General features: G+C 69.5%; 102 protein-coding genes and 3 tRNA genes (2 of these 105 cut by a window edge). 49 read left to right on the top strand and 56 right to left on the bottom strand.

What is annotated here, in order from left to right:
* Positions 1-229 carry the 5' portion of an FmdB family zinc ribbon protein gene (locus tag BLW00_RS08155; protein WP_092551628.1) on the bottom strand. Its footprint begins 161 nt before the window's first position, so 229 of the gene's 390 nt are visible here — the first part of the coding sequence; it begins with the start codon at positions 227-229; its stop codon lies beyond the left edge, outside the window.
* 7 nt (positions 230-236) lie between these two features.
* Positions 237-1022 (bottom strand): N-acyl homoserine lactonase family protein, encoded by a 786-nt coding sequence (locus tag BLW00_RS08150; RefSeq protein WP_092551625.1) that lies wholly within the window; start codon positions 1020-1022, stop codon positions 237-239.
* Between the two features lie 184 nt (positions 1023-1206).
* Between BLW00_RS08150 and BLW00_RS08145 the strand changes: the two genes are divergently transcribed.
* From BLW00_RS08145 to BLW00_RS08135, 3 genes are read left to right on the top strand one after another with little or no spacing between them, the layout of a single operon-like run.
* The gene (locus BLW00_RS08145) at positions 1207-2295 is read left to right on the top strand and encodes a zinc-binding dehydrogenase (protein ID WP_217634311.1); all 1089 of its coding nucleotides are present in this window, start codon (positions 1207-1209) and stop codon (positions 2293-2295) included.
* A 37-nt stretch (positions 2296-2332) separates the two neighbouring features.
* Positions 2333-3793 carry an NAD-dependent succinate-semialdehyde dehydrogenase gene (locus BLW00_RS08140; protein WP_092551621.1) on the top strand — a complete coding sequence of 487 codons (1461 nt, stop codon included), beginning with the start codon at positions 2333-2335 and terminating at the stop codon, positions 3791-3793.
* A gap of 44 nt (positions 3794-3837) precedes the next feature.
* Positions 3838-4599, top strand: coding sequence for an SDR family NAD(P)-dependent oxidoreductase (locus tag BLW00_RS08135; RefSeq protein ID WP_092551618.1), 762 nt, complete (start codon positions 3838-3840; stop codon positions 4597-4599).
* 63 nt (positions 4600-4662) lie between these two features.
* Here BLW00_RS08135 and BLW00_RS08130 read toward each other — a convergent pair whose 3' ends face one another.
* The 3 genes from BLW00_RS08130 to BLW00_RS08120 are packed head-to-tail and all read right to left on the bottom strand — an operon-like array spanning position 4663 to position 8320.
* Positions 4663-6765 (bottom strand): acetate--CoA ligase family protein, encoded by a 2103-nt coding sequence (locus BLW00_RS08130; protein WP_092551615.1) that lies wholly within the window; start codon positions 6763-6765, stop codon positions 4663-4665.
* Positions 6762-7148, bottom strand: coding sequence for a Zn-ribbon domain-containing OB-fold protein (locus BLW00_RS08125; protein WP_092551612.1), 387 nt, complete (start codon positions 7146-7148; stop codon positions 6762-6764). Before BLW00_RS08125 ends, BLW00_RS08130 begins: the two co-directional genes overlap by 4 nt.
* Positions 7145-8320 (bottom strand): thiolase family protein, encoded by a 1176-nt coding sequence (locus BLW00_RS08120; protein ID WP_092551609.1) that lies wholly within the window; start codon positions 8318-8320, stop codon positions 7145-7147. The genes BLW00_RS08125 and BLW00_RS08120 overlap by 4 nt, the downstream gene beginning before the upstream one ends.
* A 124-nt stretch (positions 8321-8444) precedes the next feature.
* Here BLW00_RS08120 and BLW00_RS08115 point away from each other — a divergent pair, with 124 nt between their 5' ends.
* Genes BLW00_RS08115 through BLW00_RS08095 form a run of 5 tightly spaced genes read left to right on the top strand, consistent with a single transcriptional unit; the run spans position 8445 to position 13847 of the window.
* Positions 8445-10085: a flavin-containing monooxygenase gene (locus BLW00_RS08115; RefSeq protein WP_092551606.1), complete on the top strand. Its 1641-nt coding sequence runs from the start codon at positions 8445-8447 to the stop codon at positions 10083-10085.
* A 3-nt stretch (positions 10086-10088) separates the two neighbouring features.
* A complete protein-coding gene (locus BLW00_RS08110) occupies positions 10089-10955 on the top strand; it encodes a transketolase (RefSeq protein WP_092551603.1) in 867 nt (288 codons plus the stop codon).
* Positions 10948-11928 (top strand): transketolase family protein, encoded by a 981-nt coding sequence (locus tag BLW00_RS08105; protein ID WP_217634310.1) that lies wholly within the window; start codon positions 10948-10950, stop codon positions 11926-11928. The genes BLW00_RS08110 and BLW00_RS08105 overlap by 8 nt, the downstream gene beginning before the upstream one ends.
* A complete protein-coding gene (locus BLW00_RS08100; protein ID WP_092551601.1) occupies positions 11918-12757 on the top strand; it encodes an SDR family NAD(P)-dependent oxidoreductase in 840 nt (279 codons plus the stop codon). Before BLW00_RS08105 ends, BLW00_RS08100 begins: the two co-directional genes overlap by 11 nt.
* On the top strand, positions 12750-13847 hold the full coding sequence (locus tag BLW00_RS08095) for a glycerol dehydrogenase (protein WP_092551598.1): 1098 nt from the start codon (positions 12750-12752) through the stop codon (positions 13845-13847). The genes BLW00_RS08100 and BLW00_RS08095 overlap by 8 nt, the downstream gene beginning before the upstream one ends.
* A gap of 151 nt (positions 13848-13998) precedes the next feature.
* Here the strand turns inward: BLW00_RS08095 and BLW00_RS08090 are convergent, their stop codons facing one another.
* Positions 13999-15351 carry an HNH endonuclease signature motif containing protein gene (locus tag BLW00_RS08090; RefSeq protein WP_092551595.1) on the bottom strand — a complete coding sequence of 451 codons (1353 nt, stop codon included), beginning with the start codon at positions 15349-15351 and terminating at the stop codon, positions 13999-14001.
* A 129-nt stretch (positions 15352-15480) separates the two neighbouring features.
* On the opposite strand from BLW00_RS08090, the gene BLW00_RS08085 reads away from it, so the two are divergent.
* On the top strand, positions 15481-15777 hold the full coding sequence (locus tag BLW00_RS08085) for a DUF2277 domain-containing protein (RefSeq protein ID WP_092551592.1): 297 nt from the start codon (positions 15481-15483) through the stop codon (positions 15775-15777).
* Positions 15778-15842: 65 nt separating this feature from the next.
* On the opposite strand, the gene BLW00_RS08080 is transcribed toward BLW00_RS08085, so the two are convergent.
* Together BLW00_RS08080 and BLW00_RS08075 are read right to left on the bottom strand one after the other, a co-directional pair.
* A tRNA-Met gene (locus BLW00_RS08080) sits at positions 15843-15916 on the bottom strand.
* A 35-nt stretch (positions 15917-15951) separates the two neighbouring features.
* A tRNA-Thr gene (locus BLW00_RS08075) sits at positions 15952-16023 on the bottom strand.
* A gap of 130 nt (positions 16024-16153) precedes the next feature.
* Here BLW00_RS08075 and BLW00_RS08070 point away from each other — a divergent pair.
* Complete coding sequence (locus BLW00_RS08070) at positions 16154-17914, top strand: glycoside hydrolase family 13 protein (protein ID WP_092551589.1); 1761 nt, start codon at positions 16154-16156, stop codon at positions 17912-17914.
* Between the two features lie 20 nt (positions 17915-17934).
* Here the strand turns inward: BLW00_RS08070 and BLW00_RS08065 are convergent, their stop codons facing one another.
* The 6 genes from BLW00_RS08065 to BLW00_RS08040 form a co-directional block, all read right to left on the bottom strand.
* Positions 17935-19527 (bottom strand): M23 family metallopeptidase, encoded by a 1593-nt coding sequence (locus BLW00_RS08065; protein WP_092551586.1) that lies wholly within the window; start codon positions 19525-19527, stop codon positions 17935-17937.
* Between the two features lie 295 nt (positions 19528-19822).
* Positions 19823-20638 (bottom strand): inositol monophosphatase family protein, encoded by an 816-nt coding sequence (locus tag BLW00_RS08060; RefSeq protein WP_092551583.1) that lies wholly within the window; start codon positions 20636-20638, stop codon positions 19823-19825.
* Positions 20639-20723: 85 nt separating this feature from the next.
* Positions 20724-20805: transfer RNA gene (locus BLW00_RS08055), tRNA-Tyr, on the bottom strand.
* A gap of 87 nt (positions 20806-20892) precedes the next feature.
* Complete coding sequence (locus tag BLW00_RS08050) at positions 20893-21639, bottom strand: lytic transglycosylase domain-containing protein (protein WP_139256656.1); 747 nt, start codon at positions 21637-21639, stop codon at positions 20893-20895.
* Positions 21640-21685: 46 nt separating this feature from the next.
* Positions 21686-22069, bottom strand: a complete 384-nt coding sequence (locus tag BLW00_RS08045) for a type II toxin-antitoxin system VapC family toxin (RefSeq protein ID WP_092551577.1) — start codon at positions 22067-22069, stop codon at positions 21686-21688.
* On the bottom strand, positions 22066-22320 hold the full coding sequence (locus BLW00_RS08040) for a type II toxin-antitoxin system Phd/YefM family antitoxin (RefSeq protein ID WP_092552188.1): 255 nt from the start codon (positions 22318-22320) through the stop codon (positions 22066-22068). The genes BLW00_RS08045 and BLW00_RS08040 overlap by 4 nt, the downstream gene beginning before the upstream one ends.
* A gap of 85 nt (positions 22321-22405) precedes the next feature.
* On the opposite strand from BLW00_RS08040, the gene BLW00_RS08035 reads away from it, so the two are divergent.
* Both BLW00_RS08035 and BLW00_RS08030 read left to right on the top strand, forming a co-directional pair.
* The gene (locus BLW00_RS08035; protein WP_092551574.1) at positions 22406-22894 is read left to right on the top strand and encodes a YajQ family cyclic di-GMP-binding protein; all 489 of its coding nucleotides are present in this window, start codon (positions 22406-22408) and stop codon (positions 22892-22894) included.
* Positions 22895-22899: 5 nt separating this feature from the next.
* Positions 22900-23625: an NUDIX domain-containing protein gene (locus BLW00_RS08030; protein ID WP_092551571.1), complete on the top strand. Its 726-nt coding sequence runs from the start codon at positions 22900-22902 to the stop codon at positions 23623-23625.
* Between the two features lie 11 nt (positions 23626-23636).
* On the opposite strand, the gene BLW00_RS08025 is transcribed toward BLW00_RS08030, so the two are convergent.
* The 5 genes from BLW00_RS08025 to BLW00_RS08010 form a co-directional block, all read right to left on the bottom strand.
* Positions 23637-25019, bottom strand: coding sequence for an FAD-binding oxidoreductase (locus BLW00_RS08025; RefSeq protein ID WP_092551568.1), 1383 nt, complete (start codon positions 25017-25019; stop codon positions 23637-23639).
* A 90-nt stretch (positions 25020-25109) separates the two neighbouring features.
* Complete coding sequence (locus BLW00_RS22880) at positions 25110-25256, bottom strand: hypothetical protein (RefSeq protein WP_175494182.1); 147 nt, start codon at positions 25254-25256, stop codon at positions 25110-25112.
* 90 nt (positions 25257-25346) lie between these two features.
* Entirely contained in the window at positions 25347-26705 is a 1359-nt protein-coding gene (locus tag BLW00_RS08020; protein WP_092551565.1) for an FAD-dependent oxidoreductase, read from the bottom strand.
* 75 nt (positions 26706-26780) lie between these two features.
* The gene (locus BLW00_RS08015; RefSeq protein ID WP_092552185.1) at positions 26781-27833 is read right to left on the bottom strand and encodes a polyprenyl synthetase family protein; all 1053 of its coding nucleotides are present in this window, start codon (positions 27831-27833) and stop codon (positions 26781-26783) included.
* Positions 27834-27843: 10 nt separating this feature from the next.
* On the bottom strand, positions 27844-28533 hold the full coding sequence (locus tag BLW00_RS08010) for a class I SAM-dependent methyltransferase (RefSeq protein WP_092551562.1): 690 nt from the start codon (positions 28531-28533) through the stop codon (positions 27844-27846).
* Positions 28534-28659: 126 nt separating this feature from the next.
* Between BLW00_RS08010 and BLW00_RS08005 the strand changes: the two genes are divergently transcribed.
* From BLW00_RS08005 to BLW00_RS07990, 4 genes are all read left to right on the top strand, one after another.
* Positions 28660-29907 (top strand): isochorismate synthase, encoded by a 1248-nt coding sequence (locus tag BLW00_RS08005; protein WP_245741378.1) that lies wholly within the window; start codon positions 28660-28662, stop codon positions 29905-29907.
* 119 nt (positions 29908-30026) lie between these two features.
* Positions 30027-30701: a fasciclin domain-containing protein gene (locus BLW00_RS08000; protein WP_092551559.1), complete on the top strand. Its 675-nt coding sequence runs from the start codon at positions 30027-30029 to the stop codon at positions 30699-30701.
* 80 nt (positions 30702-30781) lie between these two features.
* The gene (locus BLW00_RS07995; RefSeq protein ID WP_092551556.1) at positions 30782-31207 is read left to right on the top strand and encodes a YidH family protein; all 426 of its coding nucleotides are present in this window, start codon (positions 30782-30784) and stop codon (positions 31205-31207) included.
* Entirely contained in the window at positions 31204-31536 is a 333-nt protein-coding gene (locus BLW00_RS07990) for a DUF202 domain-containing protein (protein ID WP_092551553.1), read from the top strand. Before BLW00_RS07995 ends, BLW00_RS07990 begins: the two co-directional genes overlap by 4 nt.
* A 53-nt stretch (positions 31537-31589) precedes the next feature.
* Here the strand turns inward: BLW00_RS07990 and BLW00_RS07985 are convergent, their stop codons facing one another.
* From BLW00_RS07985 to BLW00_RS07975, 3 genes are all read right to left on the bottom strand, one after another.
* On the bottom strand, positions 31590-32918 hold the full coding sequence (locus BLW00_RS07985) for a cell wall-binding repeat-containing protein (RefSeq protein ID WP_092551549.1): 1329 nt from the start codon (positions 32916-32918) through the stop codon (positions 31590-31592).
* A gap of 86 nt (positions 32919-33004) precedes the next feature.
* On the bottom strand, positions 33005-33379 hold the full coding sequence (locus BLW00_RS07980; protein ID WP_092551546.1) for a hypothetical protein: 375 nt from the start codon (positions 33377-33379) through the stop codon (positions 33005-33007).
* Positions 33380-33436: 57 nt separating this feature from the next.
* Positions 33437-34093, bottom strand: coding sequence for a DUF1345 domain-containing protein (locus BLW00_RS07975; RefSeq protein WP_092551543.1), 657 nt, complete (start codon positions 34091-34093; stop codon positions 33437-33439).
* Positions 34094-34168: 75 nt separating this feature from the next.
* On the opposite strand from BLW00_RS07975, the gene BLW00_RS07970 reads away from it, so the two are divergent.
* Positions 34169-34723: an ECF transporter S component gene (locus BLW00_RS07970; RefSeq protein WP_092551540.1), complete on the top strand. Its 555-nt coding sequence runs from the start codon at positions 34169-34171 to the stop codon at positions 34721-34723.
* A gap of 14 nt (positions 34724-34737) precedes the next feature.
* Here the strand turns inward: BLW00_RS07970 and BLW00_RS07965 are convergent, their stop codons facing one another.
* Positions 34738-36453 (bottom strand): hypothetical protein, encoded by a 1716-nt coding sequence (locus BLW00_RS07965; protein WP_092551537.1) that lies wholly within the window; start codon positions 36451-36453, stop codon positions 34738-34740.
* 207 nt (positions 36454-36660) lie between these two features.
* Between BLW00_RS07965 and BLW00_RS07960 the strand changes: the two genes are divergently transcribed.
* The 3 genes from BLW00_RS07960 to BLW00_RS07950 all read left to right on the top strand — a co-directional run bounded on the left by BLW00_RS07960 (position 36661) and on the right by BLW00_RS07950 (position 40850).
* Positions 36661-38400: an ABC transporter ATP-binding protein gene (locus BLW00_RS07960; RefSeq protein WP_092551534.1), complete on the top strand. Its 1740-nt coding sequence runs from the start codon at positions 36661-36663 to the stop codon at positions 38398-38400.
* Entirely contained in the window at positions 38397-39227 is an 831-nt protein-coding gene (locus tag BLW00_RS07955) for an energy-coupling factor transporter transmembrane component T family protein (protein ID WP_407650956.1), read from the top strand. The genes BLW00_RS07960 and BLW00_RS07955 overlap by 4 nt, the downstream gene beginning before the upstream one ends.
* A gap of 267 nt (positions 39228-39494) precedes the next feature.
* A complete protein-coding gene (locus BLW00_RS07950) occupies positions 39495-40850 on the top strand; it encodes an L-fuconate dehydratase (RefSeq protein WP_092551531.1) in 1356 nt (451 codons plus the stop codon).
* Here the strand turns inward: BLW00_RS07950 and BLW00_RS07945 are convergent.
* Together BLW00_RS07945 and BLW00_RS07940 are read right to left on the bottom strand one after the other, a co-directional pair.
* Entirely contained in the window at positions 40775-41563 is a 789-nt protein-coding gene (locus BLW00_RS07945; RefSeq protein WP_092551528.1) for a FadR/GntR family transcriptional regulator, read from the bottom strand. The genes BLW00_RS07950 and BLW00_RS07945 overlap by 76 nt on opposite strands.
* 50 nt (positions 41564-41613) lie before the next feature.
* Entirely contained in the window at positions 41614-42621 is a 1008-nt protein-coding gene (locus tag BLW00_RS07940; RefSeq protein WP_092551525.1) for a DMT family transporter, read from the bottom strand.
* A gap of 38 nt (positions 42622-42659) precedes the next feature.
* Between BLW00_RS07940 and BLW00_RS07935 the strand changes: the two genes are divergently transcribed.
* Positions 42660-44918 carry a cell wall-binding repeat-containing protein gene (locus BLW00_RS07935; RefSeq protein ID WP_092551522.1) on the top strand — a complete coding sequence of 753 codons (2259 nt, stop codon included), beginning with the start codon at positions 42660-42662 and terminating at the stop codon, positions 44916-44918.
* A gap of 77 nt (positions 44919-44995) precedes the next feature.
* Here the strand turns inward: BLW00_RS07935 and BLW00_RS07930 are convergent, their stop codons facing one another.
* A complete protein-coding gene (locus BLW00_RS07930) occupies positions 44996-47311 on the bottom strand; it encodes a DEAD/DEAH box helicase (protein ID WP_092551519.1) in 2316 nt (771 codons plus the stop codon).
* A gap of 453 nt (positions 47312-47764) precedes the next feature.
* On the opposite strand from BLW00_RS07930, the gene BLW00_RS07925 reads away from it, so the two are divergent.
* The 3 genes from BLW00_RS07925 (at position 47765) to BLW00_RS07915 (ending at position 51958) form a co-directional block, all read left to right on the top strand.
* Positions 47765-49177, top strand: coding sequence for an HNH endonuclease signature motif containing protein (locus tag BLW00_RS07925; RefSeq protein WP_092551516.1), 1413 nt, complete (start codon positions 47765-47767; stop codon positions 49175-49177).
* 560 nt (positions 49178-49737) lie between these two features.
* Complete coding sequence (locus BLW00_RS07920) at positions 49738-50706, top strand: alpha/beta hydrolase (RefSeq protein WP_092551513.1); 969 nt, start codon at positions 49738-49740, stop codon at positions 50704-50706.
* 118 nt (positions 50707-50824) lie between these two features.
* On the top strand, positions 50825-51958 hold the full coding sequence (locus tag BLW00_RS07915) for a CdaR family protein (RefSeq protein WP_245741376.1): 1134 nt from the start codon (positions 50825-50827) through the stop codon (positions 51956-51958).
* 63 nt (positions 51959-52021) lie between these two features.
* Here BLW00_RS07915 and BLW00_RS07910 read toward each other — a convergent pair whose 3' ends face one another.
* From BLW00_RS07910 to BLW00_RS07900, 3 genes are all read right to left on the bottom strand, one after another.
* Positions 52022-52312, bottom strand: coding sequence for a putative quinol monooxygenase (locus BLW00_RS07910; protein ID WP_092551507.1), 291 nt, complete (start codon positions 52310-52312; stop codon positions 52022-52024).
* Positions 52313-52356: 44 nt separating this feature from the next.
* Positions 52357-53277: an LLM class F420-dependent oxidoreductase gene (locus BLW00_RS07905; RefSeq protein ID WP_092551504.1), complete on the bottom strand. Its 921-nt coding sequence runs from the start codon at positions 53275-53277 to the stop codon at positions 52357-52359.
* A 75-nt stretch (positions 53278-53352) separates the two neighbouring features.
* The gene (locus BLW00_RS07900; protein ID WP_092551501.1) at positions 53353-54615 is read right to left on the bottom strand and encodes an MFS transporter; all 1263 of its coding nucleotides are present in this window, start codon (positions 54613-54615) and stop codon (positions 53353-53355) included.
* Between the two features lie 69 nt (positions 54616-54684).
* On the opposite strand from BLW00_RS07900, the gene BLW00_RS07895 reads away from it, so the two are divergent.
* Entirely contained in the window at positions 54685-55635 is a 951-nt protein-coding gene (locus BLW00_RS07895) for a 2-dehydropantoate 2-reductase (protein ID WP_092551498.1), read from the top strand.
* A 96-nt stretch (positions 55636-55731) separates the two neighbouring features.
* Here the strand turns inward: BLW00_RS07895 and BLW00_RS07890 are convergent, their stop codons facing one another.
* From BLW00_RS07890 to BLW00_RS07870, 5 genes are all read right to left on the bottom strand, one after another.
* Positions 55732-57552 (bottom strand): YhgE/Pip family protein, encoded by a 1821-nt coding sequence (locus BLW00_RS07890; RefSeq protein WP_092551495.1) that lies wholly within the window; start codon positions 57550-57552, stop codon positions 55732-55734.
* A complete protein-coding gene (locus BLW00_RS07885) occupies positions 57549-60566 on the bottom strand; it encodes an MMPL family transporter (protein ID WP_092551492.1) in 3018 nt (1005 codons plus the stop codon). Before BLW00_RS07885 ends, BLW00_RS07890 begins: the two co-directional genes overlap by 4 nt.
* A gap of 43 nt (positions 60567-60609) precedes the next feature.
* Positions 60610-61194 carry a TetR/AcrR family transcriptional regulator gene (locus BLW00_RS07880; protein WP_092551489.1) on the bottom strand — a complete coding sequence of 195 codons (585 nt, stop codon included), beginning with the start codon at positions 61192-61194 and terminating at the stop codon, positions 60610-60612.
* 87 nt (positions 61195-61281) lie between these two features.
* The gene (locus BLW00_RS07875; protein ID WP_092551486.1) at positions 61282-63573 is read right to left on the bottom strand and encodes a cell wall-binding repeat-containing protein; all 2292 of its coding nucleotides are present in this window, start codon (positions 63571-63573) and stop codon (positions 61282-61284) included.
* 100 nt (positions 63574-63673) lie between these two features.
* Complete coding sequence (locus BLW00_RS07870) at positions 63674-64537, bottom strand: NAD-dependent epimerase/dehydratase family protein (RefSeq protein WP_092551483.1); 864 nt, start codon at positions 64535-64537, stop codon at positions 63674-63676.
* A gap of 71 nt (positions 64538-64608) precedes the next feature.
* Here BLW00_RS07870 and BLW00_RS07865 point away from each other — a divergent pair, with 71 nt between their 5' ends.
* Positions 64609-64998 (top strand): DUF1304 domain-containing protein, encoded by a 390-nt coding sequence (locus BLW00_RS07865; protein ID WP_092551480.1) that lies wholly within the window; start codon positions 64609-64611, stop codon positions 64996-64998.
* An 11-nt stretch (positions 64999-65009) separates the two neighbouring features.
* On the top strand, positions 65010-65420 hold the full coding sequence (locus tag BLW00_RS07860) for a hypothetical protein (RefSeq protein WP_092551477.1): 411 nt from the start codon (positions 65010-65012) through the stop codon (positions 65418-65420).
* On the opposite strand, the gene BLW00_RS07855 is transcribed toward BLW00_RS07860, so the two are convergent.
* Together BLW00_RS07855 and BLW00_RS07850 are read right to left on the bottom strand one after the other, a co-directional pair.
* Positions 65417-68743, bottom strand: coding sequence for an efflux RND transporter permease subunit (locus BLW00_RS07855; protein WP_092551474.1), 3327 nt, complete (start codon positions 68741-68743; stop codon positions 65417-65419). The genes BLW00_RS07860 and BLW00_RS07855 overlap by 4 nt on opposite strands.
* Before the next feature lie 32 nt (positions 68744-68775).
* Entirely contained in the window at positions 68776-69228 is a 453-nt protein-coding gene (locus BLW00_RS07850; RefSeq protein ID WP_092551471.1) for a MarR family winged helix-turn-helix transcriptional regulator, read from the bottom strand.
* A gap of 63 nt (positions 69229-69291) precedes the next feature.
* Here BLW00_RS07850 and BLW00_RS07845 point away from each other — a divergent pair, with 63 nt between their 5' ends.
* Entirely contained in the window at positions 69292-69666 is a 375-nt protein-coding gene (locus BLW00_RS07845; RefSeq protein ID WP_092551468.1) for a VOC family protein, read from the top strand.
* 3 nt (positions 69667-69669) lie between these two features.
* Here the strand turns inward: BLW00_RS07845 and corA are convergent, their stop codons facing one another.
* From corA to BLW00_RS07830, 3 genes are all read right to left on the bottom strand, one after another.
* The gene (gene corA, locus BLW00_RS07840) at positions 69670-70641 is read right to left on the bottom strand and encodes a magnesium/cobalt transporter CorA (protein WP_092551465.1); all 972 of its coding nucleotides are present in this window, start codon (positions 70639-70641) and stop codon (positions 69670-69672) included.
* Positions 70642-70713: 72 nt separating this feature from the next.
* Positions 70714-72003, bottom strand: coding sequence for an ABC transporter permease (locus BLW00_RS07835; protein WP_092551462.1), 1290 nt, complete (start codon positions 72001-72003; stop codon positions 70714-70716).
* The gene (locus tag BLW00_RS07830; RefSeq protein WP_092551459.1) at positions 72000-72773 is read right to left on the bottom strand and encodes an ABC transporter ATP-binding protein; all 774 of its coding nucleotides are present in this window, start codon (positions 72771-72773) and stop codon (positions 72000-72002) included. Before BLW00_RS07830 ends, BLW00_RS07835 begins: the two co-directional genes overlap by 4 nt.
* A gap of 254 nt (positions 72774-73027) precedes the next feature.
* Here BLW00_RS07830 and BLW00_RS07825 point away from each other — a divergent pair, with 254 nt between their 5' ends.
* The gene (locus tag BLW00_RS07825) at positions 73028-74239 is read left to right on the top strand and encodes a sensor histidine kinase (RefSeq protein ID WP_092551456.1); all 1212 of its coding nucleotides are present in this window, start codon (positions 73028-73030) and stop codon (positions 74237-74239) included.
* Positions 74236-74904, top strand: a complete 669-nt coding sequence (locus tag BLW00_RS07820; RefSeq protein WP_092551452.1) for a response regulator — start codon at positions 74236-74238, stop codon at positions 74902-74904. The genes BLW00_RS07825 and BLW00_RS07820 overlap by 4 nt, the downstream gene beginning before the upstream one ends.
* 28 nt (positions 74905-74932) lie before the next feature.
* On the opposite strand, the gene BLW00_RS07815 is transcribed toward BLW00_RS07820, so the two are convergent.
* Genes BLW00_RS07815 through BLW00_RS22875 form a run of 6 tightly spaced genes read right to left on the bottom strand, consistent with a single transcriptional unit; the run spans position 74933 to position 82760 of the window.
* Positions 74933-75625, bottom strand: a complete 693-nt coding sequence (locus BLW00_RS07815; protein ID WP_092551449.1) for a response regulator — start codon at positions 75623-75625, stop codon at positions 74933-74935.
* Positions 75622-78177 (bottom strand): ATP-binding protein, encoded by a 2556-nt coding sequence (locus tag BLW00_RS07810; protein WP_092551447.1) that lies wholly within the window; start codon positions 78175-78177, stop codon positions 75622-75624. Before BLW00_RS07810 ends, BLW00_RS07815 begins: the two co-directional genes overlap by 4 nt.
* A gap of 30 nt (positions 78178-78207) precedes the next feature.
* Positions 78208-78810, bottom strand: a complete 603-nt coding sequence (gene kdpC / locus BLW00_RS07805; protein ID WP_092551444.1) for a potassium-transporting ATPase subunit KdpC — start codon at positions 78808-78810, stop codon at positions 78208-78210.
* Positions 78811-78837: 27 nt separating this feature from the next.
* Entirely contained in the window at positions 78838-80985 is a 2148-nt protein-coding gene (gene kdpB / locus BLW00_RS07800) for a potassium-transporting ATPase subunit KdpB (RefSeq protein ID WP_092551441.1), read from the bottom strand.
* Positions 80985-82652, bottom strand: coding sequence for a potassium-transporting ATPase subunit KdpA (gene kdpA, locus BLW00_RS07795; protein WP_175494199.1), 1668 nt, complete (start codon positions 82650-82652; stop codon positions 80985-80987). The genes kdpB and kdpA overlap by 1 nt, the downstream gene beginning before the upstream one ends.
* Positions 82653-82670: 18 nt before the next feature.
* Positions 82671-82760 carry a potassium-transporting ATPase subunit F gene (locus BLW00_RS22875; protein WP_139256655.1) on the bottom strand — a complete coding sequence of 30 codons (90 nt, stop codon included), beginning with the start codon at positions 82758-82760 and terminating at the stop codon, positions 82671-82673.
* Positions 82761-83010: 250 nt separating this feature from the next.
* Between BLW00_RS22875 and BLW00_RS07785 the strand changes: the two genes are divergently transcribed.
* Entirely contained in the window at positions 83011-83217 is a 207-nt protein-coding gene (locus BLW00_RS07785; RefSeq protein ID WP_092551432.1) for a hypothetical protein, read from the top strand.
* Positions 83218-83226: 9 nt separating this feature from the next.
* Here BLW00_RS07785 and BLW00_RS07780 read toward each other — a convergent pair whose 3' ends face one another.
* Complete coding sequence (locus BLW00_RS07780) at positions 83227-83595, bottom strand: DUF7882 family protein (RefSeq protein WP_092551428.1); 369 nt, start codon at positions 83593-83595, stop codon at positions 83227-83229.
* Positions 83596-83712: 117 nt separating this feature from the next.
* On the opposite strand from BLW00_RS07780, the gene BLW00_RS07775 reads away from it, so the two are divergent.
* Positions 83713-84831, top strand: a complete 1119-nt coding sequence (locus tag BLW00_RS07775) for an AI-2E family transporter (RefSeq protein WP_322788335.1) — start codon at positions 83713-83715, stop codon at positions 84829-84831.
* A gap of 214 nt (positions 84832-85045) precedes the next feature.
* On the opposite strand, the gene BLW00_RS07770 is transcribed toward BLW00_RS07775, so the two are convergent.
* Together BLW00_RS07770 and yczR are read right to left on the bottom strand one after the other, a co-directional pair.
* A complete protein-coding gene (locus BLW00_RS07770; protein ID WP_092551425.1) occupies positions 85046-85552 on the bottom strand; it encodes a PaaI family thioesterase in 507 nt (168 codons plus the stop codon).
* Positions 85553-85569: 17 nt separating this feature from the next.
* A complete protein-coding gene (gene yczR, locus BLW00_RS07765; RefSeq protein ID WP_092551422.1) occupies positions 85570-87033 on the bottom strand; it encodes a MocR-like transcription factor YczR in 1464 nt (487 codons plus the stop codon).
* 61 nt (positions 87034-87094) lie between these two features.
* On the opposite strand from yczR, the gene yczE reads away from it, so the two are divergent.
* Genes yczE through BLW00_RS07750 form a run of 3 tightly spaced genes read left to right on the top strand, consistent with a single transcriptional unit; the run spans position 87095 to position 89329 of the window.
* Positions 87095-87787 (top strand): membrane protein YczE, encoded by a 693-nt coding sequence (gene yczE / locus BLW00_RS07760; protein ID WP_217634309.1) that lies wholly within the window; start codon positions 87095-87097, stop codon positions 87785-87787.
* A complete protein-coding gene (locus tag BLW00_RS07755; RefSeq protein WP_092551419.1) occupies positions 87756-88106 on the top strand; it encodes an L-rhamnose mutarotase in 351 nt (116 codons plus the stop codon). The genes yczE and BLW00_RS07755 overlap by 32 nt, the downstream gene beginning before the upstream one ends.
* Before the next feature lie 35 nt (positions 88107-88141).
* Entirely contained in the window at positions 88142-89329 is a 1188-nt protein-coding gene (locus tag BLW00_RS07750) for an aminotransferase class V-fold PLP-dependent enzyme (RefSeq protein WP_175494181.1), read from the top strand.
* Positions 89330-89342: 13 nt separating this feature from the next.
* Here the strand turns inward: BLW00_RS07750 and BLW00_RS07745 are convergent, their stop codons facing one another.
* A complete protein-coding gene (locus BLW00_RS07745) occupies positions 89343-89981 on the bottom strand; it encodes an SGNH/GDSL hydrolase family protein (RefSeq protein WP_092551413.1) in 639 nt (212 codons plus the stop codon).
* A complete protein-coding gene (locus BLW00_RS07740; protein ID WP_092551410.1) occupies positions 89978-92248 on the bottom strand; it encodes an alpha-galactosidase in 2271 nt (756 codons plus the stop codon). The genes BLW00_RS07745 and BLW00_RS07740 overlap by 4 nt, the downstream gene beginning before the upstream one ends.
* A 225-nt stretch (positions 92249-92473) precedes the next feature.
* On the opposite strand from BLW00_RS07740, the gene BLW00_RS07735 reads away from it, so the two are divergent.
* The 5 genes from BLW00_RS07735 to BLW00_RS07715 all read left to right on the top strand — a co-directional run bounded on the left by BLW00_RS07735 (position 92474) and on the right by BLW00_RS07715 (position 99952).
* Positions 92474-93361 (top strand): carbohydrate ABC transporter permease, encoded by an 888-nt coding sequence (locus tag BLW00_RS07735; RefSeq protein ID WP_245741374.1) that lies wholly within the window; start codon positions 92474-92476, stop codon positions 93359-93361.
* Positions 93361-94314, top strand: a complete 954-nt coding sequence (locus BLW00_RS07730) for a carbohydrate ABC transporter permease (RefSeq protein ID WP_092551404.1) — start codon at positions 93361-93363, stop codon at positions 94312-94314. The genes BLW00_RS07735 and BLW00_RS07730 overlap by 1 nt, the downstream gene beginning before the upstream one ends.
* Positions 94311-97262 (top strand): glycosyl hydrolase family 95 catalytic domain-containing protein, encoded by a 2952-nt coding sequence (locus tag BLW00_RS24000; RefSeq protein ID WP_245741373.1) that lies wholly within the window; start codon positions 94311-94313, stop codon positions 97260-97262. The genes BLW00_RS07730 and BLW00_RS24000 overlap by 4 nt, the downstream gene beginning before the upstream one ends.
* Positions 97263-97275: 13 nt before the next feature.
* Entirely contained in the window at positions 97276-98616 is a 1341-nt protein-coding gene (locus tag BLW00_RS07720) for an extracellular solute-binding protein (protein ID WP_092551401.1), read from the top strand.
* 100 nt (positions 98617-98716) lie between these two features.
* Complete coding sequence (locus tag BLW00_RS07715) at positions 98717-99952, top strand: ROK family transcriptional regulator (protein WP_245741371.1); 1236 nt, start codon at positions 98717-98719, stop codon at positions 99950-99952.
* Between the two features lie 206 nt (positions 99953-100158).
* On the opposite strand, the gene BLW00_RS07710 is transcribed toward BLW00_RS07715, so the two are convergent.
* Entirely contained in the window at positions 100159-100725 is a 567-nt protein-coding gene (locus BLW00_RS07710; protein WP_175494198.1) for an HhH-GPD-type base excision DNA repair protein, read from the bottom strand.
* 138 nt (positions 100726-100863) lie between these two features.
* Here BLW00_RS07710 and BLW00_RS07705 point away from each other — a divergent pair, with 138 nt between their 5' ends.
* Complete coding sequence (locus BLW00_RS07705) at positions 100864-101241, top strand: YciI family protein (protein WP_092551392.1); 378 nt, start codon at positions 100864-100866, stop codon at positions 101239-101241.
* A 133-nt stretch (positions 101242-101374) separates the two neighbouring features.
* Positions 101375-102811 (top strand): RNA polymerase sigma factor, encoded by a 1437-nt coding sequence (locus BLW00_RS07700; protein WP_245741369.1) that lies wholly within the window; start codon positions 101375-101377, stop codon positions 102809-102811.
* A 12-nt stretch (positions 102812-102823) separates the two neighbouring features.
* On the opposite strand, the gene BLW00_RS07695 is transcribed toward BLW00_RS07700, so the two are convergent.
* Positions 102824-103642 carry an MBL fold metallo-hydrolase gene (locus tag BLW00_RS07695; protein ID WP_092551386.1) on the bottom strand — a complete coding sequence of 273 codons (819 nt, stop codon included), beginning with the start codon at positions 103640-103642 and terminating at the stop codon, positions 102824-102826.
* Between the two features lie 43 nt (positions 103643-103685).
* On the opposite strand from BLW00_RS07695, the gene BLW00_RS07690 reads away from it, so the two are divergent.
* Positions 103686-104243 carry a GNAT family N-acetyltransferase gene (locus tag BLW00_RS07690; protein ID WP_092551383.1) on the top strand — a complete coding sequence of 186 codons (558 nt, stop codon included), beginning with the start codon at positions 103686-103688 and terminating at the stop codon, positions 104241-104243.
* 96 nt (positions 104244-104339) lie between these two features.
* On the opposite strand, the gene BLW00_RS07685 is transcribed toward BLW00_RS07690, so the two are convergent.
* The gene (locus tag BLW00_RS07685) at positions 104340-105101 is read right to left on the bottom strand and encodes a MerR family transcriptional regulator (RefSeq protein ID WP_092551380.1); all 762 of its coding nucleotides are present in this window, start codon (positions 105099-105101) and stop codon (positions 104340-104342) included.
* 126 nt (positions 105102-105227) lie between these two features.
* Here BLW00_RS07685 and BLW00_RS07680 point away from each other — a divergent pair, with 126 nt between their 5' ends.
* The 3 genes from BLW00_RS07680 to BLW00_RS07670 are packed head-to-tail and all read left to right on the top strand — an operon-like array spanning position 105228 to position 109028.
* Complete coding sequence (locus BLW00_RS07680; RefSeq protein ID WP_092551377.1) at positions 105228-106187, top strand: aldo/keto reductase; 960 nt, start codon at positions 105228-105230, stop codon at positions 106185-106187.
* Positions 106184-108022, top strand: coding sequence for an alkaline phosphatase family protein (locus tag BLW00_RS07675; RefSeq protein ID WP_092551374.1), 1839 nt, complete (start codon positions 106184-106186; stop codon positions 108020-108022). Before BLW00_RS07680 ends, BLW00_RS07675 begins: the two co-directional genes overlap by 4 nt.
* A 31-nt stretch (positions 108023-108053) precedes the next feature.
* Positions 108054-109028, top strand: coding sequence for an NAD-dependent epimerase/dehydratase family protein (locus BLW00_RS07670; RefSeq protein WP_092551371.1), 975 nt, complete (start codon positions 108054-108056; stop codon positions 109026-109028).
* Positions 109029-109047: 19 nt separating this feature from the next.
* On the opposite strand, the gene BLW00_RS07665 is transcribed toward BLW00_RS07670, so the two are convergent.
* Positions 109048-110430, bottom strand: a complete 1383-nt coding sequence (locus tag BLW00_RS07665; RefSeq protein WP_092551368.1) for a glycine--tRNA ligase — start codon at positions 110428-110430, stop codon at positions 109048-109050.
* Between the two features lie 70 nt (positions 110431-110500).
* Here BLW00_RS07665 and BLW00_RS07660 point away from each other — a divergent pair, with 70 nt between their 5' ends.
* Genes BLW00_RS07660 through BLW00_RS07650 form a run of 3 tightly spaced genes read left to right on the top strand, consistent with a single transcriptional unit; the run spans position 110501 to position 114480 of the window.
* Positions 110501-111745 (top strand): hypothetical protein, encoded by a 1245-nt coding sequence (locus BLW00_RS07660; RefSeq protein ID WP_092551365.1) that lies wholly within the window; start codon positions 110501-110503, stop codon positions 111743-111745.
* Positions 111742-113055: an alpha/beta hydrolase gene (locus tag BLW00_RS07655; protein WP_092551362.1), complete on the top strand. Its 1314-nt coding sequence runs from the start codon at positions 111742-111744 to the stop codon at positions 113053-113055. Before BLW00_RS07660 ends, BLW00_RS07655 begins: the two co-directional genes overlap by 4 nt.
* A 39-nt stretch (positions 113056-113094) precedes the next feature.
* Positions 113095-114480, top strand: coding sequence for a putative Ig domain-containing protein (locus tag BLW00_RS07650; protein ID WP_092551359.1), 1386 nt, complete (start codon positions 113095-113097; stop codon positions 114478-114480).
* A 71-nt stretch (positions 114481-114551) separates the two neighbouring features.
* Here the strand turns inward: BLW00_RS07650 and BLW00_RS07645 are convergent, their stop codons facing one another.
* Positions 114552-114821: a hypothetical protein gene (locus tag BLW00_RS07645; protein WP_139256654.1), complete on the bottom strand. Its 270-nt coding sequence runs from the start codon at positions 114819-114821 to the stop codon at positions 114552-114554.
* An 80-nt stretch (positions 114822-114901) separates the two neighbouring features.
* Positions 114902-115059, bottom strand: the 3' end of a protein-coding gene (ku, locus tag BLW00_RS07640; protein ID WP_092551353.1) for a non-homologous end joining protein Ku. It continues 730 nt past the right edge of the window; 158 of the gene's 888 nt are visible here — the last part of the coding sequence; its start codon lies beyond the right edge, outside the window — the gene reads right to left on this strand; the stop codon is at positions 114902-114904.

Below are 115059 nucleotides of genomic sequence, written 5' to 3'. Positions count from 1 at the left end.
AGAGGCCGGGCACATCCGGATTCTCGGCGCACAGCGACCGGTTGCCCGGCGCCCGTTTCGGCGCCGGCGGGGCGTCGGGGGCACGGGAGATCATCCCCACCGGTGACCACCGGCGGCGACTCTCGCCTCCGCAGGCCGCGCAGCTGAGCGTCGAGGGCGGCGGCGAGGCCAGGTAGGCCTCGCCGGTCGACCCGCAGTCGACGCACCGGTAGTCGACGATGATGGTCATCGCCGGCCTACTCGTAGTATCCGGGCGCGTGCGCGAACTCGGCCCAGTCGTCGGGATCGTGACTGATCCAGACCGTCGCCTCGAGGCTCTCCTTGAGGTACTTGATCCGGCGCAGGGAACGAAGCGCCGTCTTGGTGTCGGCGTCGATCGGAAAATGGAACTCCTGCTCCATCTGCGCTCGCAGGTGGATGGCGTCGCCGGTGAGGATGAAGCTGCGCGAGGCGAGCCGCACCACGACGCTGACCTCGCCGGGGCTGTGTCCAGGGGTCGCGAGGATGGTGATGGCGCCGTCGCCGAAGAGGTCCAGGTCACCGGGCACCTCGCGCACGTCGAGACGCTTGATGGTGTCGAGCACCTCCTGCCGGTAGACGAACGCCTGGATGGGGTCGGGCCAGTTGGCGTAGCGCAGCTCGCCCTCGCCGAAGAAGTGCTTGGCCTCGGGGAACAGGAACAGGCCCCCGGTGTGGTCGAAATGACCGTGCGACGAGATCACGTGGGTGATGTCGCCGAGCCGGTAGCCGAGCGCCTGGATCTGCTTGTCGAGACGCTGCTCGCTGGTGCCGCCGATGCCGAGGAGCGGTGCGAGCTCGCGCCCGTAGACCTTCTCCGGATCCTCGATCGCATCCGGATGCAGGCCCGTGTCGAAGAGCACGAGACCGCGCGGATGCTCGATCAGGAAGGAGGGACACGGGATGGTGACCTCTCCGCTCGTGCCGTACAGCAGGGTCTCGGATTGGACCGTCAGGGTCGGGGCGTCCAGGGCCCAGAGCCGGCGTGCGTGTCCGTGAGTCATTCGACTTCGCTCCTTTCGCGAGTACGTCCTCGTACCCCAGCCAGTCTGCCGCCGAAGGGCCGCCGAGCCCTGTCCCATCTTGGGTCAGGGGCACGGGGAGGGCGACCCGGCCCTGCCTACTATCGGGGCAGCAGCGGCGCCATCCCCGGGCCGCGGGCGAGAGGGTTTCACGCGAAGGAGCGTCGTGCAGGGCAGAGTGGCAGCGATCGTCGGGCCGAGGCAGTTCGAGGTCAAGGAGTACGAGGTGCCGATGCCGGAGGCCGGCGCCCTGGTGCTCACCGTGCGGCGCGCGAACGTGTGCGGCTCCGACATCCATCAGTACCACTACGACAGCCCGGCCCTGCGCGAGGCCGCTCTCGGACACGAGTTCGTGGGCGAGGTCCTCGCGCTCGGCGACGGGGTGACCCACGACAACGCCGGGCAGCCCGTCGCGGTCGGAGACCGGGTGGTGGCCGTCTACTACGTGACCTGCCGTCGTTGCGCCGCGTGTCTTCGGGGCGACTTCGGCATGTGCGTGAACTCGCTGCGCGAGTGGTCGAAGAATCCGGATGTCGCACCGCACTTCTTCGGCGGCTTCGGCACCCACTACTACGTGAACCAGGATCAGTACTTCTTCACGGTGCCCGACGTGCTCGACGACCAGATCGTGGCCGGGGCCAATTGCGGCCTCGCCCAAATGCTCTTCGCGCTCGATCGCACGCGCCTGGCCGCCGGATCGATCATCGTCGTGCAGGGCGCAGGCGGTCTCGGTCTCTACGCGGTGGCGGTGGCGAAGGAACGCGGCGCCGAGGTCGTCGTGATCGACGGCGTGCCCGAACGGCTCGCCCTGGCGGAGCGCTTCGGCGCCGACCACGTGATCGACATGACAGAGCACACCACGACCGAGGAGCGGGTCGCCCGCGTGCTCGAGCTCACCGGAGGCCGGGGAGCGGATGTCGTGCTCGAAGTGACGGGCGTCTCCGCCGCGTTCCCCGAGTCGATCGCGCTCGCCCGCACGGGCGGCGAGGTCGTCTCGGTCGGCAACCTCACCGTGGGCGAAGGGTTCGAGATCGCCCTCTCGCCCGGCGTCATCACGCGCAAGAACCTGCGCGTGCAGGGCGTGCTGCGCTACGACCCCTGGTATCTGCACCGTGCGCTCGAGTTCCTCGTGCGCACCCGGGAGCGCTTTCCCTTCGAGGCGCTCACCAAGCAGGCGCACTCGTTCGACGACCTGGCCGACGCCATCCGCGACGGCGAATCGCGCAGCGTCGCCCGCGCCTCCATCGTCTTCTGACCGACCGCATCGACCCTCACAGAGAGCAGACCTCAGGATGACCGACTACCTCACCAGACTCTTCATCGACGGATCCTGGCAGGACGCCGACTCGGGCGAGACCTTCGCGGTGCTGAACCCGGCCGACGGCTCCGAACTGGCGCGGGTCGCGGATGCCGACGCCCGCGACATGACCCGCGCCATCGACGGCGCCGAGCGGGCGCAGATCGGCTGGGCGGCGACTCCGGCACTGGAGCGTTCGAGGATCCTGCGCCGGGCCGCCGAGATCGGCCGTGCCGACATCGACCGCCTGGCCCGGGTGATGACGGCCGAGCACGGCAAGCCGATCGCCCAGTCCATCGGCGAGCTGAACTACGGATTCGACTTCATCGACTGGTTCGCCGAGGAGGCACGCCGCACCTACGGCACCACGGTGCCGTCGACGGGTCCGGACAAGCGCATCGTGGCCATCCGGCAGGCCGCCGGTGTCAGCGTCGCGATCACGCCGTGGAACTTCCCCTCGCTCCAGATCCTCCGCAAGCTCGGGGCGGCCCTGGCCGCCGGCTGCTCGATGGTGGTGAAGCCGGCGGCGCTGACGCCCATCTCGGCGCTCGAGATCGGCCGCTTCTTCGCCGAGGCGGGCCTGCCCGACGGGGTGCTGCAGATCGTTCTCAGTTCGCGGGCCTCGCGGGTGAGCGCCACCATCATGGCCGACAGCCGCGTGCGCGTGCTCTCCTTCACCGGATCGACCGAGGTCGGCAAGATCCTGATGCGCGAGGGCGCTGCCACCATGAAGCGCCTCGCGCTCGAGCTCGGCGGCCACGCTCCCTTCATCGTGTTCGACGACGCCGACGTCGAACACGCGCTCGACCAGCTGGTCGCCGTGAAGATGCGCAACATGGGCCAGACCTGCGTGTCGGCCAATCGCATCTTCGTGCAGCGCTCGATCGCGCCCGAGTTCACCCGCCGGCTGGTCGAGCGCCTGTCGTCGATGAAGGTCGGGTTCGGTCACGAGGACGGCGTCGAGGTGGGGCCGCTGATCGAGGCGGCGGCCGTGGCGAAGGTCGAGGCCCATGTCGCCGACGCGGTGGCAGGGGGCGCCGGCGTGGCGACCGGCGGCAAGCGGCCCGAGCACAGTGCGCTCGCGAACGGGCACTTCTACGAGCCGACCGTTCTCACCGGAGTCACCGACGACATGCTCGTCGCCCGTGACGAGACCTTCGGCCCGGTCGCCCCGATCTTCGAGTTCGACACCGAGGAGGAAGTCGTGGCACGGGCGAACAACTCCCCCTACGGCTTGGCGGCCTACTTCTTCACCCGCGACGTGAACCGCGTGGTGCGGGTCTCGGAGTCCCTGCAATACGGCACCGTCGGCGCCAACGACGGCAGCATCTCGGCCGTCCAGGCGCCCTTCGGCGGGGTCAAGGAGAGCGGCATCGGCCGCGAGGGCGGCCACTGGGGCATGGAGGAGTACCTGGACACGAAGTACATCTCACTCGCCGGCCTCACGCGGGCGTGAGTATCCGTCATCCACCTCACCCGGCAACGAAGCAAGGAGAACACGTGACAGGCAAACTCGAGGGCCGCAAGGCCGTCATCACCGGAGCAGGCTCGGGCATGGGCCGCGCGATCGCCGTGCGATTCGCGGCGGAGGGTGCGGCGGTTGCCGCACTCGACCTCGACCGGGCGGCTGCGGAGGCCACGGCCTCCACGATCGCGCAGGCGGGCGGATCGGCGCACGCCGTGCAGGTCGACGTCTCGAACGGCGCCTCCGTCGGCGCCGCGATCGCACAGAGCGTCTCGGCGCTCGGCGGCATCGACGTGCTGGCGAACATCGCCGGCATCCTCGACGGCTACGCGCCGATCCTCGACACCAGCGAGGAGCTGTGGGACCGCATCCTCGGCGTCGACCTGAAAGGCGTCTTCCTGGTGACGAAGGCCGCGCTGCCGGCGATGCTCGAGGGCGGGGGCGGCACCATCGTCAACATGGCTTCGATCGCCGGGTTCGTGGCCCGGGGCGGCGGCGTCGCGTACACCTCCGCGAAGCACGGCGTCATCGGCCTGACCAAGCAGATGGCCGCCGACTACGGCCTCCAGGGCGTGCGGGTCAACGCGATCTGCCCGGGGGCCGTCGAGACGGCGATGACCAAGCGGATCCTCGAAGAAGGCGAGCTGGCGGTCATCGAATCGATCAACGCCGTGCCGGCCGGCCGCCACGCCCAGCCCGAGGAGATCGCGAACCTCGCGCTCTTCCTCGCGAACGACGAGTCGTCGTTCGTGCACGGCGCCGCCTACGTCATCGACGGAGGCTGGACGGTCGTCTGACCCGCACAGGTGAAGAACCCCCGCCCGTGACCGGGTCGGGGGTTTCTTCGTGCGGACCCCGGCTCAGTGGGCGCTTCGGATGACGACGGCGTCGACCGCACGCACCGCCGGCTGCACCTCTCCGCCCCGCGGGAGGAGCATGAGGGGGTTCACGTCGAGTTCGTGGATCGCCGCGGCGGGGTCGAGCATCGCGTCGCCCAGCGCCACGGCCGCTGCGGCCCAGGCGTCGAGATCGACCGCGGGGGCACCGCGCACCCCGCCCAGCACCGCGGCGATGCGCAACCGGCCGATGGCCGCGAGCGCGTCGTCGAGCGAGAACGGCGGGAGGAGCAGCTGCACGTCGGGCATCGCCTCGACATGGATGCCGCCCGCGCCGATCACGACCACCGGCCCGAAGACGGGGTCGAAGCGGGCGCCCAGCATGCCCTCGTGCACGCCCTTGATCATCCGCGCGATGATCGCGCCCTCGTTCGCGAGGCCCTCGCGCGCCAGCGTCGCGAACATCTGCTGCACCACCGCTTCGGCCTCGCCGGCGGGCACCCCGATGCGCACGAGGCCGAGTTCGGACTTGTGGGTCGCCTCCGACGAGCATCCCTTGATCACCACCGGCCCACCGCCGAGCTGTTCGACGGCCTCCGCCGCCTCCGCGGCGTCGTGCACGAGCACGTGCTCGACCGCGGGCACCCCGATGCTCTCGAGCAGGCGCAGGCTCTCCGATTCGTTGAGCACGGTGCGCGGTTCGCGAAGCCGCGAGTCGAGCGCGCACCGGCCGAGCTCCCGCGACCGCGCGCGGGCGATGAGGGTGTGGTGGCGCAGGTACTGCGCGAGCGCGCGCACCGCCTCCGACTCGTCGGCGAACACGACGAGCCCTTTCTCCCGGAACACGCGTGCGATGTTCGACTGCGGCACGGCCATCACCACCGGCACACCGGTGCTGTCCTCGAAGTCGGAGACGTCGCGAGCGAAACGGTCGACGTCGTATCCCCGGCCGGCCACGGGGATGCCCACCACGCATCCGTGCACGCCTCCGTCGCGCCCGAGCACGGGCAACACCCTGCCGAACAGCGAGCTGTCCGTGAGCAGCGCGGCCGTGACATCGATGGGGTTCTCGACCGACGCGAACGACGGCAACGCCTCCGTCAACTCCGACTTCGTCGCGACGGTCAGTTCGGCCACGGGCAGCCCCTCCTCGGCGGCAGCATCGGCCGTGAGTACGCAGATCGCGCCCGAGTTGCTCACGATCGCGATCTGCTCACCCGCGGGCCGACCGGGCCGGAGATACAACCCTGCCGCGGCCACGAGGTCGCGCGTGCTGCGCGCACGCCAGATCCCGTGCTTCTCGAGAAAGGCGTCGACCACGCCCTCCTCGGTGGCCAGCGCCCCGGTGTGCGACGCAGCCGCCCGCTGGCCGGCTTCGCTGCGGCCTCCCTTGAGCGCCACCACCGGCACCCCGCGATCGAGGGCGGTGCGCGCCACCTCGGCGAGGGAGTCGAGATCGGCGATGTCCTCCAGGTAGAGCAGCAGCAGCTTCACCTCAGGGTCGGCCACCACCTCCGCGGCGAGTTCCGCCGCCGTCACGTCGATGTCGTTGCCGGTGGCGTGGGCGTAGCGCACCCCGATCCCGGCTTCGCGGAGCAGGCCGTACGGCACCGAGCAGAGCGCTCCGCTCTGGCTCACCACGGCGACGGCGCCGTCCTCGGGCGGCTGTTCGGTGAAAAGCGTCGAGAAACTGAGCACGGCGCCCGTGGCGAAGTTCGCAAGCCCCTGCGAGTTCGGGCCCACGATGCGCATCCCCGTGCGCGCGGCCGCATCCAGCATCTCCGCCTGCCAGGCCAGCCCCTGTTCGTCGCCGGTCTCACCGAAGCCCGAGGCCATGATGACGCAGCCGGCGACGCCGAGTTCGGCACAGCGCACGATCTGGGCGACGGCGTTCGCTCCCGACACCGCGATGATCGCGACCTCCGGCACGACCGGCAGGGCGTCGATCGACGGATACGCGACGAGGCCCTGGATCTCGGAACGCTGCGGATTGACCGGATAGATCGCGCCGGCGAATCCGCACTCCTGCAGGTAGCGAATCGGTCGCCCACCGATCTTCTCCGGATCGCTCGAGGCGCCGATGACGGCGACCGAGGCCGGATCGTGGAAGAACCGGAGCCCACTCACGGCGCGATCTCCTCGCACTGCGGGAGGAGACGCTGCGACCCCTCGTCGAACGCGATCGAGACCCGCACTCGGCTTCCGATCGCGGTTCCCGGACGGCACCGCGCCATCATCCGTACCCCCTCGTCGAGGTCGACCAGGGCGATCCCGATCGCCTCCTTCGCCGACCCGTCGACCGAAGCCACGCGGCGATGCAGGCTGGTCTGCGCGAACACCGTGCCCGTTCCGCTCGGCTCGAAGACGTGCACGGCGGCGGAGCACTCGGGGCAGCGCATCCGCGGCAGATACCAGGTGTGCCCCTCCGTGCAGCGCTGGGCGAGCAGGCGAGGCTCCCCCGCGGTCCAATCGGCGGACGCGGATTCGGATGCGGATGCGGATGCGGTCATGTCGGTTCTCCAGTCGGCGCGGCATCGAGCACGATCGAGACGTGCGCCGAGAGCACCCCTCCGTCGGCGTGCAGCAACCCGCGGCGCGGGCGATCGGTGAGTTGGCGCCCTCCGGCCTCGCCGCGCATCTGGGCGACGATCTCCACCAGGTGCGCCATCCCGCCCGCCACGCCGGAATGACCGTAGGAGAGCAGGCCGCCGTGCAGGTTCAGCGGGTAGCGGCCGTCGGCCGCGAAGAACCCCTCCGCCGCGTGCCTGCCGGCCGTGCCTGGCGGCACGATGCCGATCTCCTCGAGCAGGATGGCGAGGGTGATGGTGAAGCTGTCGTAGATGCCCAGGATGTCGAGCTCTTCGATTCCGGCGCCCGCCTCGTCGAGCGCCGACTGCGCGCTCGACGCCGCACCGAACGATCCGAAGTCGGCTTCGCTGACGTGCTGGTGCTCGTTGGCCTGACCGAGCCCGGCGACCGTCACCTCACGGTTCCCGCCGCCCCGGCGGGAGACCACGAACGCGGCGGCCCCGTCCGACATCGGGCAGCAGTCGAGGAGTCCGAGGGGTTCCGCGATCGGTGGCGCGGCGAGCACGTCGTCGACCGTGATGGGGGTGCGGAACTGCGCTCCCGGATGCGCCGTCGCGTGCGCACGCATCTGCACGGCGAGCGGAGCCAGGTCGGCGCGGCCGAGGCCGAAGCGGTGCAGGTACTCCGAGGCCAGGAGTGCATAGTAGGCGGGGATGTTCGCCCCCAGCACCACCTCATGCGTCGAGTGGCCGACCTGCGCGAGCGTCGCGATCGCGGCATCCCGGCTCTGCCCGCTCGCCCGGTTCTCCCCGCCCACGACGAGTACCGTGCCGGCGTCACCGGAGCGTACGAGGCGGGTGGCCTCCGCGAGCATCGCCAGGCCCGTCGCTCCCCCCACGTTCATGCCGAACGCCCGCGTGGGACTCGCTCCGAGGTACTCGGCGAGGACGTTGCCCGGCATGATGTGGTTCACCGTGGTCGCATAGCCCGTGATGACGGTATCGACGCCGCGGGCCGAGAGCCCGGCGTCGTCGAGGGCCTGATACGCGGCGACGGCTTGGAGCTCGAGGGCCGATCGCCCGGCGTCACGGCTGAAGGGGGTGAGGCCGACACCGGAGATCACGGCGTCGTCGCCTTTTCGTTGTGGGGGCACGGCCTCAGTCTCTCCGATGGGACCGAATCAGCGCTGTCCTATATTGCGACGTCGAGACCAGGCCGCGGCGGGAGCGGGTGATGATCATCACCTATTCAGTCCGGAAGAGAAAGGGAATCCGACGATGAGCAATGTCGCCACACGGCCGGATGTGATCGAAGTCGACGCGGTGGTCATCGGAGGCGGCTTCGCCGGCCTCTACACGGTGCACACGCTGCGCGACGACCTCGGCCTCACGGTGCAGGCGTTCGACAACGCGAGCGACGTGGGTGGCACCTGGTACTGGAACCGCTACCCCGGAGCACGCTCGGACACCGAGGTCAACGCCTACTGCTATTTCTTCGACCAGGAGCTCTACAACGAGTGGAAGTGGACCGAGCGCTACCCGCGCCAGTCCGAGATCCTCGCCTACCTCAACCACGTCGCCGACCGGTACGACCTGCGCAAGAGCTATCAGTTCAGCACGCAGATCGAGAGCCTCATCTTCGATGAGGAGACCGATCGCTGGTTCGTTTCGACCGACAAGGGCCAGCTGTATTCCGCGCAGTTCCTCGTGGAGGCGGTCGGCCTGCTGTCGGCCACCAACGTGCCGGAGTTCCCCGGCCAGGAGAACTTCCGTGGCGAGATCTACCACACCGCACGCTGGCCGCACGAACCGGTCGATCTGGCCGGCAAGCGTGTGGGTGTCATCGGCACCGGATCGAGCGGCATCCAGGTGATCTCCGAGATCGCGCCGATCGTGGGGCACCTCACGGTGTTCCAGCGCACCCCGCAGTGGGTCGTGCCGTCCCGGCACCGCCCGATCGACCCGGATCTGATCGAGAGCATCCGCAACGACTATGAGGGCTACCACCACGACCTGCTCTACTCCACCACGGCGTTCGGCTTTCCCGAGAGCGCCGTGTCGGCCGAGAGCGTCGACGAGGCTGCTCGCCGGGAGGCCTTCGAGAAGGTCTACGATGACGGCGGCGGCTTCCAGTACATGTTCAAGGCCTTCAACGACGTCGGCACCAGCCTGGTGGCGAACAAGTCGGCGACCGATGTGATCGAGAAGCGCATCCGCGAGACGGTGAACGACCCGATCGTCGCCGAACTCCTCGTGCCCACCGATCTCTACGCGAAGCGCCCGCTGTGCTGCGACGACTACTACGAGGCCTACAACCGCGCCACCACCACCCTCGTCGACGTGAAGCAGAACCCGATCGTGGAATTCACCGAGAAGGGTATCCGGGCCGGCGACACCGAGTACGAGCTCGACGTCATCGTGCTGGCCACCGGCTTCGACGCGGTCTCGGGCAACCAACTGCGGATCTTCCAGCAGGGCCGCAACGGACTCACGCTCCAGGACAAGTGGCGTGACCGCGCTTACACCTACCTGGGCACGATGACCGCCGGCTTCCCGAACATGTACATGGTGTACGGACCGATGGGGCCGTTCACGAACCAACCCCCGGTGCACGAGGCGCAGGTGGACTGGATCGCCGACGCGATCAAGCACACGGTCGACTCCGGCGCCGCGACACTCGAGCCCACCCAGAAGGCGGAGGACGACTGGATGGAGCTCTGTGACGCGGGAGCGGCGATGACCCTCTTCCCGCGCGTGAACTCCTGGATCAACGGGGCGAACATCCCGGGCAAACCGGTGGTCAACTACTTCTTCATGGGTGGCATGGCGGCTTACATGGACTTCATGAACGCCGACCGGGATTCGGAGTTCGGAGAGCATTTCCTCACCGACGGCCACCCGGCGCGGGTCAAGGCCTGAACGATGGCGCAGCCGGGAACCACGAGACGGCCGGAGATCACGATCCCGGCCCACGACCGCACCGTCGAGCAGCTGCACGACGAGGCCTTCGCCCTCCGGCAGACCATGCTGCGCATGGCCTCCGACAAAGGCGAGGGGTACATCGCGCAGGGAATGGACATCGCCGACCTGCTGGCGGTGGTCTACTTCCGCGAACTCAACTTCGATCCGAACGATCCCGAGTGGGCCGATCGCGACCGGTTCGTGCTCTCCACGGGGCACTACTCCATCGCGCTCTACGCGGTGCTGCACCGCATCGGCTACATCTCGGAGGAGAAGCTCGACGAGTTCGGCCTGAACGGTGCCGACCTGGCACTCAGCACCTTCGACGACCAGCCCGGTGTGGAGATCACGGGCGGCTCCCTCGGTCACGGTCTGGGTCAAGCCGTCGGGATGGCGCTCGGCTATCGTCTCGACCGACGCGCCTCGCGCATCATCTGCGAACTCTCCGACGGCGAACTGCAGGAGGGTTCGGTGTGGGAGGCCGCGATGGCGGCGGCCAGCCACCGGCTCGACAACCTCATCGCCGTGATCGACTGCAACGGCATCCAGGCCGACGGCCCGACCGTGCTCGACATGGAGCCGATCGCCGACAAATGGCGCGCGTTCGGCTGGGACACCCGGGAGATCGACGGCAACGACGTCGCCGCGCTCGTGGCGGCGTTCGACGCGCTGCGGGCCTCCGACGGGCGCCCCAAGGCGATCGTGCTCCGCACCACGCCCGGCAAGGGCATCCCCACCCTCGAATCCCGCGAACGCGCTCATTTCGTGCGTGTGAAAGCGGATGAATGGACGTCGCTGCGCGCGGAATTGGAGTCGAACCGTGGTTGACCTGAAGAGCGGCCGCGCAGGCGGCATGGGCGAGATCCTCGACGTGGAGGGGCCCTACGAGGTGGCGCCGCTCGGCACCGCACTCGTCGAGCTCTCGGCGAACCGTCCCGAGATCGTCGGCCTCACCGCCGACATGGGACGGTTCAGCGACATCCACGCCTTCCGCGACGCGCATCCCGACCGGTTCTTCAACGTGGGGATGGCCGAGGCCGACCTGCTGCTGATCGCCGCCGGTCTGGCGAAGACCGGCAAGATCGCCTACTGCACCACCTACTCGGTGTTCGTCACGCGCCGCGCCCTCGACTTCCTCGTGATCGCCTGCGCCCACAGCAAGGCGAACGTGAAGATCCTCGCGGGGATGTCCGGGCTGATGAATCCCTATGGCGCCACGCACCAAGCCACCGACGACATCGCCGTGCTCCGGATGATCCCCGACCTCGCGATCATCGACCCGTGCGACGCGACGGAGCTGGCGCAGGTCGTCAAGGCCGTCGCCGACATCGAGGGCACCGTCTACGTACGGAGTCTCCGAGGCAAGGTGCCCGTGGTGTTCGACCCGGAGGAGTACTCCTTCGAGTTCGGCAAGGCCAAGGAACTGCGGTCCGGATCCGACGTCGGGGTGATCTCGACCGGATTTATGACCCAGCGCGCGTTCGTCGCCTCGGCTGCCGCTCGCGAGCGCGGCCTCGGCGCCGGAGTGCTGCACGTGCCGACCATCAAGCCCTTCGACACGGAGGCCGTGCTGCGCTTCGCCGCCGGCGTCGACCGCCTCGTGATCGCCGAGAACCATCAGATGAGCGGCGGCCTGGCGACGCTTGTCACCGAAGCGCTCTACGACGCGGGCTTGCACGTGCCGATGATCAAGATCGGCATCCAGCACCGCTTCCACGAGTGCGGCTCGCAGGCGTACATGGAGGAGAAGTACGGCCTCGACCAGGGGCGCATCACGCGAGCTGTGATCGATGGGGTCTGAGACGGCGACCGACGAGTCACGCGTCGGCCGGCTCGACGGCCGGGTGGCGCTGGTCACGGGCGGCGGCAGCGGCCTCGGCCGGGCCACCGCCGTGCTGCTCGCGCGGCGGGGAGCCCGGGTGGTGTGCCTGGATCTCGCGGGCGACGCCGCGCGGTCCACGACCCTGCTGCTCGAGAGCTCCGGACAGGACCACCTCGCGCTGAGCGGCAATGTCGCGCGGCAGGAGTCGGTCGACGAGGTCACCGCCGCCGTCATCGAGCGGTTCGGGCGAATCGACGTGCTGGTCAACAGCGCGGGCATCGCCGAGGGGAAGGCGGCGACCCTCGATCAGGACCTCGCTCATTGGCAGCGCATCATCGACGTCAACCTCACGGGCAGCTACCTGATGTGCCAAGCGGTGGCCCGCACCATGCGCGACACGGGCGGCGGCGTGATCCTGAACCTCAGCTCCATCGCCGGGGTGATCGGGCTTCCGCGGCGCACCGCGTACAGCGCCTCGAAAGGGGCGGTTAGCATGCTGACGAAGGTGCTCGCTGCGGAGTGGGCCCCCTACGGCATCCGCGTCAACGCGGTCGCTCCGGGCTACATCCGCACGGCGATGACCGAGCGGCTGATGGCCGAGGGCCGGCTCGATCTCGAGGCGATCATCCGCCGCTCTCCCACCGGGGCGTTGGGTACGGCGGATAACGTCGCCGAGGCGCTGGCCTTCCTCGCCTCCGATCAGGCGCGGTTCATCACCGGCGTCGTGCTGCCGGTCGACGGCGCCTACACGGTCTACGGCTCCCCGGAAGACGCCTATCCGGGGGTGCTCGGTGACGGTCATGACTGAGATGGGCTCCCGGACGGGCATCCGGGTGTTCGGAACGGCGGCCCGTTACGTGCAGGGGCCAGGGGCGCTGGCCCAGATCGGCCGTCATGCCGCCGGCATCGGCTCGAGCGCACTGGTGCTCGTGGACGCCTTCATGCTGCCGGTGCTCGCGCCGGTGATCGAGGCGTCCTTCGCCGAAGCCGGACTCCAGGCACGATGCCGGAGCGTCGCGAGCGAGGTGACCGAAGCCGCGATCGCCGCCGTCACCGCCAATGTTCCTGCCGGAACCGACTTCGTCGTCGGGGTCGGCGGTGGCAAGACCATCGACATCGCCAAGGGAACCTCTCGGCGGCTGGACCTGCCGGTGGTGACCGTACCGACGATCGCGAGCAACGACAGCCCGGCCAGCCGCGCGATCGCGCTGTACGACGATGCGCACCAGCTGATCGAGGTGCCGCTGCTCCGGCGCAATCCCGCCCTGGTGCTGGTCGACACCGAGGTGATCGCCGGCGCCCCCGCCCGATTCCTGTCCGCCGGAATCGGCGATGCGCTCTCGAAACACTTCGAAGTGGAGGCCTGCCGGGCTGCCGGGGGCATCACGATGCAGGGCACCCGCGGTCTGCGTGTGGCGGCGATCGTGGCAGCCGGATGCTACGAGGTGCTGCGGTCGCAGGCGGTCCGGGCTCTCGCCGCGCTGGAGGCCGGTGTGATCGACGATGCCTTCGAAGACACGGTCGAGGCGGTGGTGCTGCTGTCGGGGCTCGCCTTCGAGAACGGAGGGCTGTCACTCGCCCATGCCGTCACGAGAGGCCTCATGGCCGTGCCGGGAGCCGCCTCGCGTTTGCATGGCGAGCACGTCGCGTATGGGTTGCTGGTGCAGCTCGCCGTGCTCGGCGAGAGCGACGCCGCCATCCGCGATCTCGCGTCCTTCCTCGACGAGGTGGGGCTGCCTCGCTCGCTGAGTGAGCTGGGCGCGGCGCCGACAGACGAGGCGTACGACGCGGTGGCCGCACGCACGCTGACCGCTCCTCACGTCGTGAACCTTCCCGAGCCCCTGACCCAGCCCGCACTGGTGGCGGCGCTCCGCCGGGTGGAGCGGCTCGCGCACTGAACCGCTTCCGGCGCGGCCGCGCAGCCCGGCGTCGCCCCACCGTGAGGCGCGTGATCATCATCGTCAGCCCGACGATGATGCGGTCGGGGTGGTCGCGGATGAGCACGCTGGCCGACCCTCGACCGGGTGCCGCCGCGTAGCAGGGCTCAGGTCAGAAGGGCGGATCGTCGGGGAGGAGCCGAATCGGTCGTGGTGAGCGTGGGGTGAGGTTCGACGGCGGTCGAGCATGAACCGGAGGTCGTGTGTGGTCGGGAGGTCGTGTGGTGTGTTCGGCGCCCGCCGGGGAGGTCCAGTGCAGCGCCCGGCCTTCTCCCGATCTGACCCGCCAGTCGGTCTGATGCTTCAGTGTGTGATGCCGACGGCAGAGGGCGGCGAGGTTCGCGAGGCTCGTCTCGCCTCCTTTCGCCCAATCCGTGGTGTGGTCGAGATCACAGCGGTCGGCGCGTCGCGTGCAGCCGGGAAAGCGGCACGTCTCGTCGTCGAGAACCACCGCGGTGCGCAGATCGGCCGGCACCTTGTAGCGCTCGCGGCCCACGGAGAGCCGCTCACCCTTGACCGGGTCTGTCAGGATGCGGAGGAAGGACGGAGCGCCTGCCGCGAGTCGACGTGCGGTCTCGAGATCGATCGGGCCGTAGCCCTGGAGTTCAGCAGGCTCGGCGGAATGGCCGAGGAGCGCCATCGCGGGCACCGTGACGGCGATGTTCGCGGTGATGCCCTCGGCACGGGTGAGTGCGTCGCCGTCTCGGCGGAGGAACAGGTCGACAAGACCGTCGGCCCAGAGCTGGGCGTGCGTTCGGGATTCGTCGGACGATCGGAGCGCGCGGGCGATTTGATCGACCGTGTCGTCGATCGCGAAGGCCGCGACCGCGGGGAGATGGCACACCAGAGTGGCCATGCCGTCACGCTGCTTCTCCACCCACACCGCTCGTTCCTCGCGCGCCTCGCGGTGACGCTCATCGATCGAATCGGGGTGCATCCGCTCCCGGAGCTGACGGGCATGCGTCGCGAATTGCGCACTGGTCTGAGTGGCGGCCTTCGGGAGCGCTGCCGCTTCGAACTCTGCTCGAGCCGACTCCGGAAGCGTCTTCGCCTCACGCACGACGGCCTTCGCATGCCGATAGCTGATGTCGCCCTGCGCCAGCGCCGCGAGCGTGGCGGGGAGGAAGTCGCTCAGCGCCTCGGCCTCATCGATGCGCTGAGCGGCCGTCGCCTCCGGGATCTGCAGACTCGTGGCGACTTCAGCGACCAGCGACCGCCGCGAATGCTCGAGCGACCCACCGGGCAGTCGGGCCAGCCAGTTCGCCTTACGGGCCGCCGCCGCGAGCCGCGCGACCGCCTTGGCCTCGAGCATCGCCTGTTCCCGCTGTACGACCACCACCGAATCCACATCGGCCCCGAGCCCCCGAAGCAACGACGCCCGCATCTCCCCGACCGAGCACGACGAATCATGCACGAGCTCACCGGTGTCGGCCGAGGCGAGAGTGGGGACGAGAGATCTGTTCATGAGCGTGCCTCAATTATATCTCACGATAGCGACGCAGCCAAGCAGAACACCCTGATCAACGCCTATTTTGGAACCATTGGACCGGATGACGACATCGTGCCCCGCGGGGAGAGGGGTATCCTCGCTCGCATGTGCAGGAACATCCGCGTGCTCCACAATTTCGAGCCGCCGACGACCGATGACGAGGTGCGCGAGGCGGCACTGCAATTCGTGCGGAAGGTCAGCGGCTCCACCCACCCGTCCCGGGCCAACACCGACGCGTTCGAGCAGGCCATCGACGAGATCGCCGCAGCGACCCGACGACTGCTCGACGGCCTGGTGACGAACGCACCGCCGAAGTCACGCGAGGTCGAGGCGATCAAGGGCCGACAGCGGCACGAGAAGCGCATGGAACGCGAAGTGCGCATCCGCACCGCGAGCGCGTGACACCGGCGGCCCGTGGTCTCGGCACAGCAAAAACCCCCAAGATGGCGAGATCTTGGGGGTTTTCGTAGCGGGAGCGGGACTTGAACCCGCGACCCCACGATTATGAGCCGTGTGCTCTAACCAACTGAGCTATCCCGCCATGCTTCCGACCATCGTACGACGTCGGGAAGCCGGAGCCCCCTGTGGGAATCGGACCCACTACCTCTTCCTTACCAAGGAAGTGCTCTACCAATGAGCTAAGGGGGCGCACGCAGCCGCGAACGGCTTTTGGCACCAGTAGAGAATAGCATCACTCACGGCCGCGTTTTGCCGGGTGCGGCGCCTCCGATGTGCAAACGATTCCACAGCGTCACGCCGAACAGTTAGAGTCTTCGTCATGACTATCGCCGACTCACCCGAATCCGACCTGCCCATCGCGGAGGTGACCGACACCGAGACGGATGCGCAGCCTGCGGCCACCCTCATCGGCACGGGGGGCGAGTGGTGGCGTTCGGCGGTCATCTACCAGATCTACCCGCGCTCCTTCTCCGACGACGACGGCGACGGGATCGGCGACCTCACGGGCATCCGCAAGCGTCTGCCCGCCCTCGCCGAGCTCGGGATCGACGCCGTCTGGCTCTCTCCGTTCATGACCTCACCGCAGCACGACGCCGGCTACGACGTGGCCGACTACTGCGACGTCGATCCGCTCTTCGGCACTCTCGCCGACTTCGACGCGCTGCTCGCCACGGCGCACGAGCTGGGCATCCGGGTCATCGTCGACCTCGTGCCGAACCACACCTCGTGGGATCACAAGTGGTTCCAGGAGGCGCTGGCCGCCCCCGAGGGCAGCCCCGAGCGCGCCCGCTACATCTTCCGTGACGGCAAAGGCCCGAACGGCGACATCCCGCCCAACAACTGGGAGTCGGTGTTCGGCGGCCCGATGTGGGAACGCGTCACCCGCCCCGACGGCACGCCCGGTCAGTGGTACCTGCACATCTTCGACAAGTCGCAGCCCGACCTCGACTGGGAGAACCCGTGGGTGCGCGAGCAGTTCCACGGCATCCTGCGGTTCTGGCTCGACCGCGGGGTCGACGGCTTCCGCGTCGACGTCGCGCACGGCCTCATCAAGGAGGCCGGCCTGCCCGACTACACTCCCCCGGTCGACGCCGGGAGCATGGGCGGCGGGATCGTGGGCCTCGAGCCCGAGATCGACGCGCATCCGCCCACCCCGCCCTACTGGGCGCAGGAGGGGGTGCACGAGATCTACCGCGGCTGGCACGCCGTGCTCGAGGAGTACGAGGGCGACCGGGTGCTCTGCGCCGAGGCGTGGGTGGAGCCGCTGACGAAGCTGGCCGAGTGGGTGCGACCCGACGAGATGCAGCAGGCCTTCAACTTCACCTACCTCTCCGCCGGCTGGTCGGCGCCGCAGCTGCGCTCCGTGATCGACAACTCCATCTCCGCCTTCGCGACGGTGGGCGCACCCTCCACCTGGGTGCTCTCGAATCACGACGTGGTGCGGCACGCGTCACGTCTCGCGCTCACCGCAGAGAACCCGCAGGGGCACGGTCTCGGACCGAACTCGCCCGGCCTGCCCGACCCGGTCGTGGGTCTCCGCCGCGCTCGCGCGGCCACGTCGGTGATGCTCGCCCTGCCGGGCAGCGCCTACATCTACCAGGGCGAGGAACTCGGACTCCCCGAAGACATCGAGCTGCCCGACTCGGCGCGACAGGATCCGACCTGGTTCCGCAGCAACGGCGAACGCTACGGACGCGACGGATGCCGCGTGCCCATCCCCTGGGAGGCCGGCGTGCCGACCTACGGCTTCGGCCCGGCGTCCTCCGACAAGAGCTGGCTGCCGCAGCCGGCGGATTGGGACCGCTTCGCGCGCTCCTCGCAGGAGGGCGTGCCCGGCTCGACGCTGGAGCTCTACAAGCTCGCCTTGGACCTCCGCTCGCGCTTCGACCTCGGAACCGGAGCCGTCGAGTGGCTGCCGGGATACGGACCCGACGTGGTGGCCTTCCGCAACAACGGCGTGACCGTGATCGCGAACCTCGGTTCGACCGCGGTGGAGCTGCCGGTGGGCGACGTGCTGCTCTCCAGCGAGGAGCTCGGCGAGGCGGCCCTCGCCCCCGACACGGCGGTCTGGCTCAGCTAGGGAGCTCGTCGGCGACGAGTTCAGACCGCGTGGGTCTGGAGCCAGGCGAAGGGGTCGACGGGGGTCACGCCATCGAGACGGATCTCGAGGTGCAGGTGGGGGCCGGTCGACGCGCCGGTGTTGCCGACGAGGCCGACGGTCTGGGCGACCTTGACCACCTGGCCCTCGGTCACCTGGATCGACCCGGTCAGCATGTGCCCGTAGACGCTCGAGACCTTCTGGCCGTCGACGACGTGATCGATGATCACGTGCACGCCCAGGCCGCTGTCGTCGTAGGGCTGCACCGAGCTGACCACGCCGTCGGCGATCGACTGGATCGGGGTGCCCTGGCCGGGTGCGAAGTCGACGCCCTTGTGGTCGGTGCTGCCGATGCCGCCCGGGGATTCGCGGGCGCCGAAGCCGTCGCTGATCGGCACGCCCACCGGGAACGGCCACTGGATGGCGCCCCGTGGATTGTTCGTGAAGGTGTCGGCGATGCGGAAGCCCGCAGCCTTGAGCGCCGCGGTGTCGCGCACGCTGTAGCCGTCTCGGGCGATGCTCGCCCCGGCCGCCTCGGAGCTGGTGGTGAGTTCTTGCCCGGGCAGCGCCGGCTCGGCCGCCTGCTCGGTGGCGAGGATGCTCGTGTGCTGGTTCTCGGATGCCGCGTGCAATGCCTCGGCGGGCATGGTGGTGGCCACGGCGATGCCGGTGGCGAAGACCAAAGCGAGAGCGCTGAACGCGCCTTTCGCGAGGTTGCGGCGGCTGCGGCGGCCGGTCGGGGGCTTGGCGTCGTCGGCGTGGCCGGCACCCGACCCCGTCGTCTGGGCGGGGCCCGACCCTGCGCCGGCGGCATCCGTCGGCGCGATGGCCGCGGTGCGCAGCGTGCGCCGCGAGACCGGCTTCACGGGAACGACGACGTCGTCGGCCGCCATCGCAGCCGGAGGGATCGGTGCGCCCGTCTCGATGATGGGGATGGCGGCGGTCTCGACGATCGGCACACCGCTCGCGGTCGAGGAGATCGGGGTCGAGGAGATCGGGGCTGCTCCCCCGGCGGTCTGCTCCAGAACTTCGGCGACCACGATCTCGACATCGACGGTGGCCGCGCTCGCGACGGGCGTTGCGGACTCCCGACTGTCGTCGATCGGCAGTGCCGTCGTCGGAGCGGAGACGATCGCGCGGCGACCACCGGCCGGCTTCTCGATCTGGTCGGAGAAGGCGTCGGCGGCGCGGCGGCCGACCTTCTGGGCGTGCGGCCGCAAGGTGGCCACACTGCTCGCGGCGACGGCATCGGGGGCATCGGTCTTCGCGCGCGCAGAAGCGGCTGCCGGTGACGCGGCGGCGTCGGATGTCGCGGCATCCGCCGTCTCCGGGTTCGCGGCGGCGGCTCGTGCGGCGCGGCGACTCACGGTGGCGGTACTCGGGGTCGCGCTGAGCGGCGCATCCGGCGCAGGGCTCGGCGTTGCGGCACTCTCGGGAACCGAGGCCGAGATCGTCTCGGAGCTCGCTCGACGAGCACGACGGCTCGCCCCCTCCGCCGGCGCGTTCTTCACGGGCGCATCCGCCGGCAGCACGGCATCGACCTCAGCCGGCGCGCTCGCCAGGCGGGCCTCGCGGCGGCTCCGCGGCGAAGTCACGGGCGCCGGCCGAGCAGCCGCCGCCTCCGTCTCCGCAGGCGCGACGGAGCCCGACCGCAGACTGCGGCGGGAGGGCAAGGAGGATGTGGGGTGCTTCGATGAACCGTGGGCCTCGCGTTTGGATGAGTCGTCATCCGGGCGTGAAGTCGTACGTGCCAATTGTGTGGGAACTTCCGGTTGAACGTCGGGTGTTCTCGGGGTAAGCGAGATAACGGATTCATCAAGGCTACAGACGCTTCCATCGAACCGCCAGCCGCTGCAACAAACCCGCGCGCTGCCCGAGTGTCACGCAGGATCAGAGCGGGAGACCGGCATCCTGGTGCAATTCGTAGAGGAGGGGTTCGAGCTCCTCGGCGAGCGCGGGACCGGCCGCGAAGGTCATGATCGTGCTCTCGGCCGCGCCGTGGAATCCGCTCACCCGGCCGCCCGCCTCACGCACGATCAAGGCGCCGGCGGCGTGGTCCCAGGGGTTCAGGCCGCGTTCGGCATGGGCGTCGAGCCGGCCGGCGGCCACCGAGCACAGGTCGAGAGCGGCCGAGCCGGCGCGGCGGATGTCGCGCACCTTCTCGACGAGCCCGGTGACGAACCGGCCCTGCTTCACCCGCAGCTGCGCGTCGTAGGCGAAGCCGGTGCCCACGAGAGCCTGCGAGAGCGCGACATCCGTGTTCACGGCGAGCCGGCGCTCACCCAGCCAGGCGCCACCACCGCGGCTGGCGGTGAAGACCTCGCCCGTGGCAGGGTTCACGACGCAGCCGGCCAGGGCCGTCCAGGTGGAGGGGTCGGGGTCGCCTTCCACGGCCGCGATACTGACCGCGTAGGCGGGGAGGTCGTAGAGGTAGTTGACGGTGCCGTCGATGGGGTCGACCACCCAGGTGATGCCCGACGTGCCGGGGGTCGCCGCGGATTCCTCACCGAAGAAGCCGTCGTGCGGACGCGCCTCGGCGAGGCGGGCGCGGATGAAGTCCTCCGACTCGCGATCGGCGAAGGTCACCACGTCTTCGGGCGATGACTTGCTCGCCGCGACGGTGACGCCTTCGGCGCGCCGCCTCTTGACGAGCGCTCCAGCCTCCACCGCGATGGAGCGAGCGATCTCGAGGAATTCGGTGGACATGGAGTCTCCTCAGAACGGGCGCCATGTCATCCGGAACCACGGACACGGATGCGGGGGCGCCACCGGCTGGGTGGCACGAACACAGTGGCGGGTGAGGGATTCGAACCCCCGAATGCGAAGCAGTCTGATTTACAGTCAGATCCCTTTGGCCACTTGGGTAACCCGCCAGGGCGCACCCGACCACGTTCTACAACACAACCGAAGGCGCTGATAAAGGATACCCACGAGTGCGCCCGGAGCGAAATCGCGTCGTGTCAGCCGGCGTCCGCGGCCTCGTCGGCGTAGCGGTTGGCGTACTCGAGCACTTCGTCGAGGTAAGCGGGCGACTCGTTGTAAGCCGCGATCGCGGTGCGCCAGCCGTCTTCGGTGCCCAGGTCGCCGCCCGAGTAGCAGAGGTATTCCGCGGCCGAGAGTGAGGAGTCGTCGATGTTGTGGATGTCGGGCACCCCGTCTCCGTTGGCCTCCGTCGCCCAGGCCGCCCACGTGGTGGGCACGATCTGCATCGGGCCCACAGCGCGATCCCACTCGGTGTCGCCGTCGACCGCTCCCGCATCCGAATCGGGGATCTCCTGGAAGCCGTTGCCGTCGAGCGCCACGCCGATGATGAGATCGCTGGTGACTCCGTCGTCCTGGATGTGGCCGCCGAAGATCGTGCCATGGTGCGACTCGACCCAGCCGATACCGGCGAGGGTGTTCCAGCCGAGGTGGCAGTCGGGCTGCCGCTCACCGATCGCGAGCGCCGCGCCGGCGTAGCCCTGCAGGGCTCGCCGCGGGATGCCGGTCGCCTCGGCGACCAGGTCGAGCCATCCGCTGTCGACGAGCTCGGCGCTCGGCGTCCCGTCGGTGAAGGCCGCGTCACCGACACCGGATGCGCGCGGGGCGTCGGCAGAGACAGCGAACGTGGCCTCGGGCCCGGTCGAGCCCGCCCCTCCGCTCGCGCATCCCGTCAGCAGCACCGCCGCGACCACCCCCGCCACGACCGCACCCCACGTTTTCCGCACGCCCCCCACTCAACCAGACCCCCCTGACAACCAGCCCCAGTAGCTGTCACACCACCTCGATACCCATTCCCCCAGCCGCCCGGATCAGACGTGCATCATGCGTCCAGAATCCCTCGCACAGGTGGAATTGTGCGGTCGCGAGATGCAGGGCATCGATGGCACTCAGCGAGTGACGCGCCCTGAGTGTCGCGGCGGCGCGGTAGATCTCCGGCCCCATGTCGAGCATGGTGAGGCCTCCGATCATGCCGTCGTACCGGCGGGCGAGTAGCAGGTCGCCGCGACGGAGCGGGGCGACCCGGCACTCCATCGCCACGAGAGGACTGACGGCGATCTCTGCCGAAAGCGTGGCGAACCGCCGCCGGAGTCCGTCGCCACGCGCTGTGGAATCTTCGACCAGGTAGACCAGGATGTTCGTGTCGGCATAGATCACGAGTCGTCGCGCCCTTCGAGGATGTCGCGGATCACCTCGTCCACTTCTTCGGCCGTCTTACGCTGCGACTCGGGAATCGGATTGCGCTCCAGCCACTCGACCAACTCCCTTCCCGTCATGCCGCGTTTCGGGACATAGGGCACGATCTTCGCCACCGGCACACCGCGACGCGCGATCACGATCTCCTCCCCGGCCTCGGCACGAGCCACCAGGCTCGACAGAGTGTTTCTTGCTTCCAGCACATTGAACATCTCCATGGTCTCCCCGACCTCCTAGCCACAAAGCCTAGCCATGTTGAGACTTCGTCACAACCGCGGAGCCGCGTAAAATGAGCGCATGGCAGATTCATCGTTTGACGTGGTCAGCAAGGTCGACAAGATGGAGGCGGACAACGCCCTCAACCAGGCGCAGAAAGAGGTCGCGCAGCGCTACGACTTCAAGAACATCGGCGCTTCCATCGAGTGGAGCGGCGAGAAGGTTCTGATGAAGGCCAACTCCGAGGAACGCGTGAAGGCGATCCTCGAGGTCTTCGAGTCGAAGCTCATCAAGCGCGGCATCTCCCTCCGCAGCCTCGACGCCGGCGAGCCCTACGCCTCGGGCAAGGAATACCGCCTCGAGGCCTCCATGAAGGAGGGCATCGCTCAGGAGGATGCGAAGAAGATCAACAAGCTCATTCGCGACGAGGGTCCGAAGAGCGTCAAATCGCAGATCCAGGGTGACGAGCTGCGGGTCTCCTCGAAGAGTCGCGACGACCTGCAGGCCACGATGGCCCTGCTGAAGGGCGCCGATCTCGACGTGGCCCTCCAGTTCATCAACTTCCGCTGACCGAGGTGTCGAGCGACGCCGCCGCGGGCGGACGGGCGAACGAGCCCACGGCGAGCGGGCGGGCCGGCCGCCCGGGGATCGACGTGCCCGACCGGCGGGGCCGCACCGGCCTCGACCGAACGGGCCTGGACCTCACCGGCAACCCGCGCGTGCGGGTCACCGACGTGACCCTCCTCAGTTCGAACTGGTACATCACGCGCACGACGCGGATCCAGTTCCAGCACAGCGACGGCCACTGGTCGACCGAGGAACGCGAGACCTACGACCGCGGCAACGGCGCCACGATCCTGCTGCACGACGCCGGGCGCCGAACGGTGCTGCTCATCCGGCAGTTCCGCTACCCCGCCTACGTCAACGGACACCCCGACGGCGTGCTGCTCGAGCTGCCCGCGGGGTTGCTCGACGAAGACGATCCCGAGACCGCCATCCGTCGCGAGGCCCGCGAGGAGACCGGCTACGCGATCGGTGCCGTCGAGCACGTCTTCGACGCCTACATGAGCCCCGGATCGGTCACCGAGAAGCTCTTCTTCTTCGCCGCCCCCTACGACGCGTCGAACCGCGCGGATGCCGGTGGTGGGCTCGCCGAGGAGGGTGAGGACATCGAGCTGGTCGAACTCGGCATCGACGAGGCCCTCGCCCGCATCGGCACCGACATCGTCGACGCGAAGACGATCATGCTGCTCCAATGGGCGGCCCTGTCAGGCCCGTTCTCTCACACGCCGCTCGACTGATTCGCCGCGGATCAGTCCCGATCGGGGAAGTCGGGATAGGGGAACACGTGGGTGGGGTCGTACTGGCGCCGCACCTCCGCCAGCCGGTCGAAGATCGCGGACGGCCAGGACTCCTCGAAGAGGCCCGGCACCGCGAGCGAACCGCTCGAGAAGTTGATGTTGGTCTCCGTCGACACCCACTCGGAGAGCTGGGCGGTGATGCCGTCGGCGATCTGCGGCAGCACCGCCTCGAACAGCGACGGATCGGGCGCCCCGATCATCACGAAGGAGTAGGCCGCCGCGCGACCCCCGACCGCACTGCCCCCGGGCACGTCGCGCGCGGTCGCGCCGCCGAGGTGCCGCAGCTCGGCGGCGATCATCGGCACCTCCCGTCCGGGCCCGAAGATCGCGAGGAATCGGTCGACGAACGCGCCGTCGATGCCGCTCAGCAGCATCCCGCGGTCCCAGCTCGGCCCGGGATCGGTCGGATCGTTGTGGATCGACGAGATCTCGCTCGCCGGCATCTCGCCGACCCGGCCGAGGAACGCCGTGCCCGCGTCTCGGATCGGCTGGAACAGGCGCTCACCCTCCGCGGGATCGCCGATATAGGCGAAACGCGCCGAGATCACCGTCTTGCCCCGCAACGGCTCGGGGATGACGTCGAACGGGGGGAACCGCACGATCGCCACCGAGGAGGTGGCCTCTTCGGGCGCGATCTCGGTGAACGAGGCCCATGCCCGCAGCACGGCCGGGATGTCGCCCTCCTCGTAGAACAGCGACCCGCCGTACAGACTCGGCAGCCGCACCAGCCCAAACTCCATCGAGGTCACCACTCCGAAGCCGCCCTTGCCTCCGCGCAAGGCCCAGAACAGATCGGGATGCTCGTCGGCGCTGGCGGTGACGATCTCGCCCTCCGCCGTGACCACCCGGAAGCTCCGCACGTAGTCGGACGAGAAGCCGAACGTGCGCGCGAGCGGGCCGAGCCCTCCGCCGAGGGTGTAGCCGATGCATCCCACGTGACCCGACGCCCCCGTGATGGGCGCCAGACCGTGCTCCGCGGCCGCCGCGACGACACTCTCCCAGCGATTGCCGGCTCCGATCGTCGCCACCGCGCTCTCCGGGTCGATCGACAGCTCGTTCAAGCGCGAGGTGGTGATGATCACCCCGGAGGTCACCGGCACGGCGCTGCCGTGGCCCGTGGCGAGCACGTGCACCGGGAGACCGTTGGCCACGGCGAAGCGCACGGCCGCTGCGACATCCGCGTCGCCCGCTGCGCCGACCGCGATCTCCGGATCGTGCACGACAGCGGTGTTCTGTGCGGCGACTTCGGCGGGCAGCGCCGCGTCTCCACGCTGGAAGACCGGCCCGGAGGCCGTCGAGACGAGCTCGGCGAAGGATTCGGAAGAGAAGGTCATGCCTGTGACTGTAGCGAGCGCCACCGACATCAGTCGAGCAGTGATCGCAAGGATTGCGGTACCCCGCATCCGGCTCCGCGAGGCCGGCGCCTAGGTCGGCTGGCGACCGCCCAGCAACCCGGCCATCACGCGCACCGCCTCCTCGAACCGCCCCGGGTCGGGCCCCGAGTAGTTCAGCCGCACGAAGGCCCCGGTGGGCTCGGCGGGGAACCACTCCTCGCCGGGCGAGATCAGCACGCGCGCGCGGGCGCAGGCCTCGACGAAGTCGTCCGAGTCGACCCCGGCGGGCAGCGCTCCCGGGTGCGCCGCTGAGCGACGCGAGCCGGCTCAGGCGCGGGAGATCTCGATCATCTCCTCGCGCGGCACCACCTTGATGCGCAGGCGCGGCGGGGTGTCGGACGCGCCGAGCGCCAGCTCGTGCTGGTCGAGCTTGTGCCAGCCTTCGAGGTCGGTGTAGGCGACGCCTCTCGATGCGAGCAGCGCCGGCACGGCCTCCTCCGACGGATCGGCCGGGCTCCACCAATTCGCCTGATCGCGCACCAGGTGCGAGAGCGTCTCCATCGCGTCGGACTTGGTGTGGCCGATGAGGCCGACCGGACCGCGCTTGATCCAGCCCGTGGCGTAGACGCCCGGGATGACCTCGTTGTGGTCGTCGAGCACCTGGCCCTCGTGGTTCGGGATGACGCCGTGGTGGTCGTCGAAGGGGATGCCGTCCAGCGGCGAGCCGAAGTAGCCCACCGCGCGGTAGAGGGCCTGGATCGGGATCTCGCGGATCTCCCCGGTTCCGACGACCCCACCCGCCGCATCCGGCTTCGTACGCTCGTAACGGATGGCCGCGACCCGGCCCGCTCCGTCGGAGACGATCTCGAGCGGCTTCGCATAGAAGTGCAGGTGCAGCCTCCGCGACGCCTGCCCGACCGGCCGCTCGCGCCACTGGTTCAGCACCTTGTTGATGACGAAGACCTGCTTGTTCGACTCGATGGCCGCCTTCGAGGCGTCGTCGAGCTCGAAGTCCTCGTCGGCCACGATCATGTCGACGTCGTTCATCTCACCGAGCTCGCGGAGCTCCAGCGGCGTGAACTTCACCTGGGCCGGGCCGCGCCGGCCGAACACGTGCACGTCGGTGACGGGCGAGGCCTTGAGCCCTTCGTAGACGTTCGCCGGGATCTCGGTCACCAGCAGGTCGTCGGCGTGCTTGGCCAGGATGCGCGAGACGTCGAGCGCCACGTTGCCGTTGCCGATCACGGCGACCGACTGGGCCTCGAGCGGCCAGGTGCGCGGAACATCCGGGTGACCGTCGAACCAGCTCACGAAGTCGGCGGCGCCGTAGGATCCCTCGAGGTCGATGCCGGGGACGTTCAGCGAGGCGTCGCGGATGGCGCCGGTTGCGAAGATGACGGCGTTGTAGTGCTTCTTGAGGTCGTCGAGCGTGATGTCGACGCCGTAGCGCACGTTGCCGAAGAAGCGGATGACGCCCGAGTCGAGCACCTCGCGGAGCGCGGTGATGATGCCCTTGATGCGCGGGTGGTCGGGAGCGACGCCGTAGCGAACGAGGCCGTAGGGGGCGGGCAGCTGCTCGAACAGGTCGATCGAGACGTCGAAATGACGCTCGGCCTTCACGAGCAGGTCTGCGGCGTAGATCCCGGCGGGGCCGGCTCCGACGATGGCCAAACGGAGCTTGGTCACGGTGAGTTCCTTCGGATCGGTAGACGCTCGGCGTCTGGGGTGCACGCATCCGATTCGGATACGCGAAGCGGATGGCTAGCTGGTGCGCTCGACCACGGTGTCGGCGAAGCGGATGAGGGTCTTCTTCACCGTGCCGGCGGGCAGGGGGGCGAGGGCCTCGATGGCCTCGCGGGCGAAGCGGCGGGCCTCGTCGACGGTGCGCTGGGTGACCGGGTGCTCCCGGAGTGCCCGGATCGCGTCGTCGGCCGCGTCTCCCCCGGCCTCGAGAGCCTCGGGAGTCAGCCTGGCGAGCAGCGCCGCGGCGTTCGGGTCGGTGGCCGCCGCCTGCCTCAGGTAGAGCACGGGCAGCGTCGCGACGCCGGCCCGGATGTCGGTGCCCGGCGTCTTGCCCGACTCCTCGTCGCTCGGCGCGATGTCGATCACGTCGTCGACGAGCTGGAACGCGATGCCCACCTTCTCACCGAACTCGCGCACCGGCTCCTCGTACGACGAATCGGCGCTCGAGAAGATGATGCCCAGCTGCGCGGAGGCGGAGATGAGCGAGCCTGTCTTGTCGGCCAGCACGCGCAGGTAGTGCGCCACCACGTCTTCGCCGTCCTGCGGGCCGATGGTCTCGTTGAGCTGCCCGAGGCAGAGCCGCTCGAAGGTGTCGGCCTGCAGCCGGATGGCCCGCTCGCCGAGCTGGGCGAGCAGCGCGCTGGCCCGTGCGAACAGGAGATCGCCGGTGAGGATCGCGACCGAGTTGCCCCACACGTTCTGGGCGCTCGGCACCCCCCGACGCTGATCCGCATCGTCCATCACGTCGTCGTGATAGAGGGAGGCGAGGTGCGTGAGCTCGATCGACGTGGCAGCCGTGACCACCTCGTCGGTCACCCCGTCGCCCAGCTGTGCGGTGAGGAAGGCCAGAATGGGGCGCACCCGCTTGCCCCCGGCGTCGAGCAGGTAGCGGGAGACGACATCCACCAGGCCGCCGGTGAACTTGGTCTCGACGGCGAGCCGGAGCTCGAGCGCGTCGATGCTGTCTTCGATGAGCCGGGCGGTGCGCCGGTCTTCTCCCGTGGAGAACAGGCGGTCCGCGAGCGAGAGCGGGGTGGACCGGCCCGTGGCGCGGCGGAGACTGGGGGTCACGTTCACTAGCCTACTTTTCTTCCGCGTGCGGCCGCGTGGGCTTCGCCGCCGGCTTCGTGCCCTTGTGCAACGCCACGATGCCCGCGCTCAGGTCGCGGTATCTCACCTGCTCGAACCCCGCCGTGCGCAACCAGGCCGCGAGGGTCTTCTGGTCGGGCCAGGATTCGATCGACTCGAAGAGGTAGCCGTAGGCGGGCACGTTCGACGAGACCGCCTTCGCCAGCGTCGGCATGACGTGCTTGAGATACCAGTAATAGGCGGAGCGGATCGGCGCCGCCGGAGTGCTGAACTCGCAGATCACGATGCGGCCGCCGGGCTTGGTCACGCGGAACAGTTCAGCGAGCGCCGTCTGCGGCTCCACGATGTTGCGCAGACCGAACGAGATGGTGACGGCGTCGAACTCGTCGTCGCCGAACGGCAGGTTCATGCCGTCGGCCACCACGAACTCGATGTTCGGCATGCCCGCCTGCTGCTTCCTGCCCACCTCGATCATGCCGGGCGAGAAGTCGGCGGCCACGACGTGCGCGCCGCTGCGGGCGAGCGATGCACTGGAGGTGCCGGTGCCGGCCGCGAGATCGAGGATGCGTTCGCCCGGGCGTGGGGCGACGGCGCGCGTGGTGGCCACCCGCCAGAGCGTCGCGTTGCCGACCGAGAGCACGGTGTTGGTGCGGTCGTAGCCGGCCGCCACCTGGTCGAACATGGCAGAGACCTGCTCGGGTCGCTTGGTGAGGTCTGCCTTAGTCACCGTCACAGTTTACGGTGGGTTGCCGTGCACCCGCGCCGGCGGGGCGACGGAGTGCCCCGGAGCCGGGCGTAAGCTGATTCGGTGAGCGATACTCCCCGGGTTCCGCGGCTGCGCGTCGAGACCACCGGGGTGGACGACCTGAAGCTCCTGATCCCGCTCATCGATCCGCGGCATCCGCTGATCTGGATGCGCAAGGGCCAGGGCATCGCCGGCGTCGGCGAGGCCCTACGGCTGGAGTTCTCCGGCCCCGACCGGATGCTCGACGCTTGCGCCGTCTGGAAAGAGGTGGCCGACGCCGCCACGGTCGTCGACCCGATCGCCGCCTCCGGCACCGGGCTCGTGGCCTTCGGCACCTTCGCCTTCGCCGACGACTCGGCCGCCACCAGCGTGCTGATCGTGCCGCGTCTCGTGCTCGGCAAGCGCGACGGGCGATTCTGGATCACCCGCATCACCGTCGAGGGCGAAGATCCGGCCTCCGTCACCGCCCCCACCGCGCGACCGCTCGGCGCCGAATATCGCATCTCGCTCTTGCCGGGTGCCGTGTCTCCGGAGGGCTTCCGCGCATCCGTCGATGCCGCCGTGGCCCGTATCGCCGACCAGCAGCTCAGCAAGGTGGTGCTCGCTCGTGACCTCACCGGCCACCTGCCGGCCGGCTCCGACCTCCGCCGCCCGCTCACCGACCTCGCCCTCGGCTACCCCGACTGCTGGACCTACGCCGTCGACGGCTTCGTGGGCTCGAGCCCCGAGACGCTCGTGCGCGTCGACCACGGAACCGTCAGTGCGCGCGTGCTCGCCGGAACGACCTCGCGCGGCACGGATGCCGAGGCCGACCAGGAGAAGGCGGTCGCCCTGGCCACCTCCACCAAAGACCTCGACGAGCACGGCTACGCGGTGACCAGCGTGATGGCCGCCCTCACGCCGCACAGCCGCAACCTGACCGTGAGCGAGATCCCGTTCACCCTGAAGCTGCCGAACCTCTGGCACCTCGCGAGCGACATCGAGGGCACGCTGAGCGACGGCTCGACCTCGCTCGACCTGATCGCGGCGCTGCACCCCACCGCGGCGGTGGCGGGAACCCCGACTCCCGCGGCGTTGGCCCTCATCCACGAACTCGAACCCTTCGACCGCGGCCGCTACGCCGGGCCGGTGGGGTGGGTCGGAGCCGACGGCGACGGGGAGTGGGCGGTGGCGCTCCGGTCGGCCCAGGTCGACGGATCCGGCGACATCACGGCGTTCGCGGGCTGCGGCATCGTGGCCGACTCCGATCCGGAGCGCGAATATCTCGAGACGAAGATGAAGTTCCGGCCGATCGTCGAGGCGTTCGGCTAGCGATTTCCAATCCGATGCCCAGGCTCCTCCGAAGACCTCCTGAAGGCTCGGCCCCCTGGCATCGCGATGAAATCGCTGTTCAGGGGCCGGTTTCAACCGATCCCTGAAGGAGAAGGTCCATGCGTATCACCAAGCGCCACACACTGACGGCTCTCGCAATCGCCGCCGTCGCCACGTTCGGTCTGGCCGGATGTTCCGGCTCCAGCACCGACTCGTCCGGCTCGTCGTCGAGCGAGGAGTCGAGTGCTCCCACGGAGATGGCGACGCCCAGCCCCGAAGCGATGGCCGATCCGGCATCCGACCTCGTCGGCTCGGGTTGCGCCGCCTACGCGGATGCCGTGCCGGACGGCGCAGGCTCCGTGGCGGGCATGGCCGCCGACCCGGTCGCCACCGCCGCCTCGAACAACCCGCTGCTCACGACCCTGGTAGCCGCGGTCTCCGGTGGGGTCAACCCCGACGTCGACCTCGTCGACACCCTGAACGGCAGCGAGTTCACCGTCTTCGCCCCGGTCGACGACGCGTTCGCCAAGATCGACGCCGCGACCCTCGACTCGCTGAAGACCCCGGAGGGCGCCGCGACGCTCACCGAGATCCTCACCTACCACGTGATCCCCGGCCAGATCTCGCCTGACGCGATCGACGGAACCCAGACCACCGTCGAAGGCGGCACCGTCGAGGTCACCGGCAGCGGCGACGACATCATGGTCAACGGTGCCAAGGTCATCTGCGGCGGCGTGCACACCGCCAACGCCACCGTGTACCTCATCGACTCGGTGCTGATGCCCCCGATGTGATCTCGAGAGCACGGCCGAAGGGCCGGTCGCCTCAGGTGGCCGGCCCTTCGGCGTCGGATCGGGCCCGTTAGAGTTCGAGTATGGATGAATCGGCCGCGAGCCCCGCGGGCACCGAACCCGATCGGGCACCGGATGCGCGCCGCCCGCGATCGGTCTACGGCGTCGGCCACGAGCCGGACGTGCGATTCAGCCTCGCCAACGAACGCACGGCCCTCGCCTGGGTGAGAACGGGCCTCTCGCTCGTGGCCGGCGGCGTGGCTCTCACGACGCTCGCGACCATCGCCGATCTGCCCTGGGTGGTCGACGTCATCGCCCTGGTCGCCTGTCTCGCCGGCGGCGCGCTGGCCGCCTCGGCTCTCTTCTCGTGGCGACGGATCGAACGCGCGCTCCGCGAGGACCGGCCGCTCCCGGCTCCTGCCGCCCTCCCGTGGCTCGTCGGCGGCGTGGTGGTTCTGGCGCTCGTGCTCGGCGGCTACGCCCTCTTCGAGATCGGACGGGCGCTGTGACCCCGAAGCCGGTGCGGAGCGATGCGACGAAGCCGCGTGACCCGGGTCTGCAGCCCGAGCGCACCGCCTTGGCCTGGCAGCGCACGGCGCTGTCCACCGCGATGGTCGCGCTGCTGCTCGCCTTCGCGTGCCTGCGCGGCGGCTTCCTGATCGGCACCGCGATCGCGGCCCTGGTGGCGGTGGGCGCCGGCGCGACCCTCTTCTTCTCCCGGCGCGCTGCCGCCCGCAAGAGCCGGGTCTCCGCGTGGACGCCGCTCACCCGCATCGCCGTGCTGTTGATCGCCACGGCCGTGCTCGGCGTGATCTTCGCCCTCGTCGCCCTCTTCTGACGGCGACGACGGCCGGCTCCGGGGAGAACCGACCGTCGCCTGTCTGAGACCGCCTAACCCAGGTAGGTGGCCAGCTTCATGTAGGTGGCCTCGGAGATGGTGTTGACCCCACCGAGCACCACGATGTGAACCGGGTCGATCCGCTCCAACTCCGACACGATCGTGGCCGGGACGCTGTCCTTCGTCACGAGCAGCACGGGAGCATGGAACTGGATGGCGGCGGCCGAGCCGGACAGCGCATCCGGGAACACCTCGCCCGAGGCCACGTACACGGTGCCGGTGTCGTCGACGTCGAAGGCATCGGCCGAGACGCTCGACGACACGGCGTAGCGGTCGGCGCCATCGATGCGCGTGGTCGGCGCGATGGCGGTGAGACCGGTGGCGACCGACTCGGCGATCGTGTTCGTGCCGCCGAGCACCACGATGCGGTCGGGGTCGAGGCGCTCCAGCTCGGTCTTCACATCGGCCGGTACTCCGGTCTTCGTGACGAGCAGCACCGGCCCGCCCAGCAATCCGGCCGCCGCCGAGCCCGACAGCGCATCCGGGAACACCTCGCCCGAGGCCACGTAGGCCACGGCGGGTTGCGGAGCGAAGACACCACGCGAGACCGCTGCGGAGACGGCGTAGCGGTCGGCGCCGCCGACGCGCTCCACCACATCGGCGTAGGCGCCGAGTGCCGTCTCGATGGCGGGGCTGATGGTGTTCGGGCCGCCCATCAGCGCGATCCGGTGGGGCTGCAGCCGCCTCAGCTCGGCGTCGACCAGCGCCGGAATCGTGTCTTTGGTGACCAGGAGCACGGGAGCGTCTTGCGCTCCGGCCGCCGCCGAGGCGGAGAGGGCATCGGGGAACACCGCGCCCGACGCCACGTAGACGGTGTCGATCTCACTCGCGAACTTCGCCGAGACGCCCGCCGACACCGCATAGCGGTCGGCGCCGCCGATGCGCTCGATCGTGGGGTCGACCGTGAGCGTCACCGTGCCCGTGAGCAGCGGCAGGCACGGGATGGCCTTGGCCAGTTTCACGCAGTAGACGAAGGAGTCCTCGCCCGAGAACCTGCTGTCAGGTGTGTAGGTGAACTCCCCGCCCTCGCCGAGACCGTCGATGGTGCCGTGCGACGGGCCGGTCACGATGGAGATGAGCGGAGTCAGCCCGAGGTCGACGTCGTTCGCGAACACCCCCTGTCCGGCAGGAGTGGTGAAGGTCTGACCCGCCGTGAGCGTGTAGGCGTCGTCGTTCAACACCGGAATGAGCTCGTCGGCGTTCGCCGCCGAGGGCGCGAACGCAACGGCTCCCACCACGGCACCGGCCGCGAGGACCGCGGCCATCCGGCGCCGCCCGCGCCCATACCGTTTGTCGTGCACTGAATCGGTGATGACCGGCATGATTCACACTCCTGAGTAGATGACAATTCCTCAGCAGTATGGCACTTCGGTCGATGAAGTGCAGCAGTTCGACGAGAATTACTCACTCATTCGCGAAAGTACTCGTTCGCGCGCTGCGTGTAGAGCAGGATGAGGCCGATCACCGCGAGCAGCGCACTGACCACCTGACTCCAGAAGCTGTTGGTGGTGAACAGGGAGAAGATCGCGGTGGCCAGCGAGATGACGAGCACGACGGTGGTGAGGATGCGCGCGCCGTTGCTGCCGCGCAACAGCCCGAATCCGACGGCGATGGTGATGATGCCGATGACGATCGAGATGATCGCCACGGCGAGGAAGGCCCCGCCCACCACGCCGGGGGCGAACGCGCCGATCAGGGCGATGATGCCGCCGATCAGGGTCAGCAGGCCCTGGATCCAGACGATGACGGCGACGAGGGTGACTCCCCCGGGTCGTTGAGCCATGAGAACTCCTTCGTTCGTGCCGCACCCCCTCGTGCGGACGGTGTCACCACGCTAGCGTCACGGCGTGAACCCTGCCAAGAGGTTCACGAGGCTCGCCAGGATGACCGACCCGAAGAGGTAGGACAGCAAGGCGTGCCGGAGCGCCGTCATCCGGATGGCCGAGGAGGTGAGGTTGGTGTCGGACACCTGGTAGGTCATGCCCAGCGTGAACGCCAGGTAGGCGAAGTCGGCGTAACGGGGCAGCTCGTCCTGATTGAACGAGACGCCGCCGCGCGTGCCCGAGTAGTAGACCACGGCGTACCGCAGTGTGTAGAGGGTGTGCACGAGACACCAGGAGAGCACCACGCTGAGCACGGCGATGCCGCTCAGCACGTCGCGCTCGACACCCGCGGAGCCGTTCGAGAGCACCAGCACGTAGATCACCACCACCACGCTCGCAATGCTCGCCAGGATGAGCAGAACGTCGCTGACGGTGCGGGTCGGATCCTCACGGAAGGCGTGCTCCTCGGTCTCCCGCGCATCCATCGTTCCGACCTTCGACCAGATCCAGAGCAGGTAGACGACGCACGCCGCCCCCCAGCCGGCGATCGCCGCCACCTGGATGTAACCCAGCAGAGCGGATGCCGCTGCCACGGCCAGCCCGACCGCACCCATCACCGCGAAGCGCACGCGGGCGTGGCGCATCCGCGCCGTGCGGGATTCTCGTTCTCCCATGGTGAGATCGTCGCACGCGCACGGCTCCGCGGCGGGAGCAGCGCCGGGCCGCCCTAGACTTCTGCTGGAGGACAGATGAAGAACACCAGCACCCGCCTGCTGCTCAGCTGCGCTGCGATCGGGGTCGCCGGCGGCATCCTGTACATCATGGCGTCGTACCTCGGTGGCACGATCAACGCGGTCGTGCCGATGCTCTACGGGCTGACGTTGGGGGTGTACTTCCTGCCGGGCGCCGTGGCGCAATACCTGTTCCGTCGCGGCGGGGTCGCCTTGCTCGTGGCAGTGCTCTCGGGTCTCGTCTCGGCCGCCTTCCAGCCGCTGGGCTTTCTGGCCGCGCTGATCGCCGTCGGCATCGGCGCGGTGCAGGAGCTGCCCTTCCTGATCTTCCGCTACCGCCGCTGGCCCGCGTGGCTCTTCGTGGCCGGCGCCGTGTTCGCGGGAATCATCCTCGCCATCGGCATGTACCGCCTGGTGGGCGCCCGCGAACTCGACCCGGCCGGCGCGATCGTGCTCGTGGCCGGTTCGGTGCTGTCGCCCGTGATCTTCACGCTGCTCGCGATCGCCGTCGCCCGGGCGCTCGCGGCGACGGGCGTCGCCCGCGGCATCGCACGGCCCACCGATCGGCCGTAGCCGCCGGCCTCGCGCTACTGCGCGGCGAGCAGGGCGTCGTCGGTGAGCAGGAGCGGCGCATCCGTCACCGGCACGTCGACGTGCATGTGCGTGCAGGCGTCGTCGAACTCGGTCCAGTTGGTCAGCTGCAGCTTGATGCCGGCGGAGGCACGGCACTGGGCCTGGCCGACGTGCGAGCCCACGGGCATCACCGGGTCGAGCAGGCTGATCAGCTTGAGCGTGCCGGCATCGGTGCCGTCGAGGCTCTTGTTGTTGAGCAAGTAGAAGTCGACGGCGTGGCCGCCACCGTCGATGTAATGCGAGGAGCTGGTGCCCGCACCCTCGATCTGGCCGGTGCACTTGCGGTTGATGTCGCTCACGCCCACCTGGTCGAAGTTGCGCACGGCGATGGCGATGATCTCGAGCACGCGGTAGTCGACGCCGCAGTCGGGAACCGTGACGCCCTGGGCGATCCAGCGGATCTCCTTGATGTGATCGGGTGTCGAGCCGACGAGCTTGCCCGCGTCGACCGCGTTCACCAGCTCTTGCGCGAGCGAGCGGCCCACGAGCAGCTGCGCCGTGGAGTAGCCCGCAGCCTGCAGCTCGCCCGCATCGGTGACGGCGTAACCGTCGCGGTTGACCACCTCGGAGGCCGAGCCCGCCGTGATCAGCTGCTGAGGGGCCGGCGCCGTGCCCGCGTTGAGGCTGAGGTTCACCACGTTCGCGTCGACGGGGCTGGCCGAGACGGTGGAGGGGATGGCGGTGACCGCCGTGATGCCGAGCACGAAGGTCATGGCCACGGCGGTGAGTCCGGCCCTGGCCCAGGCGCCGCGGCCGGGGCGCGGCGGCTTGGTCGAGCGGTCGGAGCCGGAGCGACGACGCGAGCCAGAGGCCCGGGCCACGGATGCCCGGGCGCGGCCGGCACCGGCGTCGTCAGAGGCGAGGTCGGCCGGCGAGGTCGGGGCGGAGAGCGCCAACGACGCCGATCGGGCCACGAACGGTTCGAGGGATGCTTCGGAGAACGGTGTCGCGGAAGCGAAGGCGGGCGCGGGGGCGAGGGGGGGCGCGGAGGCGAAGCCGGAGCCAGACGTCGAGACCCGCGCGGAGTCGGGCGCAGACGGAGCGGCGGGGGGCGGCGCCGTGTCGAGGAATTCCGCCTCGGCGACCTCGGGCGTGGCAGCGGCCGGCAGCGGCTGGGACGCCCGGCGCCGCTCGCGGCGGGTCGACGGCGCGAGGTGAAGGGCCGGCTCGGCGGCTTCGAGTCGCCCCACGGCCGACTCGGGCACGACGGGTTCGAGCGCGAGCTCCACCGCCGGCTCCAGGGGGCCGGAGTCGAGGGCCGCGATCTCGAGATCGGCGATCTCCTCGGCGCGGAGCTCGGCCTCGCGGGCACGCAGCTGCTGCTCGCGATCGCGCAGCTGGCGCCGGGTGAGCGGAGCAGGCTCCGCCACGGGCACGATCACGATCTCGGTCGTGACGACCGGCACGGCGGCGTCGGCGACCACGTCGGCAGCTGAGATCTCGGCCGCCGAGGTGTCAGCGGCTGCCACATGGGCCGCGGCGGCTTCGGCCGCGATCCGCTCCCGCCGGCTCAGCATCCTGGGTTCGGATGCCCTGGCCGCCGCAGAATCCCGAGCCTCCCGTTCGAGCGCCACTTCGCGCAGCTGCCGCCGGGTGAGCGGGGTCGACGAACCGTCGAGGTGCGCTCTGCGAGCCGACTTCTCGTCGGATCGCGATTCCGGGTTTGTCAAACGAAGTGCTTTCGGGATCTTACGGATGGCCGTTTCCGCGGGCGGCGAAGAGAACCGGGGGCCATACGAGAATAGCGGCTCCTCGCTGGAAAAACCCAGAGGGCGGCTCACACTCCCCCGAACGCCTCTCCCGGAATGGCAAGGCTTACCTAAGCTAGAGGGCAGAGTGACGCGATCCGCCCTGTCCGAAGCCGTCCGAAAGGCGCCATGAGCCCGAGCTCCCCCGTCATCCGGGTAGCGGATGCGCGCATCCGCCACGACGGCAACGCCCGGTTCACGCCCGACGGCGTGAGTTTCGACGTTCGGCCCGGCGAAGTCGTGCTGCTGCTCGGCCCTTCCGGAAGCGGCAAGTCGACGCTCGCCCTGGCGCTCGACGGTCTCATCCCCCACGCGGTTCCGGCCGTCATCGACGGAACGGTGCTGGTCGACGGCGTCTCGACCACCGACACCACGGTCGCCCGGCTCAGCGAGACGGTCTCGATGGTCTTCCAAGACCCGGATGCGCAGATCGTCACCGGAACACTGCTCGACGAGGTGTGCTTCGGCCCCGAGAACCTCTCGCTCCCCGTCGAAGACGTGCTCGCCCGTGCCGAGACGGCCCTGCGCCAGGTCGGCCTCTGGGAGCGCCGGAGCGAGAACCCCGACCGGCTCTCGGGCGGTGGCCGGCAACGCCTCGCCATCGCCTGCGCGCTCGCCCTCCGTTCCCCGGTCATCGTGCTCGACGAGCCCACCGCGAACCTCGATCCGGTCGGCACCGAGGAGGTGTACGCGGTGCTCGGCGAATTGGTGCGGGGCGGTGACCATGCGCTCGTGCTGATCGAGCACGACCTCGATGCGGCGATGAAGATCGTCGATCGGGTCGTCGTGATCGACCGGATGGGCCGGCTCGCCTTCGACGGACCAGCCGCCGAGGTGCTGCGCGAGCACGTCGACGAATTGCTCGCCCTCGGCGTCTGGCTCCCGAGCGCGACGCTCGCCGGCCTGCGCCTGCGCTCCGCGGGCTTCGCGGTGCCGTCCCTCCCGCTCACCCCGCCCGAGCTGACGGCGGCCCTGGATGCGCTGCCCGCGCGTCCTTCCCCCGTCGAGGCGCCGGTGCGCACCCCGCACGCCGCTGCACTCGTCGAGCCCGCGATCCGGGTCACAGGCCTCCGCGTCAGCCGGGGGCGAACCGAGATCCTGCACGGAATCGACCTCGCCATCGCGCCCGGATCCTTCGTGGCGGTGGTCGGCACGAACGGCGCCGGCAAGACCACCCTGCTGCAGTCCGTCGCCGGTGTCGTGGCCCCTCCGCGCGGCACGGTCGAGGTGCTCGGCCTCGATCCGGCCCGCGCCGACGTGCGCGCGCTCGCCCGCACGATCGGCTTCGTGTTCCAGAATCCGGAGCATCAGTTCATCCGCTCCACCGTGACCGACGAGCTCGCCCACGCTCTCGAACTACAGCGGGTGGCGCCGGCCGAGATCGCCGACCGGGTCGACCGGATGCTCGCCCGCTTCGGTCTCACGGAGCACCGTGACGCGCATCCCTTCCTCCTCTCCGGCGGGCAGAAGCGGCGACTCTCGGTGGGCACGGCCCTCATCGCGGGCGCCCCGGTGCTCGCTCTCGACGAGCCGACGTTCGGCCAGGATCGTGAGCGCGCCGCCGAGTTGCTCGACATCCTGACCACGCTCAACCGCGAGGGCACGACGGTCGTCGTGGTCACGCACGACCTGCAGCTCGTGGCCGACCACGCCTCGCACATCGTGGTGCTCGACGAGGGTCGCGTCACCGCCTCCGGAACGACCGCCGAGGTGCTGGCCGGCGACGCACTCGAGCGAGCGGGGCTGCTCGCCCCGCCCCTGGTCCGCGCCTTCCGGGCGGCGGCGGACCCCGCCTGGTACGCGGTCACCCGGCTCGCCGACCTCGCTCCCGCCCCGGCCCCCGACCGCTCCGACGGCGGCGCCCCGTGACCCGCGCAACGCTGCCGCCCCACCGGCTCGCCCGCGACCCCTACTCCGACGCGCCCGACCACGGACCGATCCGTTTCCTGCACCGCCTCAACCCGCTCGCGAAGATCGCCGGGCCGCTGCCGGCGATGGCGTTGCTGATCTTCTCGAGCGCGCCGGGCATCCCGCTCGCCCTGATCGCGCTCGCGCTCGCGCTGCTGCTGGTCGGCGCGCACCTCTCCGGCCGCGCGCTGCTCGGCCTCTTCGTGCTCCTGCCCCTCGCGACCGTCGTGCTCTCGCTGAGCCTGGGCCTGTGGACGGATGCGTCGCGCGTCGACGACACGCCCGTGCTGCTGCAGATCGGCGACTACCGTCTCTACGCCGGCGCGCTTCTGGTGGGAGCCACCACCGCGTTGCGACTCGCCGGCATCCTGACGCTCTCGCTCGTCGCCGGGCTCACCTCCACCGGCCCCGATCTCGTGCGCGCGCTCGTGCAGCAGCTCCACGTGCCGTACCGCGTGGGATACACCGCCCTGGCCGCTTACCGCTTCGTGCCCCGCTTCGGCCACGAACTCGACGTCATCCGCCAGGCGCACCGGGTGCGCGGGATGACGGCGGGACGAGGACCGATCGCCGCGCTGCGTCGCGGACTCGGCACGGTCGTGCCGTTGCTGGCCGGCGGAATCCGGCACGCCGAGCGCGTCGCGCTCGCGATGGACTCACGGGCTTTCGGAGCCTCGCCCACCCGCACCGAGCGACACCTCGTTCCGTTCCGCGCCCGCGACTGGGTGTTCATGATCGCCTTCTGGTTGATCACCGCACTGATCGTCGTCGTCGCCATCCTTCTCTGAACGCCACCCCGCCTGACCATCGCTCGTCGTTCGCGCGATGGTCGATGGCCGGTGGTGATCAGTATTCATTAGATGAATTTCAGAATTCGATCCATATATCGGCCGATTCTGTGGCAGGATCTACTAATCATCAGATGAAATGCGGGCTAGGGAGAACGATCGCCGTCGTCGCCTTCGCTCCTCTGGAGCGCGGCACGACGGCGCGCGCTCACCGGGAGGCGCTGGCCCGATTCCCGTTCCCCACTCGCCGATGAAAGGCCTGACCGAATGACCATCATCACGGGCGTCGACGTCTACGACGTGCGCTTTCCGACCTCCCTCAGCGCCGACGGATCCGACGCCATGAACAAGGACGGGGACTACTCCGCCGCGTATGTCGTGCTGACGACCGACGGCGCGCTCCGCGGCCACGGCTTCACGTTCACCATCGGGCGCGGCAACGACCTGTGCGCCGAAGCGGCACGTCAGCGCGCCCAGCCGCTCATCGGGCGAGACGTCGACGAGATCCTCGACGACCTCGGCCGAACCTATCGCGAGCTGGCCGCCGACTCGCAACTGCGCTGGCTCGGACCGGAGAAGGGTGTGGTGCATCTCGCCATGGCGGCGGTCATGAACGCCGTCTGGGACATGGCGGCGCGCCGAGCGGGCGTTCCGCTCTGGCGACTCCTCGTCGACATGACGCCTGAGCAGCTCGTCGACGCGGCCGACCTGCGCTACCTGAGTGACGCACTGACCCGCGACGAGGCACTCGAGATCCTCCGAAGCGGGCTGTCCTCGAGAACGGCGCGCATCGCCGATCTCGAGGACAGAGGCGGTTACCCCTGCTACACCACGAGCGCCGGCTGGCTCGGCTACTCCGACGACAAGCTCCGGCGTCTCCTGCAGGAAGCCGTCGACGAGGGCTACCACCACGTGAAGCTGAAGGTCGGAGCCGATCTCGACGACGACGTGCGGCGTCTCCGGATCGCGCGCGAGGTCATCGGGTGGGATGCCAACCTGATGATCGACGCGAATCAGGTCTGGGACGTGCCCGAGGCGATCGAATGGGTCGGGCGGCTGGCGGAATTCAAGCCCTTGTGGATCGAGGAGCCGACCAGCCCCGACGACGTGCTCGGGCACGCGCGCATCCGCAGAGAAGTCGCCCCGATCGGCGTGGCCACCGGCGAGCACGGAATGAACCGCGTTCTGTTCAAGCAGATGTTCCAGGCCGAGGCGATCGACTTCTGCCAACTCGACGCCGCGCGACTGGCCAGCGTGAACGAGATCATCTCGGTCTACCTGCTCGCGCACAAGTTCGGCGTGCCGGTCTGCCCGCACGCCGGCGGGGTCGGGCTGTGCGAGCTGGTGCAGCACTTGTCCATCTTCGACTACGTCGCCGTCTCGGGATCGCTCGAGAACCGCGTGACGGAGTACGTCGATCACCTGCACGAGAACTTCGTCGATCCGTGCATCGTGAAGAACGGGCACTACCTCCTTCCGACGCAGCCGGGGTACAGCGCCGAAATGCACGCCGAGACGATCGCGACCTACACGTTCCCGACGGGCAGCTACTGGTCCGAGGCGTCCGCCGCATCGCTCGCGGCGGCATCCGTCGGGGTCCCGGGGTCTGTCTCGACGGGGTGAGCGGCAGCGAACTCCTCGACACCGAGCAGGTGAGCGGCCATCCGGATGCGCGAGCCCTGCGGATCGCGTGCGCGGAGCGCCACGAGCACGGCGCGGTGCTCCGCATGAGCGACATTCACGGAGTCGCGATCCGTGATCGCCCGCCAGAGCCGGCCGCGCAGCGTGCGCGTGACGAGCGCGTCGATCAGAGCGGAGAGGGCGGGATTGCCGCTCGCCGCCGCGATCGCGCGGTGGAAGGCGGCGTCGGCGTCGATGAACTCCTCGGGATTCACCGACCCCCGCGTCACAGCTGCTTGCACCGCATCGAGGATCGCATCGAGCTCGTCGAGCTCTTCCTCACCGAGTCGAATCGCCGCGAGCCCCGCGGCTTCGGTCTCGAGCACGCGGCGCACGGAGAGCAGATGCGCGGCCTGGGCGGCATCCTGCAGATCCGCATAGAAGCCGAGGGGACTCAGGAGAGCGGTCGGATCGAGGTCGGTCACGTAGGTGCCCGCACCTTGCCGGGTCTCCAGAACCCCCAGGCTGGCGAGCGCGCGAACCGCTTCGCGTAAGGAACCCCGCGAGACCCCGAAGCGGCGAGAGAGCTCTTTCTCCACGGGCAGACGGTCGCCGGCTTTCAGCTCGCCCTGCACGATCATGCTCTTGATGCTGTCGATGACCCGGTCGGTCCGCGACCCATCGATGGCGGCAGAGGCGGACGAGAGATCGGACATGCGATCAGCCTACCGAGGGGCCGGCTACGACGAGCACCTGAGGGGGAGATTCATCCGATGAATGGCGCACTCATCGTCTCAGCCGTGACGGTCGCGCGAGCGCTTCGGCGCCGCGGCAGAGACACCACGAGCACGGCGACCACCACGAGCCCGGCGGCGATCGGGGTGGTCCAGTCGATCGTGTGGCCCGATCCGGGGGCGACCAGGTCGATCGCGATCGATCCGCCCAACTGGCCGGCGACCGAGCACAGGCCGAGCAGGAGAACCCCTGTGGTGCGCACGGCCGTGGCGAGCCCGACGATGAACACGACTCCGATCGGGCCGCCGAGGTAGAGCCACCACGTGTCGGGGAAGCTTGCGGGCAGGCCGCCCACGAGGAGTGCGTGCGCGAGGGCGACCACGACGAGCGCCGTGGAACCCGCGATGAAGTTGAACAGCGTCGAGGTGACCGCCGACCCGGTCGCGTTGGCGACCCGGCCGTTGGCCGCCTGCTGAGCGGCCACGACGGCGCCGGCGATCACCGGGAGCACGAGCATCCAGAGCGGGATGTCGGGCTCGATGTGCGAGAGGATCGACCACACCACCACGGCCAGCGCGATGCCGGCCCCGAGCACGCGACGGAGCGTCAGGTAACGCACGCCGCCGGGGCCGAGGCCGGCGCGGTCGACGAGCAGGCCACTGAGGGTCTGGCCGCCGATGAAGGCGACGGTGAAGAGCGAGACGCCGACGACCGCGGAGGCGAGCCCCTGCGAGAGCACGAACACCGCCCCGCCGAAACCGGCGAACAGGGTCCAGAGCGGGAGCCGGCGCTGCTTCACCTCCTGGAAGGCGTAGCGGGTGCCGCGGCGGGCCGAGGGCATGAAGCCGACGATGACCATCACGATCACGAGCCCGATCGTGAAGCTCAGCGCCGCGGCGGTGAACCCGTCGCCGAGCTGCCGGCCGAGTTCCCCGTTGATGCGGGACTGTGTGGCCATCAGCACGCCGCACACCACAGCGACCACGACCGCCGCCCCGAGGGGCAGGCGGCCGAGGTGCGCGCGGGAGTCGGAAGACATGGTCTTCCAAAACCCTACTGCGTAGCTATCATGAGTTTATGTCAGTATTCATGCGACGGGTTCACGTGGCGATAGCGATGACCCTGAGTGGGTTTCTTCTTTTCGCCGCGGGCACCGCTCCGGCGATCGCCGCTCTGCCGCGCGCGGGTGAGACGCAGATCCTCTCCGTCTCGAGCACGGGAGCAGCCGGCGACGCCGACTCCTCGGATCCGGCCATCTCCGCCGACGGCCGGTTCGTCGCCTTCTCCTCGAAGGCCTCCGATCTCACCGGAGCCGGCGGCTTCGTGCGGCAGCTCTACGTTCGCGATCTGGCGTCGGGCGTCACCACGCTGGTCAGTGCAGGTGGCAGCGGTCCCGGCAACGGGGATTCGACGAAGCCGTCGATCTCCGACGACGGAAGTGTCGTCGCCTACATTTCCGCAGCCACGAACATCGTCGGCGTGGCGCGAACAGGCACCCCGCAGGCCTTCGTGTGGACGCGGGCAACCGGCGTGACGACGGTCGCGAGCTTCAGCGACGCCCTGGTCACCGCGAACGCCGCGATCACGCAGATCGCCCTGTCGGGAAACGGCCAGGCCGTCGCCTTCACCACGACGGCTGACAACCTGACCTCCGACAACACCTACGGGGTCCGCCAGATCTACGAACGCAACCTCGTCACGCGCACGACCGCTCTGGTGAGCGTCGACACCACTTTGACGCCGGCCGGTTCCCCGACCGGCGCGAATGATCCGGCGATTTCGAGCGACGGCAGCCTCATCGCCTTCGCGAGCGCCGACGCGCTTTCCGGACGCCCAGGCAATGGCTACACCCAGATCTTCCGGCGCGAGATGAGCAGCCGATCGTCAACCGAATTGGTGACCGTCAACGCATCGGGCCTCGCCGCGGCACGCTTCAGCTCGACATCTCCCACGATCTCGCATGACGGCAACGTGATCGCCTTCTTCAGCAACGCCTACGACCTTACAAACCAGCCATCGAGCGGCAATGGGATCTACTGGCGCGACATGCGAGAAGAAGGGACGCGCCTTGCCAGCCCCAATGCCGCCGACGGAAAGGCGGCCCGTGGCAACTTCTGGTTGCCCTCGATTTCGGCCGACGGCACCTCAATCGCCTTTCGCTCGAATTCGCCTGATCTCACCCGCGAAGGACGCGGATACGGTCTGGTGACACAGGTCTACGAGCGCGACCTCACCGCGGGCATCACCTCGCTGGTGAGCCGCCCCACAGTGGGAGCCGACGCTGGGAACCTGGATTCACTCTTGCCGAGCATCTCAGGCGACGGAAGCCTGGTCGCTTTCGACTCCTACGCCACGAACCTCGTGCCGGACGCTGAAGTGAACACCCAGGTCTACCTCCGCGATACGACCGAGGTTCCCGAGGTGGTGCGCATCGGCGGCGCCGATCGATTCGCGGTTTCGGCAGCAGTATCGGCGGATACGTTCGGGTCGGGCGTGCCTGTGGCGTATGTCGCCAGCGGGGCGACATTCCCGGATGCGCTGTCCGGGTCGGCAGCCGCCGGTGCGCAGCACGCGCCAGTGCTGCTGGTCGGTAAAGACTGCATACCCACCCCGGTGGCCGCCGAGCTCCACCGGCTGAACCCGAAGAAGATCATCGTCTTGGGTGGAACGAACACGATCGACGAGTCCGTCCAGATCGCGCTCTCGGGATTCTCGCCCACGGTGACGCGGATCGCCGGCGCGGATCGGTTCGACGTGTCCGTCGCGGTGTCGGCGAGTGCCTTCGGGCAGTCCGGCGAGTCGACGCCAGTGGCCTACGTCGCGTCCGGGGCGGTGTTTCCCGATGCACTGTCCGGGTCTGCCGCCGCGGGATACGCGGGTGGCCCCGTCCTCCTGGTCACGAAGGACTCCGTCCCAACCCTCGTGGCGGCCGAACTCGGGCGGCTTCGCCCCGGCGCTATCGTGGTGCTGGGCGGCACGAACACGATCGACGACTCCGTGACAGCCACGCTGTCGCGGATCGCGCCGACATCCCGCGTCGCAGGCGCGGATCGATTCGCCGTGTCCGCGAACGTGTCCGCCGGCACCTTTCCCGTCGGCACCCACACCGTCTTCGTGGCATCGGGTGCCGTTTTCCCCGATGCGCTGTCGGGATCGGCCGCCGCGATCCGCCGGGTGGGGCCGGTTCTGCTCGTCACTGCCGACGGCATCCCGGAGCCGGTCAAGACGGAGCTCGCACGGCTGAAGCCGACGCGAATCGTCGTGCTTGGAGGCACCGCGACCGTCTCCGATGCCGTGCTCCACGACCTCGAGAAGTATGCCGTGCCGCCGTCCTGAGAGCGGGGCGGTACGACGAACGCCGGCCGCCGCCCTGAGGGGCAGACGACCGGCGTCAGCACGTGGTTCGATGCTGCCTACTGATCGGCGGCGAGCTCGCTCACCAGGGTGTCGCCGGGGGCGACCGTGATCATCTGGGCCTCGATCTCGGCGCGGCCGAGCAGCTCCTGCATACGGCGTCCGCGGCTGCGCGGAATGAGGGTGACGACCGTGCCCTTCTTGCCCGCGCGACCGGTGCGGCCGGCGCGGTGCAGGTAGGTCTTGTACTCGTCGGGCGCGTCGGCCTGGATGACCAGATCGATGTCGTCGACGTGGATGCCGCGGGCCGCGACATCCGTCGCCACCAGCACACTCACTCGACCGCTGGTCAGCTGCTGCAGGTTGCGGGTGCGGCGCGACTGGTTGAGGTCGCCGTGCAGGCTCGTGGCGGGGAACCCGGCGTCTTCGAGCTGCTCGGCGAGCATCTCGGCGTATGCCCGGGTGCGCGAGAAGATGAGCGTCTTGCCCTGGCGGTCGGCCAGCTGCTTGATGATCTCGCTCTTGTCGCGGCTCTCGACGATCAGCACGCGGTGGTCGATGGTCGAGGAGGCCTGGTCTTCTCCAGCCACCTCGTGCACGCTCGGTTCCACCAGGAACTCCTCGACCAGCGTCGCGACGCCCTTGTCGAGGGTGGCGGAGAAGAGGAGCTTCTGGCCGCCGTCCTTGGTGTGACGCAGGATGCGCTGAACCGGCTCGAGGAAGCCCAGGTCGCACATGTGGTCGGCCTCGTCGAGCACCGTGATGGTGACCTCGGAGAGGTCGAGACGACGCTGCTCGATCAGGTCTTCGATGCGTCCGGGGGTGCCGATGATGATGTCGACACCGCGCTGCAGGGCACCCACCTGGCGCGCCTGGGGCACGCCGCCGTAGATCTGGGTGGTGAAGAGGCCGACGGCACGGGCGATGGGCTGCACGGTGCGGTCGATCTGCAGCGCCAGCTCGCGGGTGGGTGCGAGGATGAGCGCGCGGGGCTTGCGACCCGGCTTGCGGTTCGCGCCGCCACCGTTCTCCATCAGGCGCTCCACCAAGGGGGCGCCGAAGGCGATTGTCTTGCCGGAACCGGTGCGGCCTCGGCCGAGCACGTCGCGGCCCTTCAGCACCTCGGGGATCGTGGCCGACTGGATCGGGAAGGGGCTCTCGGCCCCGAGCTCGCCGAGCACGCGCACGATGTTGCCGCCGAGACCGAGGCTCGCGAAGGTCGCGCCCTCGACCTCTTCGGCCAGGGTGGCCTGGGCCTCGAGGCGCTCGAGCACCACGTCGTCGGCGTGGAAGTTCTGCTTGGCGTCGCGCGACGGGTAGAAATCGCTGCCGCGGTCGTCGCGGTTCGGGCGCTCGTAGCCACCGGTGCGAGGGGCCCGATCGGTGCGGGGAGCGCGGTCGTCACGATCGAAGTTGCGCTTCGGGCGGTCGTCGTAGCTGCGCTTCGGGCGGTCGTCGTAGCTGCGGGCCGGGCGGTCGCCGTAGGCGGGGCGCTCGGTGCGGGTCGGACGGTCGCCGTAGGCGGGACGGTCGGCGCGGTCGCGGTTGTACGCAGGACGCTCGCCACGATCGCCGTTGTAGGCGGGACGCTCGCCGCGATCCTTGTACGTCGGGCGGTCGCCGCGGTCGTAGCCACCGGTGCGGGTCGGGCGGTCGTCACGGTTGTACGACGAGCGGGCCGGGCGGTCGGCGCGCTCTCCGGGCCGGTAGTCGGCTGTCGGGCGCGCGCTGCGGTTGTAGCCGCGATCGTCGGTGCGGGGCGGCTTGCCGCCGGTGGGGCGATCGGATGCTCCGCGCTCGGCGGCAGCGGCGGCGCGGCGCTCTTCGTTGCGGGCGTCGTTCCATTTCTGGCGGTCCGTGCGCTGGCCTCGGTCGTGGCCACGGCGCTCGCCGTCGCCGCCCGGGCGATCGGCACGATCGTAGGACGGACGCTCGCCACGGTTGTACGCCGGACGCTCACCGCGCTCGCCGTTGTAGGACGGACGGTCGCCACGGTTGTACGCCGGGCGGTCGGACCGGTCGTAGGAGGGACGCTCGGAGCGCCCGGTGCCGGTGCCCGACTTGTGGAAGCCGTTCTCGCGGCTGGGGCGCTCGTAGCCTCCGCGTGCCGGACGGTCGCCATAGGCGGGACGCTCGGTGCGGTCGGCGCGGTCGTTGTAGGCGAGACGCTCTGTGCCACGGCTCGAGGGAGCAGCGCCGCGGGCGGCACGGTCATCCGAGTTCCAGCGCTGCTTGCGCGGCGCGGTCTCGTCGACGGCCTTGTAGCCGCGATGACCGGGGCTGCGGCTGCCGGCCTTCGGTGCGCCCTTGGCGGGCGTGCGGGGCTCGTAGTTCTTGGCGGCCTTGTAGCCACCGGACTTGTTGGTTTTGGGCATGTTTCTTTCCGGGTTTATTCAATTGCGCGCACTTCCCCACACCGTTCTTGCGCTCGCAAGCGCTCGTGTTGAAGTGCTAACTAGAACCCGGTCGTTTCGTATCCGGGGCCGTGTCGTACGCGACATTCACCAGTGACCAGCGCAACAGCGCACTGACTGGGAAACCGGCCCACCAGACTTACAAAACCCTTCCACGATGCAACTCGCGGTGTCCAGAGCCGACCGATCCACATTACACGACCGGGCCCATCCTGTCGATGGCTGCCGCGCTGCGCGCTCGCCGACGATGGAATGTGGCTGAGTTTCCTGGAAAGCGACGGATGCGCGTGGCTTGGTCTCGACGCATCCATTTATCCGAGTCAGCCCCGGTTCATTGTTGGCAAGCGCGGAGCGCGCGGCAGCCCGTCAGGTTCCCGGGGTTCAATGTCGGTGGCTGGTGTTTGAATAAACCTCATGAAGAGTTTGGTTGTGGCCCGCACCGAGGAACTCGACGCGCGCCTGGACACCGCGATCGATGAACTCCACGACATCGACCGGGCCACCGCGAGCCTGGATGCGCGCCGGGCCCGGTGTCTGGCCGCGGTGGGTCGGATCGCGGACGAGCGGGCCGCCCTGTCCTCCCCGACCGGGCGCGGGTTGTCCGAGGCGCGGGAGGGGGAACGGCGGCTGGTCGCGGTCGAGATCGCGACCGCGACCCGGCGGTCGGAGCGGACCGTGGCGCGGATGATCAACGACGCCGAACACCTCGTCCACGACTACCCCGCCACCCTCACCGCCCTCGAACACGGGCGGGTGTCCGGGTTGCATGCCCGGCACCTGATCGCTCACGCCTGCACCCTCCCCGCCCACGCGCGACCCGGGTTCGAGGCCCGGCTGCTCGCAGAGGCGGCGGTGCTGCCGGCGCACCGGTTCGCGGAGCGGGCACGTCGTCTCCGGGAGACCGCCCACCCCGACTCGATCACGATCCGTCACCGGCAGGCCCGCGAGGAACGCAGCGTGTGGCTCTCACCCGAGTGTGACGGGATGGCGACCCTCACCCATCACCTCCCCGCGGTGGAGGCGATCGCGATCGATGACCTCCTCGACAAAATCGCCCGCGCCGAACGCTCCGATACGGACCCGCGGACGCATTTGCAGCGCCGCGCCGACGCCCTCACCCGCCTGATCCTCACCCCCGGCAACCCGGCCCGGCCCGCGTCGATCACCGCGAACGTGCTCGTCACCGTGCCCGCCACCACCATCGCCGGAACCACCGACCAGCCCGGTGACCTGCACGGGTATGGGCCCATCGACCCCGACACCGCCCGGGCCATCGCCGCGACCGCGCCCACCTTCCTCCGGATCCTCACCCACCCCGTCACCCGGGAACCCACCATGATCACCCGACACCGCGGCCGTCCGGTCGCCGACCACCCCACCACCAGCACCCCCACCGCCGGTGACCGCCTTCCCAGAGCGGACGCCGACGCTGACTCCGCCACCGAGGCGGCCGCGCCCACCGACCAGCGCCCCACCGGTGGCGCACCGGTCGGCAGTCACCCCGACGCGGGCGACGGCAGCGGCCGGGAGCGGTACAGCGCCGCACCCGAACTCCGCCTCGTGCTCGCCGCCATCGACCAGACCTGCCGATTCCCCGGCTGCAACCGACGCGCCAACCGATGCGAACTCGACCACACCATGGACTGGGCCCACGGCGGCACCACCACCCCCGAGAGCCTCACCTACCTCTGCCCCCGGCACCACCACCTCAAACACAACACCCGCTGGACCGTCGAACCCGATCCCGACAGGCCCCGACACCTCAACTGGCGCAGCCCCCACGGCCGCCAACACACCACCGCACCACCACCCCCACCCAACGACTGAACCAGCGGGGCAGGCCGAGACAGCCCCGGCACACACCGCCACGGACCACGTCCCGACCAGCCACCGCACCTCACCAGGAGCAGCCCACCCGGCCGCCGACACACCACCACACCAGCCCGCGCACCCAACGACTGCACCCAGCTCAGCGCCGACACACCCGCCCGCGATCGGCGGCGCGACGGAAGCGAGGGGCTTGTTCACACGCTGGAGCACGGCCGCGAACAAACACGGCGGCACATCCCACGCTCGGGTGTCGGCGAAACAGCCTGCCTTCCGGCGGCGCGGACCAGCGAAACCCCATCCTTCGACCGGGGATTCGACTGGTTCGTGCGGACAGGCGGGCCGCGGCGGAACCCACTCCGGCCGGTCCACCCGCCTACCCCACCCATATGCCTCCGACGCACGCGACGGCCACCGCGGCCGACCGCCATACGGCGGGCCGCGAGCGGTGGATCGCGTGCGAGTGGCGGTGGCGAGGGACACAGCGATTCCGCGAGCATGGACAAACGCTGCCACGACGACGTGGCACGGTGCACCGACGCACAGCATTGGAGAGACCCATGACCACGATCGACTCCCGCCCGCCCTACGACGTCGAACTCCAGGCGGTGCTAGCCGTGCTCGGCGACCAGCTGCCCGCGACGCTCACGCCCGAGATGATCGCACCTCTGCGCTCGGCCGGCGTCACCGCCCCGATCGATCAACTGCTCGAGGGCCGCCCGATCGAACATGTCGAGCGCACGATTCCCGGCCCGGCTGGCGCACCCGACCTGATCGTGTCGATCTTCCGCCGCACCGACCACACCACGGCCGGCCCCGGCATCTACCACACCCATGGTGGCGGGATGATCATCGGCGACCGCTTCACCGGAGCCGACGTCTTCCTCGAATGGGTCGAGGTGATGGATGCGGTCGCCGTCTCGGTCGAATACCGCCTCGCCCCCGAGAACCCCGATCCCGCACCCGTGGAGGACTGCTACGCCGGCCTCGTGTGGACGGCGGAGCACGCCGCCGAGCTGGGTATCGACCCCGAGCGTCTCCTCATCGCGGGCGGCAGCGCCGGAGGCGGTCTCGCCGCCGGCACCGCCTTGCTCGCCCGCGACCGCAAAGGCCCTGCTCTCATCGGCCAGTGTCTGATGTACCCGATGATCGACGACCGCAACACCACCGTGTCGAGCCACCAGTACATCGGCATCGGAGTCTGGGATCGCGGCAGCAACGACACCGGCTGGAACGCCCTCCTCGGCGACCGCCGGCACGGCGACGAGGTCTCGATCTACGCCGCACCTTCCCGCGCCACCGACCTCTCGGGCCTGCCGCCCGCGTTCATCGACGTCGGATCGGCCGAGGTCTTCCGCGATGAGGACGTGGCTTACGCCACCGCCATCTGGGCCTCCGGCGGGCAGGCCGAACTGCACGTCTGGCCCGGCGCGTTCCACGGCTCCGACCTCATGGCCCCGCAGGCCACCCTCTCGATGATCGCCCGCGCCACCCGCACCGCCTGGGTAGCCCGCACCTTCGGCGTGTGATCCGCCGTGGCCGCGATGCCGCACCCGGGCGTCGCGGCCGTCCGGTCGGTAAGGTGAGCTGACGGATTCCCCGACCCGTCGACGGTGAACGGTCGCGATGCAAGAACTTGTCGGACGCTTGACAGCCCTCGATCCCGAGGCCAGCGAGAGCCTGAAGGTGATCGCCTACTTCGACGCGCTCGTCGAGGGCCACGCGAGTCTCGAGGTGCTGCTCCGCGGAGCGGCAGTGCTGTGCGGATGTGCGGCAGGATTCACCTCCGGCGCGCCTGCTGCGACGGGAAGCACGAACACGACGGCGACCGCCCCGGCGGCCTCGACGACCATGCGGGTCGATGCACGCGGACAGCGGACGCACGCAGGCGAGACACCCGCCCGGAGCCCGGCATCCGCGAGTGAACCCTGGCTCACGCATCCGCTCCCGGATGGCGGCCGCGTCTGGATCGAACGCACCGGAACACCGCACGCCAACGACGCCATGGTTCTCGAACGCCTCGCCATCGGCCTCAGCATCTCACTCGACCGTTCGAGCCCCGCCGTGCAGGAACGACGCGCTCTCGAGATCCTCCTGAGTCCGGACGAGACCCCGGATGCGCGTGCCGACGCGGTGCGCCGGTTGCGACTCGACGGAGTCCCCCTGGTGAGGATCGCGGCACAACCTGCACGAGACTCGCGCGATGACCCGCGCGGAGTGGTCGTCGACACCGCGGCCGGCCGGGTGCGCGCTCGAATCCTGCTGCTGGACGAGGGGCAGGAGACGACCAGTACCCCCGTCGGGCCGGCCACGGACACGGTGAAAGCGACGAGCGCGACGACGCGCACGGGCATCGGAACGGCGGCGGCGCCTCTCGACCTCGCTGCATCGTGGGCGTCCGCCATTCTGGCGCTCCGTATGACGAGCCCACGCGAACCGGTGCTCCGCGCTGACGACCTCGGCGTGGTGCTGCTCGCGGCCGAGGCCGCCGACGCGGGCCGAGCGACGCATCCGGACGTCGAGGCGGTCGGCGCCGTCGCCACAGGCGCGCGCGGCGGTCACGACCGCACCACCGACGCCCTCGAGGTGCTCGACGCCCTCGCGCGCACCGACAGCGTGCGCGCCGCGGCCATCCTCGCCGGCGTGCACCACTCGACCATGCAGGCCCGTGCGGCCGATCTCGCCGAGGCACTCGGATTCGATCCGCGAACCCCGGCCGGCCGTATTCGGCTGAGCGATGCCCTGCGGCTCCACCGCCTGGCAACAGCACGGTTCGACTGACTGCGGCGCCGGCAACCCGGCGAGAGCCCCGGACTTCTCGCAGCGCGAACGGCGGCCGGGCGCCTACTCGACGACCGTGTACCGCGTGAGCGTGGGCGGCCCGGCGAGGATCGTGCCGAGGTCGCTCTTGCCCTCCGGGGTCGCCCGGAAGGCGCGGTAGGCGTCGTCGCGCTCGATGGTCGTCCACTTCTCGAGCAACACGATGTGGGCCGGGTCGTCGACGTCGACGATCACGTCGACCCCGAGGCAGCCCTCGAACGCCCGGGTCACCTCGAGCACGCCGTTGATGCGGTCGACGGCCACGTCGACGAACTCGGGGGCGATGGTCAGTTCGAGCAGAGAATTCACGGTCATGGCACCAGACTATTCCGCTGCGGGCAGGCGGGCGCGGCCCTCGGTCAGAGCTGCGGAACGACCTCGCGGGCGAGGAAGTCGAGGTGGTCTAGGTCGGCGAGATCCAAGATCTGCAGGTAGACGCGCTCGACACCCTGCTCGCGCAAAGCTCCGATCTTGTCCACCACCTCGGCCGTGGTGCCGGCGAGCCCGTTCTGCCGCAACTCTCCCGGCTCGCGGCCGATCGCCGCAGCACGGCGGGCGAACTCCGCGTCATTCGCTCCCGCCACCGCTATCTGGGCGACCGAGTACACGATCTCATCGGGGTCACGGCCGAGCTCGACACAGGCCGAGCGCACGTTCTCGAACAGGCCGGGAATGGAACCCGGCTCCGGGAACGGGACGTTGAACTCGCTCGCGAACCGCGCCGCCAAGAGCGGCGTGCGACGGGCACCCTTGCCTCCGACGAGCACCGGCAGCGGCGACTGCACGGGCTTCGGCAATGCCGGCGAGTTCTCCAACGTGTAGTGCTGCCCGTGGAACGAATACGTCTCGCCCGGCTCGGTGGCCCAGAGCCCCGTCACGATCTCGAGCTGCTCCTCGAGCAGGTCGAAACGCTTCGCGGGGAAGGGGATGCCGTAGGCCCGGTGCTCCTCTTCGAACCACCCGGTGCCGAGGCCGAGTTCGGCACGGCCTCCCGACATCTGGTCGACCTGCGCGACCTGGATGGCGAGGATGCCGGGGTAGCGGTAGGTCACCGAGGAGACGAGCGTGCCGAGCCGGATGCGCGAGGTCTCGCGAGCGAGCCCGGCCAGCGTGGTCCAGGCATCCGTGGGGCCGGGGTCTGGATCGCCGTCGCCCATCCGCAGGTAGTGATCCGACCGGAAGAACGCGTCGAAGCCGAGGCGTTCGGTGGCCTGTGCCACCGCGAGGAGGTCGTCGTAGCTGGCGCCCTGCTGGGGCTCGGTGAAGATTCGGAAGTCCACCCGTCAAGCCTAGGGCGCGCTGACACGAGACAGAGGCCCGGGGCCGCGGCGAGCCGGGCGCCCGGCCGCCGCCGCCTACCGGCTGAGCGCGGTGCGCCGCCCCCGCGGCCCGGTCGCCCGCAGCGCGCCGGCGAGCCCCGCCCCGCTGAACACCAGCGTGGCGATGAGCACCACCCCGATCGGCAGGGTCCAGGCGCCGGTGGCGTCGTGCACCGCGCCCACCAGAGTCGGAGCGGTGGCACCGAGGGCGTAGCCCACGCCCTGGATCATCGCCGACAGCCGCCGCGCGTGGGTGCCGCTCAGGGCGAGCTGCACGATCAGCATGAACACGATCGTGATCCCGCCGCCCTGTGCCACACCCCCGAGGAAGCCCCAGACGAGCCAGGCGGAGGGCGCGAGGATCATGCCGAGCGGAAAGCTCACCCAGAGCGCGGCGACGCCGATGAAGGTGACCGGGATGCCGGTGCGCTTCGACAGCAGCGGAACCCCGAGCGCGCCGACGACGGCCGCGATCTGGAAGATGGAGGAGCTGCCGCCCGCCTCGGCCGCGGTGTAACCGACTTCTTGTTCGAGGATCGTGGGGAACCAGGCGGTGAGCCCGTAGTAGGAGAACGCTTGGCCGGCGAAGGCGAGGGCGAGAAGCACCGCCGAGAGGTTGCGCCAGGTGCGCGGCTCGTCGCCCGTGAGCGGCACCGAGCGGGTGTCGATCACCACCGTGTCGACCGCGCCCGTCTCCACCGAGCGCCGCGTCGGACCCCAGTGGAACGCCCGCCGCGGCCCGATCGCCACGAGCCAGGCCACCGCCGCGAGCACCACGAAGCCGAGCCAGGCCAGCAGTGCCCCGCGCCAGCCGAACATCACCGCGAGCGGCACGGTGGCGAGCGAGGTGATCATCGAGCTCACGTTCATGGCCGAGGTGTAGGCGCCGGTGACGATGCCGACGCGCTCCTCTCGGATGTCGCGGCGGATGATCACGGGGATCACGACATTGCCGATGGTGATGAACGCGCCCATGATGATCGTGCCCGCGAAGGTGGCCTCCACACCCCCCGCCGAGCGTACGATCGAGCCGATCCCCACCCCGACGATCGCGATCGTGGTGGCGAAGTTGGCCCCGGCCTTGCCGACGAAGATCGAGGCGAACGGCGTGATCAGCGCGAAACAGAGCACGGGGAGACTGGTGAGCAGGCCCGCCTGGGCGGCGTTCATCGAGAGGTCGGCGCTGATCGTGCCCGTGATCGGTGCGACCGCGATCAGGGGCCCGCGCAGGATGAAGCCGATGAAGACGATGCCGACCACGAGCGGCCATGGGAACCGGGCGCTGGGGAGTCGGCTCATGAATCGGATCTTACGCGTAGCGTTGGAGGTGACAGGTCACGGCGGCACGTCGCGGAGGAGGATGCAGACATGCGCACACTCATCGTCGGTGCGGGAGCCATCGGCGGATTCTTCGGTTCACGGCTGATCGCCGCCGGGCGCGACGTGACCTTCCTCGCCCGCGAGAACCGGGCCGAATCGTTGAGGCGCGACGGGCTGCGCATCGCGGGCCGGCTGCCCGCCGGCGGCCCGGATGCGGTCGAGACCTTCTCCGGCATCCGCGCCATCTCAGTGGGAGACCACGACTCCTTCGACCTGGTGCTGCTCGCCGTGAAGTCGTATGCACTGCACGGTGTGATCGACGACATCGCCCCGTTCATCGGGCCCGAGACGACGATCCTGCCGCTCCTGAACGGGCTGAAGCACATCGACACGCTCGCCGAGCGGTACGGACAGGAGGCCGTCGTCGGAGGACTCTGCGTCGCCTCCTCGCAGCTCCTCGGCGACGGCACCGTGCGGCTCCTCCTGCCCGGCACGAGCATGACCTACGGCGAGCTCGACGGCTCGGTCGGCGAACGCATCCGGGCCGTCGACGAGACACTGCGGGTTCCGAACCGCGACGGCGCGGAATACACGGCGAAGCTGTCGGAGCACATCCTGGCCGACATGTGGGTGAAGTGGGTGTTCCTCGCCTCGGGCGGCGCGGTGACGACTCTGATGGGCGGGCCCGTCGGGCGCGTCGCCGCCACCCCGACCGGCCCGGAGACGGCACGGGCCATCGTGGAGGAGTGCGCAGCGGTGGCCGCGGCATCCGGCTACCCGCTGAGCGAGCGGGTGGTGGACGCCGCGATCGAGCGGGTGACCGAGCAGGGCTCGCGGTTCACCACGTCGATGTACCGCGATCTCGAAGAGGGGCGGCCGATCGAGGTGGAGTCGGTGATCGGCGACCTGGTCGACCGCGGGAGCGCGCTCGGCGTGCCGACGCCCCTGCTCGGCGCCTGCTACGCGCGGTTGTGCGTCTACGCGAACGCGCTGCCCTAGGCAACCGAACGCTCGAACTTCTCCCAACGACACGGCACGCGCGGCCGCAGGGCAGGGCGGTCGTCGCCACGTTCGGAGAAGTCCGCGCGAAACCGGTCAGGCGATGCCGGGTCGCGGCGCCGTGCGCGGCTTCGGCTTGCCCGGCAGGGCACGGCGCGCGGGCACCAGCCACCCGATCTCCACCGGCCGGCGGCGCCGCGCCAGTGCGAAGGCGGCGAGCAGGATGCTCAGCACGAGCATCCCGGCCATCACGAGCGCCGCGGTCACGACGGTGCCCGCGTCGCCGCCGGTGATGATGGCCTGGATGCCGGAGACCGCGTAGCTCAGCGGACTGATGGCGTTGATCACCTGGAACGGGCCGGAGAGGATCTCGACCGGATAGAGCCCTCCCGTCGCCGCGAGCTGCAGCGCGAGCAGCACCAGCGATATGACAGCGCCCACCCGGCCGAACGCGGTGGCGAGGAACTGGTGGAACGCCGTGAAGGCGAGCGCCACGATCAGTGAGAAGCCGAGGGTGGCCGGGAGAGAGCTCCAGGCCACGCCGAGTGCGAGGTGCAGGAAGGCCACCAGCAGCACGACCTGAGCCGCAGCGATTCCGGATGCGCGGGCGAAGGTGCGCGCCGTGAGTCGCGCGGTCGTCGCCGAACTTGCGAGCACGGCTCGCGAGAACGGCCGCAGCCAGAGGAAGAGCGCGAGCGCCCCGATCCAGAGGGCGGTGGGGAGCAGGATGGTCGACACGATCTGACCGACGTTCGTCACTTGGTTCACGGTGCTGACGTCGACCTTCACGGGCTGCGCCACGACGTCGGCGGAGGAGGAGGTGTCGGAGGACGTGTTCGCGCTGAGCTGGTCGGCACCCGACTGCAGACCCGACGCGAGCGTGCGGGCTCCGTCGCCGAGCTGTGTGGCGCCGGTCGACAACTGGGTCGCACCAGCGCCGAGTTGCTCGGCACCGGCCACGAGAGCGGGGCCGTTGGAGGCGAGGGTGTCGGCACCGGATGCAGCGTCGGCGATGCCATCGGCCAGTGGACCACCCCCAGCAGCGGCGGAAGAAAGGCCGGCTGTGAGTTGAGCGAGACCCTGCTTCAACTCCTCAGGAACGGTGGGGATCTGCTGGATACCGGCATTCAGCTTGTCGAGGTTCGTCGACGCCGTGTAGATGCCATCGGCATAGCTGCGAACACCGGTGGAGGCTTGGTCGAGCCCGCCCGAGAGCTGGCTCACCCCATCCGTGTACTGAGTGAGGCCCGAGGTCAATTGCGTGGCCCCGTCGGCGAGCTGTGTGGCGCCCGTCGCCAGGCCGTCGGCCCCGGTGGCGAGCTGCGTGGCGCCGCCCGCCGCATCCGAGAGGCTCGTGCCGACCGTTCCGAAGCTGGTGTAGATACCGTTCACGACCTGCGCCGTGACCTGCTGCCCGAAGCCGGCCTGCACCGCCGAGGCGACGGTGCTCGCGAGCACGCCCGAGAGGTAACCGTGCGAGTCGTCGGTGGTGATGTCGATGAGGCCCTGCTTCGGGTCGGCGGTGCCGAGCGAGTTGAGGGTGGCCGAGAAGTCCTCAGGGATCGTCAGCACCGCGTAGTACGTGCCGTTCTCGAGGCCCTTCTTCGCGTCGTCGGAGTTCGTGGCGTGCCAGTCGAACCCCGTCTGCCCGGCACCCGTCAGCTCGGTGACGAGACCGCGGCCGGCGAAGTTCGTCGACGTGGTGCCATCGGCGTTCGTGGTCGTGGTCATCTTGTCGTTGTTCACGATCGCGGCGGGCACGCTGCTGATGTTCGTGTCGGCTTCCGACAGTGCGCCGGCGAACAGGCCGTTCACCGCGAGGGGGGTGAAGGCCACGGCGAGCGCGGCGAGAACGACGAGGACGATCTTGGTGCGGCGGCGCATCCGGGGCGTCGGCGTGGTGGTCGAACTGCTCATCGGGGGCCTCCCTTCGAAGCGGACGGGTCAGTGGATGGAATGGTCTGGGAGGCACCCGGATCGGAGCCGGGCAAGGCGATGCGCACGAGGGCGCGATCGCCGACGGTCGAGGCGTGACCGGCGGGCTCCGACTCGAGGCCGATGATCACGGTGGTCGACCGGTCGGCGATGCTCGCGACCGCGCCGGCGAAGGCGGGGGTCGACGGATGCGCGAAGTCGCCGTCACCCGCGTCGACCACGAGCACGTCGGAGCGATCAGCCACGCCGAGCGCCACCGCGAGCAGCGACTGCGCGAGCGGCGTGAGTTCGCCCAGGGTGCGGTGGATGTCCATCGGGGCCTCTCCCTCGACGCCGGCGAGAGCGCGGTTGATGCGCACGACCAGCTCGTCGGCATCGCCCGGCGGAACCCGGCGGAACCAGGGCAGACCCAGCCGCAGACGTTCGTTGAGGGCGTCGCCGACGGTGGTGGTGGCATCCGGTCGCCGCGAATCGAGATCGACCAGGGTGACGCGCTTGGCCACCGGCCCCGATTCGGAGGGTAGGCAGTGCCCGAGCACTTGCAGATGCCCCGAATCGGGCGCGATCCGGCCCGCGACCGCGGCGCCGATGAGGCGACGGGCGGCGGTCTCTCCGGTGACCACGGCGACCGATCCGGCCGGGATGTCGAACGACACGGGCGCCCCCGACCCCTCCACCGCGAGGTCTTCGGCCGTGACCGCTCCCTCGTGCCGGCGGGCCCACTCGCGCTCCTCGATGTGGCCGCGCAGGCTCTCACCCTCCACATCGACGTTCGGCAGGATGCGTCCGAGCCACTTCGGCAGATACCAGGCGTGCTTGCCGAGCAGGGTCATGACGGCGGGCACGAGGGTCATGCGCACGAGGAAGGCGTCGACGAACACGCCGACCGCGAGGGCGAGCGCGATGGCCTTGATGGCCCCCTCCCCCTCGGGCACGAAGGCGAAGAACACGAAGAACATGATGAGCGCCGCCGCGGTCACGACCCGGGCGCCGTGCTGGAAGCCCACCCGCACCGCCCGCTTGGCATCCTTGGTCTTCACGTACTCCTCGCGCATACCGGAGACGAGGAACACCTCGTAGTCCATGGCCAGGCCGAACAGGATGGCCATCAGCAGGATGGGGAGGAAGCTGATGATCGGGCCCGTCGAGTGCACGCCGAGCAGGTCGGCGAACAGGCCGTTCTGGAACACCGCGACCGTGACACCGAACGAGGCGCCGACCGAGAGCGCGAAGCCGAGCGCTGCTTTGACGGGCACGGCGATCGAACGGAACACCATGGCGAGCAGCAGGATCGACAGGCCGATCACCAGGATGCCGAACGGGATCAGCGCATTCGACAGCTGGTTCGAGACGTCGATCGCCACAGCCGTCTGGCCGCTCACCGTGAAGGGAGTGCCGTATTGCGCCTCGACCTCGCCCTTCATGTCGCGCAGCCGCTCGACGAGCGCTTTGGTCTCTGGCGCGTCGGGCGCAGTCGTGGGCACCACCTGGAAGATCGCGGTGTCGAGGGTCTCATCGGGGATGCCGGGGCCGACCGTGGCGACGCCGTCGACGGCTTCGAGGTCGCTCCGGATGCCCGCGAGGTCGTTCTGGATGTCGGTGGTCTGCGTGATGTCGGCCACCACCACGATGGTGCCGTTGTAGCCGGGGCCGAACTTGTCGGCGATGGTGTCGTAGGCGATGCGGGCCGACGAGCTCTCCGGTAGCGAAGCCGCGGTGGGCAGGTTGAGGTCGAGGCTGAAGGCCGGGATCGAGGCCACGCCGAGCAGGCCGACCACCGCCACGATGAAGACGATCGGCGCCTTCATCACCAGGCGCACCCAGCGGCCACCGAGGGAGGGCTTGGCGGGTTTGGCCGGTGTGGCGGCGGCGCTCGACTCGCCCTCCACGGCGCCGTTTTCCGCGTTCCCGGCCCTCTCTGCGGCGCTCTCGTCGTCGTGCGAGGCGGCTGCGATGGCCCGGCGCGCGGACCGCGAACCCGGCTTCGGCGCGAGCTTGCCCTTCGAGATGCCCATGATGGCGGGCAGCAGTGTGATGGCGATGGTCACCGCCGCGAAGACCGCGAAGGCCGCCGCGACGCCCATCACGGACAGGAACGGGATGCCCACCACGAGGAGGCCGAGCAGAGCGATGATCACTGTGAGGCCGGCGAACACGACCGCGGCGCCGGCGGTGGCGACCGATTGCGCCGCCGACTCCTCCGCATCCATTCCCTGCGCCAACTGAGATCGGTGTCTCGAGAGGATGAACAGCGCGTAGTCGATGCCGACCGCGAGGCCGATCATCACCGCGAGCATCGGAGCCGTGCTCGAGACGCTGGTGAATGCGGCGACCACCGTGATGCCGGCGAACGAGACGCCGACCCCGATCAGGGCCGAGAGCAGCGGCAGGCCCGCGGCGAGCAGCGAACCGAAGGTGATGAAGAGCACGATTCCGGCGAAGAGCACGCCGATGCCCTCCGTGATGGTGAGACCGAAGGTCTGGTTCGTGAACACCTCGCCGCCGTAGGAGACGGTCATGCCGTCGGCATCGAGGGTGTCGCCGGCGGTGGTGACCTGCTTCAGGGTGTCGTCGGTGACATCCGTCGCCGGGCCGTCGAACTGCACCTTGAGCAGGGCCGTGGTGCCGTCGTCGGAGATGGCGTTGGTGGCGTACTCGGAGTAGGGGCTGATGACCGCGGCCACCTGGTCGAGCTTGCCAAGGTCGTCGGCGACGGCGCTGATCTCCTGCTTCACCGTGTCGTCGTTGACGCTCTGCCCGTCGGGGGCCACGATCACCACCGTGGCCGCGGCGCCCGCGGCGGAGGGGAACAGGTTCTCGAGCTTGTCGATGGCCTGCTGCGACTCGGTGCCCGGGATGGTGAAGCTCTCCTGCGTCTGACCCCCGAGCGCGAGACCCGTGCCGAGCAGGGCGCCGAGCACGAGTACCCAGGCGGCCACCACGTACCAGGCTTTGCGAAAGGCGAATCGTCCGATTCGGTAGAGCAGTGTCGCCACGGGAGGGCTCCTCGGTGTTCGTAGGGAAGGTGCGTGAGGGAAATCAGCCCGCGAGGGGCAGGATCAGCTCGGTGACCACGTCGATGAGGGCCTCCCTGACCTCGTCGACGGGTTCCATGAGGACGTTGCCCGCGGGGGCGGCGACGAGGATGTAGGCGGCGCCGGCGAGCGCGATGCCCAACCGCACGCGCTGCTGGGTGGTGGGCAGTTCGGACATGAAGGCCTCGCCGATCTGCGCCATGTAGCCGAGCGCTTGGTCGATCGAGCGGATGTCGCCGAGGGTCTGCCCTTGGTTGATGATGATGTGCGCGGCCAGGCGGTATTCGAGCAGCAGGTCGACGAACTCCACCACGAAGGCTTCACGCAGCTCACGCGAGGAGGCGCGCGCGACGGTCGAGGCGAGGAAGGTGCCGAGTCGCTCGACGGCGGGTGCGATTGCCTCCTCGAAGAGGGCTTCCTTCGACGAGAAGTGGTAGAGCACACTCGACTTCGAGTAGCCGGCCGCATCGGCGATCTGCTGCAGGCTCGTGCCGGTGTAGCCGTTCTCGGCGAACATCTGCAGCGCGATCTGGCGCAGTTCGGCGCTCACATCGGTCTGGATGCGGGGAATCGGCTGGGGAGAAGGCACGCTTCCGACCCTAGCCTGACCGATCGGTCAGCCACTGTCCGATCGGTCAGATTCGGGGCGTTCCTCCAGCTTCTCCGCAGCCCCCGTTCACCTGCGGAGATATTCCTCTAGCGCGCCCTTCACCGTGTCGGAGATCGTGTTCGGTCCGCCGAGCACGACTATGCGGTATGGGTCGAGGCGATCCAGTTGCGTCGCAACCGAGGGCGGAATCGAATCCTTCGTGACCAAGAGCACCGGGCTCTTGTCCGCAATCGCGGCAGCCGACCCCGAGAGCGCGTCGGGGAACACGGCTCCCGACGCCACATAGACCACGTCACGGCCCGAGAACGCGTCCTGGGACACGTTCGCCGAGACCTCGAAGCGATCTGCCCCGTCCACCCGCCTGATCTGGGTCGCCAGGGGTTTCAGCTTCATGAAGGTGGCATCGGAGATCGTGTTGATGCCGCCGAGCACCACGATGTTCTTGGGCTTCAGCCGGTTGAGCTCGGCGGCGATGGCGGCGGGAACGGAGTCTTTCTCGACCAGCAGCACGGGTCCACCGAGGAGGCCGGCCGCGGCGGACCCCGACAGGGCGTCGGGGAACACGGCGCCGGATGCCACGTAGGCAGTGTCGACGCCCGGAGCGAATCCGTTCGCCGAAATGGACGCCGACACGGCGAATCGATCGGCTCCGGCGATTCGCGATACCCCCGCGCCGAACGCACTGAGTGCCCTCTCCACATCGGCGCTGATGGTGTTGAGCCCGCCGAGCACGACGATCTTCGCGGGTTTGAGTCTCCTCAACTCGGCGGCGATCGCGTCCGGCACGGAGTCCTTGCCGACGAGCAAGACCGGCCCACCCTGCGCGCCCGCGATCGCCGATCCGGAGAGCGCATCACTGAACACGGCACCCGAGGCGACGTACGCAACGGGCACCCCGGGCGGGAAGGTCTTCGCCGATGCCGAGGCCGACACGGCGAACCGATCTGCCCCGCCGATCCGCTCCACTCGCGGCCCCTGCAGCCCCTGGAGGTAGGTCTGCGCGGGCTCGGTCTCCGTGCCGCCCGGCAGGTCGCGCACTGCGCTGAACGCGACGAGTCGCCCGTCGCCCGAGATGCTCGGGTAACCACCGCCCGAGCCGCCGCTGCCTCTCAGCGGGTCGGCCACTGTGGCACTGACGAGGCCCGTTACGCCCAGCCGGACATCACGCCAGTACACCTGCCTGACACCCCGAGTGTCAGCCCGAACCAGATCCTTGGCGTACGAGACGAAAGCCACCCGTTGCCCGTCGTCGGACAGCGAGGCGGAGAGCGACTGACCACTGGCGGCCTTGTCGCCGAACTGATTCACACTCACCAACTCAGACGGGATCGCCGTCGTGTCTCGCAGATAGACCTGCTCATCGACGGTGCCGACGGATTTCGGCGAGAGGTTACCGGCCTTCGAGTCGTACGCTATGCGCCGACCATCTGCGGAGACCACAGGGCGGTTCGAATCGCCATTGCCACCGCTGGCACTGTCGGTGGCAACGCTCACCAACCCCGTGCTGCCAGAGTCGATCGCGTGCAGAAAGATCTGAGAGACCGTGCCCGAAACCGCGTTCGAGCTGAGATTCGTCGACTGCGACGAGAATGCCACGACATTGCCGTCTCGCGACAATGACGGAGAGTACGAATCATCGTTTCCGATCTGACCCGGCGAGCTCAGAGTCGCGTCGCGCACGCTGAGTATCCTGACGACCGTCATCGCCCCACTCTTCATCTCGGCCCCGAAGATCTGACTGACGTCGACAGAGGTTCCCGGCAACAGATTCGTCGCGACCGACCCGAAAGCCAACCGCGATCCATCACCGGACAGCGCCGGATCGAACGAGTTGTAGATGCCCGCAGCCGTGCCGGCGACGTTCCTGCTGACCAGTTGTGTCGTGCCGGTCATCAGATCTCGCAGGTGAATCTGAGAGTGACCATCGAAGGCGACTGAAGCGTCGAGATCGGTTGCATATGACGTGAACGCCACATACCGGCCGTCGTCGGAGATGGAGGGGTCGTACGAATGCCCATCGCCTCCCGCCTTTCCCGCGGCGTCGACACTCACAAGCACGGTCTGCCCACTCGTGACGTCTCGCACGTACACCTGAGATTTTGAGGGCGGCACAGGCAAGTTGGTGAGGTTACGAGCCGCAGAAGTGAAGGCCACGAATCTGCCATCAGCCGACACCGAAGTCTGGCTTGACTGGTCGTCCCCCGGGGTCCCCGTGGGGCTGGCACTGATCAGCTGCGTCTCCCCAGGCGCCGGCGTCGCCCCGCCCGCCGCCTGGGCCTCGGGCAGACCGGCGAAGAGGGAGATCGCGACGCTCAGAGCCACGGCGGGCAGGATGCGTCGGCGGAGTGCAGCAGGCATGGGCGGGTTCCTCACTCGAGCGATGAGCAACACGCCGGGTGAGGGTTGCTCACTTCAAGCGATGAGCATATCTCGCTTCATGCCGCATCGGCAAGCGGGATCAGACGTGGTCGCGCCACGAGTGCTTCGGGGTGAACCAGAGGAGCTCTCGCGCGCGATCGATGGAGAGGAGGGTCTCGGTGCCGTCGACCGAGCGGGTGAACGGCACCGTCGGGAAGTGCTCCGCCGCCAGGGCCGCCGACGGGGTCGACATCACGGTGTCGGCCGCTGCGATCACGAAGGCCTCGAAGCCGCGGATGGTGCTCTCCAGTGACAGGCGCACGGCTTGCGCGCCGTCGCGGGCATCGATGTAGCCCCAGGCGTTCCAGGCGCGCGAGAGGGGCTCCTCCTCGAACGAGGGGAAGGCGGCGTAGTCGCCCACGTCCATCACGTTCGAGAAGCGTAGGCCGATGAGCTTGAGGTTCGGGTTCCAGCGGGTGAAGTGCCGCGCCATCTCCTCCTCGACCGCCTTGCCGAGCGAGTAGGTCGACTGCGGGCGCACCGCATACGACTCGTCGACCGGGAACGACGGCGGCGGCGACTCGGTGAACGGCAGCCCGAGCACCGTCTCGCTCGAGGCCCACACCACGTTGTCGATGCCGGCCGCCTGCGCCGCGGCGAAGACGTTGTAGGTGCTCGGCACGTTGTTGGCAAAGGTCGCCGAGTTGGTGAGGATGCCCGGGGCCGGGATGGCGGCGAGGTGCACCACGGCGTCGACTCGGTGGTAACGGTCGTCGACGGAGGTGAGCGCCTCGGCGACCTCGCCATAGTTCGACAGGTCGACGCGCACGAACTGGGCGCGCGCATCCGGATCGGGCGACGGCGCCCGATCGAGATTCACCACCGCGTATCCGCTGTCGAGCAGTTCGCGCACCACCGCCCTGCCGAGTTTTCCGCTTCCACCGGTGACGGCGACGTTCTCCATGGGGCTCCCTCTGACGCTCGAACGGATGCGTTCGCCAATGTACCGCGCACAGCCGACGCTAGGCTGACCGCATGGCCATCGTCGCATCCGTTCTCGTGGGGCTCGCCGCCCTGCTGCACGTCTACATCTGGTACATGGAGAGCGTGCGCTGGCGCACCCCCGCCATCTGGAAGCGCTTCGGCCTCGCCAGCCAGGCGGATGCCGACACCACGGCCCCGCTCGCCTACAACCAGGGCTTCTACAACCTGTTCCTCGCCGTGGGTGCGGCCCTCGGCGTCATCCTCTACTGGACGGATGCGCGCGACGCCGGCTTCGCGCTCGCCGTCTTCTCGGCGGGCTCGATGTTCGCGGCCGCCGTGGTGCTCCTCAGCACGGGTCGCTCTCGCCTCCGGGCTGCCGCCACGCAGGGCACCCTCCCCCTCCTCGGAGTCGTCTTCTTCCTCCTCGCCCTCGCCTTCTAGCGGGTATCCACATGGGCTCCGTCACCCCGTTCCATCAGGCTCAGATCGATCGCCTCACCGCCATCTCGCGGCCGAGCTGGGAAGAGTCGGCTCTGCTGGGATGCCTCGAGCGGCTCAGAGCGGGTGGCCTCACGGAGGGCGGACGAGTGCGAGTCCATGACTGCTGGGTGATCACTGACGGGTTCTGCGTGGTCTACACGGCACCGGGCGGGCAGGATGCCGGAGTGCGAGTGATCGCGGACGGTGAGCAATTCCAATCAGCGTTCACCTTCGACCCGACTGCTACGGACTTCGGTGTCGACATCGCCGATTTCACGATCGGCGAACCGCTCGGCACGCGAGTCGGCACACTCGTTCCCGACGAGGACGGCCTCGGTTGGTGGGGAGACCCACCCCTTCCTCCGGCCCCGAAGCGCCGCTAGGCGGGCTCGCCCACCTCAGCCAAGTCGGCAGCCGCAGCCGACTGGGCACGGGCCTCGCGGCGATCGCGACGGCGCTCCCGCGTGCCCTCGACGAGGTTGTAGAGCACCGGCAGCACGATCAACGTCAGCAGCGTCGACGACACGAGACCGCCGATGACGATGATCGCGAGCGGCTGCGAGATGAACCCGCCGTGCCCGGTGAGGCCCACCGCCATCGGCAGCAGAGCGAAGATCGTGGCGAGCGCCGTCATGAGGATCGGCCGCAGACGTCGCGAAGCGCCCTCCACGAGCGCCTCCCGCACCGGCAGACCTCTCCCCCGGTACTGGTTCACGAGGTCGACGAGCACGATCGCATTCGTCACCACGATGCCGATCAGCATCAGCACCCCGATGATCGACGGCACGCCGAGCGGGATGCCCGAGATCACCTGCAGCGCGATCGCGCCGGTCGCGGCGAACGGGATGGAGACGAGCAGCAGGATCGGCTGCAGCAGGCTCTTGAAGGTGGCCACCATCACGACGTAGACGATCAGGATGGCGACCAGCAGGGCGATGCCGAGCTGCGAGAACGCATCCGACTGGTCGGTGACCACACCGCCGACGCTCGCGGCGGCACCGGCCGGGAGCGAGACCTCGTCGAGCGCCTTCTGCACCTCGGCGCTGGCCGTGCCGAGGTCTTCGCTGTTCGGCGTGACCGACACGGTCGCGGTGCGCACACCCTTGACCGTGGTGATCGTGGCCGGTCCGTCGACGATCGACACGGTGGCGAGCGAGTCGAGCCGCACAGGGCCGAGGGCCGTCGGGATCTGCAACCCGGCCAGCTCGTCCTGTGTGGTCGGCGGGTTCTCGGCGGCGATGTAGATCGTGTAGTTCTTGTCGTCGATCACGATCGAGCCGACCGTGGTGGGCTGCATGGCCTGCGAGACGATGCTGCCGACGGCCACCTCGTTGAGACCGGCCTGCGCCGCCTTGGTGCGGTCGACCGCCACCTGCACGTACGGACGCGAGTCGCTGAGGTTCGACGAGGCCTGCTTCACCTCGGCCAGGCCCTGCATGCTGGTGAGCACCGCGGAAGCCGCCGTCGCGAGGTCGCTTTGCGTTGGTGCCGTGACGTCGATCGCGATGTCGGAGGAACCGCCGAAACCGCCACCCGACGAGACCGAGATCTCACCGGCATCCGGGATCGCTTCGAGCGTCGTGCGCACGGTGTCCTGCAGGGCGTCTTGGTCGACGTTCTCGTCGGTGGTGATGTTGTAGGTGATGGCACTGTCGCCGCCACCCACGAAGGCGTCGCGCAACGCGCTGCCCGAGGAGCCGATGGTGAGCTGCACGGTCTGGACGCCGTCGATCCCCTCGAGCGCCGACTCCACCTGATCGGCAGCGGTCGACTGTGCGTCGAGGCTCGATCCGACCGGCACCGTCTGCGTGACGGTGAAGGTGTTCTGACCGCTGGAACCGAGGAAGTTCGTCTTAATCAGCAGGGTGAGCGGCACGGTGCCCACCAGCACGAGGATCGCGATGATGATCGTGACGACGGAGTGCTTGAGGGTCCAGGAGATGATCGGGAGATAGCGGCGCTGCAATGCGGTGGGGGGCTCGTCTTCGATCTCGACGCGATGGGCGCGCGGACGGCGCGACGGAGGCGACTCGATCACCGCGATCGCGGTTCCCGGCGCGGCTCCGGATGCGGCGACGTCGAGTGCGGGGTCGTGCAGCGGGCCGGCGTGCGGATGCGCGTGCTCACCCGAGCGAGTCGACGCGGCATCCGACGCCCCGCCTTCGACCGCGGCGGCGACGGCCGGCGACTTCTTCGCCTTGGGCGGTCGCACGAACCAGTAGGCCAGCACCGGCACGATGGTGAGTGCCACGAGCAGCGAGGCGAGCAGCGCGATGGTGACCGTGAGCGCGAAGGGCCGGAACAGCTCGCCCGTGGTGTCGCCCACGAAGGCCAGAGGCAGGAAGACGGCGACCGTGGTGATGGTGGAGGCGGTGATCGCCCCCGCCACCTCGCGCACGGCGTCGACGATGAGGGAGGCCCGCGCGGCGCCCGCCTCCTTCGGCGAGAGCTGCACGCCGGCGAGCGCCGAGAGATGTCTCTTGATGTTCTCGATCACGACGATCGAGTCGTCGACCACGCGCCCGATCGCGATGGTGAGCGCGCCGAGCGTGATGATGTTGAGCGTGTAGTTCGCCGTCTGCAGGCCGATGAAGGTGATCAGCACCGAGGTCGGGATGGAGATGGCGGTGACGATCGTCGACCGGATCGACAGCAGGAACACGAACACGACGAGCACCGCGAAGAAGAGGCCCAGGAGGCCTTCGGTGGCGAGCGATTCGATCGACTGCTGGATGAACGGGGCCTGGTCGAACACCACGGTGAAGGTGGCGCCGGGGATCGCGCTCTCCAGCTGCGGGAGGAGGTCGCGCACGCCCTGCGACACCTCGACCGTGTTCGCCGCGGGGAGCTTCGTGATCGACAGGGTGAGCGCATCCTCGCCGTTGACGCGCGAGATGGAGGTCACCGGATCGTCGACGAGGGCGACGGTCGCGACCTGCCCGATGGTGACGGGCGTGCCGTCTTGATTCGCAGCCGGGAGCGGCAGCGCGGCGATGTCGTCGGTGGAGGTGAGCTTCGATCCGGCCTGCACGGCGTAGCTCTGGCCGTCTTGCGTGAGGGTGCCAGCGGGGATGAGCTGGCCGTTCGCGGCGATGGCGTCGCTGATGTCCTTCGTGGTGACGGTCGCGATGGCGAGCGAGGCGGGCGAGGGCGTGATGGTGACCCGCTGCCCGATGGCGCCCAGCACCTCGGCGGCACGCACCCCCTTCACGTCTTCGAGGTCGGGCACGGCCGAGGCCTCGAGTTGCCCGGCGAGCGTCTTGGTGTCTTCGCCCGAGACCGCGATCGAGATGATCGGCAGGTCGTTGATGCTGCCGGAGAGCACCTGCGGATCGAGGTTCTCGGGCAACGTCGACTTGATGCGGTTGATGGCCTGCGTCATCTTCTGCTCGGCGGTGGCGAGGTTGGTGCCGTAGGTGAAGGTGGCCGAGATGATCGAGAGGTTCGTGCTGCTCGTGGCGCTGGTGGTCTCGATGCCCTCGACGCCCTGGATCGCGCTCTCGATCGGCGTGGAGACGTCGTCGTTCACGACCTCGGGGCTGGCGCCGGGGTAGGTGGTGAGCACCGCGAGCTGCGGGAACTCGATCGAGGGGATCAGCTCCTGCTTGAGGCTGGTGAGCGCGAGCCCGCCGAACACGGCGACCACGATCGTGACGAGCGCGATGAGGGCCCGGTTCTTCATGCTGAGAACGGCAAGAAAATGCACGTCGTCGACTCCCTCTGAAACGGCTAGGTAGCTTAACTATCCCATTCCCGGAGGGCCGCGATCGACCGCGCGAGCATGTCGCCGAACAGCGCCCGCTCTTCGGGCGACAGGGCGGAGATCATGCGGTCTTCGACCCCCTTGACCGCCGTGCTGGCGGTGGCGAGCTGACGACGCCCCTTCGGGGTCAGTTCGACCGGCAGCACGCGACCCGACGGCGCCCGGTCGGGTCGCGTGACGAGCCCGTCGTGCTCGAGCGTCTGCAACAGCACGTTCATCGACTGACGGGTCACGAACGCGCCGCGGGCGAGCTCCGAGTTCGACAGACCGGCGCGCTGCGCGAGCAGTTCGAGACAGGAGTAGTGGGTGATGGTCATGCCGAGCGGTCGCAGCACGGCTTCCATCCGCGTGCGCAGGGCGCTGGACGCCTCCTTCAGGAGGTAACCCAGCGAGGTCTCCAGATCGATTCCCGGCGAATCTTGACTCATGTCAGTATTCTGACATATAGTGCTCTATGTCAACTAACTGACATTCATTGAAAGGACGACACCATGACCGCATCCGGACCAGGCTTCATCTCACTGCAGGTGCGCGATGTGCCCGCGTCGGCCGCCTTCTACGAGAAGTACCTCGGATTCACCCGGCAGGCCGGCCCGCCGCACGCCGTCGTCTTCGACACCGCTCCGGCAGCATTCGCCGTGCGGTCACCGCTGCCCGGTGTCGATCTCGACGTGGTCGCCCAGCCCGGCCTCGGCGTTGGGGTGTGGCTGCACGCGCCCGACGCCCAGACGATCCACGACGCGCTCGTCGCCGACGGGGTGGGGATCGTCTCCGCCCCCATCGACGGCCCGTTCGGCCGCACCTTCACCTTCGCCGACCCCGACGGCTACCAGATCACCCTGCACGACCGCGCCGCGGCCGAATGAGGCCTAGAGCCAGCCTTTGCGCTTGAAGGCCTTGTAGAGCCCGAACCCGAGCGCGAGCATCAGGGCGAGCGCGAAGGGATACCCGAGCACCCAGTGCAGCTCGGGCATGTACTCGAAGTTCATGCCGTAGATGGTGCCCACCAGAGTCGGGGTGAAGAGGATGGCGGCCCAGGAGGAGATCTTCTTGATCTCGTTGTTCTGGTCCTGTCCCACCAGAGTGGTGTGCACCATCAGCGCGTTCTGCAGCAGCTGCCGGAACGAGTCGGCGCGCTCCACGATCCGCAGCACGTGGTCGTGCACGTCGCGCAGGTTCTCGCGCAGGGTCACGTCGGCGTCGCGTTCGGCGAGCGCGTCGCGCAACGACTCGAGCATGTCGGAGAGCGGATGCGTGGCCCGCTGGAACGCCATCACCTCGCGCGAGAGCTGGTAGATGCGCCGCGACACCTCCTGGTCGCCGTTGAACAGCTGATCCTCGATCTCGTCGATGTCGTTCTCGAGGCCGTTGATCACCGGCGCGTACTCGTCGACCACCTGGTCGAGCACCGCATAGAGCACGGCGAGCGGGCCCTTGGCCAGCAACTCGGGATCGCCCTCGAGGCGTTTGCGCACGAGCGCGAGATCGGGTGACTCGGCGTGCCGCACGGTGATCAGGTAGTCGGCGCCGAGGAAGACGTGCAGTTCGCCGAACTCCACCCGCTCGTCGGCGTCGAGATAGCGAGCGGGCCGCAGCGCGAGGAAGGTGGACCCGCCGTACTTCTCGATCTTCGCGCGCTGATGCCCCTTCAAGGCGTCTTCGACGGCGAGTGGCGGCAGGTCGAACTCGTCGGCCACCGACTGCAGCTCCTCGGGGCTGGGGCGGTACATCCCGATCCAGGCGAACCCGTGGCGCTCGCGCATCACCTCGAAGGTCTCGTCGAGGCTCGGTGGGTCGGCGGTGCGGTGGCCGGCCACGTATACGGCGTTGTCGACGATCATCGGCGAATTTTCTCATACATTGCCAAGGGCGGCGGGTGGGGCAGGGGCGTGGTCCCCGCCCCACCGCCGGGCCTACTCGTAGCGGAGCGACGTGATCGGATCCTGGCGGGCTGCCCGGAGGGCCGGGATCGTTCCGGCGAGGAACGCGATGCCCATCACCGTCAGCACGATCACGCCGAGCGAGACCGGGTCGAATGCCACGAGCGAGAGGCCGGGAAGTGCTGAGAGCAGTCCGCCGGAGAGCACACTGTTCGCCAGAGTGCCGGCGAGCATGCCGATCACCACGCCGATCGCGCTGCCGAGGAATCCGATGAAGACCGCCTCGATGGTGAACAGCCCGAAGACACGGCCGCCCGACATCCCCATCGCCTTCATCAGACCGATCTCCCGGGTGCGCTCCTGCACCGACATCAACAGGGTGTTCACGATGCCGAATCCGGCCGCGAGCAGGGCGATCACCGCGAAGCCGTTCAGCACCAGGATGATCGCGTCGATGACGGTCTTGAACGACCCGATCTGGTCTTCGACCGTGACGCCGTCGTAGCCGGCCGCTTTCAGGTCGGCTTTGAGGGTCGCGATCTGGGCGTCGGTGGCGTCGGGATCGAAGCGCACGGTGGCAGAGGCGTAGGTCTGCGCGGCCTTCTCGGTGAGACCGACCGACTGCGTCTGGTGCAGCGCATCCAGCAGGGCGGTGTTCGGAGCCGCTGACGTTCCGCCGACGAGGCCGGGCTCCGAGACGCCGACGATGGTCGCGTCGATCGTGCTCTGCGTGCCCTGCGCGTCGGTGATGCCGATCGTCAGGGTCTTGCCGATCGCATCCGCGTCGTCGGCGAAACCGAGGGGCTCCACGAACGACTGCGGGATGGCGATCTGGTCGTCGGATGCCGAGGCATCCGGCTGCTCCCCCGCCGCGAGCTCGAGACTCATGCCGGGCACGAGCTCTCCGATGGCGCTCTGATACCGGGTTCCGCCGTCGTATTGCACGAAGTCGGCGCGAACCGAGACGGCAGGCTCGACGGAGAGCACTCCGGGCACGGCGGCCAGCGTGTCGAGGTCGGTCGAGGTGATCGCTTCGATGTCGCCGCCGGCCGGGCGGTCGGATTCGACCGTCGAGGAGTCGGGGTCGTATTCGACCGGGCCGTCGTTCTGCGCGTCGGCCGGGGTCTTCGTGACGCTCATCACGTCGGAGGCGCCGATCGACGAAAGGGTCGAGTCGATGTAGTCGTTGATGCCGGTGCCGACGCCGCTCGTGAGGGTGAGCGTGAAGGCGCCGATGAAGATGGCGATCACCGTGAGGACGGTACGCGTCTTGCTGCGCAGGCTGTTGCCGATCGCGGAGCGGATGAGGTCGAAGCCGTTCACGCGGCGACCTCCCCGTCGCCGTCGGCCGGCTGCTCGGCTGCGCCGGCGTGGGCGCCGTGACCGCGGTGGGCATCGTGGTGGGCGCTCGTCGCCTCGTCGACCACGAGACCGTCGCGGATGTAGACCCGGCGATCGCAGCGCGCCGCCAGCTCCTCGTCGTGCGTGACGATGATGAGGGTGATGCCGGTCGAGCGGTTGAGGTCGAAGAGGATGTCCTCGACCACCGCGCCCGTGGCCGTGTCGAGGTTGCCGGTGGGTTCGTCGGCGAAGATCACGCTCGGGTCGTTCACCAGGGCCCTCGCGATCACGACACGCTGCTTCTGGCCGCCCGAGAGGTCGGTGGCCTTGTTCTTGGCCTTGTCGGCGAGCTCGAGCTGGGCGAGCGCCGCCATCCCCCGACGCCGGCGTTCGGCACCGCGCACGCCCGCGATCTTCAGCGGCAGGGTCACGTTGTCGAGCACGCTCGCGCCGGGCGTGAGGAAGAACTGCTGGAACACGAAGCCGAAGGTCTGGTTGCGGGTGGTGTTGAGGTTCGAGCCGCGCAGGCCCGCGGCATCCCGCCCGTTCAGCTCCACCACGCCGCTGCTGGGCTGGTCGAGCAGCGCGAGCAGGTGCATCAGGGTCGATTTGCCCGAACCGCTCTTGCCGACGATCGCGATCGACTCCCCTTCGACGATGTCGAGGGAGACGCCTTTCAGTGCGTCGAAACGGGTCGGACCGCGACCGTACGACTTGCGCACGTCGCGGGCGGCGAGGATGGGGACGGGCATGGCTGCTCCTTGGGTGGGCGGGATGGCCGTTCGAGCGGCCACGTCCATGCTTCCGGCCGCCGCGTCGGCCGGCGTCCCCCTCCCGCGGCAACCGCGCCCTACCGCGAGAGGGGCACGACAGTGGCGGATGAGGCATCCGGAGCCTCCGACTACCACGATCGTGGTAGCCGCCGCGTCCACGTCGGCGGGATGGTCCGCGGGGCGCAGGCTGCGAAGATGAGGTATCGGCCGCACGGCGCCGGAAGGAGGCCGGGATGACCACACGACCCGCTCCCCTGCCCGCCCCCCACCGGGCACCGTGGCCGCGCTGGCTGCCCACGGCGGCGGGCGTCGTGCTCACGCTGGTGACGACCTTCGGCCCGAGCGAACTGTCGCGGTCGGGTTGGACGACCGTTCCGTCGGTTCTGGTGATCGCCGGATGCGTCGCCGCGATCGTGCTGCGCCGCCGCTTTCCGCGGTCGGCCGCCCTCGCCGCCGTGGCGCTCGCAGCCCTGGGCATCCTGATCGACGCGCCGATCGTGACGGTGATGCTCACGGTGCTGATCACCCTGTTCTCCGCCGCGGCACACACCGGCCGGCGGGTCACGATCGTGCTCGCCCTCGTCGCGGCCCTCGTGCTCTCGGTCACCGCCTGGTTCTTCCTCTTCGGGCAGTGGAACGACGCGCGCACGGTCATCCAGGTGGTGGGGTTGATCGGTTTCGCCGCCGCCGCCGGTGACGCCACGCGATCGCGGCGCGAATTCATCGCCACGATCACCGAGCGGGCGCGGCGGGCGGAGGAGACGAAGGAGGCTGAAGCGCAGCGGCGCGTGGCCGAGGAGCGGCTGCGGATCGCCCGCGACCTGCACGACGTGATGGCGCACCAGATCGCCGTCATCAATCTGCACGCGAGCGTGGCTGCCCAGGCGCTGCACGACCGGCCCGACGACGCCGAGCGTTCGCTGGCCACGGTGCGCGAAGCGGCGCGCACCGTGCTCAGCGAGATCGGGAGCCTCTTGACCGTGCTCCGCGCCGGCGACGTGGGGGCGGCATCCGTCGGCTCGTCGGCGACGTCGTCGCCCGTACCGGGGCTCGGCGAGCTCGACACCCTGCTGGAGGAGTTCGAGCGCAGCGGGCTGCAGGTCGAGGTGCGCAGCTCCGGTTCACTCAGCGACATCTCGCCACCGGTCGACATCGTCGCCTACCGCGTGGTGCAGGAAGCGCTCACCAACGCGCAGAAGCACGGCAGCGACGGCTCCGCGCTGCTCCACCTGGAGCGACGGGCCGAAGGGCTCGAGATCATCGTGGTGAACTCCGTCGCCTCCGGCACGCACTCGACGACGGGCGACGGAAACGGCCACGGCCTGATCGGCGTGCGCGAGCGTGTGGCGTCGGTGGGCGGCCGGCTGGAGACCACCATCCGACCGGGACCCGTGCACCGGTTCACCGTGTGGTTGCCCATCGAACCGGAAGGACCCGCCCGATGATCTCCGTCGTACTCGCCGACGACCAGTCGCTCATCCGCACCGCCGTGGCCGAACTGGTCTCCAACGAGCCGGGCTTCGAGGTCGTGGGCGAGGCCGCGAACGGCCGCGAAGCCGTCGACCTGGTGCACGCGCTGCACCCCGACGTCGTGCTCATGGACATCCGGATGCCGGTGATGGACGGCATCCAGGCGACGGATGCGATCTGCCGCGACCCGGCGACCGCCGGCACCCGCATCGTCATCCTCACCACCTTCGAAGAAGACGAGAACGTGTTGCTCGCCTTACGCGCCGGCGCCTCAGGATTCGTGGGCAAGGGCACCGAGGCGGCCGAGCTGATGCACGCCATCCGGGTGGTGCACGACGGCGAGGCGCTGCTCTCGCCGCGCGCCACGAAGGCGCTGATCGGGCGCTACACCGCACCGGTCGAGGCGGCGCCGCTGCGGGTGCCCGAGGAGTTGCGGCTGCTCACCGAACGGGAGCGCGAGATCCTCGTGCTCGTGGCGCGAGGGCTCTCGAACACCGAGATCGCCAAGGACCTGGTGATCTCGCCGCAGACCGCGAAGACCCACGTGAACCGCATGATGACGAAGCTCGCGGCGCATGACCGCGCTCAGCTCGTGATCGTGGCCTACGAGTCGGGGCTGCTGGTTCCCGGCACATCGTGAGGACGCGGCGTCACCCGGCCGTGCGGCGTCACCCGGTCGTGGGCACGAAACGGTAGCCCATGCCGGCCTCGGTGAGGAGATGCACCGGATGCGACGGCTCGGCCTCGAGCTTCTTGCGCAGCTGGCCGATGTAGAGCCGCAGGTAGCCGGTCTCCTTCACGAGGTGCGTGCCCCACACCTCGGTGAGCAACTCCTGGTGCGTCACCAGGCGGCCGGGATTGCGCACCAGCAGTTCGAGGATCTTCCACTCCGTCGGCGTCAGACGGATGGCCGTGCGGTCGCCGTCGCGAGTCACCAGATGGGCGGCGAGATCGACCGTGATGCCACCGAAGGTCACCACGGGGTCGTCGCCCCCGGCGGTCGGCGCGCTGCGGCGCGTGAGGGCGCGGATGCGCGCCAGCAGCTCGTCCATCGCGAACGGCTTCGTGACGTAGTCGTCGGCGCCCGCGTCGAGGGCGTCCACCTTGTCGGCCGAGCCGGCCCGGCCCGACACCACGAGGATGGGCACGCTCGACCAGCCGCGCACCGCCTGGATCACCTCGAGGCCGTCGAGCCGCGGCATCCCGAGGTCGAGCATGATGAGATCGACCGAGCCTTCGGTGGCGACCCGGATGGCCTCGGCGCCGTCGGCCGCCGTCACGATGTCGTATCCCTGCGACCCCAGCGTGATCCGCAGGGCGCGCAGGATCTGCGGGTCGTCGTCGGCGATCAGGATCTTCATGCGCTGCCGTCCTCTTCCGCCGCCACCGGCAGCGTCACCACCATCGTGAGCCCGCCCCCGGGGGTCTCCTCGGTGTCGAGCGTGCCGCCCATGCCCTCCACGAATCCCTTCGAGAGTGCCAGGCCGAGACCGAGACCGGTGAGGTTGTCGGTGTCGCCGAGCCGCTGGAACGGCACGAACACGTCGTCGCGCCGGTCGACCGGGATGCCGGGACCTCGATCCACGACCCGCACCTGAACGGTGTCGGCGAAGGTGCTGGCCGAGACCACCACCCGCTCCCCTGCCGGACTGTAGCGCAGCGCGTTCGAGAGCAGGTTGACCAGCACACGATCGAGCAGCACCGGGTCGGCGGGGAACGCCGGCAGATCGGCCGGGATGTCGAGATCGACCTCGGCCGGACCGATTCCGAGTTCGTCGAGCACGGTCGGCAACAGGTCGTCGAGCTGAACGTCGACCAGCGAGACGCCGAGCACACCGGCCTGGAGACGACTCACGTCGAGCAGGTCGGTGAGCAGCTGGGCGAGCGAAGCGAGACTCTCCTGAGCGGTCGCGAGCAGCTCTTCGCGGTCGGCCGCGCTGAGCGTCGCGTCGCGGGCGCGCAGGCCCGTCACCGCCGCCGTCGCGGCCGTCAACGGGCGGCGCAGGTCGTGGCCGACGGCCGCGAGCAACGCTGAGCGCACCCGGTCCGCGGCGACGAGGGGCGCCACCTCCCGCGCGGTCTCTTCGAGGTTCGCGTGCTCGAGCGCCGCGGCGATCTGCGCCACGATCACGGCGAGCAGCCGGCGGTCGGATGCCTGCAGCTCGCGCCCGTGCAGCTCCAGCACCGTGGTCTCGTCGACGGGCATGGACACGAAATCCTCCCGCGAGACGTCGCTGTCCGCGCTTCCCGCCCCGTTTTCTCGCGAAGACTGACGTCTCGGCGAGGTGGGGGCGGGCTCGCCGTCGGAGGCGAGGGTGCGCCCGTCGCGCACGAGGCGCACGCCCGTGAGGCCGAAGGCCTCGCGGGTCTGGGTGACGAGGGCCTGCAGGGCGTCCTCGCCGCGCAGCACGCTGCCGGCCACCGTTGCCACGAGCTCCGACTCCGCGGCCGAGCGCCGCGCCGCCCGCGACCGGCGCGCCGCCTGGTCGACCACGATGCTCACGAGCACCGCGATCACCACGTAGAGCACCAGTGCGAGCACGTGCAGCGGCTCGCTGACGGTGACCGTGTAGAGCGGGTCGACGAAGAAGAAGTCGAGCGTGAACCCGCTCAGCACCGCGGCGAACAGCGCGGGCCAGATGCCGCCGATCAGCGCTGCGACCACCACCAGCAGCTGATAGCTCAGCACGTCGGAGGTGATCGAGTCGTGGCTGCGGAAGGCGGTGAGGAGCCAGGTGAGCAAGGGGCCCGCCACGAGGGCGAACGCGAAGCCGTAGATGCGGCGGCGGAGGGTGAGCGCTCCCCGGGTGCCGGGCAGGCGCATCCGGCCGCCCGCCGCGGCGTGGGTGACGATGTGCACGTCGATGTCGCCCGACTCCCGGATGACGGTGGCGCCGATTCCTGGGCCGGTGAGCAGAGCGGAGAGCCGGCTCCGGCGGCTGACGCCGATGACGAGCTGGGTGGCGTTCGACGCGCGCGCGAACTCCACCAGGGCCGAGGGGATGTCGTCACCCACCACCTGGTGGAAGCTCCCGCCGAGACTCTCGATGAGCGTGCGCTGGGCGGCGAGAGCGCCCGGGTTCGGTTCGCGCAGCCCGTCCTGGGCCGTCACGTGCACCGCCAGCAGCTGGCCGCCGGAAGAGCGGGCGGCGATTCGGGCGCCACGGCGCAGCAGGGTCTCGCCCTCGGGCCCGCCGGTGAGGGCCACCACCACGCGTTCTCGGGCCTCCCACTTGTCGCCGATGCCGTGGTCGGCCCGGTAGCGGCGCAGCGAGCTGTCGACCTCGTCGGCGAGCCAGAGCAGTGCGAGCTCGCGGAGGGCGGTGAGGTTGCCGAGGCGGAAGTAGTTCGAGAGGGCGGCATCCACGCGCGCCGCCGGGTAGACCTGGCCCTCGGCGAGGCGGTCGCGGAGCGCCTGCGGAGCGAGGTCGACCACCTCGATCTGGTCGGCCGCGCGCAGCACCGCATCCGGAACCGTCTCGCGCTGCGGTACGCCGGTGATCTGCTGCACCACGTCGTTGAGCGACTCGATGTGCTGGATGTTCACGGTGGAGAGCACGTTGATGCCGGCATCCAGCAGCGTCTCCACGTCGCGCCAGCGCTTCTCGTGCGCGAGGCCCGGGGCATTCGTGTGGGCGAGCTCGTCGACCAGCGCGTACTCGGGCGCCCGGGCGAGCACCGCGTCGAGATCCATCTCGTCGAGCTCGACACCGCGGTGACCGACGCGCAGCCGCGGCACCACCTCGAAGCCGGCCGACATCGAGGCGGTGCCGGCGCGACCGTGGGTCTCCACGATCGCGATCACCACGTCTTTTCCCGCCGCGCGGAGCCGCCGCCCCTCCTCGAGCATCGTGTAGGTCTTGCCCACTCCGGGCGCCGCCCCCAGCAACACCCGCAGCCGCCCCTGCTTCACGCCGGCACCCGGCGGAGCTCACGCATCCGGTCAGCCCAGCTGCGCGAGCGCGAGATTGAGCTGCAGCACGTTGACGGTCTCGTTGCCGAGATACCCGAGATCGCGGCCCTGGATGGCGGATTCGACGAGATCATGAACCTGCGACTCCTCCAGTCCCCGGGCCTCCGCGACGCGGGGCACCTGTAGTAGAGCGTATTCCGGGCTGATCTGGGGGTCGAGTCCGGAAGCCGAGGTGGTGAGCGCGTCGACCGGGATGTCGGACGGATCGACGCCCTCGAGCTCGGCGATCGCGGCTTTGCGCGCCGCGATCTCATCGAGGAAGTCGGGGTTCTCGGGTCCGTAGTTGCTGCCGACCGACGCCGACGCGTCGTAGCCGGCCGCCGAGGGCCGCGACTGGAACCACTCGGGCAGGGCGTTGCCGTCGGCGTCGGTGAACGACTGCCCGATCAGCGAGGAGCCGACCACGGTGCCGCCGGCATCGGTGATCAGGCTGCCGTTCGCCTGCGCGGGCAGCGCGAGCTGGCCGACGCCGAAAACGGCGAGGGGGTAGACGATCCCGAGGGCGATCGTCGCGACGATCATGTACCGGAGCGCCACCCAGTAGGGGCGGGCGAATCCGCGGGAGGAAGCCATGGGCGTATGCCTTTCGGAGAATATGGGTCAGAAGCCGGGGATGAGGGAGACCACGAGGTCGATCAGCTTGATGCCGATGAACGGGGCGATCACGCCGCCCAGCCCGTAGACGAGCAGGTTGCGGTTGAGGATGCGCGACGCCGACAGGGGCCGGTACTTCACGCCGCGTAAGGCGAGCGGGATCAGGATGACGATGATGATCGCGTTGAAGATCACCGCCGACAGGATGGCCGATGCCGGGGAGTGCAGGCCCATGATGTTGAGCAGCGCGAGCCCCGGGAACACGGCACTGAACATGGCGGGGATGATGGCGAAGTACTTCGCCACGTCGTTCGCGATCGAGAAGGTCGTGAGCGCTCCGCGCGTGATGAGCAGCTGCTTGCCGATGGCCACGATGTCGATGAGCTTCGTGGGGTCGGAGTCGAGGTCGACCATGTTGCCGGCCTCCTTCGCAGCGCTCGTGCCGGTGTTCATGGCCACGCCGACATCCGCCTGGGCGAGGGCCGGGGCGTCGTTCGTGCCGTCGCCGGTCATGGCGACCAGGCTGCCCCCCTCCTGCTCACGCCGGATGAGCGCCAGCTTGTCCTCGGGCGTCGCCTCGGCGAGATAGTCGTCGACACCGGCCTCGGCCGCGATGGCCTTGGCCGTGAGCGGGTTGTCGCCCGTGACCATGACGGTGCGGATGCCCATCGCGCGCAGTTCGGCGAAACGGGTGGCGATGCCCTCCTTCACGACGTCTTTCAGATACACGACACCGAGGATCTCGGCCGGCTCGCCGGGCTGCTTGGTGGCCACCACGAGCGGGGTGCCTCCCAAGGAGCCGATCCGGTCGGTCGACTCCTGCACCTCGTCGAAGAGCGAGCTGCCGGCGGTTCCGGTCTCCCGGGCCCAGGCGATCACGGCGGAGCCGGCGCCCTTGCGGATCTGCCGGCCGTCGGAGAAGTCGATCCCGCTCATCCGGGTCTGCGCCGTGAACGGCACGACCTCCCCGTCGATCGACGAGGGCCGACGGAATCCCTCCTGCTCGGCGAGGTCGACGATCGACTTGCCCTCGGGCGTCGGGTCGCTGAGCGACGAGAGGGCGGCCGCATCCCGGAGGGCCAGGGCGTCGACACCGGCGAGGGCCCGGAATTCGGATGCCCGGCGGTTGCCGTAGGTGATCGTTCCGGTCTTGTCCATGAGCAGCGTCGTCACGTCGCCGGCCGCCTCGACCGCGCGACCCGACATGGCCAGCACGTTGTGCTGCACCAGGCGGTCCATGCCGGCGATGCCGATGGCCGAGAGCAGTGCGCCGATGGTGGTGGGGATGAGGCAGACGAGCAGGGCCACCATCACGGCGATCGACGGCGCCGCGTTCGAATAGCCGGCGATCGGGCCGAGCGTGAGCACCACGATCACGAAGATGATCGAGAGGCTCGCCAGCAGGATGTTGAGCGCGATCTCGTTCGGCGTCTTCTGGCGGCTGGCGCCCTCGACGAGGCGGATCATCCGGTCGACGAAGGTCTCGCCGGGCTTCGAGGTGATGCGCACCACGACACGGTCGGAGAGCACCCGGGTGCCGCCGGTGACGGCGCTGCGGTCGCCGCCCGACTCGCGCACCACCGGGGCCGACTCGCCCGTGATGGCCGACTCGTCGATCGAGGCGATGCCGTCGATGATGTCGCCGTCGCCCGGGATGAGGTCTCCCGCCACCACCACGACCACGTCACCGAGCCGCAGATCGGCCGAGGCCACCTGCGAGGTCGTCGCCCGGAGCGCCGACGGATCGGCCGCCGCGTCGTAGTCGACGACGCGCGAGGCCATCGTGCTGGTGCGGGTGGCCCGGAGCGTGGCGGCCTGCGCCTTGCCACGGCCCTCGGCCACCGACTCGGCGAGGTTCGCGAAGAGCACGGTGAGCCAGAGCCAGACCGCGATCGCCCAGGTGAAGGCGAGCGAGGTCGCCTGCGTGCCGTCATCCGCGGGAACGAAGGGCTGCACGATGGCGATGAGCGTGGTGAGAGCGGCGCCGACCTCCACGAGGAACATGACGGGGTTGTGCCACATCTCGCGGGGATCGAGCTTGCGGAAGGCACCGGGCAGGGCCTTCCCGAGCTGGGCGACGCTGAAGGTGCGCGGCGCGCCCGTTCGAGACGCCCCGGTCGCGGGCCCGGTGGACGGATGGATGACGGTGGACATTACTGAAGCCCTTCGGCGAGAGGTCCGAGTGCGAGCACGGGGAAGTAGGTGAGGGCGACGACGATCAGGACGACGCCGACGAGGAGGCCCACGAACTGCGGGCGGTGGGTGGGCAGGGTTCCGGCCGTGACCGGGACTTTCCCCTGCGAGGCGAGCGACCCGGCCAATGCGAGCACGAACACGATCGGGATGAACCGGCCGAGCAGCATCGCCACCCCGAGCGCCGTGTTGAACCACGGCGTGTTCGCGGTGATGCCGGCGAAGGCCGAACCGTTGTTGTTCCCCGCCGAGGTGAAGGCGTACAGCACTTCGCTGAAACCGTGGAGGCCCGGGTTCCAGATCGACGTGCTCTCGACATCCGCTCGCACCGCGGGGATCGCGAAGCTGAGCGCCGTGCCGGCCAGCACGATGGTGGGGGTGGTGAGGATGTAGAGGCTCGCCAGCTTGATCTCGCGCGGGCCGAGCTTCTTGCCGAGGTATTCCGGCGTGCGGCCGACCAGCAGTCCTGCGATGAACACCGTGATGATCGCGATCACGAGCATGCCGTAGAGGCCCGCCCCGACGCCGCCCGGCGCGATCTCGCCGAGCATCATGTTGAACATCGTCATCATGCCGCCGAGCGAGGTGTAGCTGTCGTGCATCGAGTCCACGGCGCCGGTGGAGGTGATCGTCGAGCTGGTGCCGAAGAGCGTCGAAGCGAAGATGCCGAAGCGCTGCTCCTTGCCTTCCATCGCTCCGCCGGCGGCCATCGGGCCGGAGCCCGAACCGATCGCCTCGAAGACGGTGAGGGCGGTGAGCGAGACCACGAAGATCGCGCCCATCGCGGCCAGGATGGCGTAGCCCTGCCGCTTGTCGCCCACCATCGTGCCGAAGGTGCGGGGCAATGAGAACGGGATCGCGAGCATGAGCAGGATCTCGAAGAGATTCGTCCACGGCGTCGGGTTCTCGAACGGATGCGCCGAGTTCACGTTGAAGAACCCGCCGCCGTTGGTGCCGAGCAGCTTGATGGCCTCTTGCGAGGCGACGGGGCCACCGGGGATCGATTGCGTCCCACCCGCGACGGTCGTCACATCCGTGAATCCGGCGACGTTCTGGATGACGCCGCCGGCGATCAGCACGATCGCGGCGATGAAGGAGAGGGGCAACAGGATGCGCAGGACGCCTCGCGTGAGATCGACCCAGAAGTTGCCGATGGTGCCCGTCGAGCGGCGCGAGAATCCGCGGATCAGCGCGATCGCGACGGCGAGGCCGACGCCGGCCGAAACGAAGTTCTGCACCGCGAGGCCGATCAGCTGGACCGTGTAGCCCATGGTGACGTCAGGCGAGTAGGACTGCCAGTTCGTGTTGGTCACGAAGGAGACGGCCGTGTTGAACGAGAGGCCCTCCGGGATGGCGGGGAACCCGAGTGAATAGGGCAGCACGGCCTGCAGGCGCTGGATGAGGTAGACCAGCAGCACGCCGACCGCCGAGAACGCGAGAACGCCGCGGAGGTAGGCGCCCCAGCTCTGCTCGGAGTCGCCGTTCACCCCCACGAGGCGGTAGAGACCGCGTTCGATCTTCAGGTGCTTGGTCGAGGTGAAGGTGCGGGCGATGTAGTCGCCGAGCGGCCGGTAGATGAGGCCCAGGGCGAGCACGAGGGTCGCGAATTGCGCGACGGCGAGCCAGATTTCGAGAGAAGACACGGATCAGAACCGTTCCGGCTTCACCAGGGCGTACACGAGGTACGCCACCGCGGCCGCGCCGAGCACCAGGGCCAGGACGTCGATGACGATCACAGCTTCTCGACCCCCCACGCGACCAAGGCGACCAGACCGAACACGGCCAGGATCGCAGCGACATAGACGATGTCGAGCACGGGAATCTCCATCCGAAAGGGGCGTTTGTTGACGGAAGTCGATCCAACGCCTGTTCGGGGGTGCTGCTGCCGGTCCTAACGGTTTCCTATCGGGCTGTGCATCGAACCGTATGCGTTCCCTACGCAACGCAGAGCGCCTATGATCATTCAGTCGCGTTCAAAGGAGAACAATGACTGACACACTGATCGCCCGCGCCATCACCTGGCAAGAAGCACAACTGGGGTTGTGGGTCGCGAAAGCATCCGATTCCCGTCCGCTCGGAATCGTGGCGGAGAAGTGGGTGCACGGCTTCGTCGTGACCACCCGCACCGGCAAGAACCTCGGCAGCTACCCCTCGCTCGACGAGGCGAAGGCGGCCCTGGAGGCCTCGCTCTAGCGGTGCGCTCTAGCGGACCGTCGCGGGGCCGCTCGCCCCGTTGTTCCCGTTGCCGTTTCCGTTTCCGTTGGAGCCGGGGGCACCGGGCTCCTCGGTGAACTGCAGGCCGCCCGAGCCGTTCGACGAGGCGGTGAGGATGTCGAGCCACTCACGATTGATGGCCGGCACCCGCCCGCCCGCGAACTTGAAATAGAGCGGGATCGAGGAGTCGAGCCAGATGCTCGAGCGGCCGTCGCCGATCGCCGGGTCGTCTTTCCAGGAGAAGAAGAAGCTCTCCTTGCGACGCAGCTTCGCCGCGATCACGATCTGCAGGTGCGTGAGCGTGCGATCGTCGAACTCGATCTCGATGCCCGAGGTGCCGTAGAGCAGCTTTCCCATACCCCATTAACGCACAGCAGGGCGACACCGTCGCATGGCGGGCGCCGTCGTGTTCGGCGGGCTAAGGTTGCGATCAAGTCGAGATGGGGTGTGTGGGTGTTCAACAGAAGATCACGGGTGCCGCAATCGGAGAGCCAGGCGCTGCAGCCGGGGTCTGACCTCGAGGTAGCCGGGCAGGACGCCGTGCCCCCGCTGCGGGTGAACGCGTTCCGCATCGGCCTCGTCGGTGGCCTCGGGGTGCTGCTCGCGATCCTCATCGGTGGTGTCGTCACCCAGCTCAGCACGGTGCTCATCTACATCGGCGTGGCGATCTTCCTCGCGCTCGGCCTCGATCCGCTGGTCTCCTGGCTCGAGAAGAAGATGGCGCGACCGCTGGCCATCGTGATCGTGTTCGCCGTGGTCATCCTCGTCTTCGGCGGGCTGTTGTTCGCCGTCATCCCGCTCATCGTCGATCAGGCCTCGAACTTCATCGACCAGTTCCCGCAGATCGTGAAGGACTTCACGTCGAGCGACTTCGTGACGGGGCTGCAGTCGCAGATAGGCGGCTTCATCGACATCGACAAGGCCGTGCAGGATGCGACGGCGTTCTTCCAAGACCCGAACAATCTGATCAACATCGGCGGCGGCCTGCTGGCCGTGGGCACCGGCATCGCGAGCGGGGCCACCGGCGCCGTGATCGTGCTCATCCTCACCCTCTACTTCCTCGCGTCGCTCCGCAGCATGAAGCGCGTCACCTACCGCTTCGTTCCCGCCAACAAACGTGCAGCGTTCGCGTCGCTCACCGACGACGTCACCGGAGCGGTCGGCCGCTACGTGGTGGGCCAGATCGGGCTCGCGGCCATCAACGGCATCCTGAGTCTCATCTTCTTGAGCATCATCGGGGCACCGTTGCCCGCGCTGTTCGCCTTCATCGCGTTCCTGGCCTCGCTCATCCCGCTCGTCGGAACGCTGAGTGGCGCCATCATCATCACCCTGGTCTGTCTCTTCGCCTCGCCGCTCACCGCTCTGGTCGCCGCGATCTACTACCTCGTCTACATGCAGGTGGAGGCATACTTCCTCAGCCCCCGCATCATGAACCGCGCGGTGGCGGTGCCGGGTTCGATCGTCGTGATCGCGGCGGTGGCCGGAGGCACGCTCGGTTCGGTGCTCGGAGCGCTCGTCGCCATCCCGATCGCGGCGTCGGCCATCATCATCGTGCAGAAGGTCGTCTTCCCCAAGCAAGACGCGAAGGTGTGAGGTTGTGAGGTTGTGCCAGCTGCCTCGGGCAGTACTGGTCGCCTCGGCCGCACCAGCGGCTCCGAGATAGCACGCAACAGGCCCTTTTCGACGACCCAGGGTGACGGCGAGGCCGCGAAGCGACCTCACCGGAACATGTCGCGCGGCGCCGGGCAGGGACCGGCGACGCCCGAGGACGCCGCGCGAAGCACGGCGCCCGAGGCAGCCAGCACAGCTAGAAGACGAGAAGGGAACTCGTCGCCGTGGCGACCAGCGCACCGCGCGCATCCGTCAGCTCCGCCTCGGCGAATGCCACGCGACGACCCGGCTTGACCACTCGCCCGACGCAGCGCAGTGTTCCGCTGTCGCGGCTGATCGGGCGGAGGAAGCTCACCTTCAACTCGATCGAGGTGTAGCCGACGCCTGCGGGCAGCGTGGACTGCACCGCGCAGCCCAGTGCCGAGTCGAGCAGGGTGCTGATGAGTCCGCCGTGCACGATGCCGAGCGGGTTGTAGTGATACTCCCCCGGCTCGCAGGTGAAGGTGGCGGTGCCCTCGCCGACCTCGGCGAGCGTCATGCCGACGAGGTTGCCGATGGGCGGCGGCGGGAGTTCACCCGCTGCCATCGCGCGCAGGAACTCGAGCCCCGACATGCCCGGAGCCGCGTCGACGTTCTGTTGCGGGTCTGCCCATTCCACCACTCGGCGGCGGGCCCCGGTGCTGTCGTCGTCGATCGCTGCCATCCCGCCAGCGTAACCGGCTAAACCACGTCGGCGAAGAGCTCGGCGGGCGGCACCGGGGCGTGCGCGAGTGAACCGCTGCTCTCGGCCAGGGCGTCGAGGCCCCGCTCCAGTTCGCCGAGCTGGTAGCCGATCGGGATGCGGATGAAGCGTTCGAAGGCGCCGTCGAGTCCGAAACGGGGCCCGGCCGTGATGAGCACGCCACGCGATCGCGCGGCGAGCGCGAGCTGCGAGCTGATCGGGGCGCCGAGGTTCACCCAGGTGGCGAGACCGCCGTCGACGCGGGGCACGCGCCAGTCCGGAAAACGCTCGCCGAGCATCCGGATGACCGTGTCGCGCCCCTCTCTCAGCTGGGCGGAGCGGAGGGCGAGGACGGGCTCGAAATCGCGCAGCAGGCGCGCCACCACGAGCTGCTCGAGCACCGGCGTGCCGAGGTCGCCGGCGAAGCGCGCTCCGGCGAGCTTGCGGATGATCGCGGGCTCGGCCCGGATCCAACCCACCCGCAACCCCGACCAGACCGTCTTGCCGACCGACCCGATCATGATGGCCGACCCCGCCGTGGCCGCGTCGCCGTAGGCGGCGAACGGCAGGAACGACCCGGCGCGGTCGATATCGAGTTCGCCGGAGGTCTCGTCGGCGATCACCAGCGTGCCCTGGCGGGCTGCGTCGCTCAGCACCTGCTCGCGGAGCTCGGCCGGCATGCTCTCGCCGGTGGGGTTGTGGAAGTCGGGCATCAGGTAGGCGAGCGCCGGGCTCGTGCGGGCGAAGGCCTGGGAGAGCCCCGCGGCATCCCAGCCGTGCATGCCGTCGTCGCTGGTGCCGGCCGCCGCGACGGTCACAGGAACGAGCCGCGCCCCCGCCGCCTTCAGCGCCTCGTAGGCGTGCGGGTAGCTCGGCAGCTCCGCCACGGCACGATCGCCGCGGCCGAGCAGCACCCGGGCGAGCAGGAAGATCGCGTGCTGGGCGCCGATCGTGATCATCACCTGCTCGACGCTCGTCGGCAGACCGCGCTCGGTGTAGCGAGCGGCCACCGCCTCGCGCAGCACGAGTTCGCCGAACGGGTCGAGACCGCTCGTGGTGAGCGCGGCGGGGTAGTCGCTCAGCGCATCCTGCGTGGCTGCGAACAGGCCCGGGTATGCCGGGAGCGTGGCCTTCGAGAAGTCGATGAAATCGCCCGAGATGTCGTGCCCACCCACCGGCGCCCGGCCCGGCAGACGCGTGACGCTGCCGGATCCGCGCACGCTCTGGGTGTACCCGGCGTCGCGCAGCTCGCGGTAGGCGGCCGACACCATCGTGCGGCTCACGCCCAGCGCCTGCGCGAGGTCGCGCTCGGCGGGCAGCCGGGTGTCGACCGCGATGCGGCCGTCGAGCACGAGGAGCCGGATGCGGTCGAACAGCGCCAGATAGGAGGGGCCGGATGCCGGCAGCCGCCAGTCGCCGAGCAGCGCGAGAAGGGAGCGGGTTCCGATGCGAGCGTCAGCCATGCATCCACTCTAGTCATATTGGCTCCTTGCTATAGTGCCAATTGCACGATTGGCTACTTCGATGATCTCCCGCCTGACCCCGCGCATCCTGCGCCTGCTCGGTGGCCTCGTGCTCTACGGTCTCGCGGACAGCCTGATCATCCGCGCCGCCATCGGCGTCGAACCGTGGACCGTGCTCGCCCAGGGTGTGGCGGAGCGCACCGGATGGGGCATCGGCATCCTCACCAACGTCATCGGACTCGGCGTGCTGCTGCTCTGGATTCCGCTGCGCCAGCGACCCGGCCTCGGCACGGTGCTGAACGTGCTGCTCGTCGGCACCACGATCGAGTTCGGGCTCTGGCTCATCCCGCCGGTCGACGTGCTGTGGCTGCAGATCGTGCTCTTCGTCGCCGGACTCCTTCTGCTCGCCGTGGCCAGTGGCATCTACATCGGCGCCGCACTCGGGCCGGGGCCGCGTGACGGACTGATGACGGGCATCAACTCGCGGCTGGGCTGGCCGATCTGGCTGGCGCGCGGACTCGTGGAGGGCAGCGTGCTCCTGGTGGGCTGGCTGCTGGGCGGTGACGTGGGCATCGGCACGCTCGTGTTCGCGCTCGCGATCGGGCCGCTCTGCGGACTCACGCTGCGCTGGTTCGGGGCGCTGGGACGGTATGGCAGCATGAAGTCGGCGCCGCGGTCGGCGCCGGATCGACCACCCGCGAACGAGACAGCGAAGGACACCGATGCGCGTCGCCCTGCATTCCCTCACCCGTGATGGCGCCGAGAGCGGCTACGACCAGACCCACGCCGTCATCCCCGCGGCGCTGGCCGCGCGTTTCGCCGAGCTGGGTATCCATGACTGGACCATCTGGCGCAGCGGCCGCCACCTCTTCCACCTGGTGGAGTGCGACGACTTCCTCGCCGCCATGGCCGCGCTCGATGGCGACCCGGTGAATGCCGAATGGCAGGCCACGATCGGGCCGTTCGTCGACCACTTCGAAGTGAACGGGGTCGGCGAGGGCGATGCCGGGCTGCCCGTGCCCCTCGTGTGGCGACTCCGCACGCAGGTCGAGGGCGTCGCAGGCGACGCCTGAGTCGATGCCCCGCGCCGGATGCCACGGGGCACCAGGTGGACTCACGCCCTGACGCCGGCTTTCCGGCGCCCGATGGCACGATGGACGGCATGCTCGAAGACCCCTGGTATCTCAACCACGCCCGTTACGGCCTGCCCACCCGGGCGGTGGCCGACACGGTGCAGGCGCTCGTGGCCGCGGCGATGCGCGGCGGCCCCACCGCCTCCACCGAGCTGCACGGCGAGCACCTCCGCGCCCGAGACGGGGTAGCACGCCTCACGGGGGTGCCGGCCGAACGGGTCGCGCTCACGACGAGCACGTCGCAGGGGCTCGTGCAGGTGGCCTTCGGCCTGCGCGGCGAAGTGCTGGTGAGCCTCGACGAGTTCCCGGCGAACGTGTACCCGTGGAGGCGTGCCGAGGCGGCGGGCCGGCTGCGGGTGCGGGCGCTGCCGGGCTCCGGCACCGGTTCCGACTCGAACGCGGGCTCGTTCCCACCCGTCACTCCCGAACGGATCGCAGATGCGCTGACGCCCGCCGTCAGCGTCGTCGCCGTGAGCGCAGTCGACTTCCGCACCGGCTACCGGGCCGATCTGGCGGGCATCCGCGAGGTCATCGGAGCCGACCGGGTGCTCGTGGTCGACGGCATCCAGGGCTTCGGGGCGATCGACGCCGATTGGTCGCCCGCCGACGTGCTCGTGGTCGGCGGGCAGAAGTGGCTACGGGCCGGCTGGGGCAGCGGGTTCATGGCGTTCTCGGAACGGGGACTCGCGCGGGTGGAACCCACGCTCGGGAGCTGGGCCGGCGCCGAGGACCAGGCGCGCTACGACGGCACGATCCACCCACTGCTCGAGGGGGCGGAGCGGCACGCGGTCACGAATCTCTCGCCGTTCACGTCGGGCGCGCTGGCGACGGCGCTCGAAGGGATCGCCGCGACCGGCATCGGGGCGATCTCGGTACAGATCGCGTCCACCGCCGGTCGCCTGGCCGACGCGATCGACGCGGCCGGGCTCGCGCTCCTTTCACCCCGCTCGCCCGCCGAACGCGCCGGGATCGTAGTGGCGGGCTACCCGGCCGGCCAGGCGATCGAGGCGCACGCGCGCCTGGTGGCGGCGGGAATCACGGTCACCCTGCACGGCGACGACCGCATCCGCTTCTCGCCGCACAGCACCACGCCCGACGAGACGGTCGATCGGGTGGCCGAATTGCTAGAAATTGGCCGAATAGGAGCGACCTACCCCCTATAGCGGCCGGTTGTCGCTATTTGGACATTTTCTCGCGCGACAGCACGTGCCCCGCGTGCGCGAGCCAGATCGCGGCGATCGCCGCATGCCCCTGCGGCGTCGGGTGCACGCCGTCGGCCGCGAGCGCCGCGGCGCCGCCGGCGCCTGCCGCGCCGGCCAGCGCCGTGAGCTCGACGTCGGTGGGCACGAGAGTGGCGCCGAACTCCGCCGCGAGGCGCCGCACCACCTCGATCTTCGGGTCGAGGTCGTCGCGCCACGAGCGCTGCTCGGCGGTGACCGGCAGCACGAACGGTTCCATCAGCACGAGCGAGACCTCCGGCCGCGCGGCGAGCGGCGCGAGCAGCCGACGGTAGCCGGCCTCGAAGTCGGCAGCGGAGGTGGGGTCGTCGCTGTCGTAGCGCCGCCAGGTGTCGTTGATGCCGATGAGGATGCTCACCACGCCGGCCTCGACCGCGAGCACGTCGCCGGCCCAGCGCGCCTCGAGGTCCACCACGCGGTTGCCGCTGATGCCCCGGTTCAGCACGGCGCGCCCCGCGAGTTCCGGGGTGGCGGCGAGCACGCGCACGTAGCCGTTGCCGAGCCCGTCCGGATCGGTGCGGCGATCGCAGTCGGTCACGCTGTCGCCCACGAAGAGCACGATCGGGAGATCCGTCATGCCTCGAGCCTTGCATCCGGGCCGGTCGCGTCGACGGCGCCACGCGCATCCGCGACTCGCACCTCGATGAGCAGGGTCTGCTGCGGGTTGAGGGTCGGCAGCGGCAGTCCGGCCACCGCCGCCACCTGTCCGGGCACGGCGACCCAGCCGCCTGCAGCCTCCTGCACCCACCGGGGGTCGTGCGCCTCATGGCGGCTCGACCGCCCGAGGTCCTCCCGAAGCCGGATCTCATAGCGCGACGTGGGGTCGAGCCCGGGCAACCGGATGCGCCCCGCCTGTCCGCCGGCAGACGTCGCCACCCGAGACCAGGCGTAGAGCGCCCTCCCGTCCTCGCCTACGACGCCGTGCAGGATCGTGGCCTCGTCGGCCAGGTCGGCGTTCACCACCCGGCCTCCGTGCACGAGCGAGCGGAACTCGCGGTACATCGCCGACCAGGTGGCGATCTGCTCGAGCTCCTCCTCGCTGCAGCCGGTGAGATCCCACTCGATGCCCGAGTGGGCGAACAACGCGGAAGCCAGGCGGAACGGCGCCGACGTCACCCGTGAGGTGGTGTGCGCCTCGGCCGCCCCGAGGTGGCTGCCGATCAGCTCTGGCGGCAGCAGGAGCGACGTCCAGCGTTCGATCTCGAGCCGTTCGACCGGATCGTTGCAATCCGAGGCCCACACCCGGTCGGTGCGCTCGAGGATGCCGAGGTCGATGCGGCCGCCGCCGCCGGAACAGGTCTCGATCTCGAGCCCCGGATGCCGCCGCCGCAGTTCGTCGAGCAGGTCGTAGAGCGCGAGGGTCTGCCGCCGCACGCCGGGCCGGTCACCGCTCCCGTGCGGTCCCGTCCCGCGACTCACCGCCTCGGAGAGGTCGCGGTTGTGGTCCCATTTGATGTAGTCGATCGCGTATTCGCCGACCAGGGCGTCGATGCGCTCGAGCAGGTACTGCGACACCTCGGGCTTGCCGATGTCGAGCACGTACTGGTTGCGCGACGGCAATCCGACGCCCTCCGACGGCGCCAGCAGCCAGTCCGGATGCTCCCGCGCCAGATCGGAGTCGAGGTTCACCATCTCGGGTTCGAACCAGAGCCCGAACTGCATGCCGTGCTCGCGCACGCGGTCCACGAACGGCCCGAGACCCTGGGGCCAGACCGCGCGGTCGACGTGCCAGTCGCCGAGTCCGGCATCCGCATCCCGACGGCCGGAGAACCAGCCGTCGTCGAGCACGACCCGCTCGACTCCGACGCGCGCGGCGAGTTCGGCGAGCCGGCCCAGCCGTTCGAGGTCGTGGTCGAAGTAGACCGCCTCCCAGGTGTTGAGCACGAGCGGGCGGGCGGTCGACGGATGACTCGACCGCGCCCGGAGCCGCCGGTGGAAGCGCTCGGAGACACCGTCCATCCCGTCGGCCGACCAGGCGAAGAGCACGGTCGGCGCCGCGTAGCTCTCGCCGTCGGCGAGCAGCACCTCGCCCGGCGCGAGCAGTTCCCCACCGCCGAGCACCGAGCGAAACGGGCCGGCGCCCTCGGGCAGTTCTTCGACGAGGGTGTGCTGGTTGCCGCTCCAGGCGACGTGCATGCCCCAGACCTCGCCGTGCCGGAAGCCGAAACCCGGCGTGCCGACCAGGGTGAGGAAGGGCGAATCGTGTCCCGGCTTGCCGCGGCGGCTCTCTCGACGGTGGGCGCCGAAGCGCACCGGGGTGCGCTGCAGCGACCGCTCACGGCACCACTTGCCGGCGAAGTCGGCGATCTCGCCCGCGCGCTCAGGCAGCGGCAACAGGGCATCGAGGGTGGCGAGAGCATAGGGCTCAGTTGAGCCAGGGGTGCCGACGGCGAGATCGCGCGTGACGTCGAGGTCGACCGCGAGCACGCCGTGCGGGTCGAGGGTGTAGCGGAGGCGTGAGCGCATCGCGGTGACGGCGTCGACGAAGTGCAGCTCGATGCTGCCGCCACCACCCGCGCCGTCACCCGCCTCCAGCACCACCTCGCTGCGCTCGAGCACGGGCCGCGGGGTGGTGCGGGTTCCGCCCGCGTGACCGGATTGCGCCGGGGTGCCCGACCAGCCGTCGCGTTCGGTGGGCCACACCGAGAACACGCGCGGCGCATCGGGTGAGTTGTTGAGCGTCGCAGGCCCCGCCGTCTGCCGCAGGGCCTGCAGATCGGCGCCCCCGAGCGGCCCGAGATCATCCCCCCAGTGCAGCACCTGCGGCACCGGCGACGTCAGTTCGACAGCGAAGGACACCCCGGCCGCACGCAGCAAAATGACGGCTTCCTCGCCGTGAGTCATGTCTGAATTCCCTCATTCGTAATTACTTGACATTGTGAATAAACCATCTCTAGTCTGTCGATGCAAGTGCAGATCCGGAAATCCTCCTCCCGCCATTCGGAGTTTCCGGTCGAGACCAACCGGCGGAACAAGTGGACAGGTAGATCGATGGTGATCGCACGATCAACGGCCGCGGCCCCGACGCGGCCCTCCCGCGCAGAGCGGAATCGCAACCGACGCGGTTCCGTGAATGCGAAGGCTCCCGCGCATCGGGGCGACGCGAAGCTGGCGTGGCTGTTCATCGCCCCCGCGCTCATCGGCTTCCTGGTGTTCGCCGCCTATCCGACGCTCCGCGGCGTCTACCTCAGCTTCACCGACTTCAAGGTGCTCACCCCGCCGAAATGGATCGGCCTCGACAACTTCGTCGAGCTCCTCGGCGACGACGTGTTCTGGAGCTCGCTGCTCGTCACCGTCTACTTCGTGGTGCTCTCCGTAGCGCTCGGGCTCACGCTCTCCATCATCACGGCCGTGGTGCTGCACCGCCTCACCGCATCGACCGTCGTGCGCGGCCTCATCATCCTGCCGTTCCTCATCTCCGGAGTCGTGGCCGCCACCGTATGGTCGTGGATGCTCGACACGCAGCTCGGCATCGTGAACATCGCACTCGAGCACCTCACGGGGCAGAGCATCCAGTTCCTCACCTCCCGAGCCTGGGCCATCCCGTCGATCGCGCTGATCAGCGTCTGGAAGTCGCTCGGCTACACCGCCATCATCATCTTCGCCGGGCTGCAGACCATTCCGCCCACCATCTACGAAGCGGGCCGGATCGACGGAGCGAACGAGTTCCAGATGTTCCGCCGGCTGACGCTGCCGCTGCTGCGCCCCATCCTCGCCCTCGTCGTGGTGCTCAACGTGATCGGCGCCTTCCAGGTGTTCGACATCGTGCAGGTCGCGACCAAGGGCGGCCCCGCCAACGCCTCGAACGTGCTGCAGATGTACATCTACAGCAAGGCCTTCGGGCAATTCGACTTCGGCTACGCCTCGGCGATGTCGCTGGCGCTCTTCGCCGTGCTCATCGTCATCACCTTCCTGCAGATGCGCCTGCTGCGCGCGAGCGAATCGGACACCAACTGATGACGACCACTGCCACCCGCCCCCGCACCGCCGCCGCCCCTCGCTCGGCCGCCGCCCCGATCGTGCGCCGGGCGCGCCGCCGCTTCAGCTTCGGCCGCTTCGTCGCCTGGGCCTACATCGTGATCGTGCTGTTCGTCACGATCTTCCCGTTCTACTGGATCCTCCGCACGGCGCTGTCGAACAACTACGCGCTGATCACCGACCCGGCCTCGCTGGTGCCCACCGGCTTCACGCTCGGAGCGTTCCAGCGGGTGCTCGGGCTGGCCACCCCGGAGCAGGCCATCGCCGAGGGCGGATCCGGGGCGTCGATCGAGATCGGCCACTTCCTGCTGAACTCGATCATCTACGCCACTCTCTCCACGGTGTTCATCGTGTTCTTCTCCGCGCTCGCGGCCTATGCCTTCGCCCGGCTGCGCTGGCGGGGACGGGAGCTGATGTTCAGTCTCTTCCTCACCGCGCTGATGGTGCCCGGCATCCTGACGTTGCTGCCGAACTTCGTGCTCGTGAAGGAGCTGGGCCTGCTCAACACCTTCGCCGGCATGATCCTGCCGACCGCGCTGTTCTCGGCGTTCAACATCTTCTTCCTACGGCAGTTCATGCTCGGGCTCAGCACCGAGACCGAAGAGGCGGCGCTGATCGACGGGGCCGGACGCATCCGTGTGTTCTTCCGCATCACCCTGCCGATGTCGTCGGGGCCGATCATCACGCTGTCGATCCTCGGGTTCATCACGGCCTGGAACGACTACTTCTGGCCGCTGCTCGTCACGAGCGACGACAGCGTGCAACCGCTCACGCTCGCGCTCGCGGTGTTCAAGCAGTCGTCGCCGCAGGCTGCGCCGGACTGGGCGGGGCTGATGGCCGCGACCCTGGTGGCCGCGTTGCCCATGCTCGTGCTCTTCATGGTGTTCGGCAAGCGGATCGTGAACTCCATCGGCTTCACGGGGATCAAATGAGCGGCGAGCGGATGTCGCGCGCCGACGCATTCGGCGAGACCGACCCCGACACGCTGCGGTTGTCCTGGCCCTCGGCGGCCGCCGACTGGACCGAGGCGATGCCCATCGGCAACGGGCGGATCGGCGCCATGGTCTTCGGAGGCGCGACCGGTCGCTTGCAGCTGAACGACTCGACCGTCTGGTCGGGCACGCCCGACGGGCCGGCCCGCGCGCTCGACGCGGTGATCGCCGGTGGCGCGGGGCCGTGGCGGCTCGCCGAGGTGCGCGCCGCGCTCGACGCGGGCGACCGGCGCACGGCCGAGCGGCTGCTGATGACCTTCGAGGGGCCGTATTCGCAGGAGTTCCTGCCGTTCGCCGATCTCGGCGTCGAGCTGTCGACCGCGACGCCCCTCGTCTTCCTCGGCCGCGAGCTCGACCTCGACCAGGCCATCGCGAGTGAGCGGATGCGCGCGGGCGGCACCGAGATCCGTCGCCGCAGCTGGGTGTCGGCTCCCGACCAGGCGCTGTGCGTGCTGGTGGAGACCGCCGGCGGCACGGTCGACGTGCGCCTGCGGCTCACGACGCCCCTCCGCGAGGCGGGCAGCTCGGCGACACACTCGGGTCTCTCGCTCGGCGTCGAGATCCCGATCGACGGCGCCCCGCTGCACGAGCCCGACGAGCCCGCCCACCGCTACCGCTCGGACGCGCCCGCCGCGGCACCGTGCGCTGCCAGCCCGACCGCTGCCACCCGCGCTACCACCACCTCCACCCACGCGGCCACTAGCACCGCGACCGACGACACAGAGCCCGACGACACAGAGCCCGACGCCTACGAGCCCGACGACTACGACGCCTTCGCCGCCGCACACCTCTCCTTCGACACCGACGGCACGGTCGAGATCGTCGACGGCACCGTGCTCATCCGCGACGCCACCCGGCTCCTCGCGGTGCTCTCGACCGCCAGCCGCGCCGAATCGTGGTGGAACGCGGGCCGGCCCGCCGGCTACTCGATCACCGACGGCTCCACCCTCGCGGCCGACGAACGCACGCCCGCATCGGACACACCGACCGCAGACCGCGCCGAGCACGACCGCGATGCCACGAACGCATTCGGCCACATCCACGACGACCGCGCCACCATCGAAGCGCGTGCCTGCTCCCGCTCCACCACCGCCATCTGGCGCGGGGCCGACGCCCTGCTCGCCCGGCACCTCGACGACGTCGAAGCACTCACCTCCCGCACTCGCATCGTCATCGGCACCCGCCGCGCCGGCTCGTGGGACGTCGCGCGCGAGGTGCTGCGCGGCGACGACGAAGGGCTTCGCGCCACCGTCATCGCCGCCTTCGGCCGCTACCTGCTCACCGCCTCCTCGCGCGCCGGCAGCCCGCCGGCGAACCTCCAGGGCATCTGGAACGACCAACTCCGCCCGGCGTGGTCGTCGAACTACACCATCAACATCAACACCCAGATGAACTACTGGCTGGCCGACCTCACCGGCCTCCCCGAGTGCTTCGCACCGCTGCCCGAGCTCCTGCAGAAGCTCGCGGTGACGGGCGGCGAGGTCGCCCGTCGGCTCTACGGCGCCCGCGGCTGGGTGGCGCATCACAACACCGACGCCTGGGCGTGGGCCCTGCCCGTGGGCAACGGCCACGGCAACCCGAGCTGGGCCATCTGGATGATGGGCGGCGTCTGGCTCACCCACAACGCCTGGGACCACTACGCCTTCACCGCCGACACCGCCTATCTCCGCGACATCCTGTGGCCATTGCTCCGTGGCGCGAGCGAGTTCTGCCTCGACTGGCTGCAGGATGCGCCCGACGGCCGCCTGCGCACCCTCCCCTCCACCTCGCCCGAGAACCTGTTCCTCGGCCCCGACGGCTCGCCCGAGTCGCTCACCGAGTCGGCGAGCATGGACGTGTTCCTCATCCGGAGCCTGTTCGCGCGAACCCGCCGGGCCATCGACCTCCTGGGGGCGGGCGTCTCCGACGACTCCGTCCGCGCCCTCGACCACCAGCTCGCCGATGCCCTCCTCCGCCTCCCCGAACCCGGCCTCACCGCCGACGGACGATTGCGCGAGTGGCACGACGACGAGACCGAGCACGATCCGCTGCACCGCCACCTCTCGGCCGCGGTGGGCCTCTACCCGCTCGACGAGATCGACCCCGAGCGCACGCCCGTGCTCGCCGAGGCCACCCGGCGCTTCCTCGACGGCCGGGGGCCCGGAGCCATGGGGTGGTCGTGGGCCTGGAAGATCGCGCTGCGGGCGCGGCTCGGCGACGGCGAGACCGCCCGCGCCCTGCTGGCCGAGGCGACGCATCCGCTCGAGCGCGACGTCACGCGCTTCGCCCCGGTCGACGGCTCGGAGTGGGGCGGCCTGCTGCCGAACCTGTTCAGCACGCATCCGCCCTTCCAGATCGACGGCAACTACGGATTCACCGCCGCCGTGGCCGAGATGCTGCTGCAGAGTCACGGATCGGCTGTCACCCTGCTCCCCGCCCTCCCGGAGGCCTGGCCCGACGGTGAGGTGACCGGCCTGCGCGCCCGCGGCGGCCTGGCCGTCGACCTGCGGTGGGCCGGCGGCGCACTCATCGTGGCCCGGCTGCACAACCTCACCGAGCGGGAGGTGACCGCATCCGTCGCCCACCGTGGCCGTACCGTGACGGTGACGCTCGCCCCGCACGGGCACTCGGAGCCCGCCGGACTCCTCACAGGCGCGCCCGATGCCGCCGCGACATCCGCACCCACCGCCGCATCCGCCCCAGCCACCGCCGCCCACGGCGGAGAACAGGTTCCGGCGGTCGTCCAGTCACAGGGGTACGACCGTGGTCGCGAGCGCACGCTCCGCGACCTGCCCTGGACGGCCGCCGGACACACGACGTACCCCAGCACCACACCACCCTCGGATTCCCCCGGACCGGGCGAGCGCACGACGTCGCGCGCCGCCGCCGACCGGGAATCCTCGTACTGAGAAGAGAGAACAGATGAAACTACAGCGCATCATCGCCATCGCGGCGGTCGCCGGGGCGGCGGCGGCCCTCAGCGCCTGCTCGAGCGGAGCCGGCGGCTCGACCGAGAGTGCGGGCGGCACCGTCAACTGGTGGACCTGGGACGAGAAGCAGGCCGCCTCCTACGAGAAGTGCATCCCCGGGTTCGAGAAGGAGAACCCCGGCATCGACGTGAAGATCTCGCAGTACGCGGTCGACGACTACTTCACCAAGCTCACCGCGGGCTTCGTGTCGGGAGCCGCACCCGACGCCTTCCAGAACAGCGTGCCCCTGCTCGGCGCCTACGCCGGTCAGGGCCAGATCATGGCGCTCGACGACCTGATCGCCGACAACGACTTCGACCTGTCGAAGTTCGCCGTGGGCGTCGACTCCTGGAAGTACACCGACGGCAAGCAGTACGGCCTGCCCCTGGACTGGGCCTCGGCCGCCTTCTACTTCAACGAGCAGGCGGTGACGGATGCCGGCCTCACGGCCGACGACCTGGCCACCATGACCTGGAACCCCGACGATGGCGGCAGCTTCGACAAGATCGTCGCGCACCTCACCGTCGACGAGAACGGCGTGCGCGGCGACGAGCCCGGCTTCGACAAGACCAAGGTGGCCACCTACGGCATCGGCAGCCTCGGCTCGGGCGACTTCAACGGGCAGACCTCGTGGAACGCCTTCGCGTCGTCGACCGGATGGCGTCTCGGCGACAAGGCCGCCTGGCCGACGCAGTTCGAATACGACGACCCCGACTTCGTGAAGACCATGGACTACGTCAGCTCGCTCGCCGAGCGCGGCTTCTCGCCGGCCTTCGGCGAGTTCACGGTCTCGGGCACCGAGCAGCTCGGCTCGGGCAAGGTCGCGATGGTCGAGGGCGGGTCATGGGATGCGACCACCTTCGCGAAGCTCACCGATCTGAAGGTCGGCATCGCACCGACCGTCGAGGGCCCCGACGGCCGCTCGGTGATCAGCAACTCGAACGCCAACAACATCTACTCGGGCACGAAGAACCTCGACTCCACGTGGAAGTGGGTCTCGTACATGGGCTCCGAGGACTGCCAGTCGGTGGCCGGCGCCGACGGCACCTTCCTCCCGTCGATCGCGGCCTCGATGCAGGCGGCGGCGGATGCGCAACTGAAGCAGGGCGTCGACCTGTCGGTGTTCACCAACGCGCTGCAGAACGGCGAGCTGTACCCGGCGCCGCCGACCATCAACGGCCAGGAGATCGTCGACACCATCCAGCCGCTCTTCGAGGCCTACTTCTCGGGCGAGCGCGGCGACGACGTGTTCCCGGAGATGACCGCGAAGACGAAGGAGATCCTCGGCGAGTAGTCGCCGAGAACCGCCCTCGGGCCGGGGTGGTGCCGCCGCGTGCGCGCCGCCCCGGCTCGACACCTGACGAGAAGACCGGAAAGGGGCCAGAATGCGTAGTGTGACCGACGCCGTCGACCTGCTGCGCACCGCTTCGCCCGCGGCCGTCGACGTGTTCACGCGCATCCTCACCCGCGGACCGTTGTCGCGGACGGATGTCGCGCGACTGACCGGCCTCTCGCAGGCCGCGATCACGAAGGCGGTCGCGCCGATGATCGCAGCGGGGCTGGTGGCCGATCACCACGACTCGGCCGCGAACGGCAACGGGCTGCCGGGGCGCCCGGCCAGTCCGGTGCGGGTGGTGCCGGAGTCTCTCGTCACACTCGGCATCAAGGTGAACCCCGGCGACATCATCGGGGTCGCCACCGACGTGACGGCGGGCATCCTCGTCACCGCGCATCTCGCCGTGGTCGACACCGGGTTCGCGGCGATGGTCGACGCCATTGCCGACGTGGTGCAGCGGCTGCGGGAACTCCTGGGCGATCGCGCCGAGCGTCTGGCCGGCATCTGCGTCGCCGTCTCGGGCGATGTCGACACGGTCGGCGGCGTGGTGCGCGAATCGGCCCTGCTCGGCTGGGCCGACGAGCCGCTCGGCGCCGCACTGCACGAGCGACTCGGCACCGAGGTGCTGATCGAGAACGACGTGCGCGCCCTCACCATCGCCGAGCACTGGTTCGGGGTGGGAGTCGGCACCAGCTCGTTCGCCATCGTCACGATCGGCAGCGGCATCGGCTGCGGGCTTCACGTCAACGGCGAGGTCGTGGAGGGCGCGTTCGGCGTGGCCGGCGAGATCGGGCACCTTCCACTCACCTCGGAGCAGTACGTCTGCACCTGCGGACGACGCGGATGCGTCGAAGCGGTCGCGTCGTCGAGCGCGATCGTGCGGGCGGTCGCCTCGGCCCAGTCGACGCCCGTGGCCACGATCGACGACGCGGTCGCCCTAGCCCACGCCGGGGAGCCGGCCGCCGTCGAGGCGTTCGACCGGGCCGGCACCGTGATCGGCACCGCCATCGCCACGGTCGCGAACCTCACCGGCCCCGAGATCGTGGTGATCACGGGCGAGGCCGTGGCCGACTACGACCTCTACGACCAGCGGCTGCGAGCCGCGTTCGGCGCCCACGCGTTCGGGGCGGCGGGCAACTGCCGCATCGTCATCCGCCCCCACACCTTCGAGGACTGGGCCCGCGGTGCGGCGGCGGCCGCCCTCCGCGCCCTGGTGCTGCAGCGCTACGCCGGACTAGGTGCCGCGCCGAAGGACACAGAACATACTCTCCGCGGCTCATCCGCGCCCGCGTAGCGCCAACGGCACGGAAAGCCGCGGGCCGCGCTCGACGACCCAGGGTGAGCGCGAGGCCGCGTCAGCGACCTCACGCGAACATGTCGCCCGGCGCCGCAGCAGCGGCGGCGCCGGCAACGAGCGCCGAGCCAGCCGCAGGCCGGCTCAGCGCGGGAAAGCGGCGATACGGCACCCGATTGCCCCGCGACCAGGACGGCAATCGGCACCTACTTCTTCGCGGCCGCCTTCGCCGCGCGCTTCGTCTCGCGCACTCGGGTGAGGGAGTCGGCATCGACGATGTCGGCCACCGAGCGGAAGCTCCCCTCCTCGCCGTAGGGGCCAGCGGCCTCGCGCCAGCCGGTGGGCTGCACGCCGTACTGCTTGCCGAGGAGGGCCAGGAAGATGCGGGCCTTCTGCGCGCCGAAGCCGGGCAGCGACTCCAGGCGCTTCAGAACGGTCGGACCGTCGGGGTGGTCGCGGGTCCAGAGCGCGGAGGCGTCGCCGCCCCAGTTCTCCACCAGTGCGGTGCACAGAGCCTGCACCCGTGCGGCCATCGATCCGGGAAAGCGGTGCACCGCCGGCGTCTGCCGGAACACCTCGACGAACGCCTCGGGATCGTAGGCGGCGAGCGTCTGCGCATCCAACGCGCCGACCCGGTCGCGGATCTTCTTCGGGCCTTCGAACGCCGTCTCCATGGCGATCTGCTGATCGAGCAACATGCCGAGCAGCAGAGCGAGCGGATCGGAGGAGAGCAGCGCGTCGGCGTCGGCGACGCCCGTGATGTGGAGCGAGATGGCCATGCCCCCATGCTGACATGCCGTCGCCCGGGGTGTCGATGTGCGGATGTGTCGATCGGGCACTCGCTCGATCGTCATCACCGTAGAGGTCGCGACCGGCGACCGCTAACGTGACCACCACGGAAAGGACACACCATGCGCTACTCCCTCCTTCTCATCAACCAGGAAGCCCAGGATGCAGGCGTCACCGAGGAAGACATGGCGCCGTTCCGCGCCGCCTTCGACGCGTACGGCAAGTCGCTCGAGGCGGCGGGGGTGCTGGTGCTCGCCGACATCCTGCAGCCCGTCGCCGCGTCGACCACCGTCACCCTGCGCAACGGATCGCTGCAGGTGCAGGACGGCCCGTTCGCCGACACCAAGGAGAAGCTCGCCGGAGTCTTCGTGATCGAGGTCGACGACCTCGACGCCGCCATCGCCTGGGCCGAGAAGTGCCCCGGCGCGCACTACGGGGTGCTCGAGATCCGCCCCACCGCGATCTCGTTCCAGAACGGCGCCTGGCACGAGCTCGCATGACCAGCAACGCCCCCGCGCCCGCGCCCGCGGGTGCCGCTCGCTCATCCGCACGTCTTCGCGAATGGGGAGCGCCAGGTGGCGCCAAAACAGGCGGCTCAGTGACACCCGGGGCATTCGGATGACGGAGGCGGGCATGGCTCGCGCGCGGGCGGAGCTCGCGGCTCGGGGGTCGTACGGGCGGCTGCTCTCGTTGCTCGCGGCGCCGACGCGCGACGTCGCGGGCGCGGAGGACGCCCTCGCCGACGCGTTCGAGCGCGCGCTCCGCACCTGGCCCGAGAGCGGTGTGCCGGGCAACCCCGAGGCGTGGCTGCTCACGGTCGCCCGCAACCGGCAGCGCGACGACCTCGGGTCGGCCGCGCGACGCACCACCGTGCCGCTCGACGTGCTCGGCCCGGATGCAGGGCAGGGCGACTCCCGTGGCCGCGCAATCGACCTCGGGGCAGGTGGCGCCGCGACCCGCCCCGATCGGCGGGGCGGGGACGCTCAGCCGAACTCCGCGACGCCGGCCACCCCGCTCGCCGACCCCGCGGCGATCGACTTCGACGCGGTGCCCGACAAGCGGCTCGAGCTGCTGTTCGTCTGCGCGCATCCGGCGATCGACGCGGCGGTGCGCACTCCGCTGATGCTGCAGACCGTGCTCGGGTTCGACTCGAACCGCATCGCCGAGGCCTTCGCGGTGCCGGCGCCCGCGATGGCGCAGCGGCTGGTGCGGGCCAAGCGGCGCATTCGTGGCGCCGGGATCCCCTTCGCCGTGCCCGCGCGCAGCGCCATGGGTGCCCGGCTGCCTCCCGTGCTCGAGGCGGTCTACGGCTGCTATGCCATCGACTGGCAGCGTGTCTCGGGCCAGACGGTGCGCGACTCCCTCGCGGGCGAGGCGCTCTACCTGGCCACGACGCTCGCCGAGTTGCTGCCGACCGAGCCCGAGGTTCACGGCCTCGCCGCCCTGCTCTGCCTCTCAATCGCCCGAACGGATGCGCGCACCGGTCCCGCAGGCGAGCACGTGCCGCTCACGGAGCAGGACACCTCCCGCTGGGACGGTGCGCTCATCGCTCGTGGGGAGGCGCACCTCCGTCGGGCACACGCGCTGGCGGTCGCGCATCCGGCCTCCGCCGCCGGGGCGGACGGGAGCAGGGGCTCCCGCTCCACGGCGGGCGCGACGGCCGGTGCGTCGGGCTTCGGGCGCTTCCAGCTCGAGGCGGCCATGCAGTCGGTGCACTGCGCCCGCGCGGCCACGGGCGAGACCGACTGGCGCACCCTCCGCACCCTCAACGAGGCGCTCGTGCGGGTGGCGCCCACGCTCGGCGCGCAGGTGTCGCTCGCGGCCACCATCGCCGAGGTCGACGGCCCCGAGGCCGGCCTGGCCCACCTCGACGCCCTGGCCATCGCCCTCGACCCGGAAGCCGCGGCGAGCGCCGCACTCGCGCGGTTCCAACCCGCCTGGGCCACCCGCGCGCACCTGCTCATGGCGGCGGGTCGCCCCGACGAGGCGCGCGCCGCCTATGCCAAGGCGATCTCCCTCACCACCGACGCACGCCTCCGCGCCCACCTGCAGGCTCAGGTGCCGCAGTGACGACCGAAATGCTCAGTCTTCCGGCTCGTCGCCGCGCACCCAGCGGATGTAGCGCTCGAGGCTCCGCGACACGATCGCCGGGGCGTCGGTCTCGAGGCAGCGGAAGGCGCTGTAGATCCGGTCGTACTCGAGCGGCTGCACAGCCTCGAGGATGCGCCGCACGATCCGCTCCGGCAGCGGAATGTAGTTCGGAAAGCTCCGCATCACCGACACCGACGCGAGATCCGCCCCCACCATCACGGTGTCGCCTGTGAGCATCGCGCCGCGTCCGTCAGCGCCCGCCGACCAGAGCACGACATCACTGCCCGGGAAGTGACCACCGAGCTGCAGCATCCGCACGCCCGGCAGCACCTCGATCGACGACGACCAGAGCCGGATGGCCGGATCGGGTCGCCGGATCCACCGCGCATCCGCCTCCGCCACGTAGACCGGCGCGCCCCCGAACGCCTGGCTCCACTGGATCGACGAGCCCGTGAGGTGCGGATGACTCGCCGTCACCGCCGCCACCCCGCCGAGCTCGGCCACCGCCTGCACGCCGTGCTCGTCGATGAATCCCGGCGGCTCCCAGAGGAGGTTGCCCGCGGGGGTGCGCAGCAGCAGACCGCGCTGCCCGATGCCGAGCTCGTGGTCGGTCTCGATGGCGAAGAGGTCGGGTTCGAGGCCGCGCACGACGATGCGGTACCCCTCGGCGGCGAGCCCGTCGCGCGTCACCCAGCGCTGGCCCGAGGCCGGCACCCACTGCCGTTCGTCGGTGCAGATGGCGCAGTTCTCGGGCGGCTGCTCCGTGTCCGGATGCTCGACGGCGCAGGTCGCGCAGGTCCAGATGGTCATGTCCGGGCTCTCCCCTCGACTGCTCCAAACGTATAGTCGATGCATGCCCGAGGGGAACAGCGACCCAGTCGACCGCACCGAACCGGCCCGCCTTGCCGACGGCGCCGTGGTCCGCCGCACGGTCGAATCCGACTGGCCGCAGGTGCGAGCACTCCGGTTGGAGATGCTCGCCGACACCCCGCTGGCCTACCTCGAGACGGTCGAGCACGCCCTCCGGCGTCGCGAGTGGGAGTGGCGCGCCTGGGCCCGCGACGGCTCGTCGGGCGAGTCGATCACGGTCGCGGCCATCACCGCCGAGGGCCGCTGGGTCGGCACCATGATGTCGAAAGTGCCGAACGGCCGGCAGGGCGCATTCCTCTACGGCGTCTACGTGGCGCCCGACCACCGCGGCATCGCGGCGGGGGTGACGGATGCGCTCCTCGGGCGCATCGAGGAATGGGCGCTCGGTCGCGGCGACACCCTCACGCTCGAGGTGAACGAGCAGAACCCGCGCGCCGTCGCCGCCTACCGCAACCGCGGCTTCGTGGAGACCGGCGTCACCCGCCCCTACCCCCTCGACCCCGCGCTCCGCGAACTCGAGATGCGCAAGCGTCTCCGCTGAGCCGCCGCCCCATCCCACCCCGACGACCCGTCACTTCGTGCCGCTCTACCGCGCGCATAACGACACGAAGTGACGGATCGGCGAGGAAGCGAGTCGCTACGCGAGGTGGGCGGCCGCGTAGGCCGCCATCGCGTCGCGCACGAAGGCCGCTCCCGCCGCGCCACCGTAGTTCGCCGCGAAGCGCTCGTCGGCCACGTACACCTCGCCGAGTCCGACGAAGTACTCCTTCGTCGGTCCGCCCGACGCGTGACCGGGCGTGCCGGGAATTCCGGCCAGCCAGTCGTACTGCCGCTGCGCCAGGGCCTGCGCCTCCTCTCCTGAGGGGTCGAGGCCGCGTGCCGCCGCCTCCTGCCAATCGGCGCCGAGCTGCGAGACCCGCTGCTGCCAGGCCGCCTTCTCGTCGGCCGACATCGAGGTCCACCAACGGTCGCTCGCGGCGTACGCGGCCTTCCCCCAGCGCTCCTCGACCTCCTCCTTGTATCGGGTGTGGTCGAATCCCTCGAACATGTTCTCTGCCATCAGTTGTTCACCTCCTTCCATCGTCTCGATCGTCGCCCGCACGGATGCGATCTGCCGGCCGAGCCGGTCGCGCTCGCTCCGCAGCCACTCGAGATGACCGCGGAGGGCGGTCGGAGCATCCGTCTCGTTCGCGAGCACGTCCGCGATCGCCGGGAGCCCGAGTCCGAGCTCGCGCAGCATCAGCACGCGCTGCAGCGTCACGAGGGCGTTCTCGTCGTAGTAGCGGTAGCCGTTGGCGCCGATGCGGCTGGGCTGCACGATGCCGAGCTGCGCGTAGTGGCGCAGTGTACGGCTGGTGATGCCGGCCAACCGGGCGACCTCCTGGATGGGCCAGTCCATCGGATGCTCCCCTCGAGTGCGGGTGCCGGCCCCGGTGGGCCGACATCACCACCATACGAATTGACGCTACGTCAATGTCAAGGCGGTCGTCGAGGCGGTCTTCGACGCTCGTAGTAACGTCGAACCATGGCACGCATCGGCGACAGCGACCTCGACGTCTTCCCGCTCTCTCTCGGCGGCAACGTGTTCGGATGGACGGCCGATCGCGACACCTCGCTGGCCATCCTCGACGCGCACGCCGCGGGCGGCGGCAACTTCATCGACACCTCCGACTCCTACATGGCGAGCGTGCCGGGCAACTCGGGCGGCGAATCGGAGACCATCATCGGCGAGTGGTTCACCAGCCGCGGCTCACGCGACGCCACCGTGATCGCCACGAAGGTGTCGCGGCATCCGCGGTTCCGGGGGCTCGCCGGCGACACCATCCGCGGCGCCGTCGACGCCTCGCTCGCCCGCCTGCAGACCGACCGCATCGACCTCTACTACGCCCACTTCGAAGACCCGGACACTCCGCTCGAAGAGACGGCCGCCGCGTTCGACGAGGTCGTGCGAGCCGGCAAGGCGCGCTACATCGGCCTGTCGAACTTCGCTCCGACGAACATCGAGGCCTACGTCGCGATCTGCGCGGCGAACGGATACGCCCGCCCCGTCGCTCTGCAGCCCCACTACAACCTCGTGCACCGCAACGATTTCGAAGACACCCTGGCACCCATCGCCGAGCGCGAGCATCTGGGCGTGGTGCCCTATTACGCTCTGGCCAGCGGCTTCCTCACCGGCAAGTACCGCTCGAAGAACGACCACGCCGAGGGCGCCCGTGCGAAGGGCGCGGCACAGTACGTCAGCACGCAGGGCCTCGCCGTCGTCGACGCGCTGGAGGAGATCGGCCGGGCGCACGATGCCTCCATCGCCACCGCGGCGCTCGCCTGGCTCCTGGCGAAACCGACCGTGGTCGCCCCCATCGCCAGCGCCTCACGGGTGGAGCAGGTCGCCGACCTGCTGGCCGTGGCCCGCGTGCAGCTCACCCCCGACGAGGTCGCGCGGCTCGACGCCGTCTCGGCCTGGACTCCGCCGGGCGGCTCGGCATGACCCCGCCGTTCGGCCGCAAGAAGGGCGACGAGCAGAGCGGCAAGAGCGACGAAGAAGCGCTGGCCTCGCGCCGCGCCTTCCTCAAGGCGGCGGCGGTCGGCGCCGCCGGAGCCGCGGCCGGTGGCCTCGCCGGAGCCTCCATCGGCGTCGGCGTCTATGCGAACGAAGTCGACCTCGACTTCGCCGCCGAGAAGAAGACCAGCGAACCCGGTTTCGAGCACCTCGTGGTGCTGATGTACGAGAACCGCTCCTTCGACAACCTGCTCGGCTGGCTCTACAAAGACGACGAGCTGGCGCCCGGGCAGAAGTTCGAGGGCCTGCACCAGGGGAACCACTCGAACCCCGTCCCGGGCACCGACGAGGTCATCAAGGCGCACGCCTACAGCGGCTCGACCGACGAGATCATGTCGAGCCCGCGCCCCGACCCCGGCGAGGAGTACTCGCACGTCAACACGCAGCTCTTCGGCAAGGTCGACCCCGAGAGCAACCGCGACCTGTACGCGAACGGCCTGCAATACCCCTACAACGCGCCCGGGCCGAACGAGTCGCCCACGATGAAGGGCTTCGTCGAGGACTACATCATCAACTACCGGCGCCTCACGAAGAACAAGAAGGAGCCGGCGCCCAAGGAGTACGAGCTGGCGATGGGCGGCTTCACGCCCGACATGCTGCCCGTGTTCACCACGCTCGCGAAGAACTTCGCGGTCTTCGACCACTGGTTCTCGGCCGTGCCCTCGCAGACCTTCTGCAACCGCTCCTTCTTCCACGCCTCCACCTCGCACGGCTTCGTCACCAACAAGGGCGACGGCGGCTACGCGAAGTGGCTCGATCCGGATGCCGACGCGCCCACGATCTTCAACCGCCTCGAGGAGGCCGGGCTCACCTGGCGGGTGTACTACGACTCCGCGCAGCTCATCTCGATGACGGGCGTGCTGCACGCCCCCGTGCTCGAGCCCTACTGGAAGACGAACTTCCGGGTGATGGAGCAGTTCTACGACGACGTGGCCACCGGCAACCTGCCCGACTACGCCTTCATCGAGCCGCGGATGATCTACAACCACAACGACATGCATCCGCCCTACGGCACGCTGCGCGAGAGCGACGAAGGCGACGAGGGCGTGGTGGTGGATGCGGCGGTGTCGGATGCGCGCGCCGGCGACGCCCTGCTGCACGCGATCTACTCCGCCATCCGCAAGAGCGACTCGGCGACCGGTTCGAACGCGATGAACACCCTGCTGTTCGTCACCTTCGACGAGCACGGTGGCACCTACGACCACGTGCCGCCGCCCTCGGCCGTTCCGCCGGTGAACGGTGACGAGGGCGAGTTCGACTTCACCTTCAACCGCCTGGGCTGCCGGGTGCCGGCGATCGCGATCTCGGCCTACACGGCGAAGAACACGATCGTCAACGAGCAGCACGACCACGGCTCGGTCATCGCCACGCTCTCGAAGCTGCACGGCCTGAAGCCGCTCACACACCGCGACGTGGCCTCACGCCCGCTCTTCGACGCGATCAACCTGAAGAATCCGCGTCCCGCTTCGGAGTGGCCCCAGACGATGCCGCAATACACGCCCCCGAACCCCGAGGTCGACTTCGACACCTCGAGCGCCGACCAGCGCGCCAAGCCGATCAGCAACCCGGCGCGCGGGCTGCTCGGTCTCGTCATCGCGAAGTACGGAGTGCCGGGCGCACCGGAGCCCGACACCTACGCCGAGGCGTACGCGGCACTGCAGGAGACGCAGAACCTCAACGGCCAGTTGTTCGGCACGCTCGACTCGATCGACGGCGGCCGCTCCCCCGACCCTGACGCCCCGAACGACTCCGACACGAAGTAGGTCTTCGGCGGGAGCGACTAGGGTGCTCGGTATGTCTTCAGCGAAGGTGTTGTTCATCGGTGGCACGGGGATCATCTCCTCGGCGGCGAGTGCGCTCGCGATCTCCCGCGGGATGGAGGTGACGCTCCTCAATCGGGGCTCGTCGCGGCGCGATCAGCCGGCGGGCGCGGAGGTGCTGACCGCCGACGTCGACGATGTCGCCGCCGTCGACGCCGCGCTCGGATCGCGCGAGTTCGACGTCGTGATCGACATGATCGCGTTCACACCCGAGCAGGTGCAGCGCGACATCGACCGCTTCGAGGGGCGCACCGGTCAGTACGTCTTCATCAGCTCGGCGTCCGCCTACCAGAAGCCGGTCAGCCGCCTGCCGATCACGGAGTCGACGCCGCTGCGCAACCCGTTCTGGCAGTACTCGCGCGACAAGATCGCGTGCGAGAACCTCCTCGTGGAGGCCTACCGCGAGCGTGAGTTCCCGGTCACCATCGTTCGCCCCTCGCACACCTACGACAAGTGGTCGCTGCCGCTGTTCGGCGGCTGGACCGCCGTCGACCGGATGCGCCGCGGCCAGGAGATCGTGGTGCACGGCGACGGCACCTCGCTCTGGACGCTGACCCACACCGACGATTTCGCTCGCGGTTTCGTGGGCCTGTTCGCGAATCCGCTCGCCTACGGCGACACCTTCCAGATCACCTCCGACTTCGTCTACACCTGGAACGAGATCGTCGGGATGGTGGCCGCCGCGGCCGGCACCACGCCGACGATCCGTTACGCGACCAGCAAGGACATCGCGGCGGCCGCCCCCGAGGTGTCAGGGCAGTTCCTGGGCGATTTCTCGCACTCCGTGGTGTTCGACAACGCGAAGATCACGGCGCTGGTGCCCGACTTCCGTGCCGTGATCCCGTTCCACGAGGCCGCTCGCGAGATCGTCGACTGGCACGACGCGAACCCGTCGCTCCAGACCATCGACCCCGCCTACGAGGCCCTCGTCGCCCGCCTGGCGGCCTGATCCGTCTCTCTTCGCGAGGTCAGGCGCCGATGAGGCGCTCGGCGAGGTAGGCCGGGAGGCGATCGAGCGAGACGCGCTCCTGCGCCATCGAGTCGCGCTCGCGCACGGTGACCGCCTTGTCCTCCAGGCTGTCGAAGTCGACCGTGATGCAGAACGGGGTGCCGATCTCGTCTTGGCGACGGTAGCGGCGGCCGATCGCACCGGCGTCGTCGAAGTCGACGTTCCAGCTCTTGCGCAGGTCGGCGGCGAGCTCCCGGGCCATCGGAGAGAGCGCCTCATTGCGCGACAGCGGCAGCACGGCGGCCTTCACCGGGGCGAGCCGCGGATCGAGCTTCAGCACGGTGCGCTTGTCAACGCCGCCCTTGGTGTTCGGCGCCTCGTCTTCGTGGAACGAGTCGACGAGGAAGGCCATCAGCGACCGGGTGAGACCGGCGGCGGGCTCGATGACATACGGCGTCCAGCGCTCGCCGGTGGTCTGGTCGAAGTAGGACAGGTCGGTTCCGGATGCCTTCGAGTGCGTGGTGAGGTCGAAGTCGGTGCGGTTGGCCACGCCTTCGAGCTCGCCGAAGGCCGATCCGGTGAAGCCGAACCGGTACTCGATGTCGACGGTGCGCTTGGAGTAGTGCGAGAGCTTCTCTTTCGGGTGCTCGAACAGGCGCAGGTTCTCGGGGTCGATGCCGAGATCGGTGTACCACTGGAAGCGCTGGTCGATCCAGTACTGGTGCCATTCTTCGTCTTCACCGGGCTTGACGAAGAACTCCATCTCCATCTGCTCGAACTCGCGGGTGCGGAAGATGAAGTTCCCGGGGGTGATCTCGTTGCGGAAGCTCTTGCCGATCTGGCCGATGCCGAACGGAGGCTTCTGGCGGCTGGAGTTCAGCACGGCGTTGAAGTCGACGAAGATGCCCTGCGCGGTCTCGGGCCTGAGGTACGCCATCCCGCTCTCGTCGTCGACCGCGCCGAGGTAGGTCTTCATGAGACCGGAGAAGTTCTTCGGCTCGGTCCACGATCCGGGCTGACCGGTGTCGGGGTCGCGGATGTCGGCGAGGCCGTTGACCGGCGGATGCCCGTGCTTCTCCTCGTACTGCTCGAGCAGGTGGTCGGCACGGTAGCGCTTGTGCGTGTGCAACGACTCGACCAGCGGGTCGGTGAAGACCTCGACGTGGCCGGAGGCCTCCCACACCTGACGGGGCAGGATGACGGCGGAGTCGAGACCCACGACGTTGTCGCGGCCCTGCACCATGAACTTCCACCACTGGCGCTTGATGTTCTCTTTCAGCTCCACGCCGAGCGGCCCGTAGTCCCACGCCGACCGGGTTCCGCCGTAGATCTCTCCCGTCGGGAAGACGAATCCCCGGCGCTTGGCCAAGGCGATGACAGAATCGAGACGGGATGCAGGCATGTAGTTGACTCCGATATCTCCGCGCGGCCGGCTGCTCGCACTGGATCAGCGACAATTCTAAGGGGGCACGATGACGACCGAGCGCGACCACGGCGCCGAGCGCGCGACGAAGCGCGACGTGGAACGCTGGCTACGCTCCAAAGGACTGCCCTATTTCCTGCCCGCCCGCGTCTGGGCCGACCGTCTCGTCGTGCGCATCGCACCGTTCCTCGTCTTCCTCCTGCTCGCCGATATCCCGCTCTCGGGGCTCATCCGATTCCACCTCGTCATCGACGAGGATTCACCCGAGCTCGACCTGCTCCTGCTCTTCGTCGTGCTCGCCCTCGCGGTTCTGGTCATGATCGCCGTTCCGATCGTCGTGGCCTCCCTCGCCGCGGGCCTCCTGCGGCGCTTCCCGTCCACGAACCTGCCGGTCACCCTCGCGCTGCTCGTCGGGTGCCTCGTCGGAACGCCTCTCGTGGCATCGCTCACCTCCTCCGGCCTCGACGTGGTCGCGGCGATCGTGGTGAACGTCGCCGCGGTCGCCCTGGCGTTCCTCCTCACCTGGGTGGGTGTCGGCGCGCTGCTCGGGAGCGCCGCCCGCACCGCGCTGCGACAGCTCGCGGCCATCGGCACACTCGCCACCCGGGCTCTGCCCATCCTCATGCTCGTCGTCGTGTTCGCCTTCTTCTCCCGGCCGCTCTGGGAGGTCACGAGCACGATGCAGCCGGTCCGACTCCTCGCGGTGGGCGTCTTCTTCGTGGTGCTGGGACTGTTGTTCGCGGTGCCCATCACCCGCACCGAGATGCGAGACCTGGCGGCGGTCTCCGGTCCACCACTCGGCCGGATCGAGCGGATGAACATCGAGGCCGGCTTCGTGCTCGCCCTCGGCTTCCAGGTGCTCATCTTCGCCGCCCTCACCTGTGTCTTCCTGCTCGTGCTCGGCGCACTCGCCTTCTCGTCGGAGGTGCTCGAAGAATGGGTGGGGCCGCGCGCGACGACGCTCACGCTCTTCGGCATCGAGGTGCCCTTCACCTGGGCCCTGCTGAAGACCGCCATCTTCCTCAGCTGTGTGTCGTCGCTGAATTTCCTGGTGTCGGTCACCACCAACCGCGGGTACCGCACCACGTTCTACGAGCCGCTCTTCCACGAGGCCCGGGAAGCGCTCCAGGTTCGCGCGGCGTATCGCACGGGCACAACCTGGGGTGACGGGGCGAGCGGCTCGGCGCACGGCGGGGCATCGGGCGCCGCTTCAGCGCTCGATGACGACGAGGAGTCCGAACTCCTCGGCATCCCCGAGCCCGGCATGGTGGAACCCGGTCGCGGGTCGGAATGACGGACTGGTTCCTGTCGATCCGCATCGTCGACGGCGCGTTCCTCTGGGGAACCTACGCGCTCGCGATCCTCGTGTTCGCGTTCCTGCTGCTGCGCCGGCCGACGCGCCGTTGGATCGTCACCGCCGCGACAGCGCTGGGTGGCGGCATCCTGCTCGCCCTGCTGGCCACCTTCATCGTGCAAGACGTGCTCGACGTGTTCAACTCGCCGATGACCGTCGCGGCGAGGCTCTGGATCGTGGCGGCCGGCGCATCCGTCGCCCTCGCCATCGCCAACCTGTGGCGCTCGCGCTGGTGGCGCAAGGTAGTGGCGGTGTTCGGCGTCGGGCTCTTCGCCTGGACGGCGACGCTCGGCATCTCAGCCGACTTCGGGGTGCTGAAGAACCTGGGCGATCTGTTCGACATCTCGATCGAGACGCCGCTCGACGTGAGCGCACTGGCACCGCACTCCACCAATCCGCCCGGTCCGCTCTCCGCGTCGTGGACCCCGCCGGCCTCGATGCCGGCGCACAGCGTCCACGGGTCGATCGAGATCCCGGCCTCCGACCCCGCGTTCTCTCCCCGCGATGCCATCGTCTATCTGCCGCCCGCCGCACAGCTGCCGGATGCGCCGGCCCTGCCGGTCGTCGTGTTCCTCAGCGGGCAGCCGGGCGCGCCCGACGTGGCCGACATCGGGGCGAGCCTCGACCGGTTCGCCGCGACCCATGACGGCCTCGCGCCGATCGTGGTCTCGGTCGACCACCTCGGCGGCAGCTCGGGCAACAACCCGCTCTGCGTCGACGGCTATCAGGGCGATGCACAGACGTATGTCAATCACGATGTGCCAGACTTCATCGCCTCGACCTTCAACGTTCTGCCGGGGCGAGAGTTCTGGACCATCGCGGGCTTCTCGAACGGCGGCGAGTGCGCCATCAAATCGGCGGCCCAGTTCCCGGCAGTCTGGGGCAACGTGATCGACATCTCGGGTGAGCTCGAACCCGATCTCGGCGGGGATTCCGAAACGCTCGAAGACGGCTTCGGTGGCGACCAGGACGCCTACGACGCGGCCAAGCCGCTCACCGTGCTGGAGGCTGGTGCCGCCGATCCTGCCATCGCGGCCCTGTATTCCGAGACCGTCGCGATCTTCGCCGACGGATCGGACGACGAGCCGTACCTCACCGCGTCGCGCACCCTGTACGCCGCGGCATCGGCGGCGGGAATGGATGCGCACCTGTTCGTCTCGCCCGGCACCGGTCACGAGTCGGCCACCATCGAGTACGGCTTCGACCACGCCTTCGCGGTGCTCTACCCACGCTGGGGCTTGTCGAAATAACCCTTTGCGCAACGTCGGCACCCGATGTTACGGTGACGCATGCATAAATCGAGCATCTCTCATGTCCGCCAACGGGCACTCCTCAGCGCGGTCGCCGCAGCCGGAGCGCTCACACTGGTCGCCGCACCGCTCGCCGCGAGCGCCGACCCCTCCTCCACCGTGATCCCTCATGACTCGACGGCCGGCATCGGCGCCGCTCCGGCGGGCATCGCCATCGATCAGAGCCTCGACCGCGCCTTCGTCACGAACTCGGGCGACGGCACCGTGTCGGTGATCGACACGGAGGCGAACACCGTGGTCGGTGTCATCCCGCACGACCTCGTGAACGGCATCGGCGACGGCCCCGCCGGCATCGCCATCGACCAGAAGAAGCACCGCGCCTATGTGGCGAACAAAGACAGCAACACGGTCTCGGTGATCGACACGTCGACAGCCACTGTGATCTCGGTGATCGCCTACAACCCGCACTCCGGCATCGGGCACGAGCCGCTCGGCGTCGCCGTCGACGAAGCGCGGAATCGCGCCTATGTCACGGAATACAGCGACGGGCAGGTGGCGGTCGTGGACACGACCACTGACAGCGTGATCACGATCATCACGTTCGACCTCGTACGCGGCATAGGCCGCGGGCCCGCCGGTGTCGCTGTCGACGGCGCCCTCAACCGGGCGTTCGTAGCCAACTCTGGCGACGACACGGTCTCGGTCGTCGACACCAGGGTGTTCAAAGTCACGCGCGTCTTGAACGACCTGAGTTCCGCGGTGGGCCACGGTCCGCGAGGCGTCGCGGTCGACACGAAGAAGCACCACGTCTTCGTCACCAACGCCGGAGACGACACGGTGACGGTCATCGATACCGGCACCCTCGCCGCCGATCGACTGCTGGGCTCGGCGTACGGCATCGGCGACGCACCTTCGGCGGTCGCCGTCGACGAGGCGCGCCGACGCGTCTACGTTGCGAACTCGGGCGACGACACGGTGACGGTGCTCAACGCCGACGACTACACCCGCGTGGCCGTGCTGGGCGCCGGCCAGGGCATCGGTGCCGGTCCGTCCGCGGTCGCGGTCGAGCAGGGCAGCGGCGACTCCTTCGTGGCGAACACGGCCGACGGCACGGTGACCGCGCTGAGCGGCGTGGGCACGATGTCGCCCGCCATCACGACCACCGCCCTTCCCGATGCCTACCAGGGGTCGGCCTACTCGGCCGCCATCCACACCGTCGGCATCGCGAGCCCCACCTTCGAGATCACGGCGCCGAAGGGCGAGTCGCTGCCCACCGGGCTCTCGATCGATCCGGCGACAGGCATCCTCCAGGGCACGATCACGGCCGCGCCGGGCACGTACCACGTCACGATCGTCGCGAGCCAGACGGGCATCCATCTCGCCACGGCCACGCTGACCCTGATCGTGCGAGATCCCGAGTTGTGACATCCACGTCCGGCCGGCGTGACCGATCCGTCGCGGTCACGCCGGCCGAACCGTTTCGAGCGATCGAGCGACTAGTAGCTCAGGCCCGACGCCGCCAGACCGGCGACCGTACTCACGATGCCGATCACCACGGTGAGCACGAAGAAGACCGCACCGACGACGACGCCGATCAGGGCGGGCATGTTCTTGTAACCAGCCTTCTTCGACTGCGTGTAGGCGATGACACTGATCACCAACCCGATCAGGTTGGCCAGGATCGCGACGACGAGGCCGACGATGCCGAGCATCTTGCCCGGGTAATCGGTTCCGGTGGGCGGGGTGCGCAAAGCGGACTGTGACACAGATATCTCCTCGAGTTCTTCGCGAGCGGACGTCGCGTGGAGATATTCTCACATATTCTGAGCAATGCTCACCACATGGGTCAGGAGGCCTTGGTCGCCTTCTTGGGCACCGGCTTCTTCGCGGCCGTCGTCTTGGCCGGAGCCTTCTTCGTCGATTCCGGATCGCTCGACGACGTTCCCGCACGGCTCTTGTCGACCGAGCGTCGCAGCGCCTCCATGAGGTCGAGCACCTCTCCGC

Origin of the sequence: Herbiconiux ginsengi, assembly GCF_900107435.1 — a bacterium.
GTDB lineage: Bacteria > Actinomycetota > Actinomycetes > Actinomycetales > Microbacteriaceae > Herbiconiux > Herbiconiux ginsengi.
The sequence above is the reverse complement of the archived record's forward strand: the minus strand, read 5'-3'. Positions and strand labels throughout refer to the sequence as shown.

Coding starts and splice junctions, on each gene's coding strand:
- BLW00_RS07890 (WP_092551495.1), bottom strand. CDS start 57,552: ATGAGCAGTTCGACCACCACGCCGACGCCCCGGATGCGCCGCCGCACC.
- BLW00_RS08090 (WP_092551595.1), bottom strand. CDS start 15,351: ATGAACAGATCTCTCGTCCCCACTCTCGCCTCGGCCGACACCGGTGAG.
- BLW00_RS07985 (WP_092551549.1), bottom strand. CDS start 32,918: ATGCCGGTCATCACCGATTCAGTGCACGACAAACGGTATGGGCGCGGG.
- BLW00_RS07675 (WP_092551374.1), top strand. CDS start 106,184: ATGACCCCGCCGTTCGGCCGCAAGAAGGGCGACGAGCAGAGCGGCAAG.
- yczE (WP_217634309.1), top strand. CDS start 87,095: ATGATCTCCCGCCTGACCCCGCGCATCCTGCGCCTGCTCGGTGGCCTC.
- BLW00_RS07705 (WP_092551392.1), top strand. CDS start 100,864: ATGCGCTACTCCCTCCTTCTCATCAACCAGGAAGCCCAGGATGCAGGC.
- BLW00_RS07980 (WP_092551546.1), bottom strand. CDS start 33,379: ATGGCTCAACGACCCGGGGGAGTCACCCTCGTCGCCGTCATCGTCTGG.
- yczR (WP_092551422.1), bottom strand. CDS start 87,033: ATGGCTGACGCTCGCATCGGAACCCGCTCCCTTCTCGCGCTGCTCGGC.
- BLW00_RS07950 (WP_092551531.1), top strand. CDS start 39,495: ATGACCATCATCACGGGCGTCGACGTCTACGACGTGCGCTTTCCGACC.
- BLW00_RS07700 (WP_245741369.1), top strand. CDS start 101,375: ATGGCTCGCGCGCGGGCGGAGCTCGCGGCTCGGGGGTCGTACGGGCGG.
- BLW00_RS07655 (WP_092551362.1), top strand. CDS start 111,742: ATGACGGACTGGTTCCTGTCGATCCGCATCGTCGACGGCGCGTTCCTC.
- BLW00_RS07745 (WP_092551413.1), bottom strand. CDS start 89,981: ATGACGGATCTCCCGATCGTGCTCTTCGTGGGCGACAGCGTGACCGAC.
- BLW00_RS07680 (WP_092551377.1), top strand. CDS start 105,228: ATGGCACGCATCGGCGACAGCGACCTCGACGTCTTCCCGCTCTCTCTC.
- BLW00_RS07960 (WP_092551534.1), top strand. CDS start 36,661: ATGAGCCCGAGCTCCCCCGTCATCCGGGTAGCGGATGCGCGCATCCGC.
- BLW00_RS07935 (WP_092551522.1), top strand. CDS start 42,660: ATGTCAGTATTCATGCGACGGGTTCACGTGGCGATAGCGATGACCCTG.
- BLW00_RS07780 (WP_092551428.1), bottom strand. CDS start 83,595: ATGGGAAAGCTGCTCTACGGCACCTCGGGCATCGAGATCGAGTTCGAC.
- kdpB (WP_092551441.1), bottom strand. CDS start 80,985: ATGTCCACCGTCATCCATCCGTCCACCGGGCCCGCGACCGGGGCGTCT.
- BLW00_RS08040 (WP_092552188.1), bottom strand. CDS start 22,320: ATGTTCAATGTGCTGGAAGCAAGAAACACTCTGTCGAGCCTGGTGGCT.
- BLW00_RS07695 (WP_092551386.1), bottom strand. CDS start 103,642: ATGACCATCTGGACCTGCGCGACCTGCGCCGTCGAGCATCCGGACACG.
- BLW00_RS07920 (WP_092551513.1), top strand. CDS start 49,738: ATGACCACGATCGACTCCCGCCCGCCCTACGACGTCGAACTCCAGGCG.
- BLW00_RS07730 (WP_092551404.1), top strand. CDS start 93,361: ATGACGACCACTGCCACCCGCCCCCGCACCGCCGCCGCCCCTCGCTCG.
- BLW00_RS08150 (WP_092551625.1), bottom strand. CDS start 1,022: ATGACTCACGGACACGCACGCCGGCTCTGGGCCCTGGACGCCCCGACC.
- BLW00_RS07720 (WP_092551401.1), top strand. CDS start 97,276: ATGAAACTACAGCGCATCATCGCCATCGCGGCGGTCGCCGGGGCGGCG.
- BLW00_RS07875 (WP_092551486.1), bottom strand. CDS start 63,573: ATGCCTGCTGCACTCCGCCGACGCATCCTGCCCGCCGTGGCTCTGAGC.
- BLW00_RS07860 (WP_092551477.1), top strand. CDS start 65,010: ATGGGCTCCGTCACCCCGTTCCATCAGGCTCAGATCGATCGCCTCACC.
- BLW00_RS07945 (WP_092551528.1), bottom strand. CDS start 41,563: ATGTCCGATCTCTCGTCCGCCTCTGCCGCCATCGATGGGTCGCGGACC.
- BLW00_RS07820 (WP_092551452.1), top strand. CDS start 74,236: ATGATCTCCGTCGTACTCGCCGACGACCAGTCGCTCATCCGCACCGCC.
- BLW00_RS07995 (WP_092551556.1), top strand. CDS start 30,782: ATGGATGAATCGGCCGCGAGCCCCGCGGGCACCGAACCCGATCGGGCA.
- BLW00_RS08060 (WP_092551583.1), bottom strand. CDS start 20,638: ATGTCCACCGAATTCCTCGAGATCGCTCGCTCCATCGCGGTGGAGGCT.
- BLW00_RS07895 (WP_092551498.1), top strand. CDS start 54,685: ATGCGCACACTCATCGTCGGTGCGGGAGCCATCGGCGGATTCTTCGGT.
- BLW00_RS24000 (WP_245741373.1), top strand. CDS start 94,311: ATGAGCGGCGAGCGGATGTCGCGCGCCGACGCATTCGGCGAGACCGAC.
- BLW00_RS08070 (WP_092551589.1), top strand. CDS start 16,154: ATGACTATCGCCGACTCACCCGAATCCGACCTGCCCATCGCGGAGGTG.
- BLW00_RS08025 (WP_092551568.1), bottom strand. CDS start 25,019: ATGACCTTCTCTTCCGAATCCTTCGCCGAGCTCGTCTCGACGGCCTCC.
- BLW00_RS07815 (WP_092551449.1), bottom strand. CDS start 75,625: ATGAAGATCCTGATCGCCGACGACGACCCGCAGATCCTGCGCGCCCTG.
- BLW00_RS07940 (WP_092551525.1), bottom strand. CDS start 42,621: ATGTCTTCCGACTCCCGCGCGCACCTCGGCCGCCTGCCCCTCGGGGCG.
- BLW00_RS07740 (WP_092551410.1), bottom strand. CDS start 92,248: ATGACTCACGGCGAGGAAGCCGTCATTTTGCTGCGTGCGGCCGGGGTG.
- BLW00_RS07770 (WP_092551425.1), bottom strand. CDS start 85,552: ATGGCAGCGATCGACGACGACAGCACCGGGGCCCGCCGCCGAGTGGTG.
- BLW00_RS07825 (WP_092551456.1), top strand. CDS start 73,028: ATGACCACACGACCCGCTCCCCTGCCCGCCCCCCACCGGGCACCGTGG.
- BLW00_RS07650 (WP_092551359.1), top strand. CDS start 113,095: ATGCATAAATCGAGCATCTCTCATGTCCGCCAACGGGCACTCCTCAGC.
- BLW00_RS08035 (WP_092551574.1), top strand. CDS start 22,406: ATGGCAGATTCATCGTTTGACGTGGTCAGCAAGGTCGACAAGATGGAG.
- BLW00_RS08115 (WP_092551606.1), top strand. CDS start 8,445: ATGAGCAATGTCGCCACACGGCCGGATGTGATCGAAGTCGACGCGGTG.
- BLW00_RS07660 (WP_092551365.1), top strand. CDS start 110,501: ATGACGACCGAGCGCGACCACGGCGCCGAGCGCGCGACGAAGCGCGAC.
- BLW00_RS07900 (WP_092551501.1), bottom strand. CDS start 54,615: ATGAGCCGACTCCCCAGCGCCCGGTTCCCATGGCCGCTCGTGGTCGGC.
- BLW00_RS08000 (WP_092551559.1), top strand. CDS start 30,027: ATGCGTATCACCAAGCGCCACACACTGACGGCTCTCGCAATCGCCGCC.
- BLW00_RS07665 (WP_092551368.1), bottom strand. CDS start 110,430: ATGCCTGCATCCCGTCTCGATTCTGTCATCGCCTTGGCCAAGCGCCGG.
- BLW00_RS07690 (WP_092551383.1), top strand. CDS start 103,686: ATGCCCGAGGGGAACAGCGACCCAGTCGACCGCACCGAACCGGCCCGC.
- BLW00_RS07975 (WP_092551543.1), bottom strand. CDS start 34,093: ATGGGAGAACGAGAATCCCGCACGGCGCGGATGCGCCACGCCCGCGTG.
- corA (WP_092551465.1), bottom strand. CDS start 70,641: ATGATCGTCGACAACGCCGTATACGTGGCCGGCCACCGCACCGCCGAC.
- BLW00_RS07845 (WP_092551468.1), top strand. CDS start 69,292: ATGACCGCATCCGGACCAGGCTTCATCTCACTGCAGGTGCGCGATGTG.
- BLW00_RS08010 (WP_092551562.1), bottom strand. CDS start 28,533: ATGTTCGACCAGGTGGCGGCCGGCTACGACCGCACCAACACCGTGCTC.
- BLW00_RS08100 (WP_092551601.1), top strand. CDS start 11,918: ATGGGGTCTGAGACGGCGACCGACGAGTCACGCGTCGGCCGGCTCGAC.
- kdpC (WP_092551444.1), bottom strand. CDS start 78,810: ATGGCTTCCTCCCGCGGATTCGCCCGCCCCTACTGGGTGGCGCTCCGG.
- BLW00_RS07910 (WP_092551507.1), bottom strand. CDS start 52,312: ATGACCGTGAATTCTCTGCTCGAACTGACCATCGCCCCCGAGTTCGTC.
- BLW00_RS07685 (WP_092551380.1), bottom strand. CDS start 105,101: ATGGACTGGCCCATCCAGGAGGTCGCCCGGTTGGCCGGCATCACCAGC.
- BLW00_RS07830 (WP_092551459.1), bottom strand. CDS start 72,773: ATGCCCGTCCCCATCCTCGCCGCCCGCGACGTGCGCAAGTCGTACGGT.
- BLW00_RS07850 (WP_092551471.1), bottom strand. CDS start 69,228: ATGAGTCAAGATTCGCCGGGAATCGATCTGGAGACCTCGCTGGGTTAC.
- BLW00_RS07755 (WP_092551419.1), top strand. CDS start 87,756: ATGCGCGTCGCCCTGCATTCCCTCACCCGTGATGGCGCCGAGAGCGGC.
- BLW00_RS07930 (WP_092551519.1), bottom strand. CDS start 47,311: ATGCCCAAAACCAACAAGTCCGGTGGCTACAAGGCCGCCAAGAACTAC.
- BLW00_RS08140 (WP_092551621.1), top strand. CDS start 2,333: ATGACCGACTACCTCACCAGACTCTTCATCGACGGATCCTGGCAGGAC.
- BLW00_RS08095 (WP_092551598.1), top strand. CDS start 12,750: ATGACTGAGATGGGCTCCCGGACGGGCATCCGGGTGTTCGGAACGGCG.
- BLW00_RS07865 (WP_092551480.1), top strand. CDS start 64,609: ATGGCCATCGTCGCATCCGTTCTCGTGGGGCTCGCCGCCCTGCTGCAC.
- BLW00_RS08125 (WP_092551612.1), bottom strand. CDS start 7,148: ATGACCGCATCCGCATCCGCATCCGAATCCGCGTCCGCCGATTGGACC.
- BLW00_RS08085 (WP_092551592.1), top strand. CDS start 15,481: ATGTGCAGGAACATCCGCGTGCTCCACAATTTCGAGCCGCCGACGACC.
- BLW00_RS07970 (WP_092551540.1), top strand. CDS start 34,169: ATGAAGAACACCAGCACCCGCCTGCTGCTCAGCTGCGCTGCGATCGGG.
- BLW00_RS07870 (WP_092551483.1), bottom strand. CDS start 64,537: ATGGAGAACGTCGCCGTCACCGGTGGAAGCGGAAAACTCGGCAGGGCG.
- BLW00_RS07785 (WP_092551432.1), top strand. CDS start 83,011: ATGACTGACACACTGATCGCCCGCGCCATCACCTGGCAAGAAGCACAA.
- BLW00_RS07925 (WP_092551516.1), top strand. CDS start 47,765: ATGAAGAGTTTGGTTGTGGCCCGCACCGAGGAACTCGACGCGCGCCTG.
- BLW00_RS08110 (WP_092551603.1), top strand. CDS start 10,089: ATGGCGCAGCCGGGAACCACGAGACGGCCGGAGATCACGATCCCGGCC.
- BLW00_RS07670 (WP_092551371.1), top strand. CDS start 108,054: ATGTCTTCAGCGAAGGTGTTGTTCATCGGTGGCACGGGGATCATCTCC.